The organism is Stenotrophomonas sp. YJH_SMC_25 (genome assembly GCF_059369595.1).
In genome coordinates, this window is the sequence record NZ_JCAFSV010000007.1 from 171283 (window position 1) to 254167 (window position 82885).

Below are 82885 nucleotides of genomic sequence, written 5' to 3' on the forward strand. Positions count from 1 at the left end.
TCTGCAATGACGCTTCGAATCGCTTACGTCACCAGTGGAATGGGCAGTGTCGGCACTGCCATCTGCCAGAGCCTGGCCCGCAGCGGCCACACCGTGGTTGCCGGCTGCGCGCCGAACTCGCCGCGCAAGGCCAACTGGCTGCGCGAGCAGCGCGAACAGGGCTTCGACTTCATCGCCTCCGAAGGCAACGCGACCGACTGGGCCTCGACCAGCGCGGCGTTCGCCAAGGTGCGCGCCGAAGTCGGTGAAGTGGACGTGCTGGTCAACAACTCCGGCGGCAGCCGCGACCTGCTGTTCCGGCAGATGACGGTGGAGGACTGGAACGCGGTGATCGCCTCCAACCTCAACGCGCTGTTCAACCTGACCAAGCAGGTGGTGGACGGCATGGCCACGCGGGGCTGGGGCCGCATCATCAACATCGGTTCGGTCAGTGCCCACAAGGGACAGATCGGCCAGGTGAACTACGCCACCGCCAAGGCCGCGATGCATGGCTTCAGCCGTGCGCTGGCTGCCGAAGTTGCGTCGCGCGGGGTCACCGTCAACACGCTGTCGCCGGGCTACATCGCCAGCCAGGCGATCAGCAGTTTCCCGCCGGATGTGCTGGACCGGCTGGCTGCCTCGGTGCCGGTTCGCCGCCTGGGCCGCCCCGAGGAAGTGGCCGGCCTGTGCGCGTGGCTGGCGTCGGATGAAGCCTCGTATGTGACCGGTGCCGACTACGCCGTCAACGGTGGCCTGTACATGGGCTAAGCCCTCCCCCACGGAGTGCGCGGGGGCCGGATCACCTTCAGTTGTGAAGGTGATCCGGCCCCTTTTGTTTCTGCATTTCTGAGACGCACTTCCCGATACATCGGCAGAACCGCTGCTATACCTGCCAGCGCTCGCCGAGCCCGATGGATGAACGGCTGGAATCGCGGATCAAGGAGGTTGGCATGCGTGCATTGCTGATTGCGCTTCTCGTGGTCGCCACTACGCTGCTGGCGACACCGACCCGCGCGGAGCCCCCGCCTATGCGGGTGATCACGGGCCTGGGCTGCCCCGACTGGCTGATCCCAGGCGCGCCCACGCTCGACGCGCAGATCACCGGCCATCCGGAGTGGACCTTCGCCTGGGCTCCCGCGTCCTATACCAATCGCGATCCCATCCGGATCTACATCCAGTCCTTCGACTGCGATTCCTCCGACATTGCAGGCTATTACTTCCGGATCGCAGCCATTGCCCATGAAGTGGGACACGCACTGTATTTCGAAGGTATCGCCTTGAGCACCCGAGGTGCGTTCATCCAGCACTTCTGCACCATGGAGGGGAAAGCGGTACTCAACAACCTCACCGCGCGCAGTGAGCTTCTGGTGGCCAGCCTGGGGTACTACGACATCGGCGTAGCTGCGTCCAACGGTCCTGGCCTCATCGCACAGGCCGATGCCGGCGGTGAAGACCTGGACCGGCAGGTAGGTAAGCTGTTCTGCGACAACAACGTAACTTCAACCACCGGCGAGAACTACAACGACTTCTACGGAAGAATCTACGATGAAGCGATCGCAGCCCGTCCCTGAACTTCTTCTGATCCTGAGCCTGTTGGTTGCCGGTTCTGCAACAGCAGCCACGTCCGCTGCCACTGCGGAAGAGGCGGATGCAACCTGGCGGCTCGTGGAACGCTGGTCCTTGCAGCTGTCACGCTCTGACCTTGTCGCGCAGCTATCACCCCTGGCTCCACCCGGCTCGCGTTCGGAAGCAAGAAGGGGCCGGGGCGACAGCGCCACCATCGGTCTGGCACCCTTCGTGATCGCCGGGCGGATCAAAGGGCCTTCTGGCCAGATCTACACCGATGCGTCCGGCCGAATCATCAAGGGCGTTACGCTATCGCTGGGCGGTGCCTGCATCTCGCGAAAACAGATGGGTCGTCGCTACCCCGACTTCAATGTCCTTTCCGTTCCATCAGGGCATAGCCTCGACGAGTCCACGGTGTTCGGCACGGTGGTAAACGGCATCCAGATCGGGTTCTCGTTCCCCGAACATGACCGCGACTGCATGGACCAGCTCAAATTGAGCTGGCCTGGGGAGCGCTTCTGATTCCCACCGGCCTACCACCATGACGAACATGTTGCAGGACACGCACCACTGCCCTGCACCGTTCGTTGGTTTTTCGTAAAGAAGGTTTCATGTTCCGTTCGCATAGTGGCCATGCACCGCGCACGCGTGCCGGTGACCACCCCCAATGCAACGGACCACCATGCAGACCCGACACCTGACGATCGCCGTGGCGATCGCGCTCTCCGCCGCCACCAGCGCCCATGCCGCCACCGCCGCCGATACCGGCGCCAGCACCGATGCCGCGCTGAGCGCGCAGACGCTGGATACCGTCTCCGTGATCGGCCAGGGCGAGACCCGCCAGGTGCAGCGCATCACCACCGTCGACAAGCAGGTGCTGCCGCCGGGCACCAGCGGGCAGAAGATCCTCGACCGCCTGCCGGGCGTGTCGGTGCAGTCCAACGATGCCTTCGGCGCCAACGAAGAATCGCAGACCATCAGCCTGCGCGGCTTCGACAAGAGCCGCCTCGGCTACACGCTGGACGGCATCCCGCTGGGCGACAACAGCTACGGCAACTACAACGGCCTGAGCATCGCCCGCGCGATCATCGCCGAGAACCTGGCCGGTGCCGAGCTGTCGCAGGGCATCGGTTCGCTGGGCGTGGCCTCGACCAGCAACCTGGGCGGCACCATCCAGTACTTCTCGATGGACCCGTCCACCGAATTCGGTGGCCGCGCCAGCGTCACCGTCGGCGACAACAGCCAGCGCCGTGGCTACCTGCGCGTGGATACCGGCGACATCAACGGCTTCTCAGCCTATGTGTCCGGCGTGCACCAGGACCAGGACATGTGGGCCGCGCCGTACCAGAACCAGACCACCCGCCAGTTCAACGCCAAGGCAGTGTGGAATGTCGGCGATCACCGCTTCGGTGCGTTCGTGGCCACCTCGCGCGCCAGCCAGGCCAACTACGCCTACCTGTCCAAGGACATGCTGGCACGTGGCCTGGGTTATGACTGGAACATCTATGCACCGGACTGGGATCGCGCCGTCGCCGCCGCGTACTGCGCGCCGGGCACGCTGGACCGCAGCAAGTGCAAGTTCAGCGGCGGCGTCACCAGCATCGACGACGCCTACTACCAGAGCCGCGCACTGCGTGACGACAACCTGTACTCGGTCGATGCCGACCTGCGCCTGGGCGAGCAGGGCCGCCTGAAGCTGCTGGCCTACCACCACGACAACCGTGGCCAGGGCCACTGGTGGGCACCGGGCCAGCCGTCCTACCCGGGCACCGACAGGATGCTGCCGATCTCGATCCGCAGCACCAACTACACGATCAACCGCGATGGCCTGACCGCCGCATTGTCGTGGACGGTGGGCATCCACGAACTGGAAGCCGGCCTGTGGTATGAGCAGAACGACCACAACGTCTCGCGCAACTTCTACTACATCAGTGGCCCGTTCCTGGACGACCTGTACCTGAAGAACCCTGATCGCCTGCTGTTCAACCAGGACTTCGACATCCGCACGCGCCAGTTCTACGTACAGGACCGCATGCGCTTCCTGGACCAGCGCCTGACCGTGGATGTGGGCATCAAGAGCCCGAACACCCGCATGCGTGCCACCGCCCAGCCGGGCGTGGAAACCAGCATCGCCTCGGGCACGCTGACCGCCAAGGAATCGGTGCTGCCGCAGGTGGGCCTGGGCTTCAAGCTCAACGCCAACAACGAGCTGTTCGCCTCGTACGCCGAAAACATCGCCGCCTTCGTCGGCGGTGGCAGCGGCGGCCCGCTGCAGGTGTCGCCGGAATCGTTCGCGGCCAGCGCCGGCCTGGAGCCGGAGAAGTCCAAGAGCCTGGAAGCCGGCTTCCGTACCTTCGGCGAGAAGTACCAGGCGTCGATCGCGGGTTACAACGTGAAGTTCGACAACCGCCTGCTGTCGTTGAACCCGTGCTCGAGCATCGAAGTCGGCACGCGTCCGGAGTGCGTGACGCGCTTCATCAACGTCGGTTCGGTGAAGAGCTACGGCGCGGAACTGACCTTCATCCTCAAGCCGATCGACGGCCTGCAGTGGTACAACGCGCTGTCCTGGAACAAGACCACCTACGAGGATGACTACACCTCGGGCGGCGCCATCGTTCCGGTGGCCGGCAAGATCACGGTGGATACGCCGCAGCGCATGGCCTCCAGTGAGATCAGCTGGAACCGCGATGGCTTCTTCGCCAGCCTGCGTGCCAAGTACACCGGCAAGCGCTACTACACCTACACCAACGACCAGTCGGTGCCGGGCGTGACCACCTTCGACGCCGGTGCGGGCTACGACTTCGGCCCCGGCCTGGGCCTGCGCAACGTGCGGGTGTCGTTGAATGCGACCAACCTGACCAACAAGCGCTATGCCGGCCAGCTGAGTTCGTTCGCACCGACTGATCCGAAGGGCACGCGTTATGCGATCCATGCGAGCGCGCCGCGGCAGTTGTTCATGACGGTGGCGGCGGAGTTCTAAGTCGAAAGCGTTGCCCCGCGGCGTCTTGATTATCGTCGCGGGGCAGGGCCGGATGGGCCGGCGCAGGACACGCCGTAAACCCATCCATGGGGGCTCGATGGCGCCATCCATGGCGCCAACGGTCCTGCGCCGGCCCATCCGACCCTGCTCGACGGTTTCCCGCGCCACGGCGCGGAAGGCAAAGAAGAGCAAAAAGCAAAGAGCCGGGCATTGCCCGGCTCTTTGCTTTTCAAGCGCAATCCCTTCGGCGCGGTGATGTGCTGCCGCCCGCGCGGGAAACTGTCTGGCGGCGGTGGGGCACCCTGGCCAGGACCGTGAGGCGCATGGATGCGCCGATCGAGCCCCCATGGATGGGTTTACGGCGTGTCCTGGCCAGGGTGCCCCACCGCCGCCCAGCGACATCAATCGAGGCGCCAGCGCATCATCCCGCCAACGCATTTCATTCCGGCGCCAGCTGGTCCATCCGTATCCGGTTGGCAAACAGCGAGAACGCCAGCATCCCGGCCAGGCCATTCGCCCGGCTCACCCAGTGCGGCAGCCAGCGCGGAGGCTTCAGCACCCCCGCCTCGAACAACGGCGCGAACGCGATCGCATCGGTCAGGCTCATCTTGCCGGCGAACAACCAGCGACAGACCTGCAAGCGGTCCTCGGCCAGCATGTGGCGGAAGAAGGTGTGCACCGACACCAGGCCGCGCAGGTACACCGTGTCCTTGGTGAAGGCCAGGCCGCCACTCGGCGGCACGCCGCGGAACACGCGCTGTGCCGAGGCGAAACTCTCCTCTGCGTTCTGCCCCGCATCGCAGAAATAGCGGAACACTTCGATGAAATCGGCGCCTTCGCGTGCCATCGCAATCGCTTCGGTACGCAGGCTGATGCGCTTCAGGCGCTCGATGTCGATGCTGCCAGTGATCTGCTCGGCGAACGTGGCCAGGCCTTCCTGTGTCGCGGTCACCCGCGGCGAAGACAATGCCAGGCTCGGCAGCACCGGCTGTTCGCGGCCATTCAATGCGGTCAGCGAATGCACCAGCGCTTCGTGGTGGAACAGCTGCGCGCGGTCGTAGGCACTGAAGCGCGCACTGGTGCGCAGGCGGATGCGGGTCGGGCCGGCAGCTGCTTTGGACACCAGTTCCGGGTCGAGCTGTACCTGGATGATGCGCGATTCGAAGAAGGCATCCAGGTCGTTCTGCAGCTGCAGCTGCAGGGCGATGGCCGACACTGGCACCTGCTCTTCCGGCGCCAGCAGTTCGTGGTCCAGTTCGGCGGCAATCTGGATGAAGTGGCGCGCTGCTTCGCGCGTGCTCGGGCCATTGCCCGGCAGCGGCTGCTCGGGTGCGCCGAACAGCTGCACCGAACAGGTATCGACCGCCGCGGTGCCCAGCCCTTCCAGCAGCTGCGCGGCCAGGTCCCAGCTCTGCGCCGACTGTCGCACGTAGTGGCCCAGTGGGTGGCTGTCGTCGCAGTCGGCGGCGATCGCGGCCAGCGCGCGACGTTCTTCGCTGAAGTCCAGCCGTGGGTAATCCACCTTCGGCAGCACCGGCTGACCACGTGCCACGCTATCCAGGAACGGTGCCTGCACCGTTGCCGGCCAACTGGTCAGGCCCAGCAGGCGGATGCCTCCCACGGCCTCGACCAGGCGCGCATCGAGCGCTGCATGGTGGGCCACGTCACGGTCCAGCGTCGCAGTCGGTTCCATGCGCGGACTATAGCGCCCTGCCCTTGCTTTGGTAGGTGCCAACGTTGGTTGGCATCCGCCGACGGCGGGCTTCGGACACACCCGTGCCAACCAGGGTTGGCACCTGTCAGGAGCGGGCAGTTGGCATCCGCCCGAAGCAGACAGAGGCGGGTTCATTGCAGGGGTCAGCGCCCATTGCGGTGCAATGGGATCCGCCCCCGCGGTACCGATCAGCGCCTACGCGGCTTGCCGGCCGGGCGGAACTGCTGGCCCTTGCCCTTCTTGCCGCCACGCTCCTGCGCGGTCTCGGCCTGGCGGACCGCCAGCTTGGCGGCGGCGGCGGCCACTTCTTCCTTCAGCTTGAAGTAGTTGAGCAGCCGGCTCTCTTCGATCTCACCTGCTTCGATCGCTGCGCGTACGGCACAGCCCGGTTCCTGCTGGTGCTTGCAGTCGTTGAAACGGCACTGTGCGGCCAGGGCTTCGATATCGGCGAAGCCGCCTTCGGACAGCGTCTCTTCACCGGTCGGCTTCAGCTCGCGCATGCCGGGGGTGTCGATCAGGCAGGCGCCGGTCGGCAGCGGCATCAGCGCGCGGTGCGTGGTGGTGTGGCGTCCACGTGAATCGTTGGCGCGCACCGCGTTGGTCTTCATCCGCTGCTCGCCGAGCAGGGTGTTGGTCAGCGTGGATTTGCCGGCACCGGACGAGCCCACCAGCACCACCGTGCGGCCCGGGCCCAGCCACGGTTGCAGCACCGCCACGCTGCCGGCATCCAGGCCATTGATCGCATGCAGGGCGATACCCTGCATCTCCAGCTCTTCCAGCACCGCCAGCGCGTCTTCGCTGTACTCGGTCTGGTCGGCCTTGGTCAGCACCACCACCGGTTCGGCACCACCACCGCCGACCAGCAGTAGGTAGCGTTCGATGCGCCTCGGATTGAAGTCGGCATCCAGGCCGCAGACGATGAACACCGTATCGATGTTGGCCGCGATCACCTGCTGGTGGTAATGCTCGCCGGCAGCACCACGCTTGATCGCGGTACGACGCGGCAGCAGGGCGACGATGCGGATGCCATCGAGCAGCACCCAGTCACCCACCGCCGGCCGTTCATGGCTGGGGAAGCGCGGGCGCTGCCATTCCGGCAGCGACTCGGCCTTGATCGACGCATCCGGGCCATCGGCCACCACGTAGTGGGTGCGGTGCTGTTCGATCACCCGTGCCGGGCGGGCCTGCGGATGTGCGGCCATCGCGGCCTGCCAGTCGGCCTGCTGCGCCGGGCCCGGCCAGGGCCAGCCAATGGTCTGCAGGGCGATGAAATCGGGGGTCTGGGTCATCGCCGCCATTCTACCTGTGCCGACGCCCTGCCAGCCCAGCAATGACGGGCCCGGCGCCCTTGCCATGCATTGCAGCAATTCCGGTAGGATGGAAGCCCCATGCCTTTTGACGGCCCAGCTCCCATGTCCACCAACTCGCCCAAGCCCCTGGCCATCCGCGAGCGCCTTTCCGAAGTGCGCTACGAAATCCGCGGAGAACTGGCGCGGCGAGCCCGGGAGCTGGAGGCGCAGGGCCGCAAGCTGATCAAGCTCAACATCGGCAATCCGGGCGCTTTCGGCTTCCGTGCGCCGGAGCACCTGCAGCGTGCGATCGCTGACGACATGGGCCGCACCGACCCGTACACGCACCAGCAGGGCCTGCCGGTGGCACGTGAAGCCATCGCCAGCTACTACGCCCGCCGTGGCGCGCCCGATGCGCACCCGGACCGCGTCTTCCTCGGCAACGGCGTCAGCGAACTGATCGACCTGTCGCTGCGTGCGCTGCTCAACCCGGGCGATGAAGTGCTGGTGCCCTCGCCCGACTACCCGCTGTGGTCGGCCTCGACCATCCTCAACGATGGCCGTCCGGTGTACTACCGCTGCGCACCGGAGAACGGCTTCCAGCCGGACCCGAGCGAGATCGAGACGCTGGTGTCCTCGCGCACCCGCGCCATCGTGCTGATCAATCCGAACAACCCCAGCGGCGCCAGCTACCCGCGCGAACTGCTGGAGCGCGTGGTCGAGATCGCACGCCGCCACAACCTGTTGCTGCTGGTCGACGAGATCTACGACCAGATCCTGTACGACGACGCGGTGTTCCAGCCGGTCGCGCCGCTGGCCGGTGATCATCCGTGCCTGACCTTCAGCGGCCTGAGCAAGGTGCACCGCGCCTGCGGCTGGCGCGTGGGCTGGGCCCACCTCAGCGGCGACGATGCCCGCCTGGGTGACTTCCGCGCGGCACTGGACCTGTTGGGCGCGCTGCGCCTGTGCGCCAACGTGCCGGGCCAGTACGCCATCGAGGCCGCGGTGAACGGTCCGGACACCATTTCCGAACTGTGCACGCCGGGCGGCCGCCTGTATGAAACCCGCCGCGCGGTCATCGAGGCCTGCGAAGCCAGCGAGCACCTGTCGCTGGTCGCACCGGCCGGCGCGCTGTACGCGTTCCCGGCCGTGGTCGGCGCCGCTGCGAAGGGCTTCGACGACCACAACTTCGCGCTGGACCTGATGAACAACGAAGGCGTGCTGGTGGTGCCGGGCTCGAGCTTCAACGTGCCCTACCGCCATCATTTCCGCGTGACCCTGATGCCGGAGGCCTCGGTGATGCGCGATGTGTTCGCGCGCATCGACCGCGTGCTGGCGCGGCGTGCCGAGGACGCGACCAAGGTCGTGCCGCTGAAGCCGCGCCGTTCGGTGGCCTGAGCGTGGCGCTGTCCTACCTGGCGCTGGGCGATTCGTACACCATCGGTGAAGCGGTTGCAGTCGAAGGCCGCTGGCCGCACCAGCTGGCCGCCACGCTGCGTGCGCAGGGCATTCAGCTGTCCGATCCGCAGACCATTGCGACCACCGGCTGGACCACCGACGAACTCGACGCGGGCATCGATGCGGCTGCGCCGCAGGGGCCGTTCGATTTCGTCAGCCTGCTGATCGGCGTCAACAACCAGTACCGCGGGCGTCCGCTGGACGAATACCGCAGCCAGTTCCAGGCGCTTCTGCAGCGGGCGATCGGCTTCGCTGGCGGTGATGCCGGACGCGTGCTGGTGCTGTCCTTCCCCGATTGGGGCGCGACCCCGTTCGGCGCAGGCAGTGGCCGCGACCTGGCCGCGATCGAGATCGAGACCGACGAGTTCAACGCGGCAGCCGAGGTGATCAGCACCCAGCAGGGCGTGGCCTTCGTCGACATCACCGATATCAGCCGCGCACAGGGCGAAGACCCGACGATGATCGCCGAGGATGGCCTGCACCCTTCGGCGCGGATGTACGCGCTGTGGAGCGCACGCGCCCTTCCGGTGGCCGCGCACCTGCTCGGCGGCACGGACTGAGGCGATGGACGGCACGCCACGGAACGGCCCGCCCCTGCCCTGCACTCCCCTGACGGCCCCGCAGGCCCGCTTGATTGCCGAGGCCTTCCGCCCGGCGCAGGCCTGGGGCAGCCGCCGCGACTACTACTACACCCGTGGCAAGCTCGGCAGCGATCCGCTGTACGACGGCGTGCTGCAGCATCTGCCTGACGATGGGCAGCCGGTGCTGGACCTGGGCTGCGGGCTGGGCCTGTTCGCCCATGTACTGCGCCAGCGCGGCGGTACCCAGCGCTACCTTGGCGTGGACGTGGATGCCGGCAAGATCACCCGCGCGCAGCGTGCTGCCGCCGACCTGCATGACGTGCGCTTCGATTGCGTGGATGTGCAGGCGCCGCTGCCGGCGCAGGCCGGGCACGTCCTGCTGCTGGACGTGCTGCAGTACCTGGACGCGGGCCCACAGCAGGCACTGCTGCGCGCGGCCAGCGCACAGGTGGCCCGCGGCGGCCGCCTGCTGCTGCGCACGCCGCTGGCCACCGGCGATGGCCGCGACCGCACCACGCGGGTGGCGGACCGGCTGGCCTGGCTGATCGGCTGGATGGGCACGCGACCGCGCCACTACCCCGATCCGCAGGTATTGCAGACAACGCTTGCCGAAGCTGGATTGCAGGTGACCGCACCCCGGCCGCTGCACGGGCGTACCCCCTTCAACAGCTGGCTGCTGGTGGCCAAACGCCCCGCGTTGTAGGGCCGAACCCACGCTCGGCTGTGCTGTTGCGGTAGATCCACGCCATGCGTGGATGGCCTCGCGACCATTCCTGTAGGGGCGAGCCCAAGCCTGGCTGCCCCAAGCGGCCAGAAGCCTGGTTTACAGGACCGGCAGCCGCGCCTTCAGCCCCCGCTCGTCCAGCGCCTGCAGCACGCGTTCGATGATCACCCGATTGTGACCGTGGGCGGCGCCCTCATGCAGCAGCACGATGGCGCCGGGTTGCAGGTCAGGCAGCAGCCGTGCCAGCACGCCCTCCGGCGTGCAGCCGACGCCGTCGTAGCCCCGGGCACTCCAGCCCACGCGCACCAGGCCCAGCGCCTTCAACACCGGTGCCACGAACGGATTGGTCATGCCCACCACCGAGCGGTACCAGCGCACTGGATGCCCGCTCAGGGCCTGCAGTGCATGCTGGCAGCCCTCGATCTCCGCCCGCATCGCCGCCGGGCCCAGACGCCAGAAGCGCGCCTGTGGGTGGCTGTGGCTGTGGTTGCCCAGGTCGTGGCCGCGGCGCAGGATCTCCTGCACCAGTTCCGGCTGTGCCAGCGCACGTTCCCCCACCAGGAAGAAGGTGGCGCGCGCCTGGTGGCGGTCCAGCAGCTCGAGCACGGCGCGGGTTTCCGGGCCGGGGCCGTCATCGATCGTCAGCCAGACGCTGTTGCCGGCCTCCGGCAACCGGCTCAGCACCGGTGCGTAGAAGCGGCTGTTGGGCAGGAATATCGGCACCATGAACAGCGCGTGGCTGGCCACCATCAGCGGCAGGCCCCAGTGCCAGCCTGCCAGTACCCATACCAGGATCACGGCCAACTGCGACGCCACCAGCCAGGGCAGCCAGCGCCAGGGCCGGGTCGGGATGCGATGCAATGTTCCTGCGTTGCTCATCCCCCATGATGCCATGAGGGGTAGAATTGATGATTCGAATTCCCGGAAACCCGACGTCCATGTCCCTCGATCCCGCCCTGCGTTCGCGCATCGAATCCATCCTCAACGCCAACCGCGTCGTGCTGTTCATGAAGGGCCAGCCGTCGATGCCGCAGTGCGGTTTCTCGGCCAAGGCCGTGGGCGCCCTGCAGGATCTCGGCGTCGAGTTCGCCCACGTCAACGTGCTGGCCGACCAGGAAATCCGTGAAGGCATCAAGGCCTACGGCGACTGGCCGACCATCCCGCAGCTGTACATCGACGGCGAACTGGTCGGTGGCAGCGACATCGTGCTGCAGATGGCCGCCAGCGGCGAGCTGAGCAGCGTGCTGGGCCTGGCCGCACCGGACCGCACCCCGCCGAGCATCACCGTCACCCCGGCCGCCGTGGAAATGCTCAAGGGCGCGCTGGCCGACGCTCCGGGCGCTGCCCTGCAGCTGAGCATCGACGCCGGCTTCCAGCCGAACTTCCAGCTGGCTCCGCACGACGAAGGCGCGATCGCTGCCGAGTCCAACGGCCTGCGCGTGCAGTTCGACCTGGCCAGCGCGCGTCGCGCCAACGGCATCACCATCGACTGGGTGGACGACATCCGCGGCAAGGGCCTGGCCATCGACAATCCGAACGCACCCAAGCCGGTGCAGGAAATCAGCGTGCGTGATGCCGATGACCTAGTGCGTGCCGGCAACATCACCCTGGTGGACGTGCGCCCGGCCGAGGAGCGCGAGATCGCTGCTGTGGGCGTGCCGTTCAAGAGTTTCGACGGCAACGGCCGTGCGGAGCTGGAGGCCCTGCCCAAGGACACCACACTGGCCTTCATGTGCCACCACGGCGGCCGCAGCGCACAGGCTGCCGAGCAGTTCCGTGCACTGGGCTTCACCAAGGTGTTCAACGTCACCGGCGGCATCAACGCCTGGTCGGAAGAGGTGGACAACGGCGTGCCGAAGTACTGATCGGCACTGAAAAAGGGGACGGAGGGGATTAAGTCGTTTATGGCACAAACGACTTAATCCCCTCCGTCCCCTTTTTCTTAGCCGGCGAACCCGCCTTCGGCCAGGTAATCCAGTTCTTCCGCCGTGGGGAAGCGACCGAGCACGGCATTGCGATGCGGGAAACGACCGAAGCGGCGGATGATGTCGCGGTGCAGTTCGGCGTACTGCAGGTATTCCTTGTCACCCAGCACGTCGAACATCGCCACCGAGCGGTCCTGGTCCAGCGGATCCTCGGAGTGCTCGAACGGCAGGTAGATGAAGGCGCGCAGCTTCGGCACCAGCTGCAGGTCCAGGCCTTCCTCGATGGCGCGCATGGCGTAATGCCGGGCCAGGCCATCGGTGGCGTAGGAATGGGCAGTACCCCGGAAGCAGTTGCGCGGGAACTGGTCGAGCAGCAGCATCAGGGCCAGCGCCCCTTCGGCACTGCCCAGCCAATGTTCGCGCGCGCGCGAAGCGGCGGCGAAATGCTCATCCAGAAACAACTGGCGGAACTGCGCGTCGAACGCGTCGTCGCGGGCGAACCACTTCGCAGGGCCCGCCTCCTTCCAGAATTCCACCACTTGCGCGGCAACGTCCATCACCTACTCCCCAGGGCCGGCGCGCCGCGCCAGGCCATCATCATCATTCGTCGAAGCGCAGGTGGCGGACCGACTTGCCGTTGCGCCGGATAAGCTTAAGCGCCTCGATACCGATCTGGATATGGTTTTCCACGAACTGGGAGCTGACCTTGGCATCGGAGGCTTCGGTCTTGACCCCATCGGGGATCATCGGCTGGTCCGACACCAGCAGCAGCGCACCGCTGGGGATGTGGTTGGCGAAGCCGGCGGCGAACACGGTGGCGGTTTCCATGTCGATGGCCATGCAGCGCATCGCCCGCAGCCGCTCCTTGAAGGCCTCGTCGTGCTCCCAGACCCGGCGGTTGGTGGTGTAGACGGTGCCTGTCCAATAGTCGTGGCCAAGGTCGCGGATCATGGTCGAGACCGCACGCTGCAGCGCGAACGCCGGCAACGCCGGCACTTCCGGCGGCAGGTAGTCTCCCGAGGTACCCTCGCCACGGATCGCAGCGATCGGCAGCACCAGGTCGCCCAGCTGGTTCTTGCGCTTGAGGCCGCCGCACTTGCCCAGGAACAGCACCGCCTTGGGCATCACCGCCGACAGCAGGTCCATGATGATCGCGGCATTGGGGCTGCCCATGCCGAAGTTGATCATGGTGATGCCGTCGATCGTGGCGCTTGCCATCGGCCGGTCCAGGCCGATGACCGGCGCACCGGTCAGCTCGGAAAAGGTATGCAGGTAGCCGCCGAAGTTGGTCAGCAGGATGTGCTGGCCGAACTGGTCCAGAGGCACGCCGGTATACCGGGGCAGCCAGTTGTCGACGATTTCCTGCTTGCTTTTCATGGGCGGTCCGGTACGGCGGGGGACCGGGTATTTTCGGCCACCCGGCCGGTGCAGTCGAGCCGCCGTCGACCGTCCTGTGAAGAAGGTCACTTGGCAAGCCCGCCGCCACCGGGCTAGCGTCGGCGGTTGGACCAGGTTGCAAGGGGAACTGCATGGCATCGACGTTGTTGCGCGCCGGGGTGGCCCTGGCGCTGCTTTCATTGAGCACGGCTCCGGCGGTGGGCGCCTCGCGCTTCGTCGCCGATCCCTACCCCAGCACCTACCAGGCCCATCCCGATGCGCCGGTACTGATCCAGAACGCCACCGTGCTGACCGGTACCGGCCAGCGCCTGGACAACGCCGATGTGCTGCTGCGCGACGGCCGCATCGTTGCCGTCGGCCGCCAGCTGCAGGCCGATGCGGGCGTCACCCGCATTGATGCACAGGGCAAGTGGGTCACTCCGGGCCTGATCGACGTGCATTCGCACCTGGGCGTGTATCCCAGCCCGGGTGTCGGTGCGCACAGCGACGGCAACGAGATGACCGCACCGGTCACCGCCAACGTCTGGGCCGAACACTCGGTGTGGCCGCAGGACCCGGGCTTCGCCACCGCGCTGGCCGGCGGCGTGACCAGCATGCAGGTGCTGCCGGGCTCGGCCAACCTTGTCGGTGGCCGCGGCGTGACGCTGAAGAACGTCCCGGCCATCACCTACCAGGCGATGAAGTTCCCCGGTGCGCCGTGGGGCCTGAAAATGGCCTGCGGCGAGAACCCCAAGCGGGTCTATGGCGAGGGCAAGGGCGTGACCCCGGCCACGCGCATGGGCAACGTGGCCGGCTATCGTGCCGCCTTCATCGATGCCGCCGACTACATCGCCAAGAACAAACCCAAGCCGGCCAAGCGCAAGAGCTGGTTCGGCAGCGACAAGGGCGACAGCGCCGGTGATGCCGGCGGCAAGCGCGATCTCAAGCTGGACACGCTGGCCGGCGCGATCGAAGGCGACATCCGCGTGCACATCCACTGCTACCGCGCCGACGAGATGGCCACCATGCTCGATCTGGCCAAGGAATTCGGCTTCAAGGTAGCCGCCTTCCACCACGGCGTGGAGGCCTACAAGCTGGCCGACAGGCTGGCCGCCGACGGCGTCTGCGGTGCGCTGTGGGCCGACTGGTGGGGCTTCAAGATGGAAGCCTTCGACGGCATTCCGGAGAACATCGCGCTGGTCGACCGGCCGAAGAACAGCTGCGCCATCGTCCACTCCGATTCACCCGAGGGCATCCAGCGCCTGAACCAGGAAGCAGCCAAGGTGATGGCGTCCGCGCGCCGCGCGCGCATGCCGGAGATCACGCCCGAACACGCCATCACCTGGATGACCGCCAATGCCGCCAAGGCGCTGGGCATTGAAGGCCAGACCGGCACCCTGGAGGCCGGCAAGATGGCCGACGTGGTGGTCTGGAACGGCAACCCTTTCAGTTCCTACGCGCTGGCCGAGCAGGTCTTCATTGATGGCCGCAGGTTGTACGACCGCAGTGCACCGGCAGCGACGCCGCGTTCTGATTTCCAGCTTGGCCAGGAGGTGCGTTGATGATGGTGCTCAAGCAGTTGGCGCAGTCTGCCGCGAAGGGCAGCCGAGCATGGTTCGGCGCTACTGTCATGGTGCTGGCCTGCATCTCCGCATCCGCACAGGCACAGGACCTGCTGGTGCGCAACGCAACGGTGCACACAGCCAGCGCACGCGGCAGCCTGCACAACGCCGATGTGCTGGTCCAGGGTGGCATCATCCGCGCGGTCGGCCCCGGCCTGTCCGCGCCGGCCGGGGCGACCGTGGTCGAAGCCAATGGCAGGCCGCTGACCCCGGCCCTGTTCGGTGGCATCACCGAAACCGGCATCGAAGAGGTCTCGGGTGAATCGAGCACGGTGGACAGTTCGTTGAAGCTCGGTGAGCAGCCGCTGCGCCCGGAATTCGACGTCACCCTCGCCTACAACCCGGCCTCGGTGCTGATTCCGGTCACGCGCCTGGAAGGCATCGGCTTCACTGCATTGGGGGCAGCCACCGGTGGTGGTTTCGTGGCCGGCCAGGGCGGCGTGATGCGGCTGGACGGCAGCGCCGACCCGATCGGCCCGCGTGCCCTGTTCCTGCGCATCGGTGCGGCCGCCTCCGAACTGACCGGCCATTCGCGCGCCGCGCAATGGATGCTGCTGCAACAGATGGTCGACGAAGCACGCGGCCAGGTGGCTGCAGACTCGCCGCACGCGCTGCTGACCCCGGCCGGGCGCCGCACACTCAGTCGCTACCTGGCCGGCCAGGGCCGCATCGTGGTGGAGGTGGATCGTGCCTCGGACATCCGCCAGCTGCTGCGCTGGGCCACACGCGAGAAGGTGAAGATCGCCATTGCCGGTGCCAGCGAAGCCTGGCAGGTCGCGCCGGAGCTGGCCGCTGCGCACGTGCCGGTATTCGTCGACGTGCTGGCCAACCTGCCAGCCAGCTTCGACCAGATCGGTGCCACCCTGGAAACCGCCGCACGCCTGCAGCGTGCAGGCGTGCCGGTGTCGTTCGTGCAGCGCGGCGACGCCACCCACAATGCGCGCAAGATGCGCCAGCTGGCTGGCAATGCAGTGGCCAACGGCCTGCCCTGGGCTGACGGTCTGGCCGGGCTGACCCGGGTACCCGCACAGGCGTTCGGCGTGGCCGACCAGATCGGCAGCATCGAGCCCGGCAAGCGCGCCGACCTGGTGCTGTGGGAAGGCGACCCGCTGGACGTGGCGCACTATGCCGAACAGGTCTGGCTGGGCGGGCGTGCGATGCCGATGCGCTCGCGCCAGACCGACCTGCGTGATCGCTACCTGCAGCGCAATGCGCAGCCCTGACTGCATTGAAGGACACCACCATGGCCACCCTGCGCTGGTACTTCGACTTCGTCTCGCCCTACTCCTACCTGCACTGGCAGAAGCTGAAACAGTTGCCGCAGTTCGCGCAGATCCAGACCGTGCCGATCGCCTTCGGCGCGGTGCTGCATCACCTGGGCAATCTCGGGCCGGCCGAGATTCCGGCCAAGCGCCGTTTCATGTACCGCCAGCTGCAATGGACCGCGCAGGCCGAGGGCACGCCGATGCGCTTCCCGCCCGGCCATCCGTTCAATCCGTTGTCGGCGCTGCGCCTGTGCCTGGCCGCCGGAGCCAGCGCACAGGCGGTGGACGTGCTGTTCGACTGGATTTGGCGCGACGGCCATGCCGGTGACAGCGCCGAGGCCCTGCGCGAACCGGGTGCGCAGCTGGGCATCGAGGATGTCGCCAGCGCCATCGCCGCCCCGGCGGTCAAGGAACAGCTGCGGCGCAACACCGAGGCCGCAATCGGCGCCGGGGTGTTCGGGGTCCCGACCCTGGCCATCGACCAGGAACTGTTCTGGGGCAACGACGCCCATCCGCTGATGGCGGCCGTGCTGGCCGATCCTGCCCTGCTGCAGCAGCCCGAATGGCAACGCCTGGACAGCCTGCCGGTGGCGGTACAGCGCGATCGCTGAACAGGGGTGGCGCCTTTCCCTCGGGCGCGGGCTCTGGTTTTGAGATAGATTTCACGTTTCCGAACCTACAACCGCCCTGGAGGGGGAGCCGCGGATGCGCATCGGAATCGTCGTCGACTCGGCCTGCGACCTGCCGCAGGACTTCATTGCCGAGCACAACATCGTGCTGCTGCCGATCACCGTCCGCATCGGCGAAGCCGTGCTGGCCGATCACCGCGATGAGCAGGCCACCCTGAGCTTCCTGCACGCGCACGTGGCCGAACACGGCGCCGAGGCGGAAACCATTCCCTTCAGTGTCAACCAGATCCGCGACCTGTTCCTGCAGCAGCTGGTGATCGATTACGACCACGTGTTCTGCATGACCATCACCAAGACCCGCAGCCCGATCCATGACAACGCGCTGCAGGCCAGCTTCGCCATCCTCAACGACTACAAGCCGGTGCGCCAGGCGGCAGGCTACAACTCACCGTTCGCGCTGCGCGTGCTCGATACCCAGAACCTGTTCGCCGCGCAGGCGGTTACGGCGGTGGAAGCCGTGCGCCTGCGCGAGAGCAACGCCAGCGTGCAGCAGATCCGCGAGCGGCTGGAGGAACTGGCCGGCAACGTGCACGGCTACATGGTCACCCGTGACCTGTACTACATGCGTGCGCGCGCACGGCACAAGGGCGACCGCAGTGTCGGCCTGCTCAGTGCGGCGCTGGGCAGCGCGCTGGACATCAAGCCGGTGCTGCACGGCTACCGCGGCGAAACCGGGCCGGTAGCCAAGATCAAGGGCTTCGACAATGCCGTGCAGAAGCTGTTCGCGGTGGTCGGCCAGCGCGTACGTGCCGGACTGATGACGCCGACGGTGTGCGTCAGCTACGGCGGAGAACTGGACGAGCTGCGTGCCCTGCCCGGCTACGCACAGTTGAAAGAGGTCTGCGCCACCCATGGCGTGACCGTGTACGAATCGGTGATGAGCCTGACCGGCATGGTCAACGTCGGCAAGGGCGCGGTCACCGTAGGCTTCGCCGATGGGCCGCATCGGTTCGAATGAGCGCTGGCCACGGCCGGAATCTGCACATCGATTCCACTGCGGTTGTGCCAGTCTTGCCGCACTTCAAGGAGAACTCCATGCCTGCGCAGTACCACATCAGCCTGCCCGACCCGTCCAAGGCCCGTGGCAATGACCCTGACCTGTCCTTCCACTCGCAGGGCGCCGCCGGTTTCGCCGAAGAGCTGCAGGATGCCCTGCGCAGCGGCACGCTGTTCGAGCGCTGGAAGGCCAAGCAGCCCGACCCGGACGCGGTGGAACCGCAGTGGGGCGTGACCGATCCGGACGCCACCGTGACCGGCGAGCAGAAGGACCTGCGCATCAACCTGGTCGCCACCACCCGCATCGACAGTGATGTGTTCAAGCAGCGCCTGCGCCTGCTGGCCGGCAGCCACTGGGAACTGCGCGACGTGCGTTGAAGCCCTGCTCTGGTAGGTGCCAACCTGGGTCGGCAACTACCGGGACGCGAGGTAGTGCCGGCCGCTGGCCGGCAACCGCAACATCCATGAAGGTGCCGGCCAGCGGCCGGCACTACCAGCCTCCACCCAGCGCGCGGTACAGCTCTACACGCGCGATCGCGGCGGTGGCCTGGCTGTTGGCCAGCGCGGCCTGGTTGTCCAGTGCGATGCGCTGGGTGGTCAGCACGTCCAGCATGTCGACCACGCCGGCCTGGTACTGCCGGCGCGCCGCCCCCAGTGCCGTCTCGCTCTCATCCACTGCCACGTGCAGCTGCACCGTGCGCTGCTGCTCGGCACTGTAGCCATCCATGGCGTCATCCACTTCGTGCCATGCCTGCAGCACGGTACGGCGGAACTGCAGGGCCGACTGTTGCTGCTGCAGCCTGCTCAGCGCAAGATTGGCCTTCAGCCGTCCGCCCTGGAAGATCGGCAGGCTGATCGACGGACCGATGCTGAAACGGTGCGCGTTCCAGCCATCCAGATCATCGAGCTGCTTGGCCTGGAAGCCTGCGTCGCCATTCAAGGTGATGCGCGGCAGGAAACTGGCCTTGGCCACGCCGATGCCTGCCGTTGCCGCATGCAGTGCCGCTTCGGCACGACGGATGTCCGGGCGACGCTCGGCCAGTTCACTGGGCAGCCCCATCGCTACGGCCGGCAACGCCGGCCAGTCACGGCGTGCATCCTGCAGCTGCGCGTCCAGCGCCTGCGGCGGCTGCGCCAGCAGGAACGCCAGCGCATTGCGCAGCTGCGATTCGCGATGCCGCAACGGCGCGATGCGTGCCTGCAGCGATGCCACCTGCGCGGCCGCGCTGGACACCTGCAGCGTGCTGGCCACACCCTGGCGTTGGCGTGCTTCGGTCAGGCGTTTGATGTCGTGGGCGATGCTGAGGTTGTCCTCGGTGATCGCCAGCAGCTGCCGCGTCGCGCGCAGCTGCAGGTAATCACGCGCGGTTTCCGCCAGCAGCGCGATGCGCACTGCATGTGCATCCTCCTCGGCCATCTGCACGCGCGCGTCGGCCGCTTCCACCTGGCGCCGCACGCGGCCCCACAGGTCCAGTTCCCAGCTCAGGCCGATACCGGTCTGGAACAGCCCGTAGTCATCACGGCCGCCGTTGCCGGACGGATCATTCAGGCCCACCTCGCTGTTGCGTGCACGCACGCCACTGGCGCTCGCGCTGACGCTGGGCAGGCGATCGGCGGCGGTGATGCCGCGTGCAGCACGGCTCTGCTGCACGCGGTTGGCCGCCAGCTGCAGGTCCAGGTTGGCCGCCAGCACCTGGTTGGCCAGCTGCCCCAGCAGCGGATCGTCGAAACCGGCCCACCAGGCCGCGTCCTGGTCGATGGCGTTGCCGGCGACGGCCTCACCCTGCCAGTGGCTGGGCAGTTCCGCCTGCGGGCGTACGAAGTCCGGACCCATCGTGCAGGCAGCCAGGGCCGTGCACAGGCTGGCCGCAACGAAGGTGCGGAACACGGTGACTGCGCTCATGCGCCCTCCCCGCTCTTGTGGCCCGGACTGTGCTGCACGCTCTGCGCGCGCGCGCGGCTGCCCAGGTCAACGCTGGCTTCCACCGACATGCCGGCACGCAGCTGGTCCAGCAGCGGCTGGCCCGGCTCCAGCACGATCTTCACCGGAATGCGCTGCACCACCTTGGTGAAGTTGCCGGTGGCGTTCTCTGGTGCGACGGCAGCAAAGGTGACGCCGGTGGCTGGTGCAATGCTGTCGATGTGCCCGCGCAGCGGCTTGCCCGGGAATACGTCCACCTTCAGTTCGACCTGCTGGCCGGCCTGCATGCGGGTCATCTGCGTTTCCTGGAAGTTGGCGACCACGAAGGCGCGCTTCAGCGGCACCACCGCGGCCACCGGCGTACCCGGCGTCAGGTAGGCACCCACGCGCACCGCGCGGCGACCGACCATGCCATCGATCGGTGCGCGCAGCACGGTGTGCGACAGATCCAGTTCGGCGCGCGCCTGCGCCGCTTCCGCACGCTGCACCGCCGCCTGTGCAGCCTGCACGCCCGCGCTGAGGATGTCGGTGCGCTGGCGTGCGGTCGACAGCGCGGCCTGGCCCTGCTGCAGATGCGCACTGGCCACGGCCTGCTTCGACTGCGCCTGCTGCGCGTTCTGCACGGTACCGGCGCCGTCACGGGCCAGTTCGCGGTAACGCTGCTGGTCGGCACTGGCCAGGGTCAGTTCGGAACGGCTGACATCGACACTGGCCCTGGCCTGCGCGATCAACGAGTCCTGCTGGGCCAGTGCGGCCTGCGCATTGGCCAGCTGTGCACGGGCATTGGCGAGGTCGGCACGGGCCGCCTGCAGGGCGACCTGGTAGTCGCGGTCGTCGATGCGGGCCAGCACATCACCGGCCTTCACCGACTGGTTGTCCTCGACTTCCACGGCACTGACGAAGCCGGGAATCTTCGGCGCTACCAGGGTGTAGTCGGCCACCACGTACGCATTGTTGGTGGTCTGGTGACCGCCATCGCGCAGCAGCAGCCACGCGCCGACGGCCAGGGCCAGCACGCCCAGGCCCAGGCCGGTGTTGAGGGTGGTTCGATTGATCGTCATGAGGGGGTTCCTGCGAAAGGTTCAGGCCACGGCACGTGGCGGATGGATGCGGGTGGGCATCCAGGCAATGAGGGGAATGAAGGCCAGCGCCACCAGTGCGACCACCCAGTACAGGTCGGCCGAAGTCAGCGCCTGTACCTGTGCATGCAGGCGCGCGCCCAGCTGCGGGCCATCGGCCAGCCACGGTTGCTCGCCAAGGCGGTCGACCAGCACGGTGGAATGGAAATGACGGCGGCCCTGGGCGACGGCATCCAGCACGCCACCGGCGAGCACGGCAGCGAAGCCCTTGACCGTGTTGAACCAGGCCGAGGCGAACGGGCCGTCCTGCGGCGCCAGGCCGCCGGTGGCCAGCATCAGCAGCGGCAGCACCGCCATCGGTTGCGCGAACACCTGCAGCAGCTGCACCCACAGGAAGTTGTCGCGGATCCAGGCCACGTCCAGGTGCGAGCCCAGCCAGCAGGCCAGCGCCAGCATCGCCAGGCCCGTGGCCTGCACCCAGCGGCAGTCCACCGCGCGGATGTTCAGCAGCGCCGCCACCAGCGGCAGCGCGATCACCTGCGGCAGCGCCACCCACAGCAGCATCGGTGCGGTCTGCAGCGGCCGGTAGCCCTGCACGCTGGCCAGGAACCCGGACGGGATCGAGATCACTGCCAGCAGCACGAACAGCACGCCGCCCAGCGTCACCAGCGAGTAGCTGAGATTGCGGTTGGCCAGCAGCTGCAGCTTGAAGAACGGCAGCGGATGGAACCATTCATTGATCATGAACAGCACCATCAGGCCGGCACCGCCACCGATCATCAGCGTGATCATCGGCGAGTCGAACCAGTTCAGGCGCGGGCCCTGCACCAGGCCCAGCACCAGCAGCACCAGCGCCGGCAGGCCCAGCAGCAGGCCGACGCCATCGAACTGGGCGAAGCGTTCCAGCCGCAGCGGGTCCTGAGGCAGGCCCCAGCCGACCATCGCCATGGCGGCCAGGCAGTACGGCACGATCTGCCAGAACGCCCAGTGCCAGCCCACCTGCTCGACCCAGAACGCGGCCAGCGGCGTGCCCATGCTCGGGCCGAACGTCGCCGTCAGTGCGTAGCCGGCCAGGCCATACAGCTTGATGCCCGGGGGCAGGAAGCGCAGCGCCACGCTCATCAGCAGCGGCGGCAGCGCGCCACCGCACAGGCCCTGCAGCGCGCGCAGCAGCAGGAACACCTGCAGATTCGGGGCAAGCGGGCACAGCACGCCCAGCACCATGAAGCCACCGATCATCGCCAATGCGAAGCGGCGCAGCGAGAAGGTGGCGGCACACCACGGTGCGAAGGCCATCGCGCTGACCGACATCGCGCTGTAGAGGGCGACGACCCAGCTGCCGTCGTCGACGCTGAAACCCATCGCGCCACGGATGTCGGCCAGGGCGACCTTGGTGATGTTCTCGTTGAAGCCCGACACCAGCACCGCCAGCAGCACGCCACACAGGCCGACCAGAATGCGGCGATCGAGCCCGGGGGCGGCGGCAGGACGGGGCGCTGCGGCGGCCGGGACAGCGGCGGCCGGCGTACTCATCGCCGGGCACCTATCCGTGCGGTGCACGGCATGTTGGGGGTCATTGGAATGCGCTCAGTGAAACTCCGGGGAGCGCAGTCTAGGGAGCCGGTACCCTGCGAAAAATGGCGCAACCCGCATCCCAGGCGTGCGCCAGGCGCACGCATGCAGATGTCAGCGCGGGGCCTCCCCTGCGCTTTCGCACATGGTCTTGATCGACCGCCGCAGCCACTGGTGGGCGGCGTCGTTGTCCAGGCGTGGATGCCAGGCCTGCACGATGGCGGCGGTCCGCACCGGGATCGGCAGCGGGAACAGGCGCAGCGGCAGGCGCATGCTGACGATCCGCTCCAGCATCACGCTCGGCATCTGCGGCAGGATCAGGTCCGATTCGGCCGCCGCGAAGATCGCGCCGTGGAAGGTCGGGCTGATCAGCGCCACCCGCCGCTGCAGGCCCAGCGCGGCCAGATCATCGTCGATCGGACCGCGCGGCAAGCCGCGGCGCGACACCGCGATGTGGTCGCAGGCGGCAAAACGCTCGGCGCTGATCTCCTCATCGAACAACGGATGATCTTCGCGCGCGGCGCCCATGAACGAGGTACTGAACAGGTTCTGCACCTTGGTATCGGGCGCATGCTTGCCGGCCGTGCTGATGTACAGGTCGATCCGGCCCTGCGCCATCGCATCGTCATCGGTATCGCCTTCGGGCACGAAGCGCAGCACTGCGCGCGGCGCCTGCTGGCGGAACAGCTCGCGCAGGCGTCCGCCGAACCCCCCGACGAACACATCATTGGCACGCACGCTGAAGGTCCGCTCGAGCACGCGCATGTCCACTTCACGACCGGCGTTGAAGACGCGGTGGGCCTGCTCGATCACATCGCGGACCTGCTCGCGCAGCTGCAGGGCGCGGGGCGTGGGCGCCAGACCGCGGCCGGCACGCACCAGCACCGGGTCGCCCAGCGCGGTGCGGATCCGGCCCAGGGTACGGCTCATCGCCGGCGCGCTCAGGTTCATCCGGCGCGCGGCGGCGGCCACGCTGCATTCGTCAATCAGCACGTCCAGTGCCAGCAACAGGTTCAGGTCCGGCAGGGGCATGACAGTCTCCAGTAAATCAGATGACTTTACGGCACTTGCAACCACGGTGGATTGCGTTAGACGCATTCATTGACTGCCGCGCACGGCATGGGTGCGCGCGGTGACATCGGCGACCATCCCCGGCCTGCCAAGGAGACATCCATGTTCAATACCCTGCTGGTCGCCCTGGATGGTGGCCCCCAGCACGCGCGCGTGCTGGACCTGGCCGCCGCCATCGCCGGCCCCCACAGCCGCCTGCACCTGCTGTGCGTGCTCGACCCCGAATTCGCGCTGGCGGCCGATGCCAGCGAAGCCGACCGCATCGAGTACCCGGAAGCCGCCCGCCAGCGCTCGCGGGCCGAAGCGGTGCTGGCCGAAGCCCTGGCCGAGCTGCGCGAACGCGGCGTCGACGCCATCGCGCAGATTCCCTCCGGCGACCCGGGCGAAGTGATCAGCGAGCAGGCCCGGCGCCTGAAGTGCGACCTGATCGTCATCGGCCACCGCCACCTGTCCCGGCTGGAACGCCTGTTCGAACCCTCGATCGGGCAATGGACCATCGACCACGCGCCCTGTCCGGTGCTGGTGGAAACCCGCGACCCACAGCCCTAGCCACCATGGCCTCCCGTTCCCCGTTGTTTCCCACCCGGGTCAACTACCGCGCCTTCGGTCGACAGTTCGGCCGCGGCGAACAGGCGCTGCTGGGCGCGATACGGCAGTTGCGCGACCCCGATCTGCAGGCCAATGGCCTTGCCCAGCTGAGCGGACTCGGGCTTGGCCAGGAGGGATGCGACGCCTTCATCGGCCTGCTGCCCCTGCTGGCCACCCCCGCCGCTCCGATCGATCTGCTGCCGGCCGGCTCTCCCTTCATTGCCGCCAGCGAGCTGGACCTGCTGGTCTGCCTGCTGCGCATCGCACAATGGCGGCATGCGCGGCCCCGCGAAGACGACACGCTGGCACCGTTGCGCCGGCAACTGGCACGCTGTGCGATGGCCGTGCAGGCGGCAAACCTGCCGTTGCGACAACGCTCGTTGTCACCGGTCGGGCTGAGGCTGCTCGATCCGACCGGCTGGTTGCGGCAGCGATAAGCCGTCGCGCCCCCCCGTGTGATCGCATGCAGAGAGCTGCTCAGCAGTCCATCGTTCCGTGCGTGCTGCCCTCGTCATCCAGCACGTGCGCATGCAGGATCACCTGGTTGCGGCCAGCCCGCTTGGCGGCATACAGGCCGGCATCGGCGTCTGCCAGCAACTGATCGGCACTGGCCAGAGCCGGCGGATGCAGGTAACCCACGCCGACGCTGATGCTGACCGGGCCTTCCGGCAATGGCAGCGCTTCGACCGCTTCGCGCAGCCGCTCGGCCAGCGCCAGCACGCCCGACAACGGGCTTCCGGGCACGATGACGGCGAACTCTTCACCGCCATAACGCGCAACGCTGTCACCACCGCGACCGGCTATGACCTTCAGCACCCCGGCCACCGCCTGCAGGCAACGATCACCGGCCGGATGGCCGTGCTGGTCGTTGAAGGCCTTGAAGTGGTCGATATCCACCAGCAGCAGGCCCAGCTCGGTGCCGCTGCGCCGTGCGCGATTCCACTCGGACGTCAGCCGTGCGTCGAACTCGCGGCGGTTGGCCACGCCGGTCAGGCCATCCTGCCGCGCCAGTTGATCCAGTGCTGCCTGGCGTTCCAGAAGATCGGTCTGCAGCAGGACGCTGCGCAGGCCGAAGCCAAGGGTGGCTACGACGAAGCCGGCAACGGCCAACGGCCGCGCATGATCGACCACCAGCGTGCCGACCACCAGCAGCAGCAATGGCAGGATGATCGGACCGGCGGCCTGCACCGTCCTCGCCAGCCGCGGGTGTGCCGTGGTGCCTGTGTCCGGCGCCGTGTCCAGCGCCAAGCAGGCGATCAGCAGAAAAGGTACGTCGATCAGCAGATCGTTGAACGCACCGAATGCATCATCGGAGGTGTAGTGGTTGATGTAGTAGGCCACCAGCAGATAGGCCAGTGCGTACAGCGCCAGTGCGCGGAAGAACCTGCGCCGTTCGGGCACGTCGCCGGCCAGCCATCGCACCACGGCGAACGCGGCGATACACAGGTTCTGGATGTCGAACATGCGCTGCATGTTGGACATCGCATGGGCGTCGACCTCGACACGGGCGGCGAACGATGCGGTGTGCACGAAGAACAGCACACCCAGCAGCGCCGCCATCGCCGCGTCGATCAGGCTGATGCTCAGGCGCTCGCGGCGTGCCCGGGCCAGGATGAACACCAGGGGCACTCCATACAGCACGTACAGGAACAGGCTTGCGCGCGGGGTGAAATCGGCACGCCCGGCGCCCAAGGCGTCGATCATGTTGAACGCCATGCCGCCGGCCCACAGCAGCAGTGCCAATGCCGTGGCGCGCCACCCCAGTGCCGCGCGGTCGCGGCGGGCCCGCCACAGGCAGGCGGCCGCCGCCAGCAACGGGGCGCCGGTCAGGAAAACGAAGGAGCCGACCCCGGCGGGGCCAGGCCACAGGGCCAGCACCAGGCCATGGCACAGCACATACAGCAGCGCCAGCACTACCGGCATGCATCCCCCCGATCCGCAAGGCCGTCTACGCGCACGATAGCGCGGGGCGGCGCCATAAGGGTGTGATCCATCGCTGAAAAAGGGGACGGAGGGGATTAAGTCGTTTGCGGCACAGCGGCAAATGCGACTTAATCCCCTCCGTCCCCTTTTTCCCAGGGCGCTCAGCCCTGCAGGGCGCGGGCGTGGTGGGCGATGTGCTCGCCGATGAAGCTGGCGATGAAGTAGTAGCTGTGGTCGTAGCCGGGCTGCAGGCGCAAGGTCAGCGGATGGCCGGCGGCATCGCAGGCCTGCTGCAGGCGCTGCGGCTGCAGCTGGGTCTGCAGGAACTCGTCCGCCTCGCCCTGGTCGACCAGCAGCGGCAGGCGCTCGTCAGCCATAGCGATCAGCTCGCAGGCATCCCATTGCGCCCAGTCGGCCGGGTTGTCGCCCAGATAGGCATGGAAGGCCTTCTGCCCCCACGGCACGTGGCTGGGCGCGACGATCGGCGAAAACGCCGACACGCTGCGATAGCGCCCGGGGTTACGCAGCGCGATCACCAGCGCGCCATGGCCGCCCATCGAATGGCCACTGATCGCGCGCGCGTTGGTCACCGCGAAGTTCGCCTCGATCAGCGCCGGCAGCTCCTGCGCCACGTAGTCATGCATGCGGTAGTGCTTCGCCCACGGTGCGCGGGTGGCATTGAGGTAGAACCCTGCCCCCTTGCCCAGGTCGTAGCCCTCGGCATCGGCTACGTCATCACCGCGCGGGCTGGTGTCGGGCGCGACGATGATCACACCGTGCTCGGCCGCATAACGCTGCGCGCCGGCCTTGGTGATGAAATTCTGCTCGGTGCAGGTCAGGCCGCTCAGCCAGTACAGCACCGGCAGCTTCTGTGTTTCCGCCTGCGGTGGCAGGTACACGGCGAACTGCATGTCGCAGCCCAGCGTGGTCGAATGATGGCGGTAGACGTCCTGCCAGCCGCCAAAACATGCGCGGTGTTCAATGCGTTCCATGGTGCTCTCCTGCGCGGCGCGTCAGCGCACGCGTGCTTCTGGTAGATGCCGACCTTGGTCGGGTTATCCACGCCCGGCGTGGATGCCTTGGTTGATCCGTTCATCCAGCTGTGCCAGCAGGCGCAGCAATGATTCGACGCCAGGCTGGCCGTCCAGGTTGCGATACGCCGCCACCGCCACGTCGCTGCGTGGTGGCCACTGGCCGTCGGCGCGGGCTTCGTGCAGGCGCGGCAGGAATACCTGCGCAAGCCACTGCTCGAACGGCATGCCATCGTCGCTGCCGAAGGCCGAAGTCACCGCACGCGGTGGTCCCACCTCGCCGTCGACCCAGCCCAGCGCACGCAACGCCTGCTCGATCGGCACCACCAGGGCCGCGCGCGGGTCTTCCGCACGCGGCCGGCGCAGGGCATCGAACCAGCCCATGACGCGGCTCAGTAGTGGACCACCGAACGGATCGACTTGCCTTCATGCATCAGGTCGAAGGCGTCGTTGATCTTGTCCAGGTCCATGGTGTGGGTGACGAACGGAGCCAGTTCGATATCGCCCTTCATCGCATCCTCGACCATGCCCGGCAGCTGGCTGCGGCCCTTCACGCCGCCGAAGGCGGTGCCCATCCACTTGCGCCCGGTCACCAGCTGGAACGGACGGGTGGAGATCTCCTGGCCCGAACCGGCCACGCCGATCACCACGCTCTGGCCCCAGCCACGGTGCGCGCATTCCAGCGCCGCGCGCATCACGTTGACGTTGCCGATGCACTCGAAGCTGTGGTCCACGCCCCAGGTGGTCATTTCAACGATGACCTGCTGGATCGGCTTGTCGAAATCCTTCGGATTGATGCAGTCGGTGGCACCGAATTCGCGCGCCAGCTCGAACTTGGACGGGTTGGTGTCCACCGCGATGATGCGGCCGGCCTTGGCCTGGCGTGCACCCTGGATCACCGCCAGGCCGATGCCACCGAGGCCGAACACGGCCACGCTGTCGCCTTCCTGCACCTTGGCGGTGTTGTGTACCGCGCCGATGCCGGTGGTGACGCCGCAGCCGAGCAGGCAGACATGTTCCGGGTTGGCGTCCGGGTTGATCTTGGCCAGCGAGACTTCGGCAACGACGGTGTACTCGCTGAAGGTCGAGCAACCCATGTAGTGGTACAGCGGCTCACCGTTGTAGCTGAAGCGGCTGGTGCCATCGGGCATCACACCCTTGCCCTGGGTGGCGCGCACGGCCACGCACAGGTTGGTCTTGCCGCTCTTGCAGAACAGGCACTCGCCGCACTCGGCGGTGTACAGCGGAATCACGTGGTCGCCGGGCTTGACGCTGGTCACACCCTCGCCGACCTCCACCACGATGCCGGCACCTTCATGGCCCAGCACCACCGGGAACAGGCCTTCCGGGTCATCGCCGGACAGGGTGAACGCATCGGTGTGGCAGACACCGGTATGGGTGATCTTCACCAGCACCTCGCCTGCCTTCGGCGGGGCGACGTCGATCTCGACGATCTGCAGCGGCTGGCCGGGACCAAAGGCGACGGCGGCACGGGATTTCATGGGTGGATTCTCCAGAGACAGGCAATGACAGGATGGGCGGCGCCATGTTGCGCCGTCGTTTACTTCAGGTACGAGCGGATCAACGCGCTCATGTCGCGCACGCGTTCGGCGCGTTGTTCATCGGAGGCTGCGGGTTGCCCGAACTCCTCGCGCAGATGAGCCTCCATCACCTCGGACATCAGGCCGTTGACCGCGCCACGGATGGCGGCGATCTGCTGCAGCACCGGCCCGCAGTCGGCGCCGGCTTCCAGCGCGCGGTCCAGCGCATCGCACTGGCCGCGGATGCGGCGCACGCGGGCCAGGACCTTTTTCTTCTCTTCGGGGGAGTGCGGCATGGCGGGCCACCTCGGAACTATACTGGGGGATAGTATACACACGTGTTGGCAAAGTGACGGAAATGGCATCTCCCGCCTCCGCGATAGTGCCGCTGAATCCATTCATATCAATCACTTACAGCAATTGCGCTTCTCCCGTAAACGCATCGGGCATGCTGTGGGATCGGCAGAATCAGGAACCAGGCAATGGGTGTTGGCATCCAACTCGGGCGCATCACCGATGAGATCGGTAGTGGTGCGTTTCTCTATGCCTTCTTCTCGACCATATCCGGCAACCTGGAGCCGAATGGCTGGGCAAGTCGATTCCCTATCCTCTTGAATCAGCTATACGCCGGCAGACTGCAGCAATCAGATGCTGCCGCCGCGCTGGCCGAACTACATGGGGCCCGCCGAGAGCTGGCCGAGCTTGCGCCAGCCCGTGTCATATGGTCGTTCGAGGATCGAACCCAGCGTCCACCGTGGGGAGACGATATCGCTGGTGATATCGACAGCCTGGCGACCTACTTCGTCACCTCACATGGGCGCGATCTGATCGCGCTTCTGGCCGAGGTGTTTGAAGCACTTCAGGAAGGCGAAGACACGTCCGCCCGGATCGTCAGCTACTGAAGCCCTACGCTCAATCAAACAATCCCTCACCCGCCAACCGCGCCAGCTCATCCACCACGTAGCGCACCTTGGGCCGCAGGTGGCGTGTCGGTGGCCACAACGCGTGGATATCGATGTGCCGTTGCATGTGCGCATCCAGCACCGACCGCAGCGCGCCGGAATCCAGGTGGCGGCGCACCAGTGAAACCGGCATCTGGCAGATACCAAGCCCGGCGATGGCCGCCTCGATCACCGCGTCGCCGTCATTGAGTTGATACGGCGCATTCGGGATGAATGTCCCTTCGTCCTCCTCGCTACCGATCCGCCACCACACCGGTTGCCCGTGGCGGAAGCCAACAATGCTGCGGTGCTGCGCCAGTTCCTCCACCGTGCGCGGCACGCCGTGCGCCTGCAGATACTCTGGCGATGCGCAGGTGACCAGTCGCTGGCGCCCCAGCCGCCGCGCCACCAGATGCTCGGCCTGGTGCAGCCCGCCGAAGCGGATCAGCAGGTCGATGCCTTCCTCGACGGGATCGACGAAATGATCGGTGAAGGTCATCGTCAACTGCAGGTCCGGGTACTGCCGGCACAGCCGCAACAGCACCGGCAGCACCACCAGGCGCCCGAACGAGGATGGCATGTCGATGCGCAGCCGCCCGCTGGGCAGGCCGGCCGAACCCAGGCAGGCCTCGGCGGCGGAGATTTCTTCCAGCGCCGCCGCGCACGATGCGTAGTACGCCTCGCCATCGGTGGTCAGCGCGATGCGCCGCGTGGTGCGGTGGAACAGGCGCACCCCCAGCCGCGCTTCCAGCCGGGCGATGGCCTTGCCCACCGCCGAGCGCGAGATGCCCAGCGCGTCGGCGGCCTCGGTGAAGCTGCCTGAGCGGGCCGTGGTGACGAACGTGACCAGGCCATTCAACGATTCCAGCGGCAGCATCGTTCGCGCTCCATTGGGGACAAATAGTCCCGCACCCAGGGAGATCGAAGCGCTTTATGCGCCCGCATGTCAACTCCATCCTGTGTGCATCGCGCCGCTGGCGCCTTCCCCCGCATCGAGATGACCGACATGACCGCCGCCCTGTTCCGCCCCTTCGACCTTGCAGGCACTTCCCTGCGCAACCGCATCGCGATGGCGCCGATGACCCGTGCCCGCAACCCCGGAGCGGTCGCCAACGAACTCACCGCGCAGTACTACCGGCAGCGCGCCAGCGCCGGCCTGATCATCAGCGAAGGCACGCCTGTCTCGCCGCAGGGCCAGGGCTACATCGACGTGCCGGGCATCTGGTCGGCCGAGCAGGTGGCCGGGTGGAAGCGTGTCACCGAGGCGGTGCATGCCGCACAGGGCACGATCTTCGCCCAGCTCTGGCACGTCGGCCGCATGTCGCATTCCTCGCTGCAGCCCGGCGGTGGGCAACCGGTCAGCGCCGGTACCCGCCCGGTGGCCAGCGCACCGAAGAACACCTCGTTCGTGTACCTGGACGATGGCAGCCGCGGCCACGCCGATCCCACTCCGGCACGTGCACTGGAGACTGCGGAGATCCCCGGTATCGTCGACGACTTTGTGCGCGGGGCGGACAACGCCATTGCGGCCGGCTTCGACGGCATCGAACTGCATGCCGCCAACGGTTACCTGTTCGAGCAGTTCCTCAACCCGCTCATCAACCAGCGTGATGATCGCTACGGCGGCTCGCTGCCCAATCGTGCGCGCTTGATCCTGGAGACCGTCGATGCGATGGCGCAGCGTATCGGTGCGCATCGCATCGGTGTGCGCCTGGCACCGAACAACCTCACCTTCGACATGCCGTTCTACCCCGACAACGAAGCCACCTATCTGTACCTGGCCGAGGAACTGGGCAAGCGTGGGCTGGCCTACGTGCACCTCAACGACAACCTGCAGGCGGGCCGGTCGGTGCTGGGCGAGGCGTTCCTGCGGCAGTTCAAGCAGGCCTACGGTGGCACCGTCATCCTGGCAGGTGGCATGACCCGCGAACGCGCCCTGCAGCTGGTCGAAGCGGGCACCATCGACCTGGCCGCGTTCGGCCAGCCGTTCATCGCCAACCCGGATCTGGTCGAACGCCTGCAGCGCAACATCGCGTTGGCCACGCCCGACCGCAGCACCTATTACGGTGGCGGCGAAGCAGGCTACCTCGACTACCCGGCCGCGGGCTGATCCCCCACGGGGTCGGAGCCCTTTCCAACGGAAAGGGCTCTGACCCCTGTTCGGCGCACAAGGCGTCAGAGCCACGCTGCGCGCGGATCCGACCCCGGCCTTCAGGCGTCCTCGCGCACGTAGGCGAACGACTCGTCCAACCGCTCGAAGCCGATCACCTCAGCGACGATGGCCTGTGCATCCTCGTCGCTGATGTTTCCTTCAGCGATATCGTCAACGCGGGCGAACAGCCGCTGCAGGGCTGCGTACTGGTCATCGCGCAGGAACGGCTGGTGGCTCTGCAGCCAGCGCCGCAGGTTGCTGGCCAGCTCGCCGTGCGACAGCAGCGTGTACGGCCCCTGGTAGTCAGCAACGGCTTCGACCATCTTGCGGAACAGGAAATCCTGATAGCTGGCCGCCAGCACATCGGCACGATCATCGTCATGCCACACCAGCACGACGGGGGGCTCGGCAAAGCCGGGCGCGTTGCTCCAGAAGCAGTAGCTGTCGCCACCGCCGGTCCGCGCAAAGGGCAGCAACTGCAGGTCAGTGCGCAGGGGATCGTAATGATCCTCCGCAGTCAACTCCTGCCACGCCTCGAGCAGCTCATCGTCCTCCAGGGGCTCATAGTCCTGGGCATACAGCAGCACCGGCGGATCCGCCTGCAGCGTCGGGAATACCACCTCGGACCATTCCGGATGTGGGGCACCCCAACTCAACCGATCCGCTGCGTGCAGCTGCTTGAACAGGGGCGGGAAGGACTGGCCGGTGGCCTGTTCGATGCCGGATAGCGCGCTCATGGATGTCCTTGTCGATAGAGACCGCCCAGCTTGCCCGAATCCGCGCAGGAGATGAACGGGTCGCAGCACGCGGCAGGACTAGACTGCGACCACCGTATGCCGCCCATCGCTGCCATGAACGCCACTGCCCACAGCTTCATCGTCAACCTCGACGTGCCCGACCTGGCCGCCGCCGAAGACTTCTACATCCGGGCCTTCGGCCTGCGCATCGGCCGCCGTCTCGGCCCGGGCGCCGTGGAGCTGCTCGGTGGGCCAACGCCGCTCTACCTGCTGCACAACGACGCCGGCAGCGCCGCCACCGAAGACGGCGACGTGCGCGACTACGAGCGCCATTGGACGCCGCTGCACCTGGATTGGGTGGTGGATGACATCGAAGCCGCGCTGGTACGTGCAGTCGCAGCCGGAGCGACGCTCGAGCAATCCGTGCGCGAGCGTCGCTGGGGGCACATCGCCGTGCTGGCCGATCCGTTCGGCCACGGCTTCTGCCTGATCCAGTTCAGTGGCGAAGGCTACGACGCGCTGGTCGAATGACAGGCGCCACGTTCACCACGGCAACGGCACCGCTTCGCCGTTGGCGCGCTCGCCGTAGTACAGCGACGGCAGCAGGCGCGAGAGGAAACTGAACTCCGTGTAGCAATGCTTGAGCAGGCCCAGGCCGACCGCATCGCCGGCATCGCAGCGTGGATCGGCGCTGTCCAGGCCGAGCACGAAGCGGCTGCGCAGCACACAGCCAAACGGCGTATCACGCGCCACGTGCAGCATCTGCCCGTCGCAGGGATCACCGTTTGCATCCAGGCGGACGTGGTCGCCGAAGCCGATGCGCGCGGCGATCACCGCCGATACATCGCCTGCATCCTGTGCCGCCTGCAGGCGCTCGGGCACCAGCAGCGTGCGCGGGTCATGGAACTTCAGGCGCGCCGCCACCGGCGGAATGTCGGCCAGCGATTCCACCGCATGGATGCTGGCACCGTGGTAGCTGCGTCCGCGCTGCCAGGCCTCGTCCCAGCCGCGATGCTCGACATGATCGACCGGATGCCACCAGCGGATGTGCTGGGTGGTCTCGAAGAAGGTGAACCACCAGTCGAGCATGCGGCCCTTGCAGCCGTGCAGATCGGTGCGCACCGCCACCAGCAGGGTGCCGTCTTCGCGGCGCTGGATGCCGGTCTCCAGGTGCATCGGTGCCGGGTCAAGCAGATCGTGGTGGTCCAGCCAGGCGCGGGCGTTCACAGCGGTATCCATCGGGGTCTCCTGCGGTGTTGGGAGTCCCGACAATACGGAAACGTTATCCGTTTCGCAATTGTCCGGATGCGGTAAGATGGGCGCAATGAACAGCACCACCGTGCCCGAGCCCACATCACCGACCCGCCGCCGCGGCCGCCCTGCGCGGCCGGAAGCCGAAGTCCGCCACGCCGTGCTGCAGGCCACGCTGGAACTGCTGCTGGCGCAGGGCTACGAGGCCACCACCATCGAAGCGGTGGCGGCGCACGCCGGGGTGGCGAAGAAGACCGTCTACCGCCACGCCAGCAACCGCGAGGAACTGGTTGGGTTGGCGGTGCGTGAGTGGACCGACGGCTTCGCGCCACAACTGCAGCGCGATGCGCGCAATGCCCAAGAGGTCGTGCCGTTGCTGCAGGACATCCTGCACGCGGTGTGCGCGCAGGCGCTGTCGGCGCAGGCGGTGCAGGTATTCCGCCTGCTGGCCACCGACTTTCCCGGCAAGGACGCGCTGCTGCAGGCCTATCTGGACAACGGCATCGAACGCGGCCGTGCGCTGCTGGCCGACTGGCTGGCGCGCCAGCAACAGCGTGGGCTGCTGCGCGAGGGTGATCCTGTTCGCATGGCGCGATTGCTGCTGGCGATGGCCGTGGCCGAGCCGCTGCGCGAACGCGTGATCGGTGTGGTGGCCGAGGATGCGCCGGTGGACGTGCACCTGCGCGACTGCGTGGCGTTGTTGGCGCCGGTGTTGCAGGCGCCGTAAGGTTGTTCCATCCACGCGTGGCGTGGATCTACCGGCCGGTCCCGATTCGTTGGTCGGCAATGGCCTTCCACGGTGGGTGCCGACCGTTGGTCGGCAATGGCCTGCCCCGGTGGGTGCCGACCGTTGGTCGGCACTCCTGCAGTAACTCACTCGCGCAGCATGTCCACGAACGCGCGCAACGCACCGGGCATCTGCCGCTGCTTCGGGTAGTACAGCGCGAAGCCGGCGAACGGTTCGCTCCAGTCTTCCAGCACTGCCACCATCTGGCCGGATTCGATGTACGGGCGGGCGGTGTCTTCCAGCACATAGGCCAGGCCGATGCCATCGAGTACCGCTCTGACCACGGTGCCCTGCTCGCACAGCGTCAGCCGCCCCGGTACATCGATCTCCAGCGCCTGCCCACCGCGCTCGAACTGCCACTTGTACAGATGCCCGCTGGCGAAGCGGAAGCGGATGCATTCGTGTGCGGCCAGGTCGCGCGGATGCTGTGGCGCCGGGCGCCGCCGCAGGTAGTCCGGCGAGCCGACAATCAAGCCACGCAGCGGTGGGCCCATCGGCACCGCCACCATGTCCTCGGGTACGAACTCGTGCAGGCGCACGCCGGCGTCGTAGCCTTCGGCAACGATATCGACCAGGCCATCGTTCTCGGTCAGCTCCACCCGCACGTCGGGATGGGCGTGCAGGAAGCGCGCCAGCCGTGGCCCCAACTGGGTCGGCACTGCGGCGCGGGTAGCATTGATACGCAGCAGGCCCGCCGGCGCGGCGCGGAACTGGTTCATCTCCTCCAGCGCGTCATTCACCTGGCCCAGCGCGGGCTGCAGGCGTTCCAGCAGGCGCTGCCCGGCCTCGGTCAGGGCCACGCTGCGGGTGGTGCGATGGAACAGGCCCACGCCCAACCGTTCCTCCAGCGCGCGGATCGCATAGCTCACCGCCGAGGTCGACAGCGCCAGCTCGGCGCCGGCACGGCGGAAGCTGCGGTGACGGGCGACCGCCGCGAACGCAGCCAGGTGGGTGAGATTGTCAGTGGCCATGATTGTGCAGTTTCACTTGATGAATCATGCCGATATCCGTGCTTCTTGCGGCTGGGTACGGGGCGTATTGTAAAACGCCTTTCGACAAACCCTGCCAAGGATTCCCCATGTCCCTCGCCCGTGGTTACGCCGCCCACTCCCATACCGACCCGCTGGTGCCCTTCGAGTTCGAACGCCGCGCGGTCGGCCCGAACGATGTGCGCATCGAGATTCTCTACAGCGGCATCTGCCACTCCGACCTGCACCAGGCCCGCGACGACTGGGGTGGCTCGATCTACCCGATGGTGCCGGGCCACGAGATCATCGGCCGCGTGACCGAGGTCGGCAGCAACGTCACCCGCTTCAAGGTCGGGGACCACGCCGGCGTCGGCTGCATGGTCGACTCCTGCCGCCACTGCGATGCCTGCGAGCACGACCTGGAGCAGTACTGCGCAGAGGGCGCGACCTGGACCTACAACGGCCGTGAACGCGAAAGCGGCGCGCCGACCTACGGCGGCTATTCCGACCACGTGGTGGTCGAACAGCGCTTCGTGGTGAAGGTGTCCGACACCCTCGACCTGAAGGCCGCCGCCCCGCTGCTGTGCGCCGGCATCACCACCTGGTCGCCGCTGCGCCACTGGAAGGTCGGCCCGGGCCAGAAGGTCGGCGTGATCGGCCTCGGTGGCCTCGGCCACATGGGCGTGAAGTTCGCCAAGGCACTCGGCGCGCACGTGGTGATGATCACCACCACGCCGGAAAAGGGTGCCGACGCCAAGCGCCTGGGCGCCGATGAGGTACTGGTCTCGCGCGATGCCGCGCAGATGAAGGCGCACGCCGGCAGCTTCGACTTCCTGCTCAACACCATCCCGGTCGGCCATGACACCAACCCCTACATGGGCCTGCTCAAGCGTGAAGCCACCATGTGCCTGGTCGGCGTGCTGACCGAACTGGACCCGCCGTTGACCGGTGGCAGCGTGATCTTCGGCCGCAAGCACCTGACCGGCTCGGCGATTGGCGGCATGGCTGAAACCCAGGAAATGATGGACTTCTGTGCCGAGCACGGCATCGTCAGCGATGTGGAGATGATCGACATCAAGAACGTCAACGAAGCCTGGGAACGCATGGCGAAGAACGATGTGCGCTACCGCTTCGTGATCGACATGGCGACGATGAAGGACGCGGCCTGATCCAGGGCAGATGCGAAAAAGAAAAACCCCGGCAATGCCGGGGTTTTTTTCTGGTAGTGCCGGCCGCTGGCCGGCGCCCCCGCCTGGCTGCCGGCCAGCGCCCGGCACTACCGCAATCCACTCAGTACGCGAATTCGCGGAACACCGGATCGACGTCGCCGTGCCAGCGGCCATGGAACAGCGCCAGCTTGCGCTCGGCCGGGGTCAGCCCGGATTCGACGATCTCCTGCAGCACGTCCAGGAACTTGCTCTCGTCCTGGCCGTCGGCATTGCGCGCCGCGCGGCGCTTGAGGCCTTCGACGGAAATCTTCACGGCTTCGCGGGCCAGGTCGCGCACCGTGCCATTGCGGAACGGCAGGCTCATCGCATGCTTCGGCACGCCGTCGCGCAGTGCATGGCGCTCGGCCAGGGTGAAGTCACGCACCAGGTCCCACGCAGCGTCCAGCGCGGCGTCGTCGTACAGCAGCCCGACCCAGAACGCCGGCAGCGCACACAGGCGGCTCCACGGACCACCATCGGCGCCGCGCATTTCCAGGTACTTCTTCAGGCGCACTTCCGGGAACGCGGTAGTCATGTGGTCCGACCAGTCGCGCAGCGTCGGCAGCGCGCCCGGCAGCACCGGCAGCCTGGCCTGCATGAAATCGCGGAAGCTCTGCCCGCTGGCGTCGTGGTAGATGCCATCGCGGTAGGAGAAATACATCGGCACGTCGAGCAGGTAATCGACATAGCGCTCGTAACCGAAGCCATCCTCGAACACGAAGTCGAGCATGCCGGTGCGGTCAGCGTCGGTGTCGGTCCAGATGTGCGAGCGGTAGCTCAGGTAGCCGTTGGGCTTGCCTTCGGTGAACGGCGAATCGGCGAACAGCGCGGTGGCGATCGGCTGCAGCGCCAGCGATACGCGGAACTTCTTCACCATGTCCGCTTCGGTGGCGTAGTCCAGGTTCACCTGTACCGTGCAGGTGCGGGTCATCATGTCCAGGCCGAGCGAACCGACCTTGGGCATGTACGAACGCATGATCTTGTAGCGGCCCTTGGGCATCCAGGGCATCTCGTCGCGCTTCCACTTCGGCTGGAAGCCCATGCCGAGGAAACCCAGCTGCAGTTCGCCGGCCACCTGCGCCACTTCGTTGAGGTGGGTGCCGGTCTCCACGCAGGTCTGGTGGATGGTCTCCAGCGCCGCGCCGGACAGTTCCAGCTGGCCGGCCGGTTCCAGCGTCACCGAGGCGCCATCGCGCAGCAGGGCGATGGTGTTGCCGTTCTCCTGCACCGGCTCCCAGCCGAAGCGGACCAGGCCGTTGAGCAGCGCTTCGATGCCGCGCTCGCCTTCGAAGGTCGGCGGGCGCAGGTCATCCAGGCGGAACCCGAACTTCTCGTGCTCGGTGCCGATGCGCCACTGCGCGCGGGGCTTCTCGCCGGAGGCGATCACCTCCACCAGCTGCGAGCGGTCGGTAATGGGGGTATCGGCGACGTGGCTGGGGCTCGACAAGGGAAAGGCTCGCTGGACGGTGGCGGGGGATGTGGGGCTCGCGGCCTTCCATCGCAAGGGCGCACTATAGCGTGGCACCCCGTTGCGTCATGCGACGGTGACGGGTTTCAGCATCCTACCGACGCCCTCTTGACCCTCGTACACTCAGAGCCATGAGCCGCCATTCACGACACCCCGAACTGCATCGCTCCGAGCGCGTCGGCTGGCTGCGAGCCGCCGTGCTGGGCGCCAACGATGGCATCGTCTCGGTGGCTGGCCTGGTGGTCGGCGTGGCCGCCAGCGGCGCCTCGGCTGCGACCATCCTGGCCACCGGCGTGGCGGGTACCGTGGCCGGCGCGATGTCGATGGCGGCGGGCGAATATGTCTCGGTGCAGACCCAGGCCGACACCGAAGCGGCCGACCTGGCAATGGAAAAGCGCGAGCTGGGCGACGATCCGCACAGCGAACTGGAGGAGCTGGCCGCAATCTACCGACACCGCGGCCTGGAGCCTGCGCTGGCGCGGCAGGTGGCCGAACAGCTCACCGCCCACGATGCGCTGGGTGCCCACGCCCGCGACGAACTGGGCATCACCGATACCCTGCGCGCCCGTCCGCTGCAGGCAGCGCTGGCCTCGGCCGGTGCGTTCACCTGTGGTGCGGCGCTGCCAGTGCTGACCGCCCTGCTGGCGCCGGTCGACAAGGTCGCACTGATGACCACGGCCAGTACCCTGCTCGGCCTGTGCCTGACCGGCGCGGTGGCAGCCCAGGCCGGCGGCGCCCCGCCGGTACGCGGCGCAATACGGGTGATGTTCTGGGGTGCACTGGCAATGGCCGCCGCTGCAGGCGTCGGTCGCCTGTTCGGCGCCCCGGTGACATGACCGGCATGCTGCCGCCAGTTACCGCACTGCTGGCCGAGATGGCCAGTCTGGCCGGCTGCGCACGCGCCGAAGGTTATGCGTGCATCACCGCTCGGCGCGAACATGGCGCCAGCTCGGTGGAGATTCCGCAACCGCAGTTCGCGATCCTGCTGGAAGGCCGCAAGCAGGTGCGTACCGCGCACCAGTCGCTGGAGTTCATCCCCGGCGACATCCTGCTGCTGACCCAGCGCTGCCGCATCGATGTGGTCAACACCCCCGACCCACGCAGTGGCCGCTACCTCAGTGCCGTCGTGCCGCTGTGTGCCGAAGTGCTGGCGGCCGCACGCACGCTGTGGAGCGAGGAGCTTCCCGCGCCAGGCCAGGCGATGGCGCGACTGCCGTTGATCGATCATGGCGCGGTGCTGCGCCAGTGGCGGCAATCGCTGCAGGACGGTCGTTACAGCGAAGCGCGGCTGGCCCTGGCCTCGCTGGTACTGACCTTGTGCCGGCAGGGCCACGGCAACCTGCTGCTGCCGCAGGCACCGAGCCTGGGCGAACAGATCCGCGACCGCATCGCCGCCGAACCAGCACGCGACTGGCAATCACGCGATGTGGAAGAACAGTTCGCGCTGAGCGGCGCGACCCTGCGCCGTCGCCTCGCCGCCGAGGACACCAGCCTGCGCCAGCTGCTCACCGAGGCACGGCTGGCGCATGGCATGCAGCTGCTCTACACGACGGACCTGCCGTTGAAGACCGTGGCAGCGCGCGCGGGCTACCGGTCTGCGGCGAGTTTCAGCAAGCGCTTCGCCGAGCAGTACGGACTGGCTCCCACAGACATTTGAGGGGGTTCGGCAGGGCTTGCAGCCCTGCACCTGCAGACGCAACGGCAACAGCGAAAGCAACAGCAACAGCGGCTATCCGTGGGAGGGCGGGGCGGTGTGGGTGGGCAGGACACGCCGTAAACCCATCCATGGGGGCTCGATGGCGCCATCCATGGCGCCAACGGTCCTGCCCACCCACACCGCCCCACCTCTGACAGATCTTCGCGACTGTTGGTAGGTGTCGACCTTGGTCGACACATCTGTCAGATATCGAATGAAACTCTGGGGTCAGATCCGTTTTCCTGCGGAAAACGGATCTGACCCCACGAGCTGACAGATCGCGGAAAACTGTCGAAGGCGGGGTGGGTCCGGTTGCGGGAGTGTCCGCGGCATGGATGCCGCGGCCAAGCCCCCATGGACGGGTTTACGGCGTCTCCCGCAACCGGACCCACCCCGCCATCCCACCCACAGGAAACCAGTTTTTGACGTTGCTTTGGCTGCGGCCGTTGCCTCTGCGGGTGCAGGGCGCAGCCCTGCAGACAACACCCCCTCCCTGAGCATTCCGCGCAGTGGTTTGAGCGCCGTGCACACGCCGGCCACGGCACGCTATGCGGCAACGGAACCGCCCGTCATCCACCGAGAACCACCATGACCCTGCGTCCCCTGCCGCTGCACGGCGCCCTGCTGCTGGCCCTGTCGTCCCTGCCGCTGGCCGCGCTGGCCGAGGCCACTTCGCCCGCCCCCACCCAGCAGGTCCCTGGTGTCTATCACCAGCGCATCGGTGCGCTGCAGGTCACCGCCCTGTTCGACGGCGTGGTCGCGCTCGGCCGGCAGGAAGTGGTGGACGTGCCGCCGACGCTGGTCAGCCGCCTGCTGGAAGGCCGTTACGTGCCGGAAGACAAGAAGGGCCTGCAGACCGCGATCAATGCGTTCCTGATCCGCCAGGGCAACCACCTGACCCTGGTCGACACCGGCACCGCGCAGTGCTTCGGACCCGGCCTGGGCCAGGTGCTGGGCAATCTGCGCGCCTCCGGCGTGGACCCGGCCGAGGTAGATGAGGTGCTGCTGACCCACGCCCATCCGGACCACCTGTGCGGCGCACTCGACGCGCAGGGCAAGCCGGCCTATCCCAATGCCACGGTGTGGCTGTCCAAGGCCGATGCCGATTACTGGCTCAACCCGGCCAGCGAGGGCACCGCGCCAAAGGGCGTGCGCTTCGCCTTCCCGCTGGCACGCAATGCGGTCGCGCCATACCAGGCCAGCGGCCACCTGCGCACCTTCAGCCCCGGCGACGCCCTGCCCGGCGGCGCGGTGGCGATGGACACCCATGGCCATACGCCCGGCCATGTCTCTTACCGGTTCGACAGCCAGGGCCAGTCACTGCTGGTATGGGGTGATGTGCTGCACTTCCATGCGGTGCAGTTCGCGCACCCGGAGGCGGCATTCGAGGCCGATTCGGACCGCACGGCGGCCATCGCCAGCCGTCGCGGGCTGCTGCAGCAGGCCACCGCCAACGGCTGGTGGGTAGCCGGTGCGCACCTGCCCTTCCCCGGCCTGGGCCATGTGCGTGGCGAGGGCAAGGCCTATGCGTGGGTGCCGGCGGAGTATTCGCCGTTGTAAGGGTGTGCCGACCAAGGTCGGCACCCACCGATCGGGTAGCGCCCGGCTGCCAGCCGGGCGACCGGAAATGCCTTATTCCAGCCCCAGCCAGCCGCCGATCACGCCGCGGGCTTCGTCCACGCCGGTACGGTCTTCGCCGGAGAACACCTGCACGCTGACGCTGTCGCCGTAGGCCGATTGCAGTTCCTTGCGCACCTTCTGCAGGGACTGCATCTGCTGGCTGCGGCTGAGCTTGTCGGCCTTGGTCAGCAGGGCGTGCGCCGGCAGGCCGCGCTGCACGGCGTAGGACAGCATCTGCCGGTCGTAGTCCTTCAGCGGATGGCGGATGTCCATCACGACCACCAGCCCCTTCAGGGCTTCGCGGGTGCGGAAATACTTGTCGATGAAGGCCTGCCAGTGCGCCTGCAGGTCCAGCGGCACCTTTGCATAGCCGTAACCTGGCAGGTCGACCAGATGCGCTTCCGGGGTGACCTGGAAGAACACCAGCTGCTGGGTACGGCCAGGGGTCTTGGAGACACGGGCCAGGGCGTTCTGGCGGGTCAGCGCGTTGAGCGCACTGGACTTGCCGGCGTTGGAGCGGCCGGCGAAGGCCACTTCGGCCCCTTCGTCGGGCGGCAGTTGCCGCACGTTGTGGGCCGAAAGGTGGTAACGGGCGCGTTCGATGAGCAATGACATGTGCCTAGGATCGCATGTTGCGGCGCCGCGCGCCCGTGCCGGCGGCCCCTGCGGGCATTTTGCTGCACTGCTGCGTTGACCGTGCGCGGAAACGGCGTTGATAATCCGGGCGATGCCGGCGGCCACCGCCCGGCCCGGTCCATACGGAGCTTCAGCATGCGCCACGCTCGCGTTCTTGCCGTATCCGCCCTTGCCACTGCTGTAGTCGTTGCCGCTGCTGCGTTCGCGCAGACCACGTTGACCCCGCTGCCCGACAACGGGCCGATCAACACCGCCTCGCTGGAGGTGGATTTCAGCAAGACCCACTGGGGCGATGCCAAGGCCGGCCAGACCAAGGCCTCGGCCTGCGCGGCCTGCCATGGCGCCGACGGCAATTCCACGGTGGAGATGTACCCGTCCATCGCCGGCCAGAGCGAACGCTACGTCGCCCAGCAGATGGCCCTGATCGCCAATGGGCAGCGCAGCTCCGGTGCGGCGGTGGCGATGGTGCCGTTCGTGCAGAATCTCACCCCGCAGGACATGCGCGACATCGGCGCGTTCTTCGCCACGCAGAAGGCCACCGCCGGCATCGCCGATGACACGGCAGTCACCGACGGCCCGTACAAGGGCATGAAGTTCTACGAGATCGGCCAGCAGCTGTACCGTGGCGGCGACGCCAAGCGCGGCCTGCCGGCCTGCATGGCGTGCCACGGCCCCAGCGGTGCCGGTAATCCGGGTCCGGCCTATCCGCACATCGGTGGTCAGCACGCCAGCTATGTCGCGCGCCGCCTGCAGGAATACCAGGCCGGCCAGACCAACGAGACCGACAAGGCCCACTTCCAGATCATGGCGACAGTCGCGCAGAAGCTGAGCGAGCAGGAGGTGCAGGCGCTGTCGAGCTACCTGCAGGGCCTGCACAACAAGGCCGACGATGTGGCCACTGCCCCCCCGTCGGCGCAACCGGCTGCCGCCCCCTGACCACCACTGGTCGGCCCGGGCCGCCACCACGGCCCGCGCCTGCGGTATGTTTCCTTCACGCCGGCGACCGCGCCGGCGTTGCTTTTTTCAACGGAGATGCGTGTCGATGAGGTTGATTTCCCGCCTGCTGTTGTCCGTGCTGGTGCTGCTGCCGCTGGCAGCCTGCGCCGCTACCCCCGCCAATGCCCCGCTGGTCGAGGGCAAAGACTACGAGCGCATCGCCCAGCCGGGCCCGTTCCAGCCGCTGGCCGGCAAGATCGAGGTGGTCGAGGTCTTCGGCTACACCTGCCCGCATTGCGCCCACTTCGAACCGCAGCTGGAAGCCTGGGCGGCCAAGCTGCCGGCCGACGTGCGCTTCACCCCGGTCCCGGCTGCCTTCGGTGGCGCTTGGGATGCCTGGGCACTGGCCTACTACGCCGCCGACGAGGTCGGCGTGGCCAAGCGCAGCCACGCTGCCGTGTTCAAGGCCCTGCACGAGCAGGGATCGCTGCCGATGCAGAACGTCTCGGCCGATGAGCTCGCCACCTTCTACAAGGCGTATGGCGTGACCCCGGACCGTTACCTGCAGGCCCTGCGCGGCGACGCCGTACAGAAGAAGGTCGATGCCGCGCGCGCGTTCGCCCAGCGCACCAGGATCCCGGGGACCCCGGCGCTGATCATCAACGGCCAGTACCTGGTGCGTGGCAACAGCTTCGACGACCAGCTGCGCATCGCCTCGGCGCTGATCGCCCAGGCCCGCGCTGCCCGCGGCCGCTGAACCAACACCCACCACCGACACGGCGCTGTCGCCGCCGCATGTCATCATTTCCCTCTGGCCGGCGCCTGGCGCCGGCCCCACCATTCCAGATGCTGGAGACGTTTCCATGAAGATCCGTTACGCCCTCGCCCTCGCAGCGCTGCTGCCGATCCTGGCTGCCTGCAAGGCTGATGACGGCAGCACCAACACCACCGCGGCCCCGGCCGAACCGGCTGCAGCCCCGGCAGCCACCACCGAACCGGCTGCTGCGCCGGCGGCGGGCAGCGAAGGCGCCGCGCCGGCTGCCGCTGAAGGCGAGAAGGCCCCGGCCGAAGCGGCTCCGGCCACCGCACCGGCCCCGACCACCGCCGCACTGACCGGCCCGGCCCCGGTGGAAGGTGCCGACTACCAGGTGATCCCGAACGGCCAGCCGTTCCAGCCGGCCACCGGCAAGATCGAAGTGACCGAGATCTTCGGCTACGTCTGCCCGGCCTGCGCCGCATTCCAGCCGCTGGTCGGCCCGTGGAAGGCCGGCCTGCCGGGCGACGTGAACTTCGTCTACGTGCCGGCCATGTTCGGCGGCACCTGGGATGACTACGCCCGTGCCTTCTACGCCGCGCAGACCCTGGGCGTGCAGGAGAAGACCCACGAAGCGCTGTACGCCGCCATCCACTCGCAGAAGACCCTGAAGGGCGAGCGCGGCCGTGATTCGGTGGAAGACATCGCCAAGTTCTACGGTGCCTACGGCGTGGATCCGAAGCAGTTCGCCGCCACCATGGGCAGCTTCGCGGTGAATGCCAAGACCAACTCGGCCAAGCAGTTCGCGCAGCGCAGCCAGATCAGCGGCACCCCGTCGATCATCGTCAACGGCAAGTACCTGGTGAAGGGCAAGAGCTTCCCGGACATGCTGCGCATCGCCGACCACCTGATCGCCCGCGAACGCGGTGCGGCCCAGGCTCACTGATCCAAGAGAAGCGTTTCCCGGCCGTGAATTCCCCCCGTACACGGACCCTGCGCTTGCTGACGGCCAACATCCAGGCCGGCTCAAGTACCCGCCGCTACAGCGACTATGTGACCCGCAGCTGGTCACATGCGCTGCCGGCGGGTCGCAAGCGCAGCAGTCTTGACGCGATCGCCACCCTTGCGCGCGACCATGACATCGTCGGCCTGCAGGAGGCCGACCCGGGCAGCCTGCGCTCGGGCTTCACCAACCAGACCCACTATTTGGCCCAGCGCGCCGGATTCAATTACTGGAGCCACCAGCCGAACCGGCGCATGGGTGGGGTCGCCTCCAGCGCCAACGGCCTGTTGAGCAAACTGGAACCGGTTGAAGTGCAGGATCACGCCCTGCCCGGCCGCATCGGCGGGCGCGGCGTGCTGCTGGCCAAGTTCGGCGATGGTGCTGATGGCCTGGCGGTGGCGGTGGCCCATCTGTCGCTGGGCGCGGGCTCGCGGATGTCGCAGCTGGGCTTCATCGCCGAGCTGTTGTCCGACCACCCCAACGCAGTACTGATGGGCGACTTCAACTGTCTGGCCGAGCGCCCGGAAATGCAGGTGCTGTACCAGAAGACCCGGCTGCAGCCCCCGGGCTGCATCGTGCCGACCTTCCCCAGCTGGCGCCCCGATCGCGCCATCGACCACATCCTGGTCAGCAGCGGCCTGCAGACCCGCACCGTGGAAGCCGTACCGGCCGCGTTCTCCGATCACCTCGCCCTGGCGATGCAGATCGACGTCCCGGCCGACGCCCTGCGCTGACTCGCCGTTACGGTAGGTGCGGACCGTTGGTCCGCACGCTCTGCGCCGGGCGCCGCCCCGCGCCCCCTAAATCGGGACATAAACGACTTAATCCCCTCCGTCCCCTTTTTTTCAGGCGGTGACGGGTGCCTTCAACCGCCGCGCGGTCATCGTGCTGCCCACCGAGGCCAACACCGTGCAGCCGATCGCCAGCCACTGCAGCCCGTGCAGGTGCTCGTGCAGCAACAGCATCGCCCACAGCGCGGCCACCGCCGGCTCCATGCTGATCAGGATGCCAAAGGTCTCCTTCGGCAGGCGCTTGAGCGCCATCATTTCCAGCGACATCGGGATCGCGCTGGACACCAGTGCCACCAGCAGGCCCGCCGCCAGGATCTTCGGGTCGAGCAGCGCGGCACCGGCATGCACCACGCCCACCGGTACCACCACCAGAGACGCCGCCAGCAGCCCCAGCGAGACCGAGTGCCCGGCATGCAGATGACCGGCACGCTTGCCGAACACGATGTACAGGCCCCAGCAGGCCGCAGCGCCCATCGCGTACAGCACACCGGCCGGGTCCAGCGCGGGGCCACCGCCGATCGGCAGGAGCAACAGCAGCCCCACCGCCGCGCAGCCCACCCAGAGGAAGTCGATCGGGCGTCGTGATGACAGCATCGCCACCGTCAGTGGCCCGGTGAACTCGATGGCCACCGCGATGCCGAAGGGAATCGTGCGCAGGGCCATGTAGAACAGCAGGTTCATCAGCCCCAGGGTGAGCCCGTAGCGCAGGATGGTGATCGCATCCACGCGGCTGGTCTTCCAGCGCCATGGTCGCCAGAACAGCAGCAGCAACAGCGCTGAAAAGCCCACGCGCAGCGCGCTGGTGCCCTGCGCACCGATCAGCGGGAACAGGTGTTTTGCGTAGGAAGTGCCGATGGCCAGCGAGGTGACCGAGCCGAGCACCGCCAGCGCCGGCAACATCGGCGCAAGTCGTGAGGTCTGCATGCGCAAAGTCTATTGCGTCGGCGCCGAGCACTTGGCTCAATTGACAGCCTGTTCGTGCAACTTCTGCTCGCCATGGCCATCGCTCCCGTGCTCGACAGTTTCGACCGCGCCATCCTCGACCTCCTGCAGCGGGACAACACCCTGCCGCAGCGCGAAATCGCCGAGTCCGTGCACCTGTCCACCCCGGCCGTGCAACGGCGCATCAAGCGCCTGCAGGACAGTGGCGTGATCGCGGCCAACGTGGCGGTGGTCGCCGCAGCCAAGATCGGTCGGCCGCTGACCATCATCGTCGAGGTGCGCGTGGTCAGCGAGCAGCGCGACCGCGTGGCGCCGTTCAGGCGCCGCGTGCAGGACGACCCTGCGGTGCAGCAGTGCTACTCCATCACCGGCGATGGCGATTTCCTGCTGCTGCTTTCGGCGGCGTCGATGGAAGAGTACGAGGCCATCACCGAGCGGTTGTTCGGCGGCGATGACAACATCGAGCGCTTCCGCACCTCGGTGGCACTGGGCACGTTGAAGCGGAGTTTCGAGGTCCCGCTGGCACCGGTTCTGTAGCGTCGAGCCATGAATACACCGTCCTCCCACGCCCACCGCCTTCGCCGCTGGTTGCTGCGCGGCCTGTGGCTGGCCATTGCGCTCATCGCGGCGATGACGCTGTGGAACAGCCCATGGGCGGTCGCACCGAAGATGCTGTGGGCGCTCTCGCGGATGCCGCCGGCCACGCAACTACCGGTGCCGGTGGACGGCGTGCGGCCACGCCAGATCGCCGATACCTTCGGCGCACCACGTGGCCGTGACCGCTCCCACGCCGGCATCGACATCTTCGCCAAACGCGGCACCCCAGTGCGCAGCGCCACGGCCGGTGTCGTCGCGGATGTCAGCGAACGCGGGCTCGGCGGGCGTCAGGTCTGGGTGATCGGGCCCGGGCGCGAACGCTACTACTACGCGCATCTGGAGGCCTGGGCCGACGGCCTGGCACGCGGCCAGGTGGTGCAGCCCGGCGATCTGCTCGGCCATGTCGGCGACAGCGGCAACGCCAAGGGCACGCCGCCGCACCTGCACTGGGGCGTCTACGGCACCGACGGCGCGCGAAACCCCCTGCCATTGCTGCGCTGACTGCCACTGCGCACCCGCAGATCGATCTGTTCATGATTTGTAAATAGGAATAGTTCGTATTACCATTTCTTTCGTTTCCGGTGGTGCCAGGACGGCCTGCCCGTCCGTTTCCCACCCGTAGCGCCTCGCCTCTGGATGCCGGCCGAGCGCGCGTGCTCGTCCAGGACCCCCATGACCCGTTCCGTCTTCCGTACGCCGCAGCCACAACGGCTGTCCGTTGCCGTGCTCGCCGTTCTCTGCGCCGTGGCCCCGGCCGCCTTCGCCGAAACCGCCGCCGATCCGACCAACCTCGACAAGGTGGTGGTGAAGGGTGAACGCGCCGAAGGCTATTCGGTGCGCCGCACCTCGGCCGGTACCCGCTTCGACCTGGCCCCGCGCGAGATCCCGCAGTCGATCAGCATCATCAGCCACCAGCGCATCGAAGATCAGAACCTCGACGACATCATCGACGTGCTGGCCAACACCACCGGCGTGACCAGCACCCAGTCCGACAGCGAACGCACCGAGTTCTACGCGCGCGGTTTCTACATCGATGCCTACCAGTTCGATGGCCTGCCGACGCAGATGGTGCAGAACTGGAGCTACGGTGATTCCGGCCTGGACCTGGCGCTGTACGACCGCGTGGAAGTGGTGCGTGGTGCCACCGGCCTGCTCAGTGGTGCCGGCAATCCGTCCGCATCGGTGAACCTGATCCGCAAGCACGCCGACAGTGCCGAACTGGCTGGCAGCGTGTCGGTGAACGTCGGCAGCTGGGGCCGCACCCGCACCACGGTGGACGTGGGCAGTGCGCTGAACGCCAGCGGCACCGTGCGCGGCCGCGTGATTGGCAGCTACCTGGACACCGACGGCCAGATGGATCGCTACAACCAGCGCAAGACGCTGGGCTATGCGGTCATCGACGCCGACCTGACCCCGGACACCCAGCTGAGCGTGGGCTACGACTACCAGCAGAAGCGCGCCAACGGCGCCACCTGGGGCGGCTTCCCGATGCTGTACTCCGATGGCTCGCGCACCGGCTATGACGAATCGTTCAACGCCAGCCCGAACTGGACCTACTGGGACACCACCAGCAAGCGCGCGTTCGCCACCCTGCAGCACGCCTTCAGCAATGGCTGGAAGTTCAAGGTCGGTGCCACGCACGATGAGACCAAGGCCGACGACAAGCTGTTCTACCCGGCATACAACGACTGGACCACGGGCGCATCGAACTTCGACAGAACCAACGGCACGGGCATCTCGCCTTCCGCGGGTTTCTACAACACCGAGCGCAAGGTCACCGGTGTTGATGGCTACGTTGACGGTCCGTTCCAGCTGTTCGGCCGCGAGCACCAGTTCATGGCCGGACTGAGCTACAACAAGCGCGACTACGCCAACTACGGCGACTACCAGGTCGGTGGCGCCGGCAAGACCTGGGACCCGTTCACCAGCTACCTGCACTGGACCGGCAACATCAGCGAGCCGAACTGGAACCCGCTGGCACTGGCCAGCCGGGGCACCATCACCCAGAAGGCCGGTTACGCCGCCGCGCGCCTGTCACTGGCCGATCCGTTGAAGCTGATCATCGGCGCCCGCTACACCGACTGGAAGAGCGAAGGCGAGAACGACGACCGCGAACACAAGGTCACCACGCCGTATGCAGGGCTGGTGTTCGACATCAACGATACGTACTCGACTTACGCCAGCTACACCGAGATCTTCCAGCCGCAGACGCTGAAGGATCGCGACGGCAGCTATCTCGATCCGGTCGATGGCAAGAGCTACGAGGTGGGCGTCAAGGGGGCATGGTTCGACAACCGCCTGAATGCCTCGCTGGCGGTGTTCCGCATCGAACAGGACAACGTCGGCCAAGCCACCGGCGAGCCGGTGCAGGGCAGCCCGAACGAGTTCGCCTATCGCGCCGCACGCGGCACCGTCAGCCGTGGCTTCGAGTTCGAGGTGAACGGTGAACTGGCACCGGGCTGGAATGCCACCTTCGGCGCCTCGCGCTACGTGGCCAAGGACATCAACGACGCCGACATCAACACCAACCTGCCGCAGACCGCCCTGAAGCTTTTCACCAGCTACACCCCGCAGTCGCTGCAGGAACTGACCGTCGGTGGCGGCGCCAACTGGCAGAACCGCATCTACTACCCGGTACCTGCCTACGGCCGCATCGAGCAGAGTGGCTATGCACTGGTCAGCGCCTTCGTGCGCTACCGCATCTCGCCGGAGTTCAGCGTGCAGGCCAACCTCAACAACCTGCTGGACAAGAAGTACCTGTCGCAGATCAATGGCTACGGTGCGTATGGCGATGGCCGCAACGGCTCGCTGACGTTCACCTGGTCGTTCTGATCCAACCGGCTTTGTAGCGTCGAGCCATGCCCGACTCGGCCACAGAGGGCAGTCGAGCACGGCTCGACTCTACAACGGGGACGCTCAGCGCCCTCGTTGCGGCGGCGCCCCGGCAGGTGTAGCGTCGCGGACACGGTGGCCTGCAGCTTCGACCCGTGCCATCCGGACACCTTGCGCCTCCCCTTCAAGGACGACCGGCCATGCGCACCCGCACGAAACTCGGTCTCTCGCTCATGGCCCTGTTCTCGTCGCCACCGCTGATGATCGGCACCGGCAACGGCTACTTCATCCTGCTTCTGCTGATCGGCCTGCCCGCCGCCATCCTGTCCTGGTTCGATCTGGGCCGTGAACTGCGTGCCATCCCCAGCCCCACCCGTACCGAGCGAGCGCTCGGCCTGGCAATGGGCGTTCCGCAGGTGCTGTTCGGGCTGTTGTGTGCGGTCATAGGCCTGCTGTTGGTTGCCTGGATCCTTTACAACCTGCTGATCGAGCACCAATCGCAGTTCCGCATCCCGTCACTGCCCGCCTTCGCGGCTGGGCCGATGATGATCGTGGTCGGGCTGGGTTGGGCGCGCACAGCCTTCCGCCGCGCGGCCCTTGAGCAGGACGCCCCGGAACAGGACATTCCGGATTGATGCCTGATGACCGGTGCCGGGAAATGCCCGGCACCGGTCCCTCATCAGAACCGCAGATCCGCGCGCAGGTACCAGTAGCGGCCACGCGGGATGTCGTAGGTCGAAGCGTCGTAGCCGTTCAACGAGCACGACAGGCAGATCGGCGGATCCTTGTCGAACACGTTGTTCAGGCCGGCCGTCAGCTGCAGCCCCTTCATCCAGTCGATCTTGTAGCCCACCTGCATGTCGTGGAAGGTGGTGGCCGACAGCGTGTTGGTGCCCGCTGCCTGGTTGCTGCACACCGGGAAGGCCGCGGCATCGCCACAGTTCTCGGTCAGCTCGGAAATGTGCCGCACCGTCCAGTTGGCGCTCCAGCGGTCCATCGTCCAGCCGATGCTGGCATTGCTGGTCCACTCCGGAATCGAGCTGTCGGCCACTTCCACGCCCGGCTTCTGCGGCTGCTTCTGCCCGGCCGCGCCGGTGGCCTCGTAACGGCCGACGAAGGTGTTCTTCCACGCCAGCTTGAACTGGCCGATGGAGGTCTGCGGCAGGGTCCAGAACAGATCCACGTCCCAGCCGTCGGTCTTGATCGACCCCAGGTTGGTCAGGCGGTTGTTGAAGCTGCTGACCGCACCGGTGCTGGCACGGGTGATGCCATCGCAGTAGATCGGGTCCAGCGTATCCACGCACAGGTCCAGCTGGGTCTGCGCGTTGATCGCCTGGATCGCACCATCGATGGCGTGGCGGTAGAAGGTCACTTCCACGTCGAAGCGCTCCGACCACGACGCATTGTTGCCGAACCATGGGCTCCACACGAAGCCGGCGCTGAAGCTGCGCGAGCGTTCCGGCTCCAGCTCACGGTTGCCGCCGGTGGTCACCGAGATCTGCGAGTTGGCCTGCTGGAAGCCGGCCGGCACGCCCAGCGCGGCACAGTTGGCGGCGCTGCCACGCGGCGGAGTGCTGCCCAGACCCACCGAGCACGGGTCGAACAGCTGCAGGTCGGCACGCGCCGCCGAGCCGTACAGTTCACCGATCGACGGTGCGCGGAAGCCCTCGGCGTAGGTGGTGCGCAGCACGAAGTCATCGGTCACCTGCCAGCGCAGGCCGTACTTGGGCGTGAATTCACCACCAAAGGTGGAGTAGTCCGAATAGCGGCCGGCCAGGCTCAGGTCCAGCTTCTTGCCGAACGAGGAATCGGCGAAGATCGGCACGCTCAACTCCAGGTAGGCCTCGTTGACGTCGTAGGAACCGGAGGTCGGCTGCGACGGTACGCCGTTGTAGTGGCCGATCACCGTCAGCGGATCGGGCTGGTAGGAGCCCTTGTACTTGCGGTACTCGAAGCCGGTGGCGAACGATACCGGACCGGCCGGCAGCGAGAACAGCTCGCTGGACAGGTTGGCGGTGAACAGGCTCAGTTCGTTCTGGCTGCGGTCGCGCACCACCGGCTGGATCCACTTCAGCATGTCCGGGGTGATCGAACCGACGCCGCCGAAGATGTTCAGCGGCACGCAGCCCGGCGTGGCCGCACAGATGGACGGATCGCCCAGCGCCATGTTCACCTTGTAGATGTCATAGCTGCCGTAGTTGGTCTGTTCGGCCTTGTTCTTGCTGTACATGCCGTTGACATCCCAGTACCAGCTGCGGTCGGCGGCATGGAAGTCACCGACCAGGCCGGTGGCGAAGTAAGTGGTGTCCACTTTCTGCTTGAACACGCGCGCACCGCCTTCCACCGGGCGACGACCGATCAGGCTCATGTTGTCACCGGAAACCAGATCGAAGCCGAACGGGTTGTACGGGTTCAGGCGCGAGACCACGATGTTGTCGGCCAGCGGATTGCCGGTGGCACCATCGGGGCCGAAGAACAGCGGCTCCGGGCCGGCCTGGTTGGTCGACTCACGACGGTTGCCCAGTGCCTTGACGTACCACTGCACGTTGTCGGTGATGTCGAAGCGGAACTGACCGAACAGGCCTTTGCGCTCCGACGGCGTCAGCACCATGTTGTATTCGGCGAAGTTGAAGCGGTCGGCGGTGGTGAAGCAGTGGTAGTCATCCGTGCGGCTGCAGCCGGCGCTGCCGTCGTAGCGCGGATTGCTCACGCCGGTATTGGGCACGATGTTCTGCACCGCACCGGTGTTCGGGTCGGTGAACATGAAACGGCCCTGCGGAATGCCACCGCTGCCGAACGCCAGGCCGGTGCCGGGAATCGGGAAGCGCGACTGCTCGCGGTCCTTGGCAAATACCGGATCCTGCTTGGTCCAGCTGGCGCCCAGGAACAGGCTGAAGCGGTCGCCACTCTTGCCCCAGGCCAGGTCCACGCCCTTCTGCGTGCCGTCGCCCTTGCTGTACTCGCCGTAGTTCAGGGTCACCTGCCCACCATCGAAGTCACGGCGGGTGATGATGTTGACCACGCCGGCAATGGCATCGGAGCCATACAGCGACGACGCGCCATCTTCCAGCACCTCGATGCGCTCGACGATGGCCAGCGGAATGGTATTGAGATCGGTAGCCGAGCCGACGCCGGAGGCGGACGACTCATTGACCCAGCGGATGCCATCGACCAGCACCAGCACGCGCTTGGCCCCCAGGTGGCGCAGATCGACCTGCGCCGAGCCGGCACCCACGCCACTGCCATCGGGCGGGAAACCGAAGTTGCCGGACGAGTTGAACTTGGCGTTGAGCGCCGAACCGGAACCGGTGAGCTGCTGCAGCACTTCGCCGATCGAGGTCAGGCCGGTGCGTTCGATGTCACCGCGCGTCAATGTCTGGATCGGCACCTGGCCTTCGACTTCAGCGCGCTTGATACGGGTACCGGTGACTTCCACCGCATCGAGGTTGGTGGTGGATTGCGCAGCGGCACCCAACGGTGCCAGGGCCGTCACGCACAGCGCAACGGCAACCGCCAAAGGGCGGTGGTGCAGGTACTTCATTCGCTCTCTCTCCAAAGGAATGTCGGGACTTGGACTGCCGCGCTCCCCCCTGCGTGGCGGCAGCGTCTCCTTTGTAAACAAGTGGTAAAAATCACGGCGTGATGATCGACACTATTTCACGCGGAATTGACGCAATTGCAGGCCGATTACGTCAGATAGCTGCAGGTTATGACCGGACGATACTGTTCGCAGCAGGCAGCCTTGATGCTGGCTGCGACAGCGCGCGCCGGGAGCTGCCGCATTCATGAAAAAGGTCTTTGCCGGACCGTTTCAGGAATAGTTTGAAATTCCTTCGTTTAGAAGGCCCCGCTAGTCGACCCCGTGCAGACTCGCACCTGCAGCCATTCGCGGGAGGATCGATCATGAAAGCAGCAACTGCCGTGCCGGGCGTCATGATGGTACTGACGCTGCTTCTTTCCTTGGCAGGCGAATCAAGGGCAGGCGGCGTGATCGAGTGCAACAACTGCCCCTCTCCCAGCGATGCGGCCTTGGCCTCGGGAGAGGGACTGACGGTTGTGGTGGATTTCGAGAGAGCCGAGTTGACTGCTTTCGACGTTGAACATGACCCTGAGAGCAGAAAGTGGCGAGCACATCCGACAGCGGTTCCAGCGCAGATTGAAATGGCTTTTCTGCGGATCCTGGATGCGACACTGTCAGCAGGGCAAGCGCCGCTCATGCAGCAATCACCGCATGAGCGGCAGTGAGACAACGCCCTACCGCACGAACGCAATGCGCTCCATACCGGTGGCCTCGGCAGCGGCCAGAATCCGCGCCATGCCTTCGTACTCGGCCGCCGGATCGGTGGCGATGCGCAGCTCCGGCAGGTTGCCGGCATGTTCGCCCACCTGTGCCTGCAGGCGCACCTGCAGATCGCCAATGGCCATCGGCTGGCCATTCCAGCTGAGCTGGTTGCCAGCGTCCAGGCTCAGCTCGATCGGCGGTGGCGGTTCGGGGCGATCGATCGTGCGATCGGTGGCCTGTGGCAGCTGCACGGCAATCGGCCGGGCCACGATCGGCGCGGTCACGATGAAGATGATCAACAGCACCAGCATCACATCCACCAGTGGCGTGACATTGATGTCCGCCAGCGGGCCGCTTCTTCCTGCGCTACTGAACGCCATGTGCCGCTCCGTGCAGCCGGGCCGTTCGCCCAAGGCCGACAGTACGTCGCCTTCCGTCACCTGCGGCAGTGCCTGTACGGGTTCGTTCAGCTGTCGTTGCCGACGCCCGGCGTGCACGCAATGCGAAACTGAATTCAGCCAGTCCCCGCTATGCTGGACGCCATGACCCGACGCTCTTCGACCGCCCTGTCCCTGCTGCCCTTGGCCACCACGCTGCTGATCGGCTGCGCCAATGCCCAGTCCCTCGACGCCCAGAACGCGCAGCTGAAGGCCGCGATCGCTGCCGCCGAACGCGGCCAGTTCGATCCCGGCCAGGCCGCCGCACTCAGCCGCCATCCGGCTTACGGCTGGCTGGAGTACGCCAACCTGCGCCGCAACATCGACACCGTCGATACCGCGCAGGCGCAGGCCTTCCTCAAGCGCTATGACGGCCAGGCCGTGGCTGCCACCTTCCGCAGCGTGTGGCTGCCCTCGGTCGCGCGCCGCCAGGACTGGCCCACGCTGCTCGCCAACTGGGCGCCCACCGACAACGTCGGGCTGCGCTGTGCGCAGCTGACCGCGCGCCAGATGACGGGCAAGGTCGATCCGCAGTGGATCAGCGAGGCACAGGACCTGTGGCGCAAGAACGGCAAGTCGCTGCCGGACGGCTGCGACGCGGTATTCGCAGTGCTGCAGGCACAAGGCGGCCTGAGCGACGCCCTGCGCTGGGAGCGTATCGATGCCGCCGCCGACGCACAGCAGCCGGCCGTGATGCGCAGCGCCGCACGCGGCCTGCCCGCCGCGGACCTGGCGCAGGCCAACAGCTACGCCGCCTTCGTCGACAAGCCCAATGCCAGCGCGTTGAACTGGCCGCGCAACGAGCGCAGCCGGCGCATCGCCACCGACGGCCTGGCCAAGCTGGCCAAGGCCGACCCGGCCGCCACCGAACAGCAGTTGCCGCAGTACGCCCAGGCGCTCGGCCTGAGTGCCGAGCAACAGGGCCAGGTGCTGTACCAGATCGCGCTGTGGACGGTGGCTTCCTACCTGCCCGATTCGGCACGCCGCCTCAACGCAGTGCCTGAATCGGCGTATGACGAACGCCTGCATGAATGGCGCGTGCGCGAGGCGATGTCGCGCGGTGACTGGCCGGCGGCACTGACCGCGATCCGCAAGATGGCCAGCAAGCAGCGCAGCGACCCGCGCTGGCGCTACTTCGAAGGCCGCATGCTGGAGAAGACCGGCCAGGCCCAGCAGGCGCAGCCGTTGTTCCGCGATGCGGCGCGCGCACCGACCTTCCACGGTTTCCTGGCTGCCGACAAGCTGCAGCAGGGCTATACCCTGTGCCCCTGGAAGCCGAACGACAGCGCGCAGGCACAGGCGGTGATCGCGCGCGACCCGGCCATGCAGCGCGCGATGGCGCTGTACCAGATCGACCGCACCGGCTGGGCCGTGGCCGAATGGAACAGCGCGCTGTCGCGCTTCGATGACACCCAGCGCCGCCTCGCGGTACGCGTCGCGCAGGACAACGGCTGGTTCGACCGCGCCGTGTTCGCGCTCGGCAAGCAGCCGCAGGAACAGCGCCTGTACGACCTGCGCTTCCCGCTGCACCACGACGCCACCATCCGCCGCGAATCGGCACGCAACGCGATCGATCCGGCCTGGGTGGCGGCGGAAATCCGCGCCGAGAGCACGTTCACCCCGCGTGCGCGCTCGCCTGCAAACGCCATGGGCCTGATGCAGGTGCTGCCGGCCACCGGTGCCGGTGTGGCCAAGTCGATCGGCCTGACCGGCTACGGCGGCGCCGACAGCCTGTACGACCCGGACACCAACATCGCCATCGGCACCGCCTACCTGCGCCAGCTGATGAACAAGTACGACGGCCTGCCGTACGTGACCATCGCCGCCTACAACGCCGGCCCGACCCCGACCGCGCGCTGGCAGGGCCAGCGCCCGGGCTTTGACCCGGACCTGTGGATCGAGACCATCAGCTACAAGGAAACCCGCGAGTACGTGGCGCGCGTGCTGGCCTTCAGCGTGATCTACGACTGGCGCCTCAATGGTGATGCACGGCCGCTGAGCGACCGCCTGATGGGCCGCCTGGTGGACAAGCGCAAGAACTTCAGCTGCGCCGCCAACGCCGAGCAGGGCGGGGATTGATCGCAACACGGTACTGCCGGCCGCTGGCCGGCAATCCCCGGTATCCACGCCCTGGAGTGAAACGATGAGCCTGCTGGCCTGGATCAGGCTGGCCGCTGTATCGGTAGTGCCGGCCGCTGGCCGGCAGCTTCGGGGTGACTGCCGTTGCCGGCCAGCGGCCGGCACTACCGGTGCATCTGCGCCGGGCATGCGATGATTCCAGCCATGAAGAACTATCTTGTCGGCGGCGCCGTACGCGACCGCCTGCTGCAGCGCCCCGCCGGCGACCATGACTGGGTGGTGGTTGGCGCCACGCCCGCGCAGATGGAAGCGCAGGGCTACACCGCGGTCGGCCGCGATTTCCCGGTATTCCTGCATCCAAAGACCGGTGAGGAGTACGCACTGGCGCGCACCGAGCGCAAATCCGGCCGCGGCTATCGCGGCTTTGTGGTCGATGCCGACCCGGGAGTGACGCTGGAAGAAGACCTGCAGCGCCGCGACTTCACCATCAATGCGATTGCCTGCGATGAGGAGACCGGCACGCTGGTCGATCCTTACGGCGGCGTGCGTGATATCGAGCAGCGCGTGCTGCGCCATGTCGGCCCTGCGTTCGTGGAAGATCCGTTGCGCGTGCTGCGCGCGGCGCGCTTCATGGCGCGCTTCGCGCCGCTGGGCTTCACCGTTGCGCCGGAAACGATGGATCTGATGCGCGAGATCGCCGCCAGTGGCGAACTGGATGCACTGGTGCCGGAGCGAGTGTGGCAGGAACTGCGCAAGGCGCTGGTCAGTGAGCAGCCCTCCGCCTTCCTGCGCACGCTGCACGATGCACATGCACTGGGCCCGATCCTGCCCGAGCTGGAAGCGCTGTATGGCGTGCCGCAGCGTGCCGAATTCCACCCGGAAGTCGATACCGGCATCCACCAGGAAATGGTCAGCGACATGGCGGCGAAGCTGGCCCCCGGCGATGACCTGGTCGGCTTTGCCGCGCTTACCCACGATCTCGGCAAGGGCCTGACCCCGCCGGAGGAGTGGCCGCGCCACATCATGCACGAACAGCGCGGCATCAAACCCCTGAAGGCACTGTGCGCGCGGTTGAAGATTCCCGCCGAGCACCAGCAGCTGGCCGAAGCGGTCTGCCGGGAGCACTTGAACGTGCACCGCATCGACGAACTCCGCGATGCCACCGTCTTGGAACTACTGGGCCGCTGTGATGCGCTGCGCCGGCCGGAGCGCGTGGCCCGCATCGCACTGTGCTGCGAGGCCGACAAACGCGGCCGGCTCGGCTTCGAGGACGCCGACTACCCGCAGGGCGAAACGCTCAAGCGCCTGCACCAGGCGGCACTGTCAGTACAGGCGCGGGACCTGGATACCACCCATCTGAAGGGCCCGGCCATCGGTGAAGCGTTGGCCAAGGCGCGCGTAAAAGCCATCGCCGCCGCCCGCTGATCCGCAACCGCCGTGGCGGCCGCGCACCGACTCCCATGGGTAGTGCCGGCCGCTGGCCGGCAACCCCAGGTTGCCGCCACAGGAGTCAGTTCTCACCCAACTCCTGGACTTCAATTGCCACGACATTGCATCCACCCAGCAGCACGGTCCCTCGGGATCGCAGGTCCCCGATCAGTTTCCCCCTGATGGTCGCGTAGGCACCAGAGCGTCGTTCAACCTGGTCAATCATGCGCTTGGGGATCAAAAGCGACACACAGCTTGCTTCACTGTTGTACCGGCGGTACTCCGCTTTGCTGTCCCAGATGCCACGATCCTCGAACTGTGCCACCAGGTAGCCGCGAAGTTCCACCTGAGACCCATCCAGCTCCGCGCTTCCCTTGATGGCCTTGCTTGGCAGCAGCGCCGCCGGGTTGGAGGAAGGTGCCTGCCCGGAAGTTGCACACCCGGCCACGGTTGCGAACAACAGGAAGACGCCAGGCAGGAACCACTTCATCGCCCACTTCCTGGTAGGTAGAACAGCTCCTGCTGCTTGGTGATGTTCTGCTGGATGAGCCGCTGCTCGGTCGGCGTCATGCGGCCCTGAATCATCCGGAATTGCACCTTGCCGTCGACCAGCTCACGCACACCGACCCGCGAACCCGTGCTGTCCACCGTGATGTTGGGAACCCCCGGGCTCACGAGGGGACCCGAATCTCCTGGCGTCAGCCGATCCACCAGGCCACTCTGCTCCAGATGGCCGTGCATCACAGCCACGGTATCGGCGGTCGGCGTCAGTTCCGCATAGAACCCGGACGCATCCGAGGACGTCGCCATTGATGGATCCACCCGGATCGACTCGGTACCGTTGCTGCTTGCCTCGATGGTGACAGCCTTCTCCCGGTTGCCACTACCGACTCTCACCGAATCGGTGTTGGCCAGAGCGGTCTTCTCCGTCTGCGCCGAAAGCTGGATGTCCAGGCCACTTGATCGGCTCTGGTCGAAACGCCTGGCATCGATGCACGTGGACCGGCCGGCCCCTTCCGGGCATCGTCCATCCGGATCCGTGAACCGGTAGGGATTTCCGTTGGCGTAGTGGTAGCGGTTGAACTGCCCAACCGGCTGTCCATATGCCGTCACCGGGTCCACCGACAGGAATACTCCCAGCTGTGGGTCCATGTACCGCTGCTGCATGTAGCTCAACCCAGTAGCCGCGTCGCTTACATGCCCTGTATAGCCAGGACCATCGGCCACCCCTTCACCGATCGCGGCTCCGTAGGGTTCGTAGTCATAGCGTGTGATGACGGCGCCCGCCCCGTTGGTTTCAGCGACAACCGACCCGAGGGCGTCGGTATGGACGTAGGTGACGACCTGTGCGCCGGCAATGGCGCTGTACATCAGTGAAGTCGATGCGAACAACGCCAGCCGCAGCTTCGAAGCCACCATTCCGTTCTCCAGCAGGTCCATCCTGAACTGCCTCCCCCATGAGCGGGGGATGCCCCCTGGGTCCGCGCGTGCCCACTTTCCCTGCCGCTCGCCTGCCCTGCCCGTTTCGTGCAGAGCATTGCAGCCACATGCGCCCCTTGCCGAACGTGGTTCCTGGCTCAGTGCGCCATGCCGCGGGTGATCGCCGCGGCGCGCTGCTTCAGCTGGGCCACGGCATCGGGAATCATCTCCATGCCCACGTCCAGGCCGGGGTTCAGCACCAGGCCGACGCCGTCGCCGATCCCGGCCAGCAGCGCGTGCACCGCGATCGGCATGGCGTGGGCGAACTGCGGCAGCTGCTCATGCCACAGGCCAGCGCGCTCAGGCGCAGTGAACACCGCGAACATCGGCTCGCCGCTCTCGCTGGTCAGCACCAGCGGGGAGATGCTCTCGTCCCAGGCACCGTCTTCGCCGATGGCCTTGTCCAGCAGCACAAACGCCGTCGAGGTCAGCAGGCCATCGAGGAACTGCGATGCGGTCAGCGTGCCGTCCTGGGCCTGCAGCAGGCGCACCTCGAGGTCGTTGAGGGGTTCGAACGGGGTGTCGTGGTCCATGGTCGGTTCCGGTACGTGGTTGCAGGGCAGACTTTAGCAGGCCCGCTCCTCAACCGAGGAATCCATGCCGCCACAGCCAGCCCAGCGCGGCCAGCCCGGCCACGCCCACCAGCATCAACGGCAGGCCGAAGCGGTGCCGCCACGGGATCGGCACCCCGCCCAGCTGCTGGTCCATGGTCTCGGTATCCAGCACCCAGCCGTGCTCGCACCGGGTGCAGGCCAGCTCGTAGCGACGCTGGTAGGTGAAACCGAACAGCAGGTCGATGCGCGCCATCCTGTAGCGCAGCCGGGGCGCGAACTCGGTTTCCGTCTGGCAGCGCAGGCAGTGGTGGGCTTCGGTCGGGCCGACCACCACAACCCGCTCCTGCTGGCCGATCAGGATCATGGGTCAGCGCGCCTGGCAGGCGGGCTGGGCCAGCAGCCAGGCTTGGGCGGCGGCCAAAGTGGCGGCATCACCCTCGATACGCTGGTCGGGCTCGATCTTCAAGCCATCACCACGATCATTGCGGTCGCGCATCACGGTGGTGGTCAGCAGCAGGCGACTGCCATCGGCAAGCGTCTGCACGACATTGCCAGTGGAGACACCCGCAGTCGGCTGACCGAAACTCCGCGTCTGCGGACGACCACGCCACGCCAGCACCGAGGCCTCGCCCGAACTGCCGGTGCGCGGCCCGAACAGCACCGCCACCGGCGCGCCGGGCTGCCGCAGCACATAGTCGGACTGGCCGAAGTCCAGCACCGACTTTCCTGCACGCTGCACGGCGGTCGCGGTCAACGTCCAGCGCTCCGGCCCCTGTGCAGTTTCGAACGACCCCACATCTTCGTTGTTCACTACCGAGGTGCGCAGCAGCGGTGCCATGCCCAGCAGCATCGGCCACATGTTGCCACCGCTGTTGTCACGCAGGTCGACGATCCAGCCACAGCGCGCGCCGTCGTCCTTGCTGCGGATGACCTGCTGCCACCGCGCGGCACGCTGGATGTCCTGGCGGAACTTTTCCTGCGGCGTCGCGCCCGGCGTGGAGGCATAACCCTCGATGACCACCCAGCCGATGCGCATATCCACCGCATCGGCCGCCTTGGCCCGGTCCACGGCGGCGGCGCCGGCCTGCTGCGCGCGCGCAAGGGATTCGCTCTGGCGCTGGGTCGTCGTCCATCCGCCATGATTGCCCGTGCTGACCGCAATGGCTTCGCGCAGAACGGCCAGCCGTTGCGCCGGGTCGCCCTGCGCCGATTGCAGGCGTACGCGGGTGGCGGCCCAGTCCACCCGATCCCGATACAGCGCCTGGCGTTCAAGCAGATTGAGGATCTCGGCCTGGGCCACCGGCGAGGGCACCTCGACCGCGCCTGGCGTATCGGCCATGGCGCCGGTCGCCAGCAACACGAGCATCAGCGCGCCGATGCGACGCACTCCCTTGCGAACCTGCATGTGACGTTTCCTTGTCGTTGAGGCAGGCGCACAGCATAGCCCGCAGGTGATGGCTTTCGCCATGCGCGAACTGTCGTATCTGGCCCCGCTGCGGGTTGCAGCAAGACAGCGTGCACGCGATCAGTAAATTGCAACTTTGCCCATGTCATTGCCACGTAGAACGCGAGAAGGTTGCCTCCGTCGGCGCCTCCTGCGCTGGCCGGGATTGGCGTCCTGAATCAAACATCGAAACGATCGAGTTGCCGCCTCAGCGGCAATCGCGACAATGCACCGGCTTGCCCATGGCGGGCGGTGCGTGGGGATCCTCGTGATCCGTCGGCTTTTTTTCGTTTCGATTTTGACCGGCACGCCAACCCGCACCGCCCGCCACCTTGCACGCCGCAGGTGGCCTTGCCTCGTGAGGTTGCCGCCATGAACACGCCCCACCCCACCTATCCACGCCTGCAGGCATTGCTCGGCGCTGCACTGCCCGGCCTGCAGCTGCCCACTACCGCCGCCGAAGCGTTGGAAGATGCACTCGCCGAAGCCAACGAACAGGCGCCGCCCTCCGCATTCTTCGCGCGGTTGCGCGGCATCGCTCACAGCCACGCAGCCGACGGCCAGGCGTGGCGCGAGCGGCAACTCAGCGAGGGGCGCGGTCGGGAACTGGCCGAGGCGACGCGTTGCCTGGCGGCGTTGTCTGCGTGCGGCGGGGTACTGCTGGCTGCACAGTCTGCGCGCGAGACGGACGATGCGCAGGCGCAGTGTCCGCCGCAGGTGGAGGAAGGCCTGCTGCATGCAATGGTGGTGTTGGCCGATCATGCCGGCGCGCTGGTGGAAACGGATGCGTGCGCACCGCTGCTGTAGAGCCGAGCCGTTGCTGGGCTGCGCGGAGGTCATGGCATCGGTGGGATTCGTGCCGACCAAGGTCGGCACCTACCAGAGCAGGTCATGGCAGTGGAAAGCATCGTGCCGACCAAGGTCGGCACCCACCAGAGCGGATCATGGCGTCGATTGGCCCTGTGTCGACCAAGGCCGACACCCACCAGAGCGGGTCATGACACCCGTACCGCGCGCTACCAGTCCGCGCGCAGGCCGATGTTGCCTTCGATGATGCGGCGCTTCTCGTTGCGGTCGCCACCCAGTTCACGGGTGTAGTCGGCCACCGCGTACGCGCTGATGGTGCGGTTGAAGCGCCCTACCGCGCCGACACCGGCTTCGAGTGCACGCGAGCGCTGCGAATTGAAGATCACGTCATCGTCGAAGCGGATACGGTCTTCGCCGGAACGGCCGTGCCAGTAGTTGAGCTTGAAGTACGGCTGCCAGCCGTTGTCGGCCAGCTGATAGTCGCCGGCAAGGCGCAGGCCGACGCGGCCGGTCCAGGCGTTGTCGTTGTCGAAGCGTACGCTCGACACCGCATCGCGGCGGTCGTCCAGCGAGGTGCGTTGCCAGATCACCTGCACCTGCGGTTCCAGCCACCATGCGGACTGACCGAAGTGCAGCAGCGGTTTGCCCGCCTCCACCGACACGCTGGTGCCATCACCCTTGATCCCGAAGCCGAGCCCGCGCGAGGAACGCACGCGGCCGTCGTAGCGGCTCTGCATCGCCACGGCGTCGATGTAGCCGCCACTGCTGTCGGTGAAGGTCCAGTACAGGCCCACGTGCTTGTCGTCCAGGCGGTTCTGGCCTACCTGCACGTTCTCCCAGCCCAGTGCCAGGCCGGTGGTCTTGCCCTGCGCGCGGGTGCGGCCGACGAACACGCCGATCTGGTTGCGGTGGTTGTCAGAAGCAGCAGCCCACACGTCGAGGCCGGCCTGCAGGCCCATCACATCGCCATCGAAGCCGGGCTGCGAATCGCCCTTCCAGTGGATCTCGCTGCTCTGCCCCACCAGACGGCCCCAGGCGGTGCGGAACGCACCCTGGCTGTACAGCAGGCGCTGCTCGCCCTGCCGCTCGTGGAAGGTACCCAGGCTGGCCAGCGAGGTCTCGCGCAGCAGCGGCGGCACCACGGCATAGGCAGCAGTCTCCACGCGGTACAGCGGCACCACCGCGCCTTCGGCGGGGCGTGCGCCCGGCGTCGGCGGCGCACCGGTTCCGGGCAGCGCACCGCCGGCCACCGGCACGTCCGGTACCGCTGGATCACTGGGCGGCGCCACAGGCGCCGGTTCCGGTGGCGGCGGCGGTGGTGCGGTCTCGCCGGCTGTCAGGTCTGGATCGGGGGCGCCTTCGGGCGGCGGCGGCGGTGCCGGGGTGATCGGTGGCGGTGGTGCGACAGGTGGCGTCGGCGGCGGCGGCACGCCATTGATACCGCTCCCGTTTGGCGCTGGTGCCGGGCCGGCCACCAGGGTCGAGCGCAGGTACCAGTTCTCGCTGGTACCGGCACTGACACCCCCCTTGAACAGGAAGTACTCGTAGGCGCCAGCCGCCACCGGCGCGAACAGCGAGAACGCACCCGGCGCGGTGCGGCCACCATTCAAGGCCTGCACCACCAGGATGCCATCGGCCAACGTGGCAGCGCCGCTGCCGCCGGCATTGAGCACGCCGATGCCGGTCGTGCCGGTGACGGCACCACCATCGATCACCAGGCGGTCGCTGGTTGAATTATCCGCCCCCAGAACGGTGCGCAGGTACAGACCACCACCGTCACCGCGGTAGTTGCCACGCACGGTGAACACGTTGCCGGCGCCAGTACCGGTCAGGTCGATGCGCCCGGCATTGACCATCTCCACCAGTGCACCACTGTTGAACGGACGGATGGCATGGCCGCCACTGCCTGCATAGACGGTGCTCGTGTCATCCACCGTGAGCGTTCCGGTGCCGGTACTGCTGTCACCCAGCACCAGATCGCCATCAAAGGTCAGCTCGGTGCTGTTGGCCAGGCTGATCGCCTCCCAGTTCTGGAAGCGGCCCACGCCCGTGGTCTTGACGTTGTTGAAGTTGAGCTGGTCGATGCCACTGCCGCCGTCGAACAGCGGCACCGCACCGAGGTTGCCCTGGTTGAGGCTGCTGAGGTTGGCCACGTCGTTGTCCGGCCCCATGTCGATCGCGCCGTAGACGATGCCACCGCCACTCCAGTTGAAGGTGTCGCTGCCGGTACTGAGCAGCACCTGCCCGCGCACGGTGCCGTCGGTGATGGTCACGCTGTCGTTGCCGCCACTGACACTGATGTTGCCGCCGATGTAGGCCGTGCCCGAGATGATGATGGTATCGGTGTCGAAGCCGGTCACCACGTTGCCGTCCACCGTACCGCCAGACTGGTCCCACAGGTTCTTGTCCAGCTTCATGTTGACGCGGCCGATGCGGCCAGCGGTCATCCAGGCCTGGTCGCCATCTTCGAACGCGCCGATGATGCGGCCACCGCTCATGCGGAAGGTATCGATGTTGTCGCCCTGCTGCAGCGCGCCTATCGTGCCGCCACTCATGATGAAATCATCGCGGCCACTGCCCTGCGCCACCACGCCGGTGACGGCGCCGCCGGTGACGGTCATCTGGTCATCGCCGCCGCCCTGGTCGACGCTGTCGATCGTGCCATCGCTGAGCAGCAGCACATCGTTTCCATCGCCCTGCAGGATGCCGCCGCTGATGCTGCCGCTCTGCATCTCGAGGCGATCATTGCCCGCATCGAACTGTACGCCGGTGCGCCCGCTGATCGTTCCTCGATTGACCAGCACGCTGTCGCCCGCACCGACGAACTGCAGGGCGGTGTTGTTGCCGGTGCTGATGCTGCCGGTGTTGTCGACGCGGCTGCCACCCCCAAGCTGCACGGTTACACCGCCGACCGAACTGATCGCGCCCTGGTTTGACAGCAGGTGACCACCGGCGCCGACCAGCGCGATGGCCGATCCACCACCACTCTGCTGCAGCTGTGCACCGGCGGCGACATTGACGGTGATGCCGGCCGCACCATTTGCGGTAACGGGAGTGGTCTGCGGATTCGGCGCGTTGGTATCACAGGTGACCGTCTGGCCGGCAGTCGGTGCCGGGCTGTTGCAGCCGGCCCAGGCAACGCTGGCGGTCGTCAGAAGCAGGGAGGGAACGGCGAGGGCCTGCAACACGGAAACAGCAAGGCGGCGCGGACGGAACGCACGCGGAACGGCACGGTACATGGGGCACTCCTGGGCGGGCAATCAGGAACTGCGTATGTGCGGCACGGCGCTTGCAGTCTGCCGTGTGGTGAACCATTTCGATAGGTGAACTTGCGTGCGGGAAATCACAGTTCAGATGTGAAATCGCCCAGCCCTCACGCCGATGTGATGTGGCTGAAATCGTTCATTTTTTCCGGCATCCGGAATCACGCGCAAAGCACCCATGCATGGCGTGGATCTACTGATCCTGCATCGCCAATCGATTCGCTCATGGCACCTGGTCAATCTACGTCATGCGTGGATGCCGTTGGCGGATGGGGTCAGATCTTCAGGTAGATCTTCCGCTTATCCAGCCACCACGCCACGCCCCACCACAGTGCGACGAACACCAGCGCCTGCAGCATCGACGCCAGCTCCAGCGCCTGCGGCATCGCGGTGGCCAGCTGCTGCCAGATCCACCCCCAGATCCCGGTGGCCATCAGCACCACCGACATCACCGATGCCCCCAGGTACGCGGTGATCGCATTGACCCCGAAGCGCCGGCCGAGTGCCGGCCAACCCTTCTGGTCGATCAGCACGTGGCCCAGCCACAGCGCCAGCGCGGCCAGGCCGCCGGTCCACAGCACGTAGCTGGGCGTCCACAGCTGCTTGTTCAACGGCAGAACCACGGCCAGCAGCAGGCCCAGCACAGCGGTCGCCACGCCCAGCCCTGCCAATGCCGCCGAACGCCCGTTGCGCAGCAGGCCACCGGCAAGCAGGCCGAGCACGGTACTGGCCAGCGCCCCCAGCGTGCTCAGCAATCCTTCCGGGTCATGGCCCAGTCCGGTATCGGCATGCCACTGGTAGATCCACGGTGCGAACAGCGCGGTATCCAGGCGGCTGGCCGGGTTGGTCCACGGCGCCAGGTCGCCGCTGCCCAGCAGCAACACGGTGTACCCCACCAGCAGCGCGATCAAAGCGCCCACCTGCACGCGTGGTCGCGCGTAGACCGCCAGTACGCCCACCAACCCCGCACACACCGCGATGCGTTGCAGCACGCCCCAGATGCGGAAGTGATGCGTATCCAGTGCCCACCAGATCAGCAGGTGCAGCAGCGCACCGGCCATCAGGATGCGCAGCGCGCGCTCCAGCACGCCGCGCGCCAACGCGGGTCGCGCCGCCGCATCCTGCGCGCGCGGTGCCACGCTGAAGGCCATCGACACGCCCACCAGGAACAGGAAGAACGGGAACACCAGGTCGGTGGGCGTGCAGCCATGCCATTCCGAGTGACGCAGCGGCGCGAACACCGCACTCCAGTCGCCCGGATTGTTGACCAGCAGCATCGCCGCCACGGTGATGCCGCGCAGGGCATCGATCGAGCCCAGCCGGCGTGGCGGCGAACTGTTCATCAGGCGGCCTCGTACTGTCCGGCAATCCAGGTACCACGCACCTGCAGGGCGTCGTCCAGCAGCACCAGGTCGGCCTGGTAGCCCTCGGCGATGTGGCCCAGGCGATCATCGACATTGAGGAACTGCGCTGGGTACGTCGATGCCATGCGCGCCGCTTCGGCCAGCGGCTGGCCAAGCAGCTGCACGGTGTTGCGCACCGCGGTGGCCATGTCCAGCGCCGAGCCGGCCAGCGAACCGGCAGCATTGCGCACCACGCCGTCGACGGCGGTAATGGTTTCGCCGTACAGCACGTAGCTGGGATCGTCGGCACCGACCGGCGGCATCGCATCGGTCACCAGCAGCAGGCGGCCTCGCGGCTTGGCCGCCAGCGCCACGCGCAGGCTGGCGGGGTGCACGTGAACGCCATCAACGATGATGCCGATCCAGCTGTCGCGGTCCTCCAATGCGGCGCCCACCGCACCGGGCTCACGGCCCTGCAGCGGCGACATCGCGTTGTACAGGTGGGTGAAGCCACGCACACCGGCATCCAGGCCGGCACGGATCTCTTCGTAGGTACCTGCGGTGTGCCCGGCGGCAACGATCACGCCACGCTCGACCAGCGCACGGATGGTCTCCAGCGGCACGCGCTCCGGCGCCAGCGTCAGCACGGTCACACCGTTGTCCAGCGATGCCGCCAGCGCGATTTCTCCTTCGTCCGGTACGCGGAACTTGCTGGCATCGTGCGTGCCCTTGCGCGCCGGTGCGATGTACGGGCCTTCCAGGTGGATGCCGATCACGCCTGGTACACCCTGCGTGATCGCCTCGCGCATCGCAGCGATCGCTTCGCGCATCACTGCCACGTCATCACTGATCAGTGTCGGCAGCATCGCCGTGGTGCCGAAACGGCGGTGCGCCTGCGCGATGGTGCGCAGTGCCGCCACGTCCGGCGTGTTGTTGAACAGTGCACCACCGCCACCATTGACCTGCACATCGATGAAGCCGGGCAGCAGCCAGCCGCCACCCAGGTCCACCTGCTCGGCGGCATGGCCGAGCTGCGGTGCGGCGTCGGGCAACAGCGCGCTGATGCGACCGTTCTCGATCACCAGCGCCAGATCATCACGGAAGTCGTCGCCCGCCAGGATGCGGGCATTGCGCAGGACGGTCGCCATTACACGGTCTCCGTCACCTTGTTCAGGTGCGGCGGCAGGTCCGGGTTGAAGCCACGACGCAGCGCCAGCGCATTGATCGCGCGGTAGAAGCTCTGCACGGTCAGCAGCGGTGCGCACAGCGGGTGCGGCGCAGCAGCCACCGGCAGGTTGCCGCCAGCACCGGCCATCCATACCTGTGCGCCACGCGCGGTGAATTCCTCGACGACGGCACGGGTGCCGGCGCCGGTTTCATCCGGCTGGGCAAAGGCCAGCACCGGGAAGCCGCGGTCGACCAGCGCCATCGGGCCGTGCTTCACTTCAGCCGAGCTGTAGGCTTCGGCATGCAGGCTGCAGGTTTCCTTGAACTTCAGCGCCGCTTCCTGCGCCGCCCCCAGGCCCAGGCCACGGCCGAGCACGAACAGGTTGGTGGCCTCGACCAGGCCTTCGGTCACCGCGCTCCAGTCGCACTGCCACGCCTCACGCAACGCGTCGGGCAGCAGGTCCAGCGCAGCGCGCAGGCTGCTGTCCTGCTTCCAGTACGCGGCCAGCTGCAGCAGCGCGGCCAGCGACGCCAGGTAGCTCTTGGTCGCCGCCACGCTCTTTTCGGCACCCGCGTGGAGCGGAATGACCGTATCGGCCAGCTGCGCCAGCGGTGAATCCTCGACGTTGACCAGCGCGATCACGCGCGCACCGGCCGCCTTGGCGGCCTCGGCGTTGCGCAGCAGGTCCGGGCTCTTGCCCGACTGCGAGATGACGATGAACAGTGCGCCGCGCAGCTGCAATGGTGCGGCGTAGACCGACCCCACCGATGGCGAGGCCGACGCGACCACCAGGCCCAGCTGGGTTTCCAGCAGATACTTGCCATAGGTGGCGGCGTGGTCGGAGCTGCCGCGTGCACAGGTGACCACGAACGGCGGCGGTTCAGCACGCAGGCTGGCGGCCAGGGTTTCCATGGTGGCGTGGTTGCGCGAGAACTGGCGCGCGACCACGTCGGCCGCTTCAGCGGCCTCGGCGAACATCAGGGTGGACGTGGGGTCTGACAGCGACATGGCAGGCTCAGGCAGGATCGGAAGGAAGGGGGCGTGCGCCGGCGGGGCGCATCGGCGCGGTCGAACCACGCACCACCAGCTGCGGCACGAAGCCCTGGTTGTGCAGCGGCGCCGGCGCATCGTCGTAGGCATCGCTGCGCAGTTGCGCGATCAGCAGGCGCGCGGCGTGGCGGGCGATGTCCTCGGTGGCCTGCTTGGCGGTGGTCAGCGGCGGCCACGACTGGCGCGAGAACGGGCTGTCCTCGAACCCGGCAATGGACAGGTCGTAGGGCACGTTCATGCCGGCCGACTTGGCGGCGGCCAGTACGCCGGCGGCGATTTCGTCGTTGGAACCGAAGATGGCGGTGGGCGGCTCGCGCAGCGCCAGCAGGCGGCGCGCGCCGCGGAAACCATCGTCGAAGGTGTAGTCGCCCTGCACCACCAGATGCTTGTCCACGGTCATGCCGTAGTCCTTCAGCGCGGCTTCGTAACCGGCATAGCGTTCGCCAGAGGAGCGGTGCGAGCTGCCGCCCCAGAGGAAGCCGATGCGCTGGTGGCCCAGCTGGATCAGGTGCTCGGTGATCTCGTAGGCGGCCTCGCGGTCGTCCACGAACACACATGCGCCATCGGCCGGGTCTTCGGTGGCGGCGATGATGCGCACCAGCTTGATGCCGCGCGCGGTCAGCGCCTGGATCAGGTCGCGGCGCTCGGACATCGGTGCGGTCAGCACCAGCCCGGCCAGGCGCGAACGCTGCACCCAGTCGGCCAGTTCATCGGCCAGCAGCGGCGAGCTGGAATCGCAGGGATGGATCTGCAGCCCGAACCCGGTCTCGCGGCAGGCGGCGAGCACGCCGTTCTGCACGCCGATGATGTGGTATGGGTTCGGGTTGTCGTAGACCAGCCCGATCACGAAGGTGGTGCCGCTGCGCAGGTTGCGCGCGGACGGATCGGGCTCGTAGTCCAGCTCGGCGATGGCACGCAGCACCCGCGCGCGGGTGGCCTGCATCACCGAGGGCTCGTTGTTGATCACGCGCGAGACCGTCTTCAGCGAGACCTTGGCTTTCTCCGCAACGTCCTTGATGGTCGCTCTGCGCATGGGTTTTCCCTGGGGTTGGCTGCCGTCCATCATCGCCGATCAGGCCTTGTCCTGCGGCAGGCCGGCGCGATGCCCGATCACCGAATAGAACAGGATGTACAGGTAGCACGGCACCATCAGCAGAACGAACACCAGCTGGAAGTCGATGTGCTGCTTGAGCACGGCGAACAGCTGCGGAATGATCGCGCCACCGGCAATGCCCATCACCAGCAGCGCCGAACCGGTCTCGGTGAAGCGGCCCAGGCCACGGATCGCCAGCGGGAAGATCGCCGGCCACATCATGGCGTTGGCAAAACCCAGCAGGGCCACGAAAGCCACCGACACGTAGCCGTGGGTGGCCCAGGCGCCAAGACAGAACACCACGCCCAGCACCGCCGAAATGGTCAGGTAGCGCGACTGCGAGACAACCTTGGGGATCAGCAGCAGGCCGACCACGTAACCGACCAGCATTGCGCCCAGGGTAAGCGAGGTGAACATCTTGGTCTGGTCCAGCGGCAGGTCGAAGCCGTGGCCGTAGGTACCGATGGCATCGCCGGCCATCACCTCCACGCCCACGTAGACGAACAGGCACAGCACGCCCAGCCACAGATGCGGGAACTGGAAGATGCTGCGACGCTCGGCGGCACCGGCCGCAACCGGCGTGGCATTGGCTTCGGACGACTTGATTTCCGGCAGCGGCGAGAACAGCACGGCCACCGCCAGCAGCACCAGCAGGCCGGCCATGGCCAGGTACGGCACATGGATCTTGGCGGCGAATTCGTTGAGCAGCTGCGCCTTGGTCGCTTCATCGGCAGCGGCCACCGTGGCCGACAGATCACCGATGCCATGCAGCACCACGGTACCGATCAGCACCGGCGCGAGCATGCCGGCGATCTTGTTGCAGATGCCCATCAACGCGATGCGGCGTGCCGCCGTCTCGATGGGCCCAAGGATGGAGATGTAGGGGTTGATCGCGGTCTGCAGCAGGGCCAGGCCGCTGCCGATCACGAACAGGCCGCCGAGCGCGCCCGGATACCAGCGCTGGGTGGCGAATTCGCCGAACAGCGCGGCGCCCCCGGCCATCACCAGCAGGCTCAGGCTCAGGCCCTTCTTCATGCCGGTGCGGCGCAGGATCCACGATGACGGCAGGGCCAGGAAGAAGTAGGACAGGTAGAACACCATCAGCACCAGGAAGGCGCCGACCTCGCTGAGTTCGAAGGCGAGCTTGACGAAGGTGATCAGCGGGCCGTTGAGCCAGGTGAAGAAGCCGATCAGGAAGAACAGCACGCCGACGATGGCGATGGAGGTGGCCACGTTCGGGCGCACGCTTGCAGCGGAGACGGCGGACATCGGGAAGGGCTCCTGCGGCGACGGCCGCAGAACGCGGCGTCGGAGAGTGGCTGGGAACAACGTTGTCACATTCTTTCGATGGACAACCGCGGTTTGTCAACTTCCCCGCGAGGCCGCGTGAACCTCGTGCTGCACTGCGCAACCCGATGGCAGCGGATCGTGCTGAATGCGCCGCAGCCCTTGAGCCCCGTGCAGCAACGGCTCCAGCGTGAAACCCATGCTCACGCCATGTAAACGTTTACTGCACGCCGCATTCGTTGCGACGCAGCAACGAAAGTGTCACGAACTCGTTGACATCGTTGTCAGCGCGGTTACAGACTCCGCCCCAATCGCCGCCCTCGAGCCTTGGGGACGGCCCCACCTGCAGCAGGAGCCCGCGTGACCGCCAGCCACCCCGCCCCGGCCCATGTCCTGTCCCGAATCGCGCCCTCGTTCCTGGCCGCCGACGTCGGTGGCACCCATGTGCGTGTGGCCCGGGTCCAGGCCAGCGGTGATGCCGCCCATCCGGTGCAGGTGCTGGAGTACCGCAAGTACCGCAACGCCGACCATGCAGGCCTCAGCGCGATCCTGTCCGACTTCCTCGGCGAAGGCCCGCGGCCCACGCACTGCGTGGTCGCCAGTGCCGGCTACGCCCGCGAGGACGGCACGGTGATCACCGCCAACCTGCCGTGGCCGCTGTCGGCGCGCCAGGTGGAAGCCGACGTCGGCCTGCAGCGGGTCTTCATCGTCAACGACTTCGAAGCCGTGGCCTATGCCGCTGCGCAGGTTGACGCCAGTGGCGTGCTGCACCTGTGCGGACCGGAAACCGCCGCCCGCGGCCCGACCCTGGTGGTCGGCCCCGGTACCGGCCTCGGCGCCGCGCTGTGGATCCCCACCGCGCACGGCCCGGTGGTGCTCCCGACCGAAGCCGGCCAACCGACCCTGGCCGCCAGCACCGAACTGGAGATGGCCATCGTCCGCCACATGCAGCGCGACCGCGCGCACGTGTCGATCGAGCATGCGATCTCCGGCCCGGGCCTGATGAACCTGTACCGCGCGGTGTGCGCACTGCAGGGCCAGGCGCCGACCCTGGCCAGCCCCGACGCGGTCACCGCTGCGGCCATGGCCGACAGCGATGCACATGCGCGCCAGGCGCTGGATGTGTTCTGCGGCCTGCTCGGCAGCACCATCGGCGACATGGCGCTGTTCTACGGCGCCCATGGTGGCGTCTACCTGGCCGGCGGCATCCTGCCGCAGATCCGCGAATACCTGCACGCCAGCACCTTCGTCGAACGCTACCTGCAGAAGGGGCCGATGGGCGAAGCGCTGGCACGCATCCCGGTGAAGGTCGTCGAGCACGGCCAGCTGGGCGTGGTCGGCGCTGCCAGCTGGTACCTGCAGCAGCAGTCGGCCGCCTGACACCGCAACAGGCTTCAACGCAATCGCAGCACGCAGTACGTGGCACGCCAACGCACGGGACTTCGCCGCCGCCCCGCGCATGTCATCGCAACCGTAATCGAACACCGCCGCCGGCATCCAATCGAGTGATGAGGAGAGACATCATGAACACCCGCAAGACCCTGCTTTCGGCCGCCATCGTCAGCTGCATCGCCTTCAGTGCACATGCGCAGCAGGCCGCCCAGACCGCCACCGACCTGGATACCGTGCAGGTCACCGGCATCCGTGGGTCGATGGAAAAATCGCTGGACACCAAGCGCGAAGCCAATGCGCGCGTGGAAGTGGTCACCGCCGAAGACGTGGGCAAGCTGCCCGCGCACAACGTCGCCGACACCCTGCAGCGCCTGCCGGGCGTGAACATCAGCTCGTCCAGCGCCGACGAAGGCGGCTTCGACGAAGCCGACCGCGTCAGCCTGCGTGGTACCAGCCCGAGCCTGACCCAGACCCTGATCAACGGCCACACCGTCGGCACCGCCGACTGGTTCGTGCTCAGCCAGGGCAACAACGTCGGCCGCAGCGTCAGCTACTCGTTGCTGCCATCGGAACTGGTGCGCTCGGTGGAAGTGAACAAGTCCTCGCAGGCCAAGCTGCAGGACGGCGGCACCACCGGTACCGTCAACATCCTCACCCGCAAGCCGCTGGAATTCTCCAAGCAGCTCACTGCGGAAGGCTCCATCGGCATGGTGCGTTCGGACCAGGCCAAGTCCAACGACCCGCAGCTGTCGGCACTGTTCAACTACAAGAACGACGAAGGCAACTTCGGCGTGATGGTGCAGGCCTTCAGCCAGAAGCGCGAGCTGCGCCGCGAAGCGCAGGAAATCCCGGGCGGTTTCTTCCAGATCGATCCGAATGGCACCGTGGCCAAGTCCAACCCGGACCTGGCCGGCGTATACGCGCCGGGCCTGCTCGGCTCGACCCTGTTCGAACAGACCCGCGAGCGCAAGGGCGGCCTGGTGTCGCTGCAGTTCAAGCCGATGGACAACCTGACCCTGGGCCTGGAAGGCTTCAGCTCGGAACTGAAGGCGAACAACTACAACCGCAACTTCATGCTGTGGGGTGGCCGCATCCTCAACGACCGCACCGTTGAAGATGCCAATGGCAACAAGATCCTGATTCCGGGCCAGGCCCCGAATCCGGGTTACGTCATCAAGGATGGCGTACTGTCCAACGCCACCTTCGCCGGCCAGGCCGACCGCGACTACGCGGTGTACGACATGATCTACCGCGAGTCGAAGGCCAAGACCAACTACATCACCTTCGATGCCGACTGGCAGATCAGCGACAACCTGGGCATGAAATTCCAGGCTGGCAGCACCAAGGGCACCGGCGAAACGCCGCGCCAGTACATCGCCGAAGTCAACCTGGCCCGTGGTGGCGGCGCCACCTGGGCAACCCACGGCAACGGCTCGCCGATCGACTGGAACGTCGGTGGCAACATCGGCCCGAGCGGCGTGACCGACTTCGGTACCTGGGGCAACCAGCAGGTCACCGCGATCGACAAGGAAAAGTGGGCCACGCTCGATTTCAACCAGTACTTCGCCGACGCTGGCGTACTGAACTCGATTGATTTCGGCGCCCGCTTCGGCGACCACAAGCGCGAGGCCAAGTCGCCGGAAGGCGCAACCCCGGGCGCGATCTGGAATGCGCTGAAGAACGGCGCCACTGCCAACTTCCCCGGTGGCTTCGCCAACGGCATCGGTGGCAGCTTCCCGCGTGACCTGTGGTACTTCACCCCGGGCGCACTGAAGGAAGCAGTGACCAACAACTCCACCTGGCTGTCCGGCAATGACGGCCCGACCGGCCGCCACAACTACGGCGCCGAGTGGAAGGTGTCCGAGAAGAACTTTGCTGCCTACGTACAGGGCAACTTCAGCGGCGACCGCTGGAGCGGCAACGTCGGCCTGCGCTACGTCAACATCAAGCAGGATATCGATACCTACGCCGCCGCCACCGGCTCGACCGTGCCGGACGTGAGCAGCCTGTTCGGCGCGTGGACCCGCGAAGCTTTCGAGAACAAGCACAACCGTGTGCTGCCGAGCGCCAACTTCAAGTACGACCTGCGTGACGACCTGGTGCTGCGCGTGGCCGCATCGCAGACCCAGACCCTGCCGGACTTCTCGGCACTGGGTGCCTCGTCCTACGGTTCGGACCTGAACCGGACCGGCGGTGGCGGCAATCCGAAGTTGAAGCCGGTGGTGTCGACCAACTTCGACGCCAACCTGGAGTGGTACTTCATGCCGCGCGGCATGTTGTCGATCGGTGCCTACTCGATGCGCCTGAAGGACTACGTCGCCTTCAGCACCGAGAAGGAAATGCTGTTCAGCGAGCTGACCAACCGTCTCGAGGAGTACAACATCTCCCGCCCGCGCAATGCCGACGGCAAGGTGCGCGGTATCGAAGTGGCCTATGAGCAGCCGATCGGCGAGTACTTCGGTGTCAATGCCAACTACACCTACGCCGATGGCAGCACCGACCACACCTGGGCCGATGGCAGCGACAACCTGCTGGGTACTTCGAAGAACACCTACAACGTCGGTGCCTACTTCGAGAACGATACCTTCGGTGCACGCGTCAGCTACACCCGCCGTTCGTCGTTCCTGATCGGCCTGTCCGGCGCCAACCCGTACTACCAGGATGACTTCGGCACCCTGTCGGCGTCGCTGAGCTACAAGGCCACCGACTGGCTGAGCATCAGCTTCGATGCGCTCAACCTCAACAACCCGACCTACAAGTACTACCAGACCGCGGCCATCCCGACCTCGTTCTACAGCAACGGTCGCCAGTACTACCTCAACTTCCGCTTCAAGTACTGATCCAGCGGCGGCAACATCGCCGAGTCGTGCACGCACGCCGGGCCTGGGTCATTCCGGGCCCGGCGTTTTTCATGTATAGCGTTCGTCGCACCGTTCCAAGGAGTCGTACCGATGGTCAAGCCTTCCCGCGCCCGGATGCGCAGCGCAGTGCTGCTGGGCAGCCTGCTCGCCCTGTTGCCGGCACTGCCGGCACTTGCCGCCGACCCCACACCCGCCACTGAAGCACCCGGCCCCCTGCTGCGCGCCGACAGCCTGATGCTGATTCCCGCCCCGGCCAGCGTGCAGCGCGGCCAGGGCAGCGGCATCACCGTCCGCGCCGACACCGTGCTGCAGGCCGAAGGCGAAGCCGCGCAGCGCGTCGCCAGCCAGTTCGCCGATCTGCTGGCCCGCAGCGGTGGTCCGCGCCTTGCACCAGCCAGCGGCAAGGCGGCAGGCATGTCGGGCAGCATCCGCTTCCAGATCGTGCCCACCTTCCGCGACAGCGGCGAAAGCTACACGCTGGAGAGCACCGCGCAGGGCGTGCTGATCCAGGCCGGCAACGAAACCGGCCTGTTCTACGGCGCGACCACCCTCGCCCAGCTCGCCACCGGCGGCAGCAATGGCGTGCTGCCGGCGGTGCAGATCCAGGACGCGCCGCGCTTCAGCTGGCGCGGTTTCATGCTCGATTCCGCACGTCACTTCCAGAGCCTGGACGAGATCAAGCGCGTGCTCGACGCGATGGCCGCGCACAAGCTCAACACCTTCCACTGGCACCTCACCGACGACCAGGGCTGGCGCATGGAGATCAAGCGCTACCCGAAGCTGACCGACGTGGGCAGCTGCCGCCTGCCGGCCGGCGACGGTGGCATCGATCCGGTCACTGGCGAGGAGCATCCGTATTGCGGCTTCTACACGCAGGACCAGATCCGCGAAGTGATTGCCTATGCGGCGAAGCTGCATATCCAGGTGATTCCGGAAATCGATGTGCCGGGCCACGCGACTGCCGCGATTGCTGCGTATCCGGAGCTGGGCACCATCAATACGCCGTTGAAACCGATCAGTGAATGGGGCGTGTTCCCCAACCTGTTCAACACTGAAGACAGCACCGTCACCTTCCTCGAGAACGTGCTGGAAGAAGTGATCGACCTGTTCCCGGCCAAGTACGTGCACGTCGGTGGCGACGAGGCGGTGAAGGACCAGTGGGAAGCGTCGAAGCAGGTGCAGCAGCGCATGCGTGCGCTGGGCATCAAGGATGAAATGGCCATGCAGAGCCACATCATCAAGCGCCTGGAGACCTTCCTGGAGGAGCACGACCGGCGCCTGATCGGCTGGGATGAGATCCTCGAAGGTGGGCTGCCGCCGCAGGCCACGGTGATGTCCTGGCAGGGCACCGAAGGCGGTCTGGCTGCGGCCAGCGCCGGCCATGACGTGATCATGTCGCCGGTCGGCTACCTCTATCTGGATTACCTGCAGACGGCCTCGCCGAACGAACCGCCCGGCCGCCCGACCCAGGTCAACCTCGGCAAGCTGTACAACTTCGAGCCGGTGCCGGCCGAGCTGGCCGCTGACAAGCGCGGGCACATCCTCGGCCTGCAGGCCAACATGTTCACCGAGCACACGCGCAGCTACGCACGCCTGCAGCACAACCTGTTCCCACGCCTGGCCGCCGTGGCCGAGACCGGCTGGAGCACGCCGGAACATCGCGATTTCCGCGATTTCCTCGCGCGCCTGCCGTCCCAGCTGCAGCGCTACCATGCCTGGGGCCTGGCCTATGCGCAGACTCCGTTCGAAGTGGGCGTGGACTACACCGACAATCGCGCGGACAACACGGTGACGGTGTCGCTGGCCAATCCGCTGGGCTATGAAGTGCGCTACAGCACCGATGGCCAGCCGGTGAGCGCGCAGTCACCGCTGTACCAGCAGCCGCTGACCGGAAAACTGCCAACCACCGTGCAGGCTGCCGCGTTCTACCAGGGCCAGATGCTGGCGGCGAAACCGACCATTGCCACCTTCACCGCACAGTCGCTGCTCAGCCGCCGCAGCGATGAGCTGCTCAGCTGCGTGGGCAAGAAGGGCCTGGTGCTGCGCCTGGAAGACGATGGCCCACGCGAAGGCAACCGTGCGGTGTTCAACGTGGACATCTTCCAGCCGTGCTGGCGCTGGCCGCAGGCACAGCTGGACGGCATCGGCAGCGTGGAGGTCCGCGCGGGTCGCATTCCGTACTACTTCCAGCTGGCCCACGACGAGCCCAAGCGTCGCTTCGAGAAAGCGAAGCGCGCGCATGGCGAGATGCAGGTACGCCGTGGCGACTGCAGCGGCAAGGTGCTCGCGGAAGTACCGCTGCCGGCCACGCCGGATGCCGATGGCTTCGTGACGCTGAAGGCCACGCTGCCGAAGGGCACGCAGGGCAGCGGTGACCTGTGCATCAACTTCACCGGCGACACGCGCCCGGCGATGTGGGTGCTGGATGAGGTGACCCTGGGGAAATGACGGCAGGCCTGTCCAGGTGGGTGCCGGCCTTGGTCGGCACCTCGGGCAGAGCATCCACGCATGGCGTGGATCTACGGGTAGGTGCCAACCTGGGTTGGCACGCCTTTACCCGCGCCAGCGCAGCAGCAGGTCGCGCAGCGGGGTCAGTGCGGTGGCCATGCCGGCGAGCACACCGACCGTGTTGGCGATGGCATCCATCGGGTCGGCCATGCGGTTGCTGGTCAGCGCACCCTGGGCAAATTCGATGCCGATGCCCATCAACACCAGGCCCACGCCCACCCACAGCAGCGGGCGGCCCCGACGGAACAGCTGCACCGCGCTGCCGGCCAGGATGAAGTAGGCGAGGAAGTGCTCGCCCTTGTCGCTGTTTTCCGGCAACGGAATCGGCGGCGGTGGAATCAGGCAGACCACGATCACCAGCAGTACTGCCGCCGCCCACAGCCCGGCCCACAACCGCGGCCGCCGCAGCGGCTTGATCGCCGGCAACACCTCGCTCACAGGCGCCAGCTCAGGTCACCCAGCTCGAAGGCCGGTTCGAAGTCGACGCCACGCTGCAGGCCGATGGCCTGGAAGCGCTCGCCCATCTCGGTCGGCAGGGTCAGCTTCTTCACCTGGTCGCGCAGCTGGATGCGGCCGACCTCATCGGTGCGTTCCTCGGCCAGCAGCAGCACCTGGTCCAGGCCGTTGCCGAGCAGGAAGCTGGCCTGGCTGCAGTAGCCGGCCAGCTCGAATCCGCCGTGCATGCCGGCCTCGGCCATCGCGGTGAAATCCACCGACGCGGTGATGTCCTGCAACCCCGGCCAGCGGTGCACGTCGTTGTGCACATGGTGGCGGTAGAACGCACGCACGGTGCCATCGTCGCGGTCGTGCTGGTAGAACTCGCCGCGGCTGTAGCCGTAGTCGACAAACAGCATCGCACCACGCTGCATGCCACCGGCCACCGCCTGCAGCCAGTACGGCAGCTGCGGCAGCACTTCGGAACGGTAGCCCTCGGCGAAAGGCTTTTCCAGGTAGCGCTCGATATGGCGCACCGCACCGTTGAGCAGGATGTCGGCCGGCTGCGCGCCACGGATGAAGTTGCCCTCGGCGTCCAGCTCGACGGTTTCCTCGTAGACCTCGCCATCCCGGATCAGGAAGCGCGGGGTCGGCAGCGCGTCGATCACCTCGTTGGCGAACACCACCCCTTCCCAGTCCTCCTCGAACGGGCGGTCGACCCAGTCCACGCGCGCGGCCAGCTCGGCCGGCAGGTTCTGCTGCAGGCGCTGCTGCTGGCGCTCGCGCAGGTCGGCACTGGGTTCCAGGATGGCGTAGCGCGACGGCAGCGCATCCAGCTCGGCCAGGCGCAGCAGCACCGCCTCGGCAAAGGCGCCGGTACCGCCGCCCAGTTCCAGCATCCGCGCCTGCGCCCCCAGCTGTGCAAATACCGGCGCCAGCGCATTGGCCACGCTGCCGGCGAACAGGCTGCCGAGCTCGGGCGCGGTGGTGAAGTCGCCACTGCCACCGAACTTGCTGGCGCCGGCGCTGTAATAGCCCCAGCCGGGGGTATACAGGCAGAGCTCCATGAAGCGCGAGAACGGCATCGCCCCGCCCTGCGCAAGGATCTCGGCGCGCAGGGCGGCCGCCAGCTGGTCGCTATGGGCCAGGGCATCGGCTTCGGGCAGGGGGAAGGTGGGCTGCATGGCGTCTTCGAATGCGGTGACAATGGTGCACAGGATAGCCGAGCCTTGGAGGACCCTCGATGAGCGATACCCACCCCGTGGTCCTGATCACCGGCAGCGCGCGCCGGATCGGTGCGGCCATCGCCCGCCAGTTCCACGCCTGTGGCTGGTCGGTGGTGCTGCACGCCAATACCTCCAGCGCCGAGCTGCAGCAGGCCGCGTTCGATTTCGACAATGTGCGCCCGGGCAGCGTGCTGGCCCTGCAGGCCGACCTGCGTGACGCCGACGCCCTGGCCGACCTGGTGGAACAGGCCGTCACCCACTTCGGCCGACTGGACGCGCTGGTCAACAACGCCTCCAACTTCTTCCCCACCCCGCTCGGCCAGGTCACCGCCGAGGCAATGGACGAGCTGTACGCGGTCAACGCGCGCGCGCCACTGCTGCTGTCACAGGCGGCGGCGCCCTACCTGCGCCGCCAGCAGGGCTGCATCGTCAACCTGACCGACCTGCACGGCACCGACCCGATGCGCGACCACATCGCCTACACCATGGCCAAGGCCGCGCTGGAGATGGCCACCCGCGCGCTGGCATTGGAGCTGGCACCGAAGGTGCGGGTCAATGCGGTCGCGCCGGGGGCGATCCTGTGGCCGGAACAGGGCAAGGACGATTTCGCCCGCGAGGCACTGCTGGCGCGCACGCCACTGGCGCGGATCGGCACGGTCGAGGAGATCGCCGAAGCGGTCTACTGGCTGGTGGCCGAAGCCAGCTTCGTCACCGGCCACACCCTGCGCGTGGATGGTGGGCGCACGGTCAGTTGAGGTAGTGCCGGCCGCTGGCCGGCAACCGCCGTCATTCCAGGTCCACCACCTCGAACGCTTCGCCAAACTGCGCGTGCGCCCGCCACAGCGTGGCCAGGTCCTGCCCGCTGACCGGGTCGATGAAGCCCGGCGCGATGTCCGCCAGCGGCTTCAGCACGAAAGCATGCTTCAGTTCCGGGCGCGGAATGCGCAGGTGGCCGGGGCCTTCCACCACCAGGTCGCCGTAGAACACCACGTCGATGTCCAGGGTCCGGTCGGAGAAGCGCGGCCCGCTGCGATCGCGGCCGTGCGCGTCTTCCAGCGCATGCAGCCAGTCGTCCAGTTCCTGCAGTGGCAGATCGGTCTCGATCGCCACCGCATTGTTGAGGAAGGCCGGGCCATCGAAGCCGACCGCGGCAGTACGGTAGGCGGGTGACACCTGCAGTGCGCCAAAGCGCTCGCGCAGGGCCGTCACCGCGGCGTGGAGGTAGCGGCGGGGCTGGACGTTGCTGCCCAGGCTCAGGAGCACGGTGGTCATGCGGTTCAGGTGACGGCACTTGGGGGGCGTGGACATGCCGTCGTCACGGCGGCCTGCCTACAATCCGGGACGCACATGATAGGGCACCGACATGACCTATTGCGTTGGAATCGAGGTGGACGAAGGCCTGGTCTTCGCTGCCGACACCCGGACCAATGCCTCGCTGGACGATGTGCGCGTGCACCGCAAGCTGCACGTGTTCGAGTTCCCCGGCCAGGCAGCCTACGTGCTGATGGCGGCTGGCAACCTGGCCACCACCCAGCTGCTGGTGTCACGCCTGGGGCGCGACGCCAGTGAACGGCGCACGCCCAACCTGCGCGACATGACCCATCTGTTCGAAGCTGCCGAGTACGTCGGCCAGCTGCTGGTGGACAGCCAGGTGCACAGCAGCCAGAGCGAGCACGGCCATGACGGGGTCAACACCCAGGCGACGCTGATTTTCGGTGGCCAGATCGCTGGCGAGCGGCCCGGGCTGTACATGATCTATCCGCTCGGCAACGCCATCGCCGCTTCGCCGGAGACGCCCTATCTTCAGATCGGTGAGTCCAAGTACGGCAAGCCCATCCTGGACCGCATCCTCAGCCCGGCCACACGCCTGGAGGACGCGGCGCGCACGGCAATCGTGTCGCTGGATTCGACCATTCGCTCCAATCTGTCGGTAGGCCTGCCGATCGACCTGGCGCTGCTGCGTGATGGTGAACTGCGCATCGGGCAGCAGCTGCGGCTCGGCGCGGATTCAACGTTGTATGCGGACATCCACCAGAACTGGTCACGGCGCCTGGAACAGGCGGTGGACGCCCTGCCACGCTTCCCCTGGGAGACCCTGGACCGGTAGTGCCGGCCGCTGGCCGGCAACCGCGTTGATCCCACCACACAGGGATGCCGGCCAGCGGCCGGCACTACCGCGGCATCAGCCCAGCGCCTCGGCCACCGCGCGGAACACCAGCTGCATCTGCAGCGGCTGGAACAGGCGATGGGCGCCCTGCCGCGTTTCCCCTGGGAAACTGCCGAGCGGTAGTGCCGGCCGCTGGCCGGCAACCGCATTGATCCCACCCCACAGGGATGCCGGCCAGCGGCCGGCACTACCGGGCATCAGCCCAGCGCTTCGGCCACCGCGCGGAAGACCAGCTGCATCTGCAGCGGCTGGAACAGGCGGTGGACGCCCTGCCACGCTTCCCCTGGGAAACTGCCAAGCTGTAGTGCCGGCCGCTGGCCGGCAACCGCATTGATTCCACCACACTGGGATGCCGGCCAGCGGCCGGCACTA

Annotated in this window: 78 protein-coding genes; 40 read left to right on the forward strand and 38 right to left on the reverse strand. The window is 67.1% G+C overall.

Going from position 1 to position 82885, the window contains the following annotated elements:
* Positions 1 to 6: 6 nt before the first annotated feature.
* From phbB to AC5P7E_RS11555, 4 genes are all read left to right on the forward strand, one after another.
* Entirely contained in the window at positions 7 to 747 is a 741-nt protein-coding gene (phbB, locus tag AC5P7E_RS11540) for an acetoacetyl-CoA reductase (RefSeq protein ID WP_005414435.1), read from the forward strand.
* A 182-nt stretch (positions 748 to 929) separates the two neighbouring features.
* Positions 930 to 1550: a hypothetical protein gene (locus tag AC5P7E_RS11545; RefSeq protein ID WP_231347383.1), complete on the forward strand. Its 621-nt coding sequence runs from the start codon at positions 930 to 932 to the stop codon at positions 1548 to 1550.
* A complete protein-coding gene (locus AC5P7E_RS11550; protein ID WP_043034041.1) occupies positions 1525 to 2067 on the forward strand; it encodes a hypothetical protein in 543 nt (180 codons plus the stop codon). Before AC5P7E_RS11545 ends, AC5P7E_RS11550 begins: the two co-directional genes overlap by 26 nt.
* A 160-nt stretch (positions 2068 to 2227) precedes the next feature.
* A complete protein-coding gene (locus AC5P7E_RS11555) occupies positions 2228 to 4525 on the forward strand; it encodes a TonB-dependent receptor (RefSeq protein ID WP_109337726.1) in 2298 nt (765 codons plus the stop codon).
* A gap of 439 nt (positions 4526 to 4964) precedes the next feature.
* Here AC5P7E_RS11555 and AC5P7E_RS11560 read toward each other — a convergent pair whose 3' ends face one another.
* Together AC5P7E_RS11560 and rsgA are read right to left on the reverse strand one after the other, a co-directional pair.
* Complete coding sequence (locus AC5P7E_RS11560; protein WP_024956039.1) at positions 4965 to 6218, reverse strand: flavohemoglobin expression-modulating QEGLA motif protein; 1254 nt, start codon at positions 6216 to 6218, stop codon at positions 4965 to 4967.
* Positions 6219 to 6427: 209 nt separating this feature from the next.
* Positions 6428 to 7537: a ribosome small subunit-dependent GTPase A gene (gene rsgA / locus AC5P7E_RS11565; protein ID WP_114618205.1), complete on the reverse strand. Its 1110-nt coding sequence runs from the start codon at positions 7535 to 7537 to the stop codon at positions 6428 to 6430.
* Between the two features lie 114 nt (positions 7538 to 7651).
* On the opposite strand from rsgA, the gene AC5P7E_RS11570 reads away from it, so the two are divergent.
* Genes AC5P7E_RS11570 through AC5P7E_RS11580 form a run of 3 tightly spaced genes read left to right on the forward strand, consistent with a single transcriptional unit; the run spans position 7652 to position 10270 of the window.
* Positions 7652 to 8926 carry a pyridoxal phosphate-dependent aminotransferase gene (locus tag AC5P7E_RS11570; protein ID WP_005414441.1) on the forward strand — a complete coding sequence of 425 codons (1275 nt, stop codon included), beginning with the start codon at positions 7652 to 7654 and terminating at the stop codon, positions 8924 to 8926.
* A 2-nt stretch (positions 8927 to 8928) separates the two neighbouring features.
* Entirely contained in the window at positions 8929 to 9546 is a 618-nt protein-coding gene (locus tag AC5P7E_RS11575) for an SGNH/GDSL hydrolase family protein (RefSeq protein WP_005410988.1), read from the forward strand.
* 4 nt (positions 9547 to 9550) lie between these two features.
* Entirely contained in the window at positions 9551 to 10270 is a 720-nt protein-coding gene (locus tag AC5P7E_RS11580; RefSeq protein ID WP_049450566.1) for a class I SAM-dependent methyltransferase, read from the forward strand.
* Between the two features lie 120 nt (positions 10271 to 10390).
* Here AC5P7E_RS11580 and AC5P7E_RS11585 read toward each other — a convergent pair whose 3' ends face one another.
* Complete coding sequence (locus AC5P7E_RS11585; RefSeq protein WP_099561395.1) at positions 10391 to 11170, reverse strand: polysaccharide deacetylase family protein; 780 nt, start codon at positions 11168 to 11170, stop codon at positions 10391 to 10393.
* Positions 11171 to 11229: 59 nt separating this feature from the next.
* Between AC5P7E_RS11585 and grxD the strand changes: the two genes are divergently transcribed.
* On the forward strand, positions 11230 to 12156 hold the full coding sequence (grxD, locus tag AC5P7E_RS11590) for a Grx4 family monothiol glutaredoxin (RefSeq protein WP_099484745.1): 927 nt from the start codon (positions 11230 to 11232) through the stop codon (positions 12154 to 12156).
* Positions 12157 to 12233: 77 nt separating this feature from the next.
* Here the strand turns inward: grxD and AC5P7E_RS11595 are convergent, their stop codons facing one another.
* The gene (locus AC5P7E_RS11595; protein WP_005410992.1) at positions 12234 to 12773 is read right to left on the reverse strand and encodes a DUF924 family protein; all 540 of its coding nucleotides are present in this window, start codon (positions 12771 to 12773) and stop codon (positions 12234 to 12236) included.
* A 43-nt stretch (positions 12774 to 12816) separates the two neighbouring features.
* Positions 12817 to 13593, reverse strand: a complete 777-nt coding sequence (locus AC5P7E_RS11600; RefSeq protein WP_005414446.1) for an AMP nucleosidase — start codon at positions 13591 to 13593, stop codon at positions 12817 to 12819.
* A gap of 152 nt (positions 13594 to 13745) precedes the next feature.
* Here AC5P7E_RS11600 and AC5P7E_RS11605 point away from each other — a divergent pair, with 152 nt between their 5' ends.
* The 5 genes from AC5P7E_RS11605 (at position 13746) to AC5P7E_RS11625 (ending at position 18543) form a co-directional block, all read left to right on the forward strand.
* Positions 13746 to 15155, forward strand: a complete 1410-nt coding sequence (locus tag AC5P7E_RS11605) for an amidohydrolase (protein WP_005410994.1) — start codon at positions 13746 to 13748, stop codon at positions 15153 to 15155.
* On the forward strand, positions 15155 to 16438 hold the full coding sequence (locus AC5P7E_RS11610; RefSeq protein WP_005410995.1) for an amidohydrolase family protein: 1284 nt from the start codon (positions 15155 to 15157) through the stop codon (positions 16436 to 16438). The genes AC5P7E_RS11605 and AC5P7E_RS11610 overlap by 1 nt, the downstream gene beginning before the upstream one ends.
* A 20-nt stretch (positions 16439 to 16458) precedes the next feature.
* Positions 16459 to 17091 (forward strand): 2-hydroxychromene-2-carboxylate isomerase, encoded by a 633-nt coding sequence (locus tag AC5P7E_RS11615; protein ID WP_005414448.1) that lies wholly within the window; start codon positions 16459 to 16461, stop codon positions 17089 to 17091.
* Between the two features lie 94 nt (positions 17092 to 17185).
* Positions 17186 to 18127: a DegV family protein gene (locus AC5P7E_RS11620; protein WP_005410997.1), complete on the forward strand. Its 942-nt coding sequence runs from the start codon at positions 17186 to 17188 to the stop codon at positions 18125 to 18127.
* A gap of 77 nt (positions 18128 to 18204) precedes the next feature.
* Positions 18205 to 18543 carry a hypothetical protein gene (locus AC5P7E_RS11625; protein ID WP_005414449.1) on the forward strand — a complete coding sequence of 113 codons (339 nt, stop codon included), beginning with the start codon at positions 18205 to 18207 and terminating at the stop codon, positions 18541 to 18543.
* Between the two features lie 112 nt (positions 18544 to 18655).
* Here the strand turns inward: AC5P7E_RS11625 and AC5P7E_RS11630 are convergent, their stop codons facing one another.
* From AC5P7E_RS11630 to AC5P7E_RS11645, 4 genes are all read right to left on the reverse strand, one after another.
* Positions 18656 to 20068 carry an efflux transporter outer membrane subunit gene (locus tag AC5P7E_RS11630; RefSeq protein WP_114618206.1) on the reverse strand — a complete coding sequence of 471 codons (1413 nt, stop codon included), beginning with the start codon at positions 20066 to 20068 and terminating at the stop codon, positions 18656 to 18658.
* Entirely contained in the window at positions 20065 to 21147 is a 1083-nt protein-coding gene (locus AC5P7E_RS11635) for an HlyD family secretion protein (protein WP_012481236.1), read from the reverse strand. Before AC5P7E_RS11635 ends, AC5P7E_RS11630 begins: the two co-directional genes overlap by 4 nt.
* Before the next feature lie 21 nt (positions 21148 to 21168).
* The gene (locus AC5P7E_RS11640) at positions 21169 to 22698 is read right to left on the reverse strand and encodes an MFS transporter (protein WP_033835214.1); all 1530 of its coding nucleotides are present in this window, start codon (positions 22696 to 22698) and stop codon (positions 21169 to 21171) included.
* A 153-nt stretch (positions 22699 to 22851) separates the two neighbouring features.
* On the reverse strand, positions 22852 to 23769 hold the full coding sequence (locus tag AC5P7E_RS11645; RefSeq protein WP_005411002.1) for a LysR family transcriptional regulator: 918 nt from the start codon (positions 23767 to 23769) through the stop codon (positions 22852 to 22854).
* 141 nt (positions 23770 to 23910) lie between these two features.
* On the opposite strand from AC5P7E_RS11645, the gene AC5P7E_RS11650 reads away from it, so the two are divergent.
* Together AC5P7E_RS11650 and AC5P7E_RS11655 are read left to right on the forward strand one after the other, a co-directional pair.
* Positions 23911 to 24357 carry a universal stress protein gene (locus AC5P7E_RS11650; RefSeq protein ID WP_032129880.1) on the forward strand — a complete coding sequence of 149 codons (447 nt, stop codon included), beginning with the start codon at positions 23911 to 23913 and terminating at the stop codon, positions 24355 to 24357.
* Positions 24358 to 24362: 5 nt separating this feature from the next.
* Entirely contained in the window at positions 24363 to 24833 is a 471-nt protein-coding gene (locus AC5P7E_RS11655; RefSeq protein ID WP_043034031.1) for a hypothetical protein, read from the forward strand.
* A gap of 40 nt (positions 24834 to 24873) precedes the next feature.
* Here AC5P7E_RS11655 and AC5P7E_RS11660 read toward each other — a convergent pair whose 3' ends face one another.
* From AC5P7E_RS11660 to frmR, 5 genes are all read right to left on the reverse strand, one after another.
* Positions 24874 to 26319, reverse strand: a complete 1446-nt coding sequence (locus AC5P7E_RS11660; protein WP_100438109.1) for a GGDEF domain-containing protein — start codon at positions 26317 to 26319, stop codon at positions 24874 to 24876.
* Between the two features lie 161 nt (positions 26320 to 26480).
* Positions 26481 to 27311 carry an S-formylglutathione hydrolase gene (gene fghA, locus AC5P7E_RS11665; protein WP_049459665.1) on the reverse strand — a complete coding sequence of 277 codons (831 nt, stop codon included), beginning with the start codon at positions 27309 to 27311 and terminating at the stop codon, positions 26481 to 26483.
* A 63-nt stretch (positions 27312 to 27374) separates the two neighbouring features.
* On the reverse strand, positions 27375 to 27734 hold the full coding sequence (locus tag AC5P7E_RS11670; RefSeq protein ID WP_005411007.1) for a YqcC family protein: 360 nt from the start codon (positions 27732 to 27734) through the stop codon (positions 27375 to 27377).
* Positions 27735 to 27742: 8 nt separating this feature from the next.
* On the reverse strand, positions 27743 to 28852 hold the full coding sequence (locus AC5P7E_RS11675) for an S-(hydroxymethyl)glutathione dehydrogenase/class III alcohol dehydrogenase (RefSeq protein ID WP_005411008.1): 1110 nt from the start codon (positions 28850 to 28852) through the stop codon (positions 27743 to 27745).
* A 59-nt stretch (positions 28853 to 28911) separates the two neighbouring features.
* The gene (frmR, locus tag AC5P7E_RS11680) at positions 28912 to 29187 is read right to left on the reverse strand and encodes a formaldehyde-responsive transcriptional repressor FrmR (protein ID WP_005411009.1); all 276 of its coding nucleotides are present in this window, start codon (positions 29185 to 29187) and stop codon (positions 28912 to 28914) included.
* Between the two features lie 186 nt (positions 29188 to 29373).
* Between frmR and AC5P7E_RS11685 the strand changes: the two genes are divergently transcribed.
* On the forward strand, positions 29374 to 29793 hold the full coding sequence (locus AC5P7E_RS11685) for an Imm70 family immunity protein (RefSeq protein ID WP_111117773.1): 420 nt from the start codon (positions 29374 to 29376) through the stop codon (positions 29791 to 29793).
* A gap of 10 nt (positions 29794 to 29803) precedes the next feature.
* Here the strand turns inward: AC5P7E_RS11685 and AC5P7E_RS11690 are convergent, their stop codons facing one another.
* A complete protein-coding gene (locus tag AC5P7E_RS11690) occupies positions 29804 to 30709 on the reverse strand; it encodes a LysR family transcriptional regulator (RefSeq protein WP_100438111.1) in 906 nt (301 codons plus the stop codon).
* Positions 30710 to 30838: 129 nt separating this feature from the next.
* Between AC5P7E_RS11690 and AC5P7E_RS11695 the strand changes: the two genes are divergently transcribed.
* A complete protein-coding gene (locus AC5P7E_RS11695) occupies positions 30839 to 31942 on the forward strand; it encodes an alkene reductase (RefSeq protein WP_099484757.1) in 1104 nt (367 codons plus the stop codon).
* Positions 31943 to 32043: 101 nt separating this feature from the next.
* Here the strand turns inward: AC5P7E_RS11695 and AC5P7E_RS11700 are convergent, their stop codons facing one another.
* Positions 32044 to 32721, reverse strand: a complete 678-nt coding sequence (locus tag AC5P7E_RS11700; protein ID WP_109338092.1) for an SMI1/KNR4 family protein — start codon at positions 32719 to 32721, stop codon at positions 32044 to 32046.
* Between the two features lie 114 nt (positions 32722 to 32835).
* On the opposite strand from AC5P7E_RS11700, the gene AC5P7E_RS11705 reads away from it, so the two are divergent.
* On the forward strand, positions 32836 to 33252 hold the full coding sequence (locus AC5P7E_RS11705) for a VOC family protein (protein WP_049403557.1): 417 nt from the start codon (positions 32836 to 32838) through the stop codon (positions 33250 to 33252).
* 12 nt (positions 33253 to 33264) lie between these two features.
* On the opposite strand, the gene AC5P7E_RS11710 is transcribed toward AC5P7E_RS11705, so the two are convergent.
* A complete protein-coding gene (locus AC5P7E_RS11710; protein WP_109338091.1) occupies positions 33265 to 33960 on the reverse strand; it encodes a DAPG hydrolase family protein in 696 nt (231 codons plus the stop codon).
* Between the two features lie 76 nt (positions 33961 to 34036).
* On the opposite strand from AC5P7E_RS11710, the gene AC5P7E_RS11715 reads away from it, so the two are divergent.
* Complete coding sequence (locus AC5P7E_RS11715) at positions 34037 to 34699, forward strand: TetR/AcrR family transcriptional regulator (protein ID WP_005411015.1); 663 nt, start codon at positions 34037 to 34039, stop codon at positions 34697 to 34699.
* 146 nt (positions 34700 to 34845) lie between these two features.
* Here AC5P7E_RS11715 and AC5P7E_RS11720 read toward each other — a convergent pair whose 3' ends face one another.
* The gene (locus tag AC5P7E_RS11720; protein ID WP_024956058.1) at positions 34846 to 35730 is read right to left on the reverse strand and encodes a LysR family transcriptional regulator; all 885 of its coding nucleotides are present in this window, start codon (positions 35728 to 35730) and stop codon (positions 34846 to 34848) included.
* Between the two features lie 107 nt (positions 35731 to 35837).
* Between AC5P7E_RS11720 and AC5P7E_RS11725 the strand changes: the two genes are divergently transcribed.
* Positions 35838 to 36896: an NAD(P)-dependent alcohol dehydrogenase gene (locus tag AC5P7E_RS11725; protein WP_114618207.1), complete on the forward strand. Its 1059-nt coding sequence runs from the start codon at positions 35838 to 35840 to the stop codon at positions 36894 to 36896.
* Between the two features lie 121 nt (positions 36897 to 37017).
* Here AC5P7E_RS11725 and AC5P7E_RS11730 read toward each other — a convergent pair whose 3' ends face one another.
* Positions 37018 to 38382: a glutamate--cysteine ligase gene (locus AC5P7E_RS11730; protein ID WP_005414465.1), complete on the reverse strand. Its 1365-nt coding sequence runs from the start codon at positions 38380 to 38382 to the stop codon at positions 37018 to 37020.
* 152 nt (positions 38383 to 38534) lie between these two features.
* Here AC5P7E_RS11730 and AC5P7E_RS11735 point away from each other — a divergent pair, with 152 nt between their 5' ends.
* The 3 genes from AC5P7E_RS11735 (at position 38535) to AC5P7E_RS11745 (ending at position 41659) form a co-directional block, all read left to right on the forward strand.
* Positions 38535 to 39239, forward strand: a complete 705-nt coding sequence (locus tag AC5P7E_RS11735; RefSeq protein WP_114618208.1) for a VIT1/CCC1 transporter family protein — start codon at positions 38535 to 38537, stop codon at positions 39237 to 39239.
* The gene (locus AC5P7E_RS11740; RefSeq protein ID WP_114618209.1) at positions 39236 to 40060 is read left to right on the forward strand and encodes a helix-turn-helix transcriptional regulator; all 825 of its coding nucleotides are present in this window, start codon (positions 39236 to 39238) and stop codon (positions 40058 to 40060) included. The genes AC5P7E_RS11735 and AC5P7E_RS11740 overlap by 4 nt, the downstream gene beginning before the upstream one ends.
* A gap of 627 nt (positions 40061 to 40687) precedes the next feature.
* On the forward strand, positions 40688 to 41659 hold the full coding sequence (locus AC5P7E_RS11745; protein WP_114618210.1) for an MBL fold metallo-hydrolase: 972 nt from the start codon (positions 40688 to 40690) through the stop codon (positions 41657 to 41659).
* 72 nt (positions 41660 to 41731) lie between these two features.
* Here AC5P7E_RS11745 and yihA read toward each other — a convergent pair whose 3' ends face one another.
* Positions 41732 to 42334 (reverse strand): ribosome biogenesis GTP-binding protein YihA/YsxC, encoded by a 603-nt coding sequence (gene yihA, locus AC5P7E_RS11750; RefSeq protein ID WP_005411022.1) that lies wholly within the window; start codon positions 42332 to 42334, stop codon positions 41732 to 41734.
* A 156-nt stretch (positions 42335 to 42490) separates the two neighbouring features.
* Here yihA and AC5P7E_RS11755 point away from each other — a divergent pair, with 156 nt between their 5' ends.
* From AC5P7E_RS11755 to AC5P7E_RS11770, 4 genes are all read left to right on the forward strand, one after another.
* Positions 42491 to 43291: a c-type cytochrome gene (locus AC5P7E_RS11755; protein ID WP_005411023.1), complete on the forward strand. Its 801-nt coding sequence runs from the start codon at positions 42491 to 42493 to the stop codon at positions 43289 to 43291.
* 106 nt (positions 43292 to 43397) lie between these two features.
* Entirely contained in the window at positions 43398 to 44048 is a 651-nt protein-coding gene (locus tag AC5P7E_RS11760) for a thiol:disulfide interchange protein DsbA/DsbL (RefSeq protein WP_005411024.1), read from the forward strand.
* Between the two features lie 106 nt (positions 44049 to 44154).
* Entirely contained in the window at positions 44155 to 44991 is an 837-nt protein-coding gene (locus AC5P7E_RS11765) for a thiol:disulfide interchange protein DsbA/DsbL (protein WP_005411025.1), read from the forward strand.
* Between the two features lie 53 nt (positions 44992 to 45044).
* Positions 45045 to 45782, forward strand: coding sequence for an endonuclease/exonuclease/phosphatase family protein (locus AC5P7E_RS11770; RefSeq protein ID WP_005411026.1), 738 nt, complete (start codon positions 45045 to 45047; stop codon positions 45780 to 45782).
* Between the two features lie 111 nt (positions 45783 to 45893).
* Here the strand turns inward: AC5P7E_RS11770 and AC5P7E_RS11775 are convergent, their stop codons facing one another.
* Complete coding sequence (locus AC5P7E_RS11775) at positions 45894 to 46763, reverse strand: EamA family transporter (protein ID WP_012481254.1); 870 nt, start codon at positions 46761 to 46763, stop codon at positions 45894 to 45896.
* Positions 46764 to 46835: 72 nt separating this feature from the next.
* Between AC5P7E_RS11775 and AC5P7E_RS11780 the strand changes: the two genes are divergently transcribed.
* The 4 genes from AC5P7E_RS11780 to AC5P7E_RS11795 all read left to right on the forward strand — a co-directional run bounded on the left by AC5P7E_RS11780 (position 46836) and on the right by AC5P7E_RS11795 (position 50845).
* Positions 46836 to 47318: an Lrp/AsnC family transcriptional regulator gene (locus AC5P7E_RS11780; RefSeq protein WP_012481255.1), complete on the forward strand. Its 483-nt coding sequence runs from the start codon at positions 46836 to 46838 to the stop codon at positions 47316 to 47318.
* A 9-nt stretch (positions 47319 to 47327) separates the two neighbouring features.
* Positions 47328 to 47879 (forward strand): M23 family metallopeptidase, encoded by a 552-nt coding sequence (locus AC5P7E_RS11785; RefSeq protein WP_111174340.1) that lies wholly within the window; start codon positions 47328 to 47330, stop codon positions 47877 to 47879.
* A 171-nt stretch (positions 47880 to 48050) separates the two neighbouring features.
* Entirely contained in the window at positions 48051 to 50210 is a 2160-nt protein-coding gene (gene fhuE, locus AC5P7E_RS11790) for a ferric-rhodotorulic acid/ferric-coprogen receptor FhuE (RefSeq protein WP_114618211.1), read from the forward strand.
* Between the two features lie 200 nt (positions 50211 to 50410).
* A complete protein-coding gene (locus AC5P7E_RS11795; protein WP_223846440.1) occupies positions 50411 to 50845 on the forward strand; it encodes a hypothetical protein in 435 nt (144 codons plus the stop codon).
* 44 nt (positions 50846 to 50889) lie between these two features.
* Here AC5P7E_RS11795 and AC5P7E_RS11800 read toward each other — a convergent pair whose 3' ends face one another.
* Entirely contained in the window at positions 50890 to 53751 is a 2862-nt protein-coding gene (locus AC5P7E_RS11800; protein WP_114618212.1) for a TonB-dependent receptor plug domain-containing protein, read from the reverse strand.
* A 362-nt stretch (positions 53752 to 54113) separates the two neighbouring features.
* On the opposite strand from AC5P7E_RS11800, the gene AC5P7E_RS11805 reads away from it, so the two are divergent.
* The gene (locus AC5P7E_RS11805; protein ID WP_134948574.1) at positions 54114 to 54455 is read left to right on the forward strand and encodes a hypothetical protein; all 342 of its coding nucleotides are present in this window, start codon (positions 54114 to 54116) and stop codon (positions 54453 to 54455) included.
* A gap of 9 nt (positions 54456 to 54464) precedes the next feature.
* Here the strand turns inward: AC5P7E_RS11805 and AC5P7E_RS11810 are convergent, their stop codons facing one another.
* Positions 54465 to 54872, reverse strand: a complete 408-nt coding sequence (locus AC5P7E_RS11810; RefSeq protein ID WP_024957020.1) for an ExbD/TolR family protein — start codon at positions 54870 to 54872, stop codon at positions 54465 to 54467.
* Between the two features lie 150 nt (positions 54873 to 55022).
* On the opposite strand from AC5P7E_RS11810, the gene AC5P7E_RS11815 reads away from it, so the two are divergent.
* Together AC5P7E_RS11815 and AC5P7E_RS11820 are read left to right on the forward strand one after the other, a co-directional pair.
* Positions 55023 to 57008 carry a transglycosylase SLT domain-containing protein gene (locus AC5P7E_RS11815; protein ID WP_495222846.1) on the forward strand — a complete coding sequence of 662 codons (1986 nt, stop codon included), beginning with the start codon at positions 55023 to 55025 and terminating at the stop codon, positions 57006 to 57008.
* Positions 57009 to 57212: 204 nt separating this feature from the next.
* The gene (locus tag AC5P7E_RS11820; RefSeq protein WP_114618214.1) at positions 57213 to 58433 is read left to right on the forward strand and encodes a multifunctional CCA addition/repair protein; all 1221 of its coding nucleotides are present in this window, start codon (positions 57213 to 57215) and stop codon (positions 58431 to 58433) included.
* Between the two features lie 85 nt (positions 58434 to 58518).
* Here the strand turns inward: AC5P7E_RS11820 and AC5P7E_RS11825 are convergent, their stop codons facing one another.
* The 5 genes from AC5P7E_RS11825 to AC5P7E_RS11845 all read right to left on the reverse strand — a co-directional run bounded on the left by AC5P7E_RS11825 (position 58519) and on the right by AC5P7E_RS11845 (position 61874).
* Positions 58519 to 58926 carry a hypothetical protein gene (locus AC5P7E_RS11825; RefSeq protein ID WP_024957023.1) on the reverse strand — a complete coding sequence of 136 codons (408 nt, stop codon included), beginning with the start codon at positions 58924 to 58926 and terminating at the stop codon, positions 58519 to 58521.
* Positions 58923 to 59876, reverse strand: coding sequence for an RHS repeat-associated core domain-containing protein (locus AC5P7E_RS11830; RefSeq protein ID WP_024957024.1), 954 nt, complete (start codon positions 59874 to 59876; stop codon positions 58923 to 58925). Before AC5P7E_RS11830 ends, AC5P7E_RS11825 begins: the two co-directional genes overlap by 4 nt.
* A gap of 137 nt (positions 59877 to 60013) precedes the next feature.
* The gene (locus AC5P7E_RS11835; RefSeq protein ID WP_005411035.1) at positions 60014 to 60448 is read right to left on the reverse strand and encodes an SseB family protein; all 435 of its coding nucleotides are present in this window, start codon (positions 60446 to 60448) and stop codon (positions 60014 to 60016) included.
* Between the two features lie 49 nt (positions 60449 to 60497).
* Positions 60498 to 60833: a hypothetical protein gene (locus AC5P7E_RS11840; protein WP_005411036.1), complete on the reverse strand. Its 336-nt coding sequence runs from the start codon at positions 60831 to 60833 to the stop codon at positions 60498 to 60500.
* Positions 60834 to 60836: 3 nt separating this feature from the next.
* Entirely contained in the window at positions 60837 to 61874 is a 1038-nt protein-coding gene (locus AC5P7E_RS11845) for a S41 family peptidase (RefSeq protein ID WP_114618215.1), read from the reverse strand.
* Between the two features lie 411 nt (positions 61875 to 62285).
* On the opposite strand from AC5P7E_RS11845, the gene AC5P7E_RS11850 reads away from it, so the two are divergent.
* Positions 62286 to 62720 carry a hypothetical protein gene (locus tag AC5P7E_RS11850; RefSeq protein ID WP_062605636.1) on the forward strand — a complete coding sequence of 145 codons (435 nt, stop codon included), beginning with the start codon at positions 62286 to 62288 and terminating at the stop codon, positions 62718 to 62720.
* A 209-nt stretch (positions 62721 to 62929) separates the two neighbouring features.
* Here the strand turns inward: AC5P7E_RS11850 and AC5P7E_RS11855 are convergent, their stop codons facing one another.
* From AC5P7E_RS11855 to AC5P7E_RS11880, 6 genes are all read right to left on the reverse strand, one after another.
* Entirely contained in the window at positions 62930 to 65959 is a 3030-nt protein-coding gene (locus AC5P7E_RS11855) for an autotransporter family protein (protein WP_114618216.1), read from the reverse strand.
* Between the two features lie 299 nt (positions 65960 to 66258).
* Positions 66259 to 67326 carry an acyltransferase family protein gene (locus AC5P7E_RS11860; protein ID WP_099524299.1) on the reverse strand — a complete coding sequence of 356 codons (1068 nt, stop codon included), beginning with the start codon at positions 67324 to 67326 and terminating at the stop codon, positions 66259 to 66261.
* Entirely contained in the window at positions 67326 to 68474 is a 1149-nt protein-coding gene (gene nagA / locus AC5P7E_RS11865; protein WP_062605631.1) for an N-acetylglucosamine-6-phosphate deacetylase, read from the reverse strand. The genes AC5P7E_RS11860 and nagA overlap by 1 nt, the downstream gene beginning before the upstream one ends.
* Positions 68474 to 69502, reverse strand: a complete 1029-nt coding sequence (locus AC5P7E_RS11870; RefSeq protein WP_049450606.1) for an SIS domain-containing protein — start codon at positions 69500 to 69502, stop codon at positions 68474 to 68476. Before AC5P7E_RS11870 ends, nagA begins: the two co-directional genes overlap by 1 nt.
* Before the next feature lie 7 nt (positions 69503 to 69509).
* Entirely contained in the window at positions 69510 to 70577 is a 1068-nt protein-coding gene (locus AC5P7E_RS11875; RefSeq protein WP_005411045.1) for a LacI family DNA-binding transcriptional regulator, read from the reverse strand.
* 39 nt (positions 70578 to 70616) lie between these two features.
* Positions 70617 to 71906: a sugar MFS transporter gene (locus tag AC5P7E_RS11880; protein WP_005411046.1), complete on the reverse strand. Its 1290-nt coding sequence runs from the start codon at positions 71904 to 71906 to the stop codon at positions 70617 to 70619.
* 378 nt (positions 71907 to 72284) lie between these two features.
* Here AC5P7E_RS11880 and AC5P7E_RS11885 point away from each other — a divergent pair, with 378 nt between their 5' ends.
* The 3 genes from AC5P7E_RS11885 (at position 72285) to AC5P7E_RS11895 (ending at position 78625) form a co-directional block, all read left to right on the forward strand.
* Positions 72285 to 73304 carry a glucokinase family protein gene (locus AC5P7E_RS11885; RefSeq protein ID WP_024957032.1) on the forward strand — a complete coding sequence of 340 codons (1020 nt, stop codon included), beginning with the start codon at positions 72285 to 72287 and terminating at the stop codon, positions 73302 to 73304.
* A 143-nt stretch (positions 73305 to 73447) separates the two neighbouring features.
* On the forward strand, positions 73448 to 76156 hold the full coding sequence (locus AC5P7E_RS11890; protein ID WP_005411048.1) for a TonB-dependent receptor: 2709 nt from the start codon (positions 73448 to 73450) through the stop codon (positions 76154 to 76156).
* A gap of 111 nt (positions 76157 to 76267) precedes the next feature.
* A complete protein-coding gene (locus AC5P7E_RS11895) occupies positions 76268 to 78625 on the forward strand; it encodes a family 20 glycosylhydrolase (RefSeq protein ID WP_114618217.1) in 2358 nt (785 codons plus the stop codon).
* A gap of 105 nt (positions 78626 to 78730) precedes the next feature.
* On the opposite strand, the gene AC5P7E_RS11900 is transcribed toward AC5P7E_RS11895, so the two are convergent.
* Entirely contained in the window at positions 78731 to 79123 is a 393-nt protein-coding gene (locus AC5P7E_RS11900; protein ID WP_049402429.1) for a VanZ family protein, read from the reverse strand.
* Entirely contained in the window at positions 79120 to 80304 is a 1185-nt protein-coding gene (locus tag AC5P7E_RS11905) for a class I SAM-dependent methyltransferase (protein ID WP_005411051.1), read from the reverse strand. Before AC5P7E_RS11905 ends, AC5P7E_RS11900 begins: the two co-directional genes overlap by 4 nt.
* Positions 80305 to 80363: 59 nt before the next feature.
* Here AC5P7E_RS11905 and AC5P7E_RS11910 point away from each other — a divergent pair, with 59 nt between their 5' ends.
* Positions 80364 to 81101, forward strand: coding sequence for a pteridine reductase (locus tag AC5P7E_RS11910; protein WP_005411052.1), 738 nt, complete (start codon positions 80364 to 80366; stop codon positions 81099 to 81101).
* Positions 81102 to 81132: 31 nt separating this feature from the next.
* Here the strand turns inward: AC5P7E_RS11910 and folK are convergent, their stop codons facing one another.
* On the reverse strand, positions 81133 to 81618 hold the full coding sequence (gene folK / locus AC5P7E_RS11915; RefSeq protein ID WP_012481279.1) for a 2-amino-4-hydroxy-6-hydroxymethyldihydropteridine diphosphokinase: 486 nt from the start codon (positions 81616 to 81618) through the stop codon (positions 81133 to 81135).
* A 91-nt stretch (positions 81619 to 81709) separates the two neighbouring features.
* Here folK and AC5P7E_RS11920 point away from each other — a divergent pair, with 91 nt between their 5' ends.
* Positions 81710 to 82453 carry a proteasome-type protease gene (locus AC5P7E_RS11920; protein ID WP_114618218.1) on the forward strand — a complete coding sequence of 248 codons (744 nt, stop codon included), beginning with the start codon at positions 81710 to 81712 and terminating at the stop codon, positions 82451 to 82453.
* 75 nt (positions 82454 to 82528) lie between these two features.
* Here AC5P7E_RS11920 and AC5P7E_RS11925 read toward each other — a convergent pair whose 3' ends face one another.
* Positions 82529 to 82711 carry a hypothetical protein gene (locus AC5P7E_RS11925; RefSeq protein ID WP_162792506.1) on the reverse strand — a complete coding sequence of 61 codons (183 nt, stop codon included), beginning with the start codon at positions 82709 to 82711 and terminating at the stop codon, positions 82529 to 82531.
* Between the last annotated feature and the right edge of the window lie 174 nt (positions 82712 to 82885).

Coding starts and splice junctions, on each gene's coding strand:
- AC5P7E_RS11560 (WP_024956039.1), bottom strand. CDS start 6,218: ATGGAACCGACTGCGACGCTGGACCGTGACGTGGCCCACCATGCAGCG.
- rsgA (WP_114618205.1), bottom strand. CDS start 7,537: ATGGCGGCGATGACCCAGACCCCCGATTTCATCGCCCTGCAGACCATT.
- AC5P7E_RS11800 (WP_114618212.1), bottom strand. CDS start 53,751: ATGAAGTACCTGCACCACCGCCCTTTGGCGGTTGCCGTTGCGCTGTGC.
- AC5P7E_RS11830 (WP_024957024.1), bottom strand. CDS start 59,876: ATGGACCTGCTGGAGAACGGAATGGTGGCTTCGAAGCTGCGGCTGGCG.
- AC5P7E_RS11620 (WP_005410997.1), top strand. CDS start 17,186: ATGCGCATCGGAATCGTCGTCGACTCGGCCTGCGACCTGCCGCAGGAC.
- AC5P7E_RS11645 (WP_005411002.1), bottom strand. CDS start 23,769: ATGCCCCTGCCGGACCTGAACCTGTTGCTGGCACTGGACGTGCTGATT.
- AC5P7E_RS11765 (WP_005411025.1), top strand. CDS start 44,155: ATGAAGATCCGTTACGCCCTCGCCCTCGCAGCGCTGCTGCCGATCCTG.
- phbB (WP_005414435.1), top strand. CDS start 7: ATGACGCTTCGAATCGCTTACGTCACCAGTGGAATGGGCAGTGTCGGC.
- AC5P7E_RS11580 (WP_049450566.1), top strand. CDS start 9,551: ATGGACGGCACGCCACGGAACGGCCCGCCCCTGCCCTGCACTCCCCTG.
- AC5P7E_RS11605 (WP_005410994.1), top strand. CDS start 13,746: ATGGCATCGACGTTGTTGCGCGCCGGGGTGGCCCTGGCGCTGCTTTCA.
- AC5P7E_RS11545 (WP_231347383.1), top strand. CDS start 930: ATGCGTGCATTGCTGATTGCGCTTCTCGTGGTCGCCACTACGCTGCTG.
- AC5P7E_RS11740 (WP_114618209.1), top strand. CDS start 39,236: ATGACCGGCATGCTGCCGCCAGTTACCGCACTGCTGGCCGAGATGGCC.
- AC5P7E_RS11690 (WP_100438111.1), bottom strand. CDS start 30,709: ATGCTGCCGCTGGAATCGTTGAATGGCCTGGTCACGTTCGTCACCACG.
- AC5P7E_RS11875 (WP_005411045.1), bottom strand. CDS start 70,577: ATGCGCAGAGCGACCATCAAGGACGTTGCGGAGAAAGCCAAGGTCTCG.
- AC5P7E_RS11720 (WP_024956058.1), bottom strand. CDS start 35,730: ATGGCCACTGACAATCTCACCCACCTGGCTGCGTTCGCGGCGGTCGCC.
- AC5P7E_RS11815 (WP_495222846.1), top strand. CDS start 55,023: ATGCTGGACGCCATGACCCGACGCTCTTCGACCGCCCTGTCCCTGCTG.
- AC5P7E_RS11845 (WP_114618215.1), bottom strand. CDS start 61,874: ATGCAGGTTCGCAAGGGAGTGCGTCGCATCGGCGCGCTGATGCTCGTG.
- AC5P7E_RS11920 (WP_114618218.1), top strand. CDS start 81,710: ATGACCTATTGCGTTGGAATCGAGGTGGACGAAGGCCTGGTCTTCGCT.
- AC5P7E_RS11805 (WP_134948574.1), top strand. CDS start 54,114: ATGAAAGCAGCAACTGCCGTGCCGGGCGTCATGATGGTACTGACGCTG.
- AC5P7E_RS11595 (WP_005410992.1), bottom strand. CDS start 12,773: ATGGACGTTGCCGCGCAAGTGGTGGAATTCTGGAAGGAGGCGGGCCCT.
- AC5P7E_RS11670 (WP_005411007.1), bottom strand. CDS start 27,734: ATGGGCTGGTTCGATGCCCTGCGCCGGCCGCGTGCGGAAGACCCGCGC.
- AC5P7E_RS11855 (WP_114618216.1), bottom strand. CDS start 65,959: ATGTACCGTGCCGTTCCGCGTGCGTTCCGTCCGCGCCGCCTTGCTGTT.
- AC5P7E_RS11610 (WP_005410995.1), top strand. CDS start 15,155: ATGATGGTGCTCAAGCAGTTGGCGCAGTCTGCCGCGAAGGGCAGCCGA.
- frmR (WP_005411009.1), bottom strand. CDS start 29,187: ATGCCGCACTCCCCCGAAGAGAAGAAAAAGGTCCTGGCCCGCGTGCGC.
- AC5P7E_RS11585 (WP_099561395.1), bottom strand. CDS start 11,170: ATGAGCAACGCAGGAACATTGCATCGCATCCCGACCCGGCCCTGGCGC.
- AC5P7E_RS11890 (WP_005411048.1), top strand. CDS start 73,448: ATGAACACCCGCAAGACCCTGCTTTCGGCCGCCATCGTCAGCTGCATC.
- AC5P7E_RS11655 (WP_043034031.1), top strand. CDS start 24,363: ATGGCCTCCCGTTCCCCGTTGTTTCCCACCCGGGTCAACTACCGCGCC.
- AC5P7E_RS11685 (WP_111117773.1), top strand. CDS start 29,374: ATGGGTGTTGGCATCCAACTCGGGCGCATCACCGATGAGATCGGTAGT.
- AC5P7E_RS11840 (WP_005411036.1), bottom strand. CDS start 60,833: ATGATCCTGATCGGCCAGCAGGAGCGGGTTGTGGTGGTCGGCCCGACC.
- AC5P7E_RS11675 (WP_005411008.1), bottom strand. CDS start 28,852: ATGAAATCCCGTGCCGCCGTCGCCTTTGGTCCCGGCCAGCCGCTGCAG.
- AC5P7E_RS11555 (WP_109337726.1), top strand. CDS start 2,228: ATGCAGACCCGACACCTGACGATCGCCGTGGCGATCGCGCTCTCCGCC.
- AC5P7E_RS11870 (WP_049450606.1), bottom strand. CDS start 69,502: ATGTCGCTGTCAGACCCCACGTCCACCCTGATGTTCGCCGAGGCCGCT.
- AC5P7E_RS11650 (WP_032129880.1), top strand. CDS start 23,911: ATGTTCAATACCCTGCTGGTCGCCCTGGATGGTGGCCCCCAGCACGCG.
- AC5P7E_RS11600 (WP_005414446.1), bottom strand. CDS start 13,593: ATGAAAAGCAAGCAGGAAATCGTCGACAACTGGCTGCCCCGGTATACC.
- AC5P7E_RS11825 (WP_024957023.1), bottom strand. CDS start 58,926: ATGAAGTGGTTCCTGCCTGGCGTCTTCCTGTTGTTCGCAACCGTGGCC.
- AC5P7E_RS11550 (WP_043034041.1), top strand. CDS start 1,525: ATGAAGCGATCGCAGCCCGTCCCTGAACTTCTTCTGATCCTGAGCCTG.
- AC5P7E_RS11795 (WP_223846440.1), top strand. CDS start 50,411: ATGCGCACCCGCACGAAACTCGGTCTCTCGCTCATGGCCCTGTTCTCG.
- AC5P7E_RS11775 (WP_012481254.1), bottom strand. CDS start 46,763: ATGCAGACCTCACGACTTGCGCCGATGTTGCCGGCGCTGGCGGTGCTC.
- fhuE (WP_114618211.1), top strand. CDS start 48,051: ATGACCCGTTCCGTCTTCCGTACGCCGCAGCCACAACGGCTGTCCGTT.
- AC5P7E_RS11905 (WP_005411051.1), bottom strand. CDS start 80,304: ATGCAGCCCACCTTCCCCCTGCCCGAAGCCGATGCCCTGGCCCATAGC.
- yihA (WP_005411022.1), bottom strand. CDS start 42,334: ATGTCATTGCTCATCGAACGCGCCCGTTACCACCTTTCGGCCCACAAC.
- grxD (WP_099484745.1), top strand. CDS start 11,230: ATGTCCCTCGATCCCGCCCTGCGTTCGCGCATCGAATCCATCCTCAAC.
- AC5P7E_RS11715 (WP_005411015.1), top strand. CDS start 34,037: ATGGGCGCAATGAACAGCACCACCGTGCCCGAGCCCACATCACCGACC.
- AC5P7E_RS11760 (WP_005411024.1), top strand. CDS start 43,398: ATGAGGTTGATTTCCCGCCTGCTGTTGTCCGTGCTGGTGCTGCTGCCG.
- AC5P7E_RS11835 (WP_005411035.1), bottom strand. CDS start 60,448: ATGGACCACGACACCCCGTTCGAACCCCTCAACGACCTCGAGGTGCGC.
- AC5P7E_RS11925 (WP_162792506.1), bottom strand. CDS start 82,711: ATGCCCGGTAGTGCCGGCCGCTGGCCGGCATCCCTGTGGGGTGGGATC.
- AC5P7E_RS11850 (WP_062605636.1), top strand. CDS start 62,286: ATGAACACGCCCCACCCCACCTATCCACGCCTGCAGGCATTGCTCGGC.
- AC5P7E_RS11735 (WP_114618208.1), top strand. CDS start 38,535: ATGAGCCGCCATTCACGACACCCCGAACTGCATCGCTCCGAGCGCGTC.
- AC5P7E_RS11700 (WP_109338092.1), bottom strand. CDS start 32,721: ATGAGCGCGCTATCCGGCATCGAACAGGCCACCGGCCAGTCCTTCCCG.
- AC5P7E_RS11725 (WP_114618207.1), top strand. CDS start 35,838: ATGTCCCTCGCCCGTGGTTACGCCGCCCACTCCCATACCGACCCGCTG.
- AC5P7E_RS11625 (WP_005414449.1), top strand. CDS start 18,205: ATGCCTGCGCAGTACCACATCAGCCTGCCCGACCCGTCCAAGGCCCGT.
- AC5P7E_RS11635 (WP_012481236.1), bottom strand. CDS start 21,147: ATGACGATCAATCGAACCACCCTCAACACCGGCCTGGGCCTGGGCGTG.
- AC5P7E_RS11695 (WP_099484757.1), top strand. CDS start 30,839: ATGACCGCCGCCCTGTTCCGCCCCTTCGACCTTGCAGGCACTTCCCTG.
- AC5P7E_RS11880 (WP_005411046.1), bottom strand. CDS start 71,906: ATGTCCGCCGTCTCCGCTGCAAGCGTGCGCCCGAACGTGGCCACCTCC.
- nagA (WP_062605631.1), bottom strand. CDS start 68,474: ATGGCGACCGTCCTGCGCAATGCCCGCATCCTGGCGGGCGACGACTTC.
- AC5P7E_RS11745 (WP_114618210.1), top strand. CDS start 40,688: ATGACCCTGCGTCCCCTGCCGCTGCACGGCGCCCTGCTGCTGGCCCTG.
- AC5P7E_RS11660 (WP_100438109.1), bottom strand. CDS start 26,319: ATGCCGGTAGTGCTGGCGCTGCTGTATGTGCTGTGCCATGGCCTGGTG.
- AC5P7E_RS11820 (WP_114618214.1), top strand. CDS start 57,213: ATGAAGAACTATCTTGTCGGCGGCGCCGTACGCGACCGCCTGCTGCAG.
- folK (WP_012481279.1), bottom strand. CDS start 81,618: ATGACCACCGTGCTCCTGAGCCTGGGCAGCAACGTCCAGCCCCGCCGC.
- AC5P7E_RS11570 (WP_005414441.1), top strand. CDS start 7,652: ATGTCCACCAACTCGCCCAAGCCCCTGGCCATCCGCGAGCGCCTTTCC.
- AC5P7E_RS11615 (WP_005414448.1), top strand. CDS start 16,459: ATGGCCACCCTGCGCTGGTACTTCGACTTCGTCTCGCCCTACTCCTAC.
- AC5P7E_RS11710 (WP_109338091.1), bottom strand. CDS start 33,960: ATGGATACCGCTGTGAACGCCCGCGCCTGGCTGGACCACCACGATCTG.
- AC5P7E_RS11895 (WP_114618217.1), top strand. CDS start 76,268: ATGGTCAAGCCTTCCCGCGCCCGGATGCGCAGCGCAGTGCTGCTGGGC.
- fghA (WP_049459665.1), bottom strand. CDS start 27,311: ATGGAACGCATTGAACACCGCGCATGTTTTGGCGGCTGGCAGGACGTC.
- AC5P7E_RS11860 (WP_099524299.1), bottom strand. CDS start 67,326: ATGAACAGTTCGCCGCCACGCCGGCTGGGCTCGATCGATGCCCTGCGC.
- AC5P7E_RS11910 (WP_005411052.1), top strand. CDS start 80,364: ATGAGCGATACCCACCCCGTGGTCCTGATCACCGGCAGCGCGCGCCGG.
- AC5P7E_RS11810 (WP_024957020.1), bottom strand. CDS start 54,872: ATGGCGTTCAGTAGCGCAGGAAGAAGCGGCCCGCTGGCGGACATCAAT.
- AC5P7E_RS11785 (WP_111174340.1), top strand. CDS start 47,328: ATGAATACACCGTCCTCCCACGCCCACCGCCTTCGCCGCTGGTTGCTG.
- AC5P7E_RS11705 (WP_049403557.1), top strand. CDS start 32,836: ATGAACGCCACTGCCCACAGCTTCATCGTCAACCTCGACGTGCCCGAC.
- AC5P7E_RS11640 (WP_033835214.1), bottom strand. CDS start 22,698: ATGAGTACGCCGGCCGCCGCTGTCCCGGCCGCCGCAGCGCCCCGTCCT.
- AC5P7E_RS11780 (WP_012481255.1), top strand. CDS start 46,836: ATGGCCATCGCTCCCGTGCTCGACAGTTTCGACCGCGCCATCCTCGAC.
- AC5P7E_RS11755 (WP_005411023.1), top strand. CDS start 42,491: ATGCGCCACGCTCGCGTTCTTGCCGTATCCGCCCTTGCCACTGCTGTA.
- AC5P7E_RS11630 (WP_114618206.1), bottom strand. CDS start 20,068: ATGAGCGCAGTCACCGTGTTCCGCACCTTCGTTGCGGCCAGCCTGTGC.